At 45.6% G+C, this 115,343-nt stretch carries 97 protein-coding genes, 2 pseudogenes and 1 riboswitch (1 of these 100 running past the window's edge); of the genes and pseudogenes, 50 read left to right on the top strand and 49 right to left on the bottom strand.

The annotated features are described in order from the left end of the window. Positions 1-3, top strand: partial view of a YnjH family protein gene (locus L4C42_RS10985; RefSeq protein WP_112462483.1) — the final stretch only. It extends 294 nt beyond the left edge of the window; only the last 3 of its 297 coding nucleotides appear in the window; the start codon falls outside the window, past its left edge; it ends in the stop codon at positions 1-3. 50 nt (positions 4-53) lie between these two features. On the opposite strand, the gene L4C42_RS10980 is transcribed toward L4C42_RS10985, so the two are convergent. Then, positions 54-353, bottom strand: coding sequence for a YfcZ/YiiS family protein (locus tag L4C42_RS10980; RefSeq protein WP_353499548.1), 300 nt, complete (start codon positions 351-353; stop codon positions 54-56). Between the two features lie 501 nt (positions 354-854). Between L4C42_RS10980 and L4C42_RS10975 the strand changes: the two genes are divergently transcribed. Beyond that, on the top strand, positions 855-1,316 hold the full coding sequence (locus tag L4C42_RS10975; protein ID WP_353499547.1) for a TetR/AcrR family transcriptional regulator: 462 nt from the start codon (positions 855-857) through the stop codon (positions 1,314-1,316). Between the two features lie 95 nt (positions 1,317-1,411). Here the strand turns inward: L4C42_RS10975 and L4C42_RS10970 are convergent, their stop codons facing one another. From L4C42_RS10970 to L4C42_RS10960, 3 genes are all read right to left on the bottom strand, one after another. Beyond that, positions 1,412-2,269 (bottom strand): heme ABC transporter ATP-binding protein, encoded by an 858-nt coding sequence (locus tag L4C42_RS10970; protein WP_429760489.1) that lies wholly within the window; start codon positions 2,267-2,269, stop codon positions 1,412-1,414. Further along, positions 2,266-3,300: a FecCD family ABC transporter permease gene (locus tag L4C42_RS10965; protein WP_353499545.1), complete on the bottom strand. Its 1,035-nt coding sequence runs from the start codon at positions 3,298-3,300 to the stop codon at positions 2,266-2,268. The genes L4C42_RS10970 and L4C42_RS10965 overlap by 4 nt, the downstream gene beginning before the upstream one ends. 87 nt (positions 3,301-3,387) lie before the next feature. Further along, entirely contained in the window at positions 3,388-4,242 is an 855-nt protein-coding gene (locus tag L4C42_RS10960; RefSeq protein ID WP_418642883.1) for a heme/hemin ABC transporter substrate-binding protein, read from the bottom strand. A gap of 207 nt (positions 4,243-4,449) precedes the next feature. Between L4C42_RS10960 and hutW the strand changes: the two genes are divergently transcribed. From hutW to hutZ, 3 genes are all read left to right on the top strand, one after another. Next, a complete protein-coding gene (gene hutW, locus L4C42_RS10955; protein WP_418642884.1) occupies positions 4,450-5,877 on the top strand; it encodes a heme anaerobic degradation radical SAM methyltransferase ChuW/HutW in 1,428 nt (475 codons plus the stop codon). Positions 5,878-5,885: 8 nt separating this feature from the next. Continuing rightward, positions 5,886-6,392 (top strand): heme utilization cystosolic carrier protein HutX, encoded by a 507-nt coding sequence (gene hutX, locus L4C42_RS10950; protein WP_353499543.1) that lies wholly within the window; start codon positions 5,886-5,888, stop codon positions 6,390-6,392. A 64-nt stretch (positions 6,393-6,456) separates the two neighbouring features. Then, a complete protein-coding gene (gene hutZ, locus L4C42_RS10945) occupies positions 6,457-6,993 on the top strand; it encodes a heme utilization protein HutZ (protein ID WP_042495440.1) in 537 nt (178 codons plus the stop codon). Between the two features lie 156 nt (positions 6,994-7,149). Here the strand turns inward: hutZ and L4C42_RS10940 are convergent, their stop codons facing one another. Beyond that, entirely contained in the window at positions 7,150-8,514 is a 1,365-nt protein-coding gene (locus L4C42_RS10940) for an MATE family efflux transporter (RefSeq protein WP_418642885.1), read from the bottom strand. A 101-nt stretch (positions 8,515-8,615) separates the two neighbouring features. On the opposite strand from L4C42_RS10940, the gene L4C42_RS10935 reads away from it, so the two are divergent. Next, positions 8,616-9,563: a LysR family transcriptional regulator gene (locus L4C42_RS10935; RefSeq protein WP_353499542.1), complete on the top strand. Its 948-nt coding sequence runs from the start codon at positions 8,616-8,618 to the stop codon at positions 9,561-9,563. 3 nt (positions 9,564-9,566) lie between these two features. Here L4C42_RS10935 and L4C42_RS10930 read toward each other — a convergent pair whose 3' ends face one another. The 7 genes from L4C42_RS10930 to L4C42_RS10900 all read right to left on the bottom strand — a co-directional run bounded on the left by L4C42_RS10930 (position 9,567) and on the right by L4C42_RS10900 (position 18,931). Beyond that, the gene (locus L4C42_RS10930) at positions 9,567-10,085 is read right to left on the bottom strand and encodes a protein disulfide oxidoreductase (protein WP_429760485.1); all 519 of its coding nucleotides are present in this window, start codon (positions 10,083-10,085) and stop codon (positions 9,567-9,569) included. Then, entirely contained in the window at positions 10,078-12,138 is a 2,061-nt protein-coding gene (locus L4C42_RS10925; protein WP_429760483.1) for a protein-disulfide reductase DsbD family protein, read from the bottom strand. Before L4C42_RS10925 ends, L4C42_RS10930 begins: the two co-directional genes overlap by 8 nt. Before the next feature lie 134 nt (positions 12,139-12,272). Next, positions 12,273-12,674 (bottom strand): hypothetical protein, encoded by a 402-nt coding sequence (locus L4C42_RS10920; protein WP_429760481.1) that lies wholly within the window; start codon positions 12,672-12,674, stop codon positions 12,273-12,275. Between the two features lie 203 nt (positions 12,675-12,877). Next, complete coding sequence (locus L4C42_RS10915) at positions 12,878-13,060, bottom strand: hypothetical protein (RefSeq protein WP_112462494.1); 183 nt, start codon at positions 13,058-13,060, stop codon at positions 12,878-12,880. Positions 13,061-13,467: 407 nt separating this feature from the next. Then, complete coding sequence (locus L4C42_RS10910) at positions 13,468-15,180, bottom strand: ArnT family glycosyltransferase (RefSeq protein WP_429760479.1); 1,713 nt, start codon at positions 15,178-15,180, stop codon at positions 13,468-13,470. A 315-nt stretch (positions 15,181-15,495) separates the two neighbouring features. After that, positions 15,496-15,560, top strand: a riboswitch (Fluoride riboswitch). 165 nt (positions 15,561-15,725) lie between these two features. Continuing rightward, complete coding sequence (locus L4C42_RS10905; protein ID WP_429760477.1) at positions 15,726-17,888, bottom strand: putative bifunctional diguanylate cyclase/phosphodiesterase; 2,163 nt, start codon at positions 17,886-17,888, stop codon at positions 15,726-15,728. A gap of 11 nt (positions 17,889-17,899) precedes the next feature. Further along, positions 17,900-18,931, bottom strand: a complete 1,032-nt coding sequence (locus L4C42_RS10900; protein WP_429760475.1) for a phosphate/phosphite/phosphonate ABC transporter substrate-binding protein — start codon at positions 18,929-18,931, stop codon at positions 17,900-17,902. 340 nt (positions 18,932-19,271) lie between these two features. Between L4C42_RS10900 and L4C42_RS10895 the strand changes: the two genes are divergently transcribed. Continuing rightward, positions 19,272-19,940 carry a hypothetical protein gene (locus L4C42_RS10895; RefSeq protein ID WP_429760473.1) on the top strand — a complete coding sequence of 223 codons (669 nt, stop codon included), beginning with the start codon at positions 19,272-19,274 and terminating at the stop codon, positions 19,938-19,940. Positions 19,941-19,954: 14 nt separating this feature from the next. On the opposite strand, the gene L4C42_RS10890 is transcribed toward L4C42_RS10895, so the two are convergent. After that, complete coding sequence (locus tag L4C42_RS10890; RefSeq protein ID WP_353499535.1) at positions 19,955-20,356, bottom strand: hypothetical protein; 402 nt, start codon at positions 20,354-20,356, stop codon at positions 19,955-19,957. A 174-nt stretch (positions 20,357-20,530) separates the two neighbouring features. Here L4C42_RS10890 and L4C42_RS10885 point away from each other — a divergent pair, with 174 nt between their 5' ends. The 3 genes from L4C42_RS10885 (at position 20,531) to secF (ending at position 23,883) form a co-directional block, all read left to right on the top strand. Next, positions 20,531-21,049, top strand: a complete 519-nt coding sequence (locus L4C42_RS10885; protein WP_353499534.1) for a hypothetical protein — start codon at positions 20,531-20,533, stop codon at positions 21,047-21,049. A 105-nt stretch (positions 21,050-21,154) separates the two neighbouring features. Beyond that, entirely contained in the window at positions 21,155-22,978 is a 1,824-nt protein-coding gene (gene secD, locus L4C42_RS10880; RefSeq protein WP_429760471.1) for a protein translocase subunit SecD, read from the top strand. A gap of 2 nt (positions 22,979-22,980) precedes the next feature. Beyond that, entirely contained in the window at positions 22,981-23,883 is a 903-nt protein-coding gene (gene secF, locus L4C42_RS10875; RefSeq protein WP_353499532.1) for a protein translocase subunit SecF, read from the top strand. 58 nt (positions 23,884-23,941) lie between these two features. Here secF and L4C42_RS10870 read toward each other — a convergent pair whose 3' ends face one another. The 7 genes from L4C42_RS10870 to napF form a co-directional block, all read right to left on the bottom strand. Beyond that, positions 23,942-27,091: an HD domain-containing phosphohydrolase gene (locus tag L4C42_RS10870; protein WP_353499531.1), complete on the bottom strand. Its 3,150-nt coding sequence runs from the start codon at positions 27,089-27,091 to the stop codon at positions 23,942-23,944. Positions 27,092-27,256: 165 nt separating this feature from the next. Further along, positions 27,257-27,391 (bottom strand): TIGR02808 family protein, encoded by a 135-nt coding sequence (locus L4C42_RS10865; RefSeq protein ID WP_353499530.1) that lies wholly within the window; start codon positions 27,389-27,391, stop codon positions 27,257-27,259. A gap of 11 nt (positions 27,392-27,402) precedes the next feature. Beyond that, a complete protein-coding gene (locus tag L4C42_RS10860) occupies positions 27,403-27,981 on the bottom strand; it encodes a NapC/NirT family cytochrome c (protein WP_353499529.1) in 579 nt (192 codons plus the stop codon). Positions 27,982-28,007: 26 nt separating this feature from the next. Then, positions 28,008-28,469 (bottom strand): nitrate reductase cytochrome c-type subunit, encoded by a 462-nt coding sequence (locus L4C42_RS10855; RefSeq protein WP_042495465.1) that lies wholly within the window; start codon positions 28,467-28,469, stop codon positions 28,008-28,010. A 77-nt stretch (positions 28,470-28,546) separates the two neighbouring features. After that, positions 28,547-31,036: a periplasmic nitrate reductase subunit alpha gene (gene napA / locus L4C42_RS10850; protein WP_353499528.1), complete on the bottom strand. Its 2,490-nt coding sequence runs from the start codon at positions 31,034-31,036 to the stop codon at positions 28,547-28,549. Then, on the bottom strand, positions 31,033-31,338 hold the full coding sequence (locus L4C42_RS10845; protein WP_042471229.1) for a chaperone NapD: 306 nt from the start codon (positions 31,336-31,338) through the stop codon (positions 31,033-31,035). The genes napA and L4C42_RS10845 overlap by 4 nt, the downstream gene beginning before the upstream one ends. A 36-nt stretch (positions 31,339-31,374) precedes the next feature. Then, the gene (gene napF / locus L4C42_RS10840) at positions 31,375-31,854 is read right to left on the bottom strand and encodes a ferredoxin-type protein NapF (protein ID WP_353499527.1); all 480 of its coding nucleotides are present in this window, start codon (positions 31,852-31,854) and stop codon (positions 31,375-31,377) included. 248 nt (positions 31,855-32,102) lie between these two features. Here napF and narQ point away from each other — a divergent pair, with 248 nt between their 5' ends. Together narQ and L4C42_RS10830 are read left to right on the top strand one after the other, a co-directional pair. Next, positions 32,103-33,815 carry a nitrate/nitrite two-component system sensor histidine kinase NarQ gene (gene narQ / locus L4C42_RS10835; protein ID WP_429760573.1) on the top strand — a complete coding sequence of 571 codons (1,713 nt, stop codon included), beginning with the start codon at positions 32,103-32,105 and terminating at the stop codon, positions 33,813-33,815. Between the two features lie 47 nt (positions 33,816-33,862). After that, positions 33,863-34,495, top strand: coding sequence for a response regulator (locus tag L4C42_RS10830; RefSeq protein ID WP_353499525.1), 633 nt, complete (start codon positions 33,863-33,865; stop codon positions 34,493-34,495). Between the two features lie 172 nt (positions 34,496-34,667). On the opposite strand, the gene L4C42_RS10825 is transcribed toward L4C42_RS10830, so the two are convergent. Continuing rightward, on the bottom strand, positions 34,668-36,098 hold the full coding sequence (locus L4C42_RS10825; RefSeq protein WP_353499524.1) for a sodium-dependent transporter: 1,431 nt from the start codon (positions 36,096-36,098) through the stop codon (positions 34,668-34,670). A gap of 709 nt (positions 36,099-36,807) precedes the next feature. Next, complete coding sequence (locus L4C42_RS10820) at positions 36,808-38,679, bottom strand: methyl-accepting chemotaxis protein (RefSeq protein WP_353499523.1); 1,872 nt, start codon at positions 38,677-38,679, stop codon at positions 36,808-36,810. A gap of 318 nt (positions 38,680-38,997) precedes the next feature. On the opposite strand from L4C42_RS10820, the gene L4C42_RS10815 reads away from it, so the two are divergent. From L4C42_RS10815 to L4C42_RS10785, 7 genes are all read left to right on the top strand, one after another. Then, a complete protein-coding gene (locus L4C42_RS10815; protein ID WP_353499522.1) occupies positions 38,998-39,699 on the top strand; it encodes an aspartate/glutamate racemase family protein in 702 nt (233 codons plus the stop codon). Between the two features lie 157 nt (positions 39,700-39,856). Next, positions 39,857-41,326 carry a transporter substrate-binding domain-containing diguanylate cyclase gene (locus tag L4C42_RS10810; protein WP_429760466.1) on the top strand — a complete coding sequence of 490 codons (1,470 nt, stop codon included), beginning with the start codon at positions 39,857-39,859 and terminating at the stop codon, positions 41,324-41,326. Positions 41,327-41,401: 75 nt separating this feature from the next. After that, on the top strand, positions 41,402-42,319 hold the full coding sequence (locus L4C42_RS10805) for a LysR family transcriptional regulator (RefSeq protein WP_429760464.1): 918 nt from the start codon (positions 41,402-41,404) through the stop codon (positions 42,317-42,319). Positions 42,320-42,414: 95 nt separating this feature from the next. Further along, positions 42,415-43,029, top strand: a complete 615-nt coding sequence (locus tag L4C42_RS10800; RefSeq protein ID WP_353499519.1) for a LysE family translocator — start codon at positions 42,415-42,417, stop codon at positions 43,027-43,029. A 74-nt stretch (positions 43,030-43,103) separates the two neighbouring features. Then, positions 43,104-43,790: a hypothetical protein gene (locus tag L4C42_RS10795; RefSeq protein ID WP_353499518.1), complete on the top strand. Its 687-nt coding sequence runs from the start codon at positions 43,104-43,106 to the stop codon at positions 43,788-43,790. Between the two features lie 232 nt (positions 43,791-44,022). Beyond that, a complete protein-coding gene (locus L4C42_RS10790) occupies positions 44,023-44,961 on the top strand; it encodes an ABC transporter substrate-binding protein (protein ID WP_429760462.1) in 939 nt (312 codons plus the stop codon). A 2-nt stretch (positions 44,962-44,963) separates the two neighbouring features. Beyond that, on the top strand, positions 44,964-47,360 hold the full coding sequence (locus L4C42_RS10785; protein WP_353499516.1) for an EAL domain-containing protein: 2,397 nt from the start codon (positions 44,964-44,966) through the stop codon (positions 47,358-47,360). 76 nt (positions 47,361-47,436) lie between these two features. Here L4C42_RS10785 and L4C42_RS10780 read toward each other — a convergent pair whose 3' ends face one another. From L4C42_RS10780 to tal, 4 genes are all read right to left on the bottom strand, one after another. Further along, entirely contained in the window at positions 47,437-48,501 is a 1,065-nt protein-coding gene (locus tag L4C42_RS10780) for a diguanylate cyclase domain-containing protein (RefSeq protein WP_353499515.1), read from the bottom strand. 19 nt (positions 48,502-48,520) lie between these two features. Then, a complete protein-coding gene (locus tag L4C42_RS10775) occupies positions 48,521-48,973 on the bottom strand; it encodes a putative pterin-binding protein (protein ID WP_429760459.1) in 453 nt (150 codons plus the stop codon). A 154-nt stretch (positions 48,974-49,127) separates the two neighbouring features. Next, positions 49,128-51,119, bottom strand: a complete 1,992-nt coding sequence (tkt, locus tag L4C42_RS10770; RefSeq protein ID WP_429760457.1) for a transketolase — start codon at positions 51,117-51,119, stop codon at positions 49,128-49,130. Between the two features lie 83 nt (positions 51,120-51,202). Next, a complete protein-coding gene (gene tal, locus L4C42_RS10765) occupies positions 51,203-52,153 on the bottom strand; it encodes a transaldolase (RefSeq protein ID WP_353499512.1) in 951 nt (316 codons plus the stop codon). A 439-nt stretch (positions 52,154-52,592) separates the two neighbouring features. Here tal and L4C42_RS10760 point away from each other — a divergent pair, with 439 nt between their 5' ends. Beyond that, positions 52,593-53,591, top strand: coding sequence for a sugar-binding transcriptional regulator (locus L4C42_RS10760; protein WP_353499511.1), 999 nt, complete (start codon positions 52,593-52,595; stop codon positions 53,589-53,591). Here L4C42_RS10760 and L4C42_RS10755 read toward each other — a convergent pair. Further along, complete coding sequence (locus tag L4C42_RS10755) at positions 53,588-54,478, bottom strand: LysR family transcriptional regulator (protein ID WP_353499510.1); 891 nt, start codon at positions 54,476-54,478, stop codon at positions 53,588-53,590. The two genes, L4C42_RS10760 and L4C42_RS10755, sit on opposite strands and share 4 nt — an antisense overlap. 105 nt (positions 54,479-54,583) lie before the next feature. On the opposite strand from L4C42_RS10755, the gene L4C42_RS10750 reads away from it, so the two are divergent. Continuing rightward, a complete protein-coding gene (locus tag L4C42_RS10750; protein WP_353499509.1) occupies positions 54,584-55,105 on the top strand; it encodes a lactoylglutathione lyase family protein in 522 nt (173 codons plus the stop codon). A gap of 89 nt (positions 55,106-55,194) precedes the next feature. Here the strand turns inward: L4C42_RS10750 and L4C42_RS10745 are convergent, their stop codons facing one another. From L4C42_RS10745 to moeA, 4 genes are all read right to left on the bottom strand, one after another. After that, the gene (locus L4C42_RS10745) at positions 55,195-56,028 is read right to left on the bottom strand and encodes a sulfurtransferase (protein ID WP_418642893.1); all 834 of its coding nucleotides are present in this window, start codon (positions 56,026-56,028) and stop codon (positions 55,195-55,197) included. Between the two features lie 104 nt (positions 56,029-56,132). Continuing rightward, the gene (locus L4C42_RS10740; RefSeq protein ID WP_418642894.1) at positions 56,133-56,441 is read right to left on the bottom strand and encodes a hypothetical protein; all 309 of its coding nucleotides are present in this window, start codon (positions 56,439-56,441) and stop codon (positions 56,133-56,135) included. Between the two features lie 32 nt (positions 56,442-56,473). Then, entirely contained in the window at positions 56,474-57,223 is a 750-nt protein-coding gene (gene moeB / locus L4C42_RS10735) for a molybdopterin-synthase adenylyltransferase MoeB (RefSeq protein ID WP_418642895.1), read from the bottom strand. A 9-nt stretch (positions 57,224-57,232) separates the two neighbouring features. Then, positions 57,233-58,468, bottom strand: a complete 1,236-nt coding sequence (gene moeA, locus L4C42_RS10730) for a molybdopterin molybdotransferase MoeA (RefSeq protein WP_429760571.1) — start codon at positions 58,466-58,468, stop codon at positions 57,233-57,235. Positions 58,469-58,672: 204 nt separating this feature from the next. Here moeA and folE point away from each other — a divergent pair, with 204 nt between their 5' ends. Together folE and L4C42_RS10720 are read left to right on the top strand one after the other, a co-directional pair. Next, positions 58,673-59,326, top strand: coding sequence for a GTP cyclohydrolase I FolE (gene folE, locus L4C42_RS10725; protein WP_353499505.1), 654 nt, complete (start codon positions 58,673-58,675; stop codon positions 59,324-59,326). Positions 59,327-59,522: 196 nt separating this feature from the next. After that, positions 59,523-61,571 (top strand): ATP-binding response regulator, encoded by a 2,049-nt coding sequence (locus tag L4C42_RS10720; protein WP_353499504.1) that lies wholly within the window; start codon positions 59,523-59,525, stop codon positions 61,569-61,571. A gap of 66 nt (positions 61,572-61,637) precedes the next feature. On the opposite strand, the gene cqsA is transcribed toward L4C42_RS10720, so the two are convergent. The 3 genes from cqsA to clcA all read right to left on the bottom strand — a co-directional run bounded on the left by cqsA (position 61,638) and on the right by clcA (position 65,524). Continuing rightward, positions 61,638-62,819, bottom strand: a complete 1,182-nt coding sequence (cqsA, locus tag L4C42_RS10715; RefSeq protein ID WP_418642897.1) for an alpha-hydroxyketone-type quorum-sensing autoinducer synthase — start codon at positions 62,817-62,819, stop codon at positions 61,638-61,640. Positions 62,820-63,042: 223 nt separating this feature from the next. After that, entirely contained in the window at positions 63,043-64,005 is a 963-nt protein-coding gene (locus L4C42_RS10710) for a TDT family transporter (RefSeq protein WP_446647175.1), read from the bottom strand. 115 nt (positions 64,006-64,120) lie between these two features. Next, positions 64,121-65,524, bottom strand: a complete 1,404-nt coding sequence (gene clcA, locus L4C42_RS10705) for a H(+)/Cl(-) exchange transporter ClcA (RefSeq protein ID WP_429760451.1) — start codon at positions 65,522-65,524, stop codon at positions 64,121-64,123. 541 nt (positions 65,525-66,065) lie between these two features. On the opposite strand from clcA, the gene L4C42_RS10700 reads away from it, so the two are divergent. From L4C42_RS10700 to L4C42_RS10650, 11 genes and pseudogenes are all read left to right on the top strand, one after another. Further along, complete coding sequence (locus L4C42_RS10700; protein WP_429760449.1) at positions 66,066-67,061, top strand: CobW family GTP-binding protein; 996 nt, start codon at positions 66,066-66,068, stop codon at positions 67,059-67,061. Between the two features lie 170 nt (positions 67,062-67,231). Continuing rightward, a complete protein-coding gene (locus L4C42_RS10695) occupies positions 67,232-69,508 on the top strand; it encodes a multiheme c-type cytochrome (RefSeq protein WP_429760447.1) in 2,277 nt (758 codons plus the stop codon). Positions 69,509-69,623: 115 nt separating this feature from the next. After that, a pseudogene (locus tag L4C42_RS10690) lies at positions 69,624-70,209 on the top strand (AAA family ATPase); the annotation flags it as partial. Between the two features lie 65 nt (positions 70,210-70,274). Then, positions 70,275-70,622 (top strand): annotated as a pseudogene (locus tag L4C42_RS10685) (AAA family ATPase); the annotation flags it as partial. A gap of 18 nt (positions 70,623-70,640) precedes the next feature. Then, the gene (locus L4C42_RS10680) at positions 70,641-71,600 is read left to right on the top strand and encodes a DUF58 domain-containing protein (protein WP_353499497.1); all 960 of its coding nucleotides are present in this window, start codon (positions 70,641-70,643) and stop codon (positions 71,598-71,600) included. After that, positions 71,597-72,175, top strand: a complete 579-nt coding sequence (locus L4C42_RS10675; protein WP_429760445.1) for a DUF4381 domain-containing protein — start codon at positions 71,597-71,599, stop codon at positions 72,173-72,175. The genes L4C42_RS10680 and L4C42_RS10675 overlap by 4 nt, the downstream gene beginning before the upstream one ends. Then, positions 72,172-73,212 carry a VWA domain-containing protein gene (locus L4C42_RS10670; RefSeq protein ID WP_429760443.1) on the top strand — a complete coding sequence of 347 codons (1,041 nt, stop codon included), beginning with the start codon at positions 72,172-72,174 and terminating at the stop codon, positions 73,210-73,212. Before L4C42_RS10675 ends, L4C42_RS10670 begins: the two co-directional genes overlap by 4 nt. Then, entirely contained in the window at positions 73,209-74,891 is a 1,683-nt protein-coding gene (locus L4C42_RS10665; RefSeq protein ID WP_429760441.1) for a vWA domain-containing protein, read from the top strand. Before L4C42_RS10670 ends, L4C42_RS10665 begins: the two co-directional genes overlap by 4 nt. Further along, positions 74,888-76,237 carry a hypothetical protein gene (locus L4C42_RS10660; protein ID WP_418642901.1) on the top strand — a complete coding sequence of 450 codons (1,350 nt, stop codon included), beginning with the start codon at positions 74,888-74,890 and terminating at the stop codon, positions 76,235-76,237. The genes L4C42_RS10665 and L4C42_RS10660 overlap by 4 nt, the downstream gene beginning before the upstream one ends. Positions 76,238-76,264: 27 nt before the next feature. Further along, a complete protein-coding gene (locus L4C42_RS10655) occupies positions 76,265-77,173 on the top strand; it encodes a LysR family transcriptional regulator (RefSeq protein ID WP_353499492.1) in 909 nt (302 codons plus the stop codon). Positions 77,174-77,200: 27 nt separating this feature from the next. Beyond that, a complete protein-coding gene (locus L4C42_RS10650) occupies positions 77,201-78,163 on the top strand; it encodes a Gfo/Idh/MocA family protein (RefSeq protein WP_418642902.1) in 963 nt (320 codons plus the stop codon). Positions 78,164-78,822: 659 nt separating this feature from the next. Here L4C42_RS10650 and choV read toward each other — a convergent pair. From choV to L4C42_RS10610, 8 genes are all read right to left on the bottom strand, one after another. Next, positions 78,823-80,010, bottom strand: coding sequence for a choline ABC transporter ATP-binding protein (choV, locus tag L4C42_RS10645; RefSeq protein WP_353499481.1), 1,188 nt, complete (start codon positions 80,008-80,010; stop codon positions 78,823-78,825). A gap of 2 nt (positions 80,011-80,012) precedes the next feature. Next, positions 80,013-80,855 carry a choline ABC transporter permease subunit gene (gene choW / locus L4C42_RS10640; RefSeq protein ID WP_112462552.1) on the bottom strand — a complete coding sequence of 281 codons (843 nt, stop codon included), beginning with the start codon at positions 80,853-80,855 and terminating at the stop codon, positions 80,013-80,015. A gap of 76 nt (positions 80,856-80,931) precedes the next feature. Then, positions 80,932-81,870: a choline ABC transporter substrate-binding protein gene (locus L4C42_RS10635; RefSeq protein WP_353499480.1), complete on the bottom strand. Its 939-nt coding sequence runs from the start codon at positions 81,868-81,870 to the stop codon at positions 80,932-80,934. Positions 81,871-81,905: 35 nt separating this feature from the next. Further along, the gene (betA, locus tag L4C42_RS10630) at positions 81,906-83,597 is read right to left on the bottom strand and encodes a choline dehydrogenase (protein WP_353499479.1); all 1,692 of its coding nucleotides are present in this window, start codon (positions 83,595-83,597) and stop codon (positions 81,906-81,908) included. A gap of 21 nt (positions 83,598-83,618) precedes the next feature. Continuing rightward, entirely contained in the window at positions 83,619-85,079 is a 1,461-nt protein-coding gene (betB, locus tag L4C42_RS10625) for a betaine-aldehyde dehydrogenase (protein ID WP_353499478.1), read from the bottom strand. 20 nt (positions 85,080-85,099) lie between these two features. Continuing rightward, a complete protein-coding gene (gene betI / locus L4C42_RS10620) occupies positions 85,100-85,696 on the bottom strand; it encodes a transcriptional regulator BetI (RefSeq protein WP_353499477.1) in 597 nt (198 codons plus the stop codon). A 979-nt stretch (positions 85,697-86,675) separates the two neighbouring features. Further along, positions 86,676-87,953 carry an NAD(P)/FAD-dependent oxidoreductase gene (locus tag L4C42_RS10615; RefSeq protein ID WP_353499476.1) on the bottom strand — a complete coding sequence of 426 codons (1,278 nt, stop codon included), beginning with the start codon at positions 87,951-87,953 and terminating at the stop codon, positions 86,676-86,678. Between the two features lie 14 nt (positions 87,954-87,967). Further along, a complete protein-coding gene (locus tag L4C42_RS10610) occupies positions 87,968-89,326 on the bottom strand; it encodes a glutamine synthetase family protein (protein WP_418643005.1) in 1,359 nt (452 codons plus the stop codon). 288 nt (positions 89,327-89,614) lie between these two features. On the opposite strand from L4C42_RS10610, the gene L4C42_RS10605 reads away from it, so the two are divergent. From L4C42_RS10605 to L4C42_RS10560, 10 genes are all read left to right on the top strand, one after another. Then, complete coding sequence (locus L4C42_RS10605; RefSeq protein ID WP_353499474.1) at positions 89,615-90,946, top strand: glutamine synthetase family protein; 1,332 nt, start codon at positions 89,615-89,617, stop codon at positions 90,944-90,946. A 58-nt stretch (positions 90,947-91,004) separates the two neighbouring features. Continuing rightward, positions 91,005-92,369 (top strand): aspartate aminotransferase family protein, encoded by a 1,365-nt coding sequence (locus tag L4C42_RS10600; protein WP_353499473.1) that lies wholly within the window; start codon positions 91,005-91,007, stop codon positions 92,367-92,369. Positions 92,370-92,445: 76 nt separating this feature from the next. Continuing rightward, complete coding sequence (locus L4C42_RS10595; RefSeq protein ID WP_353499472.1) at positions 92,446-93,555, top strand: extracellular solute-binding protein; 1,110 nt, start codon at positions 92,446-92,448, stop codon at positions 93,553-93,555. 53 nt (positions 93,556-93,608) lie between these two features. Beyond that, the gene (potG, locus tag L4C42_RS10590) at positions 93,609-94,751 is read left to right on the top strand and encodes a putrescine ABC transporter ATP-binding subunit PotG (RefSeq protein ID WP_353499471.1); all 1,143 of its coding nucleotides are present in this window, start codon (positions 93,609-93,611) and stop codon (positions 94,749-94,751) included. Then, positions 94,748-95,665: a putrescine ABC transporter permease PotH gene (gene potH, locus L4C42_RS10585; RefSeq protein ID WP_418642911.1), complete on the top strand. Its 918-nt coding sequence runs from the start codon at positions 94,748-94,750 to the stop codon at positions 95,663-95,665. The genes potG and potH overlap by 4 nt, the downstream gene beginning before the upstream one ends. Next, entirely contained in the window at positions 95,662-96,504 is an 843-nt protein-coding gene (locus L4C42_RS10580) for an ABC transporter permease subunit (RefSeq protein WP_353499469.1), read from the top strand. The genes potH and L4C42_RS10580 overlap by 4 nt, the downstream gene beginning before the upstream one ends. A gap of 45 nt (positions 96,505-96,549) precedes the next feature. Beyond that, complete coding sequence (locus L4C42_RS10575) at positions 96,550-97,092, top strand: cupin domain-containing protein (protein WP_353499468.1); 543 nt, start codon at positions 96,550-96,552, stop codon at positions 97,090-97,092. Between the two features lie 56 nt (positions 97,093-97,148). Next, on the top strand, positions 97,149-97,532 hold the full coding sequence (locus L4C42_RS10570; RefSeq protein ID WP_353499467.1) for an MAPEG family protein: 384 nt from the start codon (positions 97,149-97,151) through the stop codon (positions 97,530-97,532). 206 nt (positions 97,533-97,738) lie between these two features. Further along, positions 97,739-98,851, top strand: a complete 1,113-nt coding sequence (locus L4C42_RS10565; protein ID WP_353499466.1) for an NADH:flavin oxidoreductase — start codon at positions 97,739-97,741, stop codon at positions 98,849-98,851. A gap of 41 nt (positions 98,852-98,892) precedes the next feature. After that, a complete protein-coding gene (locus tag L4C42_RS10560; protein WP_353499465.1) occupies positions 98,893-99,120 on the top strand; it encodes a hypothetical protein in 228 nt (75 codons plus the stop codon). A gap of 67 nt (positions 99,121-99,187) precedes the next feature. Here L4C42_RS10560 and L4C42_RS10555 read toward each other — a convergent pair whose 3' ends face one another. Continuing rightward, a complete protein-coding gene (locus tag L4C42_RS10555; RefSeq protein ID WP_429760433.1) occupies positions 99,188-100,675 on the bottom strand; it encodes an aldehyde dehydrogenase in 1,488 nt (495 codons plus the stop codon). A gap of 25 nt (positions 100,676-100,700) precedes the next feature. Further along, positions 100,701-101,249, bottom strand: coding sequence for a cupin domain-containing protein (locus L4C42_RS10550; RefSeq protein WP_429760431.1), 549 nt, complete (start codon positions 101,247-101,249; stop codon positions 100,701-100,703). 294 nt (positions 101,250-101,543) lie between these two features. Between L4C42_RS10550 and aptA the strand changes: the two genes are divergently transcribed. From aptA to L4C42_RS10535, 3 genes are read left to right on the top strand one after another with little or no spacing between them, the layout of a single operon-like run. Continuing rightward, entirely contained in the window at positions 101,544-102,881 is a 1,338-nt protein-coding gene (gene aptA / locus L4C42_RS10545; protein WP_353499463.1) for an omega-aminotransferase AptA, read from the top strand. 5 nt (positions 102,882-102,886) lie between these two features. Beyond that, positions 102,887-104,383: a CoA-acylating methylmalonate-semialdehyde dehydrogenase gene (locus L4C42_RS10540; RefSeq protein ID WP_353499462.1), complete on the top strand. Its 1,497-nt coding sequence runs from the start codon at positions 102,887-102,889 to the stop codon at positions 104,381-104,383. 7 nt (positions 104,384-104,390) lie between these two features. After that, positions 104,391-105,128 (top strand): glutamine amidotransferase-related protein, encoded by a 738-nt coding sequence (locus tag L4C42_RS10535; RefSeq protein WP_353499461.1) that lies wholly within the window; start codon positions 104,391-104,393, stop codon positions 105,126-105,128. Between the two features lie 71 nt (positions 105,129-105,199). Here the strand turns inward: L4C42_RS10535 and L4C42_RS10530 are convergent, their stop codons facing one another. The 3 genes from L4C42_RS10530 to L4C42_RS10520 all read right to left on the bottom strand — a co-directional run bounded on the left by L4C42_RS10530 (position 105,200) and on the right by L4C42_RS10520 (position 108,808). Beyond that, positions 105,200-106,147 carry a LysR family transcriptional regulator gene (locus tag L4C42_RS10530; protein WP_353499460.1) on the bottom strand — a complete coding sequence of 316 codons (948 nt, stop codon included), beginning with the start codon at positions 106,145-106,147 and terminating at the stop codon, positions 105,200-105,202. A 106-nt stretch (positions 106,148-106,253) separates the two neighbouring features. Further along, positions 106,254-107,978, bottom strand: a complete 1,725-nt coding sequence (locus L4C42_RS10525; protein ID WP_353499459.1) for an alkaline phosphatase family protein — start codon at positions 107,976-107,978, stop codon at positions 106,254-106,256. 20 nt (positions 107,979-107,998) lie between these two features. Then, positions 107,999-108,808 (bottom strand): formylglycine-generating enzyme family protein, encoded by an 810-nt coding sequence (locus tag L4C42_RS10520; RefSeq protein WP_353499458.1) that lies wholly within the window; start codon positions 108,806-108,808, stop codon positions 107,999-108,001. A gap of 202 nt (positions 108,809-109,010) precedes the next feature. On the opposite strand from L4C42_RS10520, the gene L4C42_RS10515 reads away from it, so the two are divergent. The 3 genes from L4C42_RS10515 (at position 109,011) to gltS (ending at position 112,769) form a co-directional block, all read left to right on the top strand. Beyond that, entirely contained in the window at positions 109,011-110,372 is a 1,362-nt protein-coding gene (locus tag L4C42_RS10515) for an anaerobic sulfatase maturase (protein ID WP_353500210.1), read from the top strand. Positions 110,373-110,405: 33 nt separating this feature from the next. After that, entirely contained in the window at positions 110,406-111,431 is a 1,026-nt protein-coding gene (locus L4C42_RS10510) for a tetratricopeptide repeat protein (RefSeq protein WP_429760428.1), read from the top strand. A 111-nt stretch (positions 111,432-111,542) separates the two neighbouring features. Beyond that, positions 111,543-112,769 carry a sodium/glutamate symporter gene (gene gltS, locus L4C42_RS10505; RefSeq protein ID WP_353499456.1) on the top strand — a complete coding sequence of 409 codons (1,227 nt, stop codon included), beginning with the start codon at positions 111,543-111,545 and terminating at the stop codon, positions 112,767-112,769. Between the two features lie 347 nt (positions 112,770-113,116). Here gltS and L4C42_RS10500 read toward each other — a convergent pair whose 3' ends face one another. Together L4C42_RS10500 and L4C42_RS10495 are read right to left on the bottom strand one after the other, a co-directional pair. Then, positions 113,117-114,187: an MBL fold metallo-hydrolase gene (locus L4C42_RS10500; RefSeq protein WP_418641594.1), complete on the bottom strand. Its 1,071-nt coding sequence runs from the start codon at positions 114,185-114,187 to the stop codon at positions 113,117-113,119. Positions 114,188-114,248: 61 nt separating this feature from the next. Beyond that, complete coding sequence (locus tag L4C42_RS10495) at positions 114,249-115,211, bottom strand: alpha/beta fold hydrolase (protein WP_353498310.1); 963 nt, start codon at positions 115,209-115,211, stop codon at positions 114,249-114,251. Positions 115,212-115,343: the final 132 nt, after the last annotated feature.

The following is a 115,343-nucleotide window of genomic DNA, read 5'->3' as shown; positions in this document are numbered from 1 at the left end:
TAATGCTCGCTTTAGTAAACTTGTGCTTTTTTGGGCACCAGCTAATTGCGGTATTAGCGCGCTAGAGAGCGCGTTTTTAGTTCAAAAATCAGCTTCTCTGCACTCACTTCAAACTTGAAACGAGCTGTAAGCTCTTTGCTCTCTTCACCAAGCTCAGAAATTTCAAATTCAACGTTCTCTGACACAGTCTTTGCCAAATCGATGTATTTTTGAATTTCTGCTTGTAGCTGAACTTGCGATTCGCCGAATAATTGTACTTCTGCGACGTCATCGCCTTCCTTGATGATGAATCCCATTTCTCCAGCAACGCCACAAGCGTCACATACGGTTGGTTCTTCATAGGTGTTTGACATAACGATACCTCTCATAAAATCTGTGGTTATTCTATAACTGTAGAAATTAGGTATCCAGCAATAAATTCACTGCTTCTAGGCTAAGTGTTAGTAAATGATGCACGAGCTTAAGCATCATTTTTTGAATATTAGGCTTTGGTATAATATAAATTGTAAATATCTATTTGTTTATCAATAGCTTTTGGGTATGCAAGTGGTGTTGTTTGTTTGTGATTAAGTTCTCAAAAATGAGACTCTTGTACTAATGATATAGTACAGATTAGTACAAGCCTTAGTGCGAAATGGTAGACTTTATAAGTTACTAATCAATAACTTGATTTTTATATTATTTTAAATGGTATCTGTACCAACTATGTGTCTCGTGTATGGTTTGCTTTCAGGTTGCCGTAATCTGTGTTTGAGCAAATTGATACATAAATGGATAGAAAATTACAGCGAGCACTGCTTTAATTATGGTATAGCATACAGCGTACGCAGATAACGATTAGAGAAGCTTAAGAAATGCCAAAGCGTAGTAAAGAAGATACTGAGATTACGATCCAGAAAATCATGGAAGCGGTCGTTGATCAGATCATTCGTCTTGGTTATGACAAAATGTCGTATACCACATTAAGCCAGCAGACAGGTATATCAAGAACCGGAATTAGTCACCATTTTCCAAAGAAGACGGATTTTACCGCCGCACTAGATGGACGTATCTTCAAAATGTTCGTTGAACATCTGGAGTTTGAAAAAGGCATTGATGGATTCACAGTAAGTTGGATTAATTCTCTTAAGAATCATGAGTTTTTAGCTATTCTTAAACTTCTGTTCCACCACATTGTCACTTCAGAAAACTCACACGAGTTTGCCTCTAAGGGGATTGACCGCCTTTATAAGCTGGTTGAGACGCAGTACGGTGAAGGTAGTGACAAGGAACTAGAATGGCTTATCGGCCGTTCATTGATCCAATTGACTAAGTAGTCATCGACTCCTAGCCATAGCTGGCAAAACAGTAAGATGAAAACCGCTCAAGATAGAGCGGTTTTTTTGTATCTGAAGCTTATTGAGTTAGAGGCCTATTGAGGTAAGACTAGCGGAAAGTTATGTTTCGGATGTTTGGTCACCATAGAGTGGTAGCCATATACCTCTTCAATCAAGTCACTGGTGAGCGCTTGCCAAGGGGCATCATCCACGACGATCTTTCCATTATCTAGGACGATCAATCTATCTGAATATTGAGACGCGAGGTTAAGATCATGAAGTACAACCACTAGAGCTGCATTTTGCGTATCGGCTAGCTCTCTGGCGATTGCCAAGGTGTTGTGTTGATGAGCGAGATCTAATGCTGAAGTAGGCTCGTCTAACATAAGTATCTTTTGATCACCTGATTGATGTAACTGTGTCAATACTCTAGCGAGGTGCACACGTTGCTTTTCTCCTCCAGAGAGCGAAGGGTAAAGGCGCTTTGCTAAATGCTCTACGTCTGCTGTACCCATATAGCGCTTAGCGAGTGATTGTGTTGCGTGGTTGCAGATCTCCAATGGAATAGCGCCAAGCTCAACAACTTCAGATGCCAGAAATGGGAACGACAAAGTACTGTGTTGCGGCAATAGTGCCAGGTGCTTTGAGAGCCGCTGTGCTGGCCATTGGGTTCTTGGTTTACCGAAGTAGCGAATGTCAAAACTTGAAGGTGTTTCTCCACATAGAAGTTTAAGTAGGGTGCTTTTACCTGCTCCATTAGGGCCAAGCAATGTGGTGACTTGCCCAGAGTAAAGGTCAATATCGACATCATCCAATATCACTCTATTCCCAAATCGCATCTTAAGACCACGCGCTGAGATAGCGATGTCATTGAGACGGTTTTTAACGGGATTTTTTCCAGGGTGACTGCTTTCAAGGAGACTGTCTTCAACAAGATGGCTTTCAAGACTCATACAAATTTCCCTTTTTGCTGAAATAGCAGGTATAAGAAGAATGGTGCACCGACAATTGCCGTAACGATGCCTACAGGCAGCTCTGCGGGCGCAACTGCGACACGAGCGACCATATCTGCTGCGGTCATGAGCAGAGCGCCAAGTAGCGCGGACAAAGGTAGCAAGGTACGGTGGTCTGGACCTGCTAGCATGCGGCCTAAGTGGGGGATAACCAAACCAATGAAGCCGATCAATCCTGACACGCTGACCGTAACACCCACACCAACGGCGGTGAGTAAAATTAACTGTCTTTTTAGGCGTTGAACCGGAATACCGAGGTGCTTCGCTTCAGACTCACCAAGTAATAAGGCGTTTAGTGCCATCGCTTTTTTGTAAAAGAACCAAAATAGAATGAGTAATGTTATGGCTGATAAGGAAATTTTGCCCCAACTGGCTCCTGCTAATGAACCCATAGACCAAAGTGACAGATCGCGAAGCATTTGATCGTCAGCAATGAAATTTAGATAGCCAATAGCCGCGCCCGACAAAGCACTTATCGCGACACCAGCTAGCAGCATTATGGTGACAGACGTGCCAAATTTACTTGTGCCTAATCGATACACCAAAATCGTGGTCAGTGCTCCACCAAAAAAGGCGAATACAGGCACAACCATTAGCGCCATAAACTCAGGGAATTCGATACCTAACGCAGCAAAACCAACAATCGCCAATGCACCACCAAGTGAGGCACCCGCGGACACGCCAATGATGCCTGGTTCGGCCAATGGATTACGAAATAGCCCCTGCATGACAGCGCCGCAAACCGCGAGAATGGCACCGACCAACATGCAAAGTAGTGTTCGAGGAAGACGAATATCGTGGATGACTAAGTTGATATGCGGCGCCAAATCATTAGTCGCCATCGTCAGCGATTGAATACTCTGCCAGAAAGAGATGTTCATGGGGCCGACGGTAATGGAATACACGGAAGACAGCACCAGCAATATCGCAAAGGCTGAAAATACGAGAGTGTTAGAGAAGTTTCTTAGCATAAAAATCTTAAAGAAAGCAGGGTGTTAAGATGCAATAAGTTGGAGGAGGTATAAGCGTACTTTGCACTATTACCCCCAACAAGCTAACTATGGGTAAAGGAGCGCGTTAATGCGTTTTGCCTCTTCTAGGCTCTTTAGACCAAGACCACCTACCAAAGCATGGCCGTCAATGGTTAAAATGGCATTATTTTGCCCAGCAGGCGTTGCTGACAACATTGGTAAGGCATCAATAATCGCAGCACTACCGCCGAGCTTCGCGTAACTGCGTCCGCTCACAAGCACCACATCTGGCTGCATCTCAATAATGGCTTCATTTGAGATTGGTTTGTATGACGTTAGCGATGCGGCGGCTGGGTTTTTACCCCCTGCCAGAGTAATGATGGCATCTGGCGTCGTGTCACTACCAGCAACGTTTGCTGGACGGCCTTCATGTATTAGCAAGAATAAGACTTTCTTTGTTTTATGCTCTACGTTCTGATTCGTCTCTAAATCCTTAACTATTGTGGCAACTTGTGATTTTAGGGCGGGTGCTCTGTTTTTTGTGTGGGTTAGCGCGGCGATTTGGTCAATGCGTTTGTTTAGACCAATGATTGTAGGATCGTTATTCACCACCTTGATATCGACACCAATCCGCTGCAACTGATCTAATGTTGTCTTTGGCCCCATTTCATCTGACCCAATAATCATAGTCGGCTGCAGTGCTAAAAGGCCTTCTGATGATAACGCTCTGTGGTAACCAACTTTAGGGAGTGAAGAGTCTTTAGGAGTAATACTAGTGACATCGACGCCTACGAGTTGACTCTCTGCATCAAGTGCATAGATAAGTTCGGTGACTGAAGCGCCAGCGCTGACGATTTTTTCATTACTGGCGGCAAAAGCTTGACCACAAGCTAAAGAAAAAGCGGTGCCAGCTAAAAGTACGTTTTTAAGAGCGTGTTTCATTGTCGGGATCCTAAGCAAACCAGTGCTTTCCATAAATGGGTTTTCTGGGCGTACAAGTATGTTGTTGCCCTGAGTTTTATTGGATTATGCATGTTAGTGAAAATAATATCAATTATCATTTGCATAATCATTATGGGGCTATTATGATCTTTCTCGTTTTAGATTAAGCCTTATACAACAGGGCGTTGATAGTTATCGTGAGCAGTTATGAAAATTGATTTAAGTCAACTCGATGAGTCACATTTAGGGGTAAATACCCCAGATCCATTGCGATTTGCATTCGGAAAGAAGACCTCACCCCATGCGGGTGGTATGGCCGTACCAATCCAATCGGAACGATACGAAGGCTTGTTTAAAGACTTAACCGCTCAGACAACCTCTCGCAGTAAAAAACGTTGCTTGTACATTCATATTCCATTTTGTCGTGTTCGTTGCACTTTTTGTAACTTTTTCCAGAATGCTTCAAGTCGTCGATTGGTCGATGACTATTTCGAAGCTCTTATGAAAGAGATTGAAATCAAATCAAAGCTGGAGTGGACCCAAAGTGGATTATTTCATGCTGTCTATATTGGCGGGGGTACGCCAACAGACTTATCTCCCGAGCAGGTGCGTAAGCTAGGGAAAGCTATTCATGCCTCTTTCCCTCTAGCGACTGACTGCGAAATTACCCTTGAAGGGCGCACCAACCGTTTCAGTGAAGAGATGTTTGATAACGCACTTGAAGGTGGCTTCAATCGCTTTTCGTTTGGTGTTCAGAGCTTTGATACTAAAGTGAGAAGAAGTGCTAAACGTCTTGATGATCGAGAAGTCGTTATGGAGCGACTCTCTCAACTAGCGGTACGCGATGAGGCGCCAATCGTTATAGATCTGCTCTATGGACTTCCTTATCAAACACTTGAAGTATTTAAACAAGATCTCAAGGATTACATGGAAACAGGCGCTCACGGTGTCGACTTATACCAATTGGTGGTGGGTGGATCGGCGCCAATGATTGGATTAGTTGAAAAAGGGCGCTCTGAAGCACCAGCAACATCCGCTGAAAAGGCCGCTATGTACAACCTTGGCGTCGACTTCATGAATAAGCATTTCGTGAAGCAGTTAAGCGTGAATCACTGGGCAAGAGATAATCGAGAGCGCAGTCAATATAACAGCGTTGCAAAAACATTTGCCGAAGTATTGCCTTTAGGGGCAGGAGCAGGTGGCAACATAGGCGGCTATGGAATGATGCACCATCGAACGCTAGAAGCTTATATGGACGCGATGCGTTCAGGTAAAACAACCTTAGCAATGATGAGCAAGCAAAGTCGCTATGAGCCAGTGTTGGCAAGCCTTAAAGCCGGTTTCGATAGCGGCGTTGTGCGCAGAAGCATGTTGGTGAACTTTGAAGGTGAGAATATCTTTGATCTACTCACGCCTCTGTTTGAAATTTGGGAACAAAATGGGCTCGTTGAATTGCATGAGGACTACCTTGTTCTTACCGTTGCTGGCTCTTTTTGGTCTGTAACCTTGGCACAAGGTGCTATCGCTGCAATCAACACAATGATTAAAGATAAACCACAGATGCCAAAAGGTATGGGTCGTCCACATGCCATGCAGGCTCAAAAACATCACAAAGCAAAAACAAACGCTGCATAGGAAATACAATGACAACTGAATTGAAGCAAAATGTTGCAAATATCTTGGAAACTGAACCATCACTATTGCCAGCTGCTATCGCAGAACAACTGGGAGTGAGTGAGCGTGATGTAGTTTGTGCAATGCCTGAAGAAATGGTGGCATTCGAAAACGGGAATGTTGCACAAGACATTCTAGAATCAATTACTACGTGGGGACCAGTGACTACGATTGTGCATTCGTTTGGCTCTATCTTTGAAGTTAAAGCTCCATTCCCGAAGGGCAAAGTAGCGCGTGGCTACTACAACCTGATGGGTAAAGAGGGCGAGCTACATGGCCACTTGAAGCTAGATCTGATTAAAACAGTAGCTTTGGTTAGTAAACCTTTCATGGGTAATGAGAGCTACTATTTTGGTTTCTTTGATGAAGCAGGAAACAACGTATTCAAGATTTACCTAGGTAGAGATAAAAAGCGCGTACTATTACCAGAACAGGTAGACAACTTTAAGGCACTGCAACAAAAATTGCGTGGCTAGTGAGTGGCCAGGTTAAGCAATCGATTTAAAACATAATAATTATTAGAGAAAGTGAGGTTTCAACATGGATCAACAAGTTAAGCAAGAGCGCCTACAAGGACGTCTAGGCCCGGAAATTAAAGAATTTCGTCAAGAGCGTAAAACCATACAACTAGCCACGGTTGACCAAGAAGGTCGCCCAAATGTCAGCTACGCACCGTTTGTACAAAATCAAGATGGCTATTTTGTTTTGATTTCTCAAATCGCACGTCATGCGCGTAACTTAGAGCAAAACCCGAATGTATCTTTAATGATGATTGAAGATGAAACGGAGAGTAAGCAGCTGTTTGCAAGAAAGCGTCTGACCTTTGATGCCGTTGCCTCAGTTGTGGCGCGTGATACAGAACAATGGAAGTTAGTTGTTAGCCAAATGAAAGAACGCTTTGGCGAAATCATTGATGGATTAAGTCAGCTCGAAGACTTCGTTTTATTCAATTTGAAAGCGGAGCATGGTCTGTTTGTTAAAGGCTTTGGCCAAGCTTATCAAGTGTCTGGCGATGATCTTGTCGACTTTGTTCACCTTCAAGAAGGTCACCGCAAAGTAGCAGATTCTGAAGCTTAAACAGATTAGTGAGTTAAGAACGTTTACATAATAAACGTGTTGTCATCTAACATATCGTCATCCCCTTGAAAAAGGGGATCTTTCACGGCGAGTGACTCGCATAAATTGGGTGCAATACTCGCTGACAAAGATCCTCACGTGCGGGAGGATGACGGTTTAATGTGTATTACTATATACACTATTGTGAACTAGGTTTGGTCGAGAAGCCGCCTTGAGCTCATAAACCAATTGAGCGAGCAAAAGCACTCCAGTCGCAGCAAGGCCGACCAGTATACCACCCCAGATCCCAGCAAGCTCATAGTGAGACATCAATAACCAAGCCGCGGGAAGGCCAAATATCCAATAACCGATGGCGGTCATGATGGTCGGTAAAACCACAATTTTCATTCCACGTAGAAGGTTAATTGCCAGTAGTTGCCAAGCATCGACAACAAAACAAAGTGCCACGACCCATATCAACGAAGAAAGCATATCCGTGAGCGTGTGTTCGCCTTCTCCATCAAGCTGGAAAAGGTTCGCTATGGCTTCTGGCCATACAATAAAAACAACCGCCAGCACTGCGCTTAAAATAGTAACGAGGGCAAAACTGCGCTTTGAGACCGCTTTAACGCCATCTAGATTGTCATTACCGAATTCTTTACCCACTAAAATAGCGGCAGCTTGCGAGAAGCCGAAGTTGATGTTCCACGTAAAGCTTAAACATTGCAGTAAGATCTGATGTAGCGCGAGTGCGGTTACACCAATAAAACCGGCCATAAGGGTTCCGCCGTAAATCAACCCCATTTCGAGCGCAGCGGCAATGGCAATTGGAATACCCATCGACAGCAGTGGCAACATGAGTCGCCATTCGTATTCTTCTAAGTGAAGCCAAGGAGCAAATCGGTAATATGTAGGGCGCTTGAATACCCAGTAACCATAGCCAATCAATACCAATGTGGCGGCTAGTGCTGTGCCAAGCCCTAGTCCGGCAATACCCCAACCTAAATTGAATGCAAGGAAGTAACTAAACGGTACGTTCAAGGAGACGGTTGCAAGTGACATGATCATCACGGATTTAGCGTCGCCGTAATTGCTGGTCAAGCCCCGTAGAATAAGGAGCAGCAAAGTAGGTAACATGGCCCACTTGAGCGTGTCGAGGTAGGTCATTGCCACGACAATCACTTCTTCAGACTGCTTGGCCATTCGTAGGAAATCTGGGGCAAAAACAAACGCTGAAGTCAGAACAATGGTTAGAAGTAGCGACAGCATCACGGCGCCTTTAACCGCGAGTCGCACTTGTTTTTTACCATGTTCAGGTCTTGCAACACTTTGGCCGTAAGCAATAGCAATTAAGTTGGCGACACAACCAACGGTGCTGCCTGCAACAAGGAAAACAAAGGTATAGACAGATGCGCCAAGACCACCGCCAGCAAGGTCACTGACGCTCAGTTGTGCCATCATCCAGACGTCAGTAAGTACCAGCGCCATAGCAATGAGCTGTGAAATGATAAGTGGTGTTGCGAGTGACAGAATGCGCTTCATGAATAATTCCCGGTGATGACATGCATATTTTAGATGCATACTTATGGCGTTCAATTAACATTTATGTCACGCTGGCATTCCTGCAGATCATGTGATTAATTATGAACCCATATTCGAATATTCCTTACTCACATAATGCTCTAAAAGTGTTTGAAGCTGTTGCGAGGCTTATGAGCTTTACGATGGCGGCGAAAGAACTGCACGTCACGCAGAGCGCTGTGAGCCGGCAAGTTAAGCAGCTTGAGGATGAGCTCAATGCATCTTTGGTTATTCGTGGTCACCGTTCAATACAACTCACGTTAAAAGGGCAGGCGTTGTATGAAGTGCTGGGCAGAAACTATGCGGCATTGCAGTCATTGCTAGACTCTTGGAAGGAACCGGACGCTAGTAAAATCGTTATACGAGCCGCACTGAGTTTCGCAACACGTGCTTTGCTACCAAAAATACAGCAGTTGAATGAACGTTTTCCCAGCTATGAAATCGCCGTCATTCCGGTGATTGATGAGGAGGAGAGCTTAGGGAAAGGGGACTATGATCTGTTTGTATTCACTACGCGCAACAGTGCAAACTACGAGAATGACCCTGAGATATTCTTCATGCGCGAGGAATACATGGCGCCAGTGTGCACCCAGCAGTTGATAGGGGATAGACGTGATATTGCGCATCTGCTAACGCTACCAAGGCTGCATCCAACCCTGGATCATCTTGATTGGCGATCTTGGCTTAATAAGATCCATCACACAGACAGAAGCGTGCCCCGAAACTCCACCTTTTTCACGCTTGATCTTACACTTAGTGCTTGTCTATCGGGCCATGGTGTCGCAGTTACCGATCTTCTGCTCGCATTGCCTGAACTTGAGCGAGAGTACTTAGTCTGTCCTGAGAACGCTCGAATACATTCAAGCGGTTGGCGATACTTTTGCCATCAACGTACCCAGTCCCCCATCGTAGAAGAGCTGGTGGATTGGCTGAAACAGGAAACAGTCGAAGAGCTCAGAAAGCTTCAGCAGCTTTCTGAGCGACATGGTTGGGGACCGATTAGAGGTTAAGATTTACTGAGCAGAGAAAATTCTTAGCCACAATCCCATTGGCGTTGTCACGCCTGTCGAGATGTTTTCAATTTTGCCTTTGTAGATGACAGCAATAGTTGGTGTGACGCTGATATTCCACTGGCGACTTATTAAGCCATTTGAATCGTTGATGACAGGAAACTCATAGTCCTTCGCCTGCATATATCGATGGACACGCTCATCGGATCCTGAAGACAGTGCTACGGATACCACTTGATAGTGGTTGGAAAACCAATCCACTGTAGGGCTTACTAGTTTGCATGCCCCGCACCAAGTTGCCCAAAAATAGAGTACGACAGGCTCTTCGTGACTTTGGGTGATAATGTCGACCGTTACGCTATCCAAAGTCATTGCGTGGATAGCAGGAGCATCTCCTTGCGGCATGTTCAGGCTTCGATACCAATCGATGGCTAGTGACACAAGCGTTATCAGGATGAAGATACTGACAAGCTCTTTACTCCACTTTATGAGTGTGTGTTTCCATCCAGTAGGTTTAGTCATTGGGTGTTCCATTCGCAGCATTCAGCGCTTGTGTGACGCTTTCTGATGTCAATATGACAGGTAGTGCTATTCCCTCTGGGTGTTTAGGACCATAGACAATATTGAACGGTACCCCAAATCGGCCATAGCGTTGTAGGTAATCTGTGACGCTGTCACTTGGCGTGGTCCAGTCACCTCGCATAGTGACTACGTTCGCTTGTTGCAGGTGACTGTATACTGGGTCTTGAAGAACGACACCAATTTTGTTGGCTTTACAGGTAATACACCAGTCTGCGGTGACATCGACGAATACCGTTTTACCTTCTGCTACGAGCGAAGGAATAGATTGGGCATCCAGTCGTTGCCAGTTGAGATCATCGACAATTGGAGTTGACCAACTATCTGCAGTGACGCTGCCAACGATCAAACTGCCGCCCAATGCCAATACCGAGAGCCCGGACATCAAGATGAATGCTTTTCGGCCATAGACTTTTCCGACTAGGATGAACGAGGCTATTACAATAACGCCGATAATCACCGCGGTTGCGGCTGTACCAAAAAATGCAGAAAGTAATGAGGTCAACCAGAGGCTAGTCAGTAGCATCATTGATCCAAACACCAGCTTAAGCTTATTCATCCAAGCCCCTGGCTTAGGGAACGCCTTTACTAGTCCAGGAAAAGCGGTAAACAGTAGCCAAGGAATGCTCATACCAATGCCTAAAAAGGCGAAAATTAACCACAGTTCACCGTAGCTCGCGCCCAGAGCGTAAGCGACGGCCGTTCCAAGAAATGGTGCGCTGCAGGGCGTTGCTAACAAGGTCGCAAACATGCCTTGTATGAAATGCCCGCTGTAGCTATGGTCACCTTTTGTGGCGAGCCAAGTACTCATCGAACTTGGCAGTTGAATATTTAACAATCCAAGTAGATTGGCGGAAAACAGCAAGGTAACAACGGCCATAATAATAATGAATCCGCTGCTTTGGAACTGAATCCCCCAGCCAATCATGTGGCCAGCCATCTTTAATGCACTAAGAGTGCCTGCCAACAGAATAAATGAGGTGATGATACCGGCTGAAGATGCTAAAAATGACAAGCGAACCTGACTTCTCGATTGGCTGGCCCCGGAGATAATTGAATTGAGCTTCATCCCTAGTACCGGAAGTACACATGGCATGATGTTTAGAATAAGGCCACCCAATAGAGCAAAGCCAAGCATCCACAACAATCCACCTTGGTTGGGTACTGCCATCAGGCTTGTGGTCACGATGGTCGACGTTTCGGCCAGAATCAGTTCATCTGACACGGTAACCTGAATGCGTTTATCGGCAATATTGGCTTCGCCTAGCCAGTTGCTAACGTCGAATTTGGCGTAGAGTGATTGTCCATCGCTAGTCAGCTTAGGTTGAGAGAAGAACTCATCTGCCACATCTTTCCCATCAACAAGAACGAACGGTTTTGACCAAGCAGTCTTGGAATCAAGCTTAAGCGTTAAAGTTTGTGCTTCTTGATCCCAGTAGTTATCAGTAACTTCAACCTGCTCGCTGGTTTTAGGCGTAAGGCTCATTCCTTGCCCAAACAAATAGGCTGCGTCGGAGTCTAGTTTTAGTGAGTCTGGGTCTATGGTGAGTTCGATCGGATAGTCAGTAATCACACAGATATTGGTGCAACTTGGCAAACGCAGGTTTGCTTTGAGCTCAATCGGTTTTGTCGGGTCACTAACCGTTACGATAAGCGGAAAACTCACTTCGTGTTTATAGCCTAAAGTGAGCACACCCAACTGCTCATAGTACGCGGGTACTGGCCAGTGCCAATCGACTTGCTCGATGTTGGTTGAATCGCTCCAGTCAAACTCGGGCGCAACACCCCCTTCACCGGGGCTGCGCCAATAGGTTTTCCAATCACCTTCGAGCTCGACATCCATTACCATCTCCATTTGACGGGTGGTAGGGTCGATATGCCCGGTGGATAGTGCTCTCACTTTAACAGGCGGGTGCATAGGATCAGTTATCCAACCTGTGGATTGAGTAAAAGCGTTCACGCTGTAGAGCGCGGCGACATTCGTTATTACAAGCATCAAAGCAATGCTTAGTAGCCGACTCATTGACGGCAAAATAGTAGGTGCCTTAACAGGGGCACATTTAGTTTCAGTGTATGTATTCGACACAGTATTCTCCAAAAAGTAATTAATAGACCTTGGTGAATACTTTTTTATTCCCTAAATGTGCAGAGCGTCAGATGAAGCCGGTACTTTGTTGGCGTCTCATCCGAGCGTTTGAAGTGCTTATGCTGCGAAAGGCGAGTAGAAGCTATCGCAATGAGCGCAATAAGAAACAGAAAAGGTGCTAGGTTTTCGATGCTAGGAAGAGATTGAGTAAGCAGCTTCTTAGTAACAAAGCACGGTTCTGTCCCTGACGCCGAGTCGTGAACGATTTTGTCTAGAGACTCACTATCAAGTAACTCTGCTAAGTTCAACGTGCTTGTTGATGCGACTGGAGCAGTTTGTAACTTGCTGTGATAGGCGACATTAGTTTTCAGTGCGCACAGAGCCACTACCAGAAGGGCAGTAAGCAATAGCAAAACGCGAAAAATGGTGTGCCTGAAGGTTTGCAAAAAATCTTTCTCTATTTGTGAGAGTAGGGCAGAAACCCAAAGTTAAGAGCGACTACGTTAACGTTTTATTGAGAAAGATCAAGTGGAAATGATTCTCAAAACCACTGAATTTGGCTTGGTAGATTGATCGGGGGGAATGGGAGCTTGCTAATGGAATGACAAAGAAGAGCAACGCGATGGTTGCTCTTCTTGGGCTGCTTTGTCTAGGCGGCTTTGCTAACTAATCGCAAAATCGCTTTATTAATGCCAATAAGATCGTTGACGGACGTAGCGCCTTTAATCGCATCTAGCAGTGATTCCTTGCTACAGCTTGGGATAACATCAATGTTTTTTACTTTTCCCTGAAGTGTGTTTTTCATCAATTCAAATTGTTTTTGTTCGAACATGATATTGAGCCTGTGACGTTGTTTATTATTTGTATTGCACCGCTATCTTACCCTCTTATTGTGACAATTGTTTGGTTTTTATTGCAACAGGTTGTGGTTTGAGCGGCATAGTCTCTCGACCGGGCGCATATGATAGGGGTTTATGCTAACTGATTCTAATGCGAACTGGCAATGAAACGACGGATCTTATAGGTGGTGCATATCCGAATTGAGACTCACCTCATTAACTGTTTGATACTCAACTAGTATTAGTAAAAAATTTTGTAACCTGTTGTTAACGGTGTGTGTGCTGTTGCAAGGTGTGCACGTATTTGTGTGATCTTACTCGAAATAATACTTGCAAGGTCGCGCTGACGAGAGATGAAAAAGCCCCTTAACATAAGGGGCTTGGTAGGAGAATTTAGCTTTTACTTACCAGCGAGCCAGAAGACGGCATCATTCACCTTATCACTTCGCGGCGTACCCTTAGCGAGAATTTCATACTCAGTACCCGCTCTGAGGCCCATAAACGAAATGATTTCCTGCGTTGAATTACTTCTATCTAAAAGTAGGTAGTCGTACTCTGGATCGACGCCATCAAGGATCGCTTGCGCACGTTCTTTATCGACTCGTGGTACAGACCAATCGTGATACAGGAAGAAAATCGACGTCATTGTTTCTGAGAAACGAATGCTAGCTATACGATCGCGCTTTTCTTCTGGCACCTGTTCAACAAACGTAGCCAGATCTGGCTTCATATCCTTGGCAATGTCTATAGCAGGGAACAAATACGTGAATGCACTTGAGAAAAACAGTGCCGTCATAATTGCCATCTTACTCCACTGTGGCCAACCTTTGCGCTCAACAACGACCATCAGAGCGATAGCGGCCAGTGGGATCAAAGCGACTAAGTGCCACGTGCTTAACCATTCCATTAGTGCTGGTGGAATTTTGTGCTCAGGAAGTAAGCCAGACCATAGAGGAACTACGGCAAAGGCGATCAGCAAAAATGACATCAGAGCTAGCCATGCGCGGCGATACCAGTCAAACCATTTGCCTGCCAATGTCATGGCGGCATCGGCAATAATTAATGCAAATAGTGGCATTAACGGTGCCAGATACATTGAGCGCTTTGTTACCGAATAAGACAAAACGAAAATCGCCAAAGCAAACCAGAAAGCAAGGAAACCATCAATCCAAGAAAGTTGTTTTGGTTGACGCAACTTGTAAATAAAGTGACCGAGCCAAAGTACCAGTAGTGGCGTCCAAGGAGCACTGTATTCAAGTATACCTTTTACGTAGTAGAAAGGTTTGCCAGCGTGGTTGTGACCCAATGTATTCGTTGCCGAACCGGTCAGGCGGCCAACTTGGTTGTCCCAGAACCACGCTTTCCAAAGTTCTGGAGAGGCGTTTTTGTAGAATGGGTATATCCAACTCGCCGCAACCAAACACATGGTTGCAATACCAATAAGGTGCATAGCGATGAATTGACCCATTGGTGCGGCTTGTTCCGGAAATTGCTTACGCAAATGCAGTGCGCGAAGTACTAGTGGCACCCAAGCTAATCCGATACATAGCACGATAGCAACCGGGCCTTTGCTTAAGAATGCAAGGCCAGTAAAAGCACCGGCAACCACTAAATAGCCGAGCTTTTGGCGCAAGTACGCTTCACTGAAAGCCCATGTTGCAGCAATAGTGGTAAACATCAGCGCAGCATCAACACGAAGCCAATGGAAGTTAAGCACAAAGCCTTCTAAGGTGCCCAGAACAGCGAGTGCCATCCACGCATAGTTCTCACCTTTGAATAGGTAAGCGATGCGATAGGTCGCGGCCAACGAGCCAAGGCAAAGTAGGGAAAGCGCTAGACGACCTGCCATGATGGCGTCGAGACCCGTGGCATGCATCAAAAGCGTCGATATGACGAAGAAAACAGGGGGCTTTTCAACGAATGATATGCCAGCAAATTGAGGAATGATAAAGTCCCCAGTTAGGTACATGCTATGAATAATCGCAGCTACGCGAGGTTCGTCTGGTGTCCAGACATCGTGATCGAAAAGACCACTAAACACCACCGCGAGAATGGCGAGGACCAGAATAAACTTCCAGCTCTGGGTTTGATCACCGGTTTGCGTTGTTGACACTTTTTTTCTCCACTGTTGCTGCAAGTAAAATAGCTTGCGAGCGCCATGTTAAAACATTCATTAAGATAAAAGGGGTAAATTCTAGTTAGCTAGTATTGATGCATCAATAGTTTGTCCCTGAAATACAAGTGTATTTCCACAAGAATTGACGTCGTGCTGACAGGAGGATACCTTCCTATAAGTTAGCTTTATATGTTGTTTTTGTAACGATTGATAATTCTATACTTACAACTAGATGGGTATAAAGCGATAAATCGTTATGATAAATGGTTCTAGTGTTACCTATTGCTAGAAATTGTGATTTGGATCGACTATTGTCCCCAAGGTGATGGGGTTCCACCTACCTTAACCGCCAACTGGCTGATGACTCCTACAGTTTCTGAAAACAGGTGTAACTTGTTCGTGGGACATTTTGTCACGCGGTAACTGTAGATTTAAGCCGATTCCTACACCTGTTTTCCTGTTAGCGGAAAACACCTGCAATATTCCCTTGCCCACGACTTTTGCTCCCGATGTTGTAAAGTACTTGGCTCGGTCTTATCACTTTACAGTTTGAACTCGATGATGTTGGACTCGCTTTCATTAATTAGCTTCTTAACAAAGTCATCAACCGGCATCGGTTTGTCAAAGTAATAACCCTGGCCGATTTCACAGCCAATTCTAGACAGTGTATTGGCTTGCTCTTTGGTTTCGATGCCTTCAGCAACCACCAATAAATCGAGGTTATTGGCCATAGCGACCATAGCCTGAACGAGCTGCTGATCTTTGGAGTCGGTAATGATGTCACGGACGAACGACTGGTCGATTTTTATACCATCCACCGTGAATCGGCGAAGGTAACTCAGTGACGAATAGCCGGTACCAAAATCATCTAGCCAAACTTCAATGCCACTTGCGCGGATTTCTTTCAGCGTACGTTCCGCCTCATCTTCATCTTGCAGTAGCAAGCTTTCTGTAATTTCCATGCGGATAGTGCGTGCGGGAACATGGTATTTCTCCATGTAGAACGCGAACATTTCCACTAGGTTTTGTCGATAAAGTTGTTTGGACGAAATGTTAATCGAAACATGAAAGTCGTGCGCAAAGTAAGGCATCCACTGCTGAATCTGGAAGCATAAACGCTCTATGAGCCACTGACCAAGCGGCAGAATCATCGCCGTTTCTTCGGCGATTGGGATAAAGTCGGCAGGCGAAATTATGCCCAAGACGGGGTGGCGCCAGCGAACCAATGATTCCGCGCCCATAATCCGGCCAGTCTTTAGGCAAACCAAAGGCTGGAACCATAGCTCAAACTGTTGCAAATCAGCGAGTGAACGTCGAAGTTCGCGCTCGATATTCGCTCGGTGCGTGACCGACTTGAGCATTGTTGGCGTAAACACTTTGTGTGTGTTTTTACCATCAGCCTTTGCTCGATACATTGCAATATCGGCGTTCTTGATCAGATCTTCAGCCGTTTTACCATTTTGTGGATAACGAGCGATACCTATACTTCCTCCCACCACGAGTTCTTCATTTTCCATCAGAATAGGAGAGCGAACTGCTAGGAAGATCTTTTTCAGTAAGCCATCTACATCTTCCGTCGTTTTAAGATGTGGGATCAACATTAAAAACTCGTCGCCGCCGATCCTAGAAATCATAGTCAGTGGATGATCGTTGGTGATTTCGCGTGCACATGTGGAGAGTTTTTCCGCTAGTCGCATTAGCAAAAAGTCGCCACTATCATGACCATAGTTGTCATTAATAACCTTAAACTCGTCAAGGTCAATAAATAACACGCTAAACGATGTTGCAGGGTAGGATTTTATAGTACCTTGTAAGTGTTGAATGAAGCGGGTTCGATTCGGGAGGTCGGTTAACGCATCGTGATAAGCTAGGTGCGAGATTTTTTGAGTGCGCTGTTCAAGCTTTGACGCCATAGACTGAACAGCGATGGTCAAATGACCGATTTCATCTTGCCTTTTCATCGTACTCATCGCTTGCGCAAGTTTGAAATCACCGCGTCCAATGGACTCTGCCTGCTCAGTGAGTTTAACCAACGGTCGGCTCCAGTGGCGAGAAATGATGGCAGCCATTATTGCTGAACAGGACAGCAATAGTACTGCGGCGCCTAAGACACCTAGATATAAGGCTTTTTGAGAACGATCATTGGTCGATTCAATGAGTGTCGCCATGTTTGCGATATCGCGATCGACTTTATCTAATGAAAATTCAATAAAAATCCCACCAATGATTTCGTCTGCCACTTGAATTGGACGAATGATGACTAAACGCTCATCAGAAAACTCATGAATTCGTTGACCTTGGCTTAAGACTGCGCTGACATCATAGGGAAATGGCAGATTTCTTCCAAGCATCTCAAGTGAGGGGTCGCCGTCATGAAAAACATGTCCCTTGCTATCAAATACGACGAGACTTTTAAGTTCATCCATTTGTAGCAGTGGTTCGAGCAAATACCCCGCTTCCTCTAAGTTGTACATATAGAGTGGATCGAACATTGACTTTGACAGATAACTAGACATTTGCTCTGCGCGTTTACTGAGCTCGGTTCGAAAGGTTTTACTATTTTGTACAGTGAGTTCGTGAAGGAGCCGCTGTGAGTGATTGGATGCCAACCACAAGTGCACCGCGGCGCTAGTTACCGTCATCACTACTGCTAGTGCGAATGTCACCAGCATGTACTGCCCTTGTAGTCGTAATTTCAGTTTCATTATCCGTCTACCTACTGAAACCACATGCTTTCGATTTGCATGCGATATTGATTGTAATCGGCGAAAGATTGCAATCGTTCGGGGGAGAATGACTCAAACTTTGTGGTTTTCTGAAACTTATACAGTGCGGCTTTTCCTTCTGTTGATTGATGGGCATTGACCAGACTTGTCTCGATAGCCTGTTTTACTTTAAAAGGTAGATCTCTACGCAGCAAAACGACACTGCGTGGGATGAACTTAGTGCGATAGATGATTTCCATTTCCGGTTTTATGTGCGGAGGCATATCACCAGAATCCTCCCAATTGGTATTGGCAAACGCCCCGACATCTGCTTGACCATGTGCAACCCAAGTAGATAGCGAAATTTCATCAGCTCTGTGAAGGATGTCGTCAGCAACGACGATGTTAATGTTGTCTGGATTTGTGATTCGACTCGAACTAGGCTGAGAAGCCATCGCTAATTGTTGGCTTATTAATGCTTGTATAGGCATATAAAAGCCTGAGGTGGAGCTTCTGTCTTCAAGAACAAGCGTTTTACCGACGAGATCGTTAAGGGTATGAATACCGCTATCCTTTCGGGCAAAGAACACGGTTTGGTAGTCCGCTTGACCTTTTTTCCAGCGGTGCAAACGAATATCAGCTTTGTGTTCTTCCTGCAGTTTTAAGGCCGCAAACAAAGTTTCAGACACCATGTCGATCTCACCTCTATCGAGCCATTGGCCTAATTCGATGATGGAATTGGTGACTTTTACACGCCCCTCTGTATAGCCATAGGGAGCCAGTTGATGTCCGAGGTATTTGGCTATAGGTGAGGTAAACCCAATGTGCTTTCGAGCTTTGTTGCTCAAAACGCCAATGGTAAAAGTCTTATTTTGTTCGACTGGTACTGGTGATACTTCGATTGCTGTATCTGACGCAAAACTTGTCACACTATAGCTTGTTGTACAAAGCCCTAAAGCAATAAGCCCTAGTCCTCTTAACACGACGCTCTTTAGACGCAGTGTACGGGCTAACATGGGGCTAGAGAAAGAACTTACACGCATTACAACAAGCCTTATAAATAACGATACAGATATACTAGGTGATAGCTCTCGACATTCGAACAAAATAGGCTGACCAGCAACATTAGTGGCATCACTTATGGAATGATGCTCACGATTTTTTAGTCAGCGTCTATCAAGTGAATGAATTTTGGTAACGGAACTATCTGTTATGAATCGGAATGTTAACATAATCATTTGTTCTGTGAATGCTTGTGTTGCTAAAAATAATTGGCTGATTTAGCTCAGGATTTGATACTCAGCCCAATTATTAATTAAACTTGATTTCGTATGTGCCGATACAGTGTGTATCAATATATGTGGAAGGCAGGGTAAGAGAGTAGTGAAAAAAATTTTATTGAGCCTTGGCATAGGTGCCGTGCTTTTGGGCGCTGGTGGCGGGGTGGCTTATTATCTTGGCTATTTCGATGAGTCCGAACCACCTCAAACCAGCGCAGATCGCAAAGCTCAGGTTCCTCAAGCCCTCGTCGAGCCTTCAAAAATCGAGGAGCCGACTCCGGAACCAAAACCACTTCCTAATCAATATTACGTTTCTCGAGCCGCAGAGACCGTGTACTTGCAACCAGAAACCACCTCGATACCGGACGGTATAGCTTACTATGGCGAGCAGCTAAATGTGATGGAGAGGCGTGGTGATTGGATTCGAATTGCGCCAATTTATCAGCTGGAAGAGGGTGCTGATGAAGTGTCGCAGTGGGTCGATAGTGCTCACTTGTCTGTAGAGCCGGTAAAATTATCGGGGAGCGATTGGTTTGATGTACTACAAGAGTACATCGAGAACAGCGATCATTATATGAGCTTTCAAGAAGCCTTTCTCGACGCCAGTACTCAGCTTATCAAAGGCAAACAATGTCGCCTTGCTGACTTTGAAGAAGTCGGCGGTTGGATTAAATCAATTAATCACAAAGATAGCGTCTACTTTACCTACTGTGGTGGTATTGAAGCCGAACATAAAATTTACTTGAATGTTGCCAGCGGAAAGATATTTTAACGTCTGCAAAGCGATTACCAAGGAGATTTGTCTCGTTCTTTGTCTGCAGTACGCGCCATTTCTTGTACGCATTGTTTGAGTCGTTTTATTGACGTGAGGTCACCGTGCTCAATATGTTCGATGGGGGCGTAGCCATTGAATGCTTTGGAGTTATTGCGCACGTTGATGAAGTTGTTAATAAAATGAGAGCTTTCAAAGGCGGTGCGGAGCAAGCCATCTATTTCGACAATAAGATGCACTCGTTCAAAGGTCGATGGACCTACCGGTACGGTCGCTGGAGTCACTTTAAGGCGAGCGTGCTGTTCTTGTGAAAGTTCAAGAATGGCCTCGGTTTGATGATTGGATGCACCCCAACCATCGAGCACACCTAGCGCGTATTTGACGAGTGTAAGTCTTTCATTCTGTGACAGTTCCATTGTCTTATCCTTTTCACCACTACCATTTTGAATATAGTTGCTGAGCTGTATTACCTCAAGATGACGGACATTAAAGGGCTTCAAACTCTTTGTCTTAATGGTTTAGCTTTTTTTATTTGTCTTCTAACTAGGTTAGGCACATAATGCGAGCCTATTAGTATAGAGGTTATGTCTTTGAGTCGGTTCAGTGTGTCATTTTTGCTTGCTTTTGTTGTCGCGTTTTTCGCGCCAATGGGGTTTGCTGCATCTGATACTTTTGAAGGTGACCGAGTTGATAATACAAGCATCGCTGTATGGACGCACTCCCAAAGCTCCTATGACGCTTCCCATAAGTCGGTAGGCACACCGCGTGAGTTATCGAACAGACTTTCTTCAAAACTAAATCAGCGCCCAACCCATCCACGCAAACCTAATCGACCAACGTCTAATTCATTTGGTGAGCATGACGCGCAAGGCATTTTGTCTTCGTTGCGATGGTTCAACAGCGGTCAAGAATCACGTGAACAAGAAGCGCCAGATTACACTCAAATCGCTGATTTAGGTGCTTCTTGCTACTTTGAACAGTTTGTTTGCTCAGCAGATTCAAGACTGCTCACTCCTTTCTATTTTCGTCATGCTGCTTCTGAGCACCGTTTGAGTGGTTGGAAAGATGGCAACACCTTATACGTCTATTTGAGCTCGCTCTACGCTTAGTTCCCCTTTGCTATTTCTTAATTACTAGACTTGTGCTCAATTTCGCACAGGCGATCTAGTGCATTTCATTTTTTATATATTCAGCCTTTTGGCTGAGGGAAAACTATGCGTACAAAAAAACAACCCAGAGCAGTGTTGAATCATTATTCCACTTGGAAATACCTTGTCTTGGTCGTCACTTGCGTCATTTTAGCTCTTAGCGCGATGCCCTCATGGTTTGGCGAGAAACCCGCGATTGAGATTAAGTTACGCCAGCAGAACACGCATTTAGATACGCCGTTTAAAATCAATTCATTGTTGACAGGGCAAGGCGTTGAAACGACGTCGATCACCGTTGAGAATCATGTTGCTCAGCTGGTATTTGATAACGAAGCCGAGCAAACGGATGCTCGCAATGTGCTGGGGAAATGGGTCGGTAAAGAAGACACCATGTCTTACTCTTACACATCAGTTGCTCCGCAATGGCTTCAAACTATGGGTTTTACGCCGATTAAATTAGGTCTTGATTTGCGTGGTGGTGTTCAGTTCTTACTCAATGTTGACGTTGACCAAGCCGTCTCAGAGCAGCGAGATGCCGTGATTGATGAAATCAAACAGCAACTTCGAGATGAACGTGTATTTGGTGTGTCAGTAAGACCAGAGTCACACACGGCAATTATCGTTACTGCCAAAGACAAGCAAGGGGAAATCGCGGTTCGTAAGTTTGTTAATGCGACTTACCCTGAGTGGCAAGCGAAAGGGGAAGGGAATGCGTTGTTGATTGCGATGAAAGCGCAGCCTTACACTGAGTTTGAAACGCTCACAATGCAGCAAAACCTTAAGATCATGCGTCAGCGTATTGAAGAGTTGGGTATCACAGAAGCCATGGTTCAGCGCCAGGGCAGCACAGGTATCCGAATCGAGCTCCCGGGTGTCCAAGACCCTTCATTAGCAAAGAGAGTGATTGGTGCAACCGCTAGCCTCGCATTTCATGAAGTCAGTACGTCATCGAATCCAATATCGACTTTACGTATTAAAGATGAGCAAGGTCAGTTTGTTACGCTGGTGAAAAAGCCAGTGTTGACGGGTGAGCACATCGTGAATGCGCGAGTGGGCTTCGATCAGATGAAGCGTCCGGAAGTTGATATCTCCCTTGATCACGCTGGTGGCAAGAAGATGAGCGACTTCTCGTCTACACATATTGGCAAACCAATGGCAACTGTGTATCGCGAGTATGGTGTGAATGCCCGTGGTGAGACGGAGCGCAGTGAGAAAGTAATCAGTGTGGCAACGATTCAATCTCAGCTTGGCAGTCAATTCCGTATTACCGGTTCGGGTAACCTAGAGGAAGCTCAGCAGCTTGCACTTCTGCTGCGAGCGGGTTCGCTTACAGCACCGGTCACCATTGTAGAAGAACGTACTATTGGTGCATCACTAGGTGCAGAGAATATTCAGAATGGATTTGCGGCGTTGGCATTGGGTATGGGACTGACCTTGACCTTTATGGCGCTCTGGTATCGTCGTTTGGGTTGGGTTGCGAATGTGGCACTGATTCTGAACATGTCTTGTTTGCTTGGTTTGATTGCCTTAGTTCCAGGGGCAGTGCTAACACTTCCGGGTATTGCTGGCCTAGTGCTTACAGTAGGTATGGCGGTGGATACCAACGTACTTATCTTTGAACGTATTCGAGACAAACTGGCAGAAGGGCGCAGTTTTGCTCAAGCGATTGATCAGGGCTTTAACTCTGCTGTGGCGACTATTTTGGATGCCAACATCACGACCATGATTACTGCTGTGATCTTATACGCTATTGGTAACGGTCCTATCCAAGGGTTTGCTTTAACGCTTGGGTTAGGTCTACTCACTAGTATGTTTACGGGAATTTTTGCCTCCCGCGCTATCATCAATCTTGTTTGGGGTCGCGACACTCGTCGTGAGGTAAGGGTTTAAGCATGAAACAGTTCTTTAAATCGCACATTCGTAATGTTCGTTATTTCACCAATATATTGTCGATTGGTTTAGTGGTGTTGTCTGTCGCTGCGGTGGGTATCCGTGGATTGAATCTTGGTCTAGATTTCACTGGAGGCGTGGTATCGGAAGTTCAACTGGGCAGTGCTACGACTCAAAGTGAGCTGCGAGACACCTTGACGCCACTATTGGGCGAGGGGATTTCTGTCACCAAATCGGGCGAAGAAGGCCGTTGGACAATTCGTTACGCTGCAGACCAAGATGCAGCAAAACATCAAGCGTTCAAAGAAGTGCTAGCGAATGCGTATCCGCACTCGAAAGTGGTGAGTGACAGCATAGTCGGTGCTCAGGTTGGTCAAGAGCTATACGACCAAGGTGGCCTAGCTCTGTTGGTTTGTTTGCTGTGTATCCTTGGATATTTGAGCTTCCGATTTGAGTGGCGTTTAGCAAGTGGTGCATTAGCTGCGCTGTTGCACGATGTGATCTTAGTTTTGGGTTTCTTCGCATTAACCCAAATGGAGTTTAACCTAACGGTATTTGCCGCGGTTCTAGCCGTGTTGGGCTATTCGTTGAACGACTCTATTATCATCGCCGACCGAATTCGTGAAATCCTGAAACTGAAGCCGAATGAGCAAACGGCGGACGTGAGTGACCAAGCCGTCATTGCCACATTTGCTCGAACCATGGTGACTTCTGGTACGACGCTAATTACCGTAGGAGCGCTATGGCTGCTGGGTGGTGACGCGCTGCAAGGATTTGCTACGGCGATGTTTATCGGTATTTTTTCTGGTACATGGTCGTCGATTTCGATGGGCACTGTTATCCCAGAATGGCTGCACCTTGAAGCGAAACACTATCAACCGGTTGAAATTGACACTGCACCTTAACCGGTGGCTGATTTAAAGTTAGGGCACCTCGTGGTGCCCTTTTTTGATTTAGCCTGCTCTAACTGTCTGAGAGGTACTTACTCTCATCTACCGCATCAATTTGGCTTTGCTCTAAGAACTGATTGGCGTAATCCATATACACTTTGCTGCGAACAAACAAACGAAAGACTTCGATATCCACATGATTATCTAGCGCCATATTGTGCAGAATATCGAGTGATTGACTGATGGTTTTCGCTTTTTTGTACGGTCTATCTGAGGCTGTGAGTGCTTCAAAAATATCGGAAACCGCCAGAATTCGCTCGGGTATAGATAACTCGTCTCCAGTTAACCGCCTTGGATATCCTGTCCCTTTCATTGTTTCGTGGTGAGTGGTGGCGATGCGCTCAACGTTCTGCAGATCTTCGGGAAATGGAATGCTACTCAGCATTTGGATGCCAGTGATCATATGTTCGTTGATTTTAAAGCGCTCTTCGGCCGTTAGTGTGCCTCGTGATATGGTGAGGTTGTGCAGTTCCCCTAGGTTATAGAGATGCTCAGGGACATCCACTTTTATGCCAAGCTCCGGTGGGTAAGTAATCTCGCTGTGATGATGGATAACGTGCTCGATTTTATCGCTGAGGAGCGATTCACTGACAGGGAGTGAGTTACTTTGTTTGGACATGCGTTTCTCTTCCGCCGGTGATAAGCCTAATTGATTATCGAAATAGCGCTGCCACGGCTGTTTAGCTATCTCGATGAGTCGCTCTTTGTCTTGGTCATTTAAAAACTCGCCACCGATATTGACGTTAGCAACAAAGGCAAATTGTTCGCGAAGCGTTTGTTGGCGAGCTTGGAGCGCTTCGATGATTTGCTGTTTATTCTCTGGCCCGTCAATTTCAGATTTCAGCGCCTCAATCTCTGCATCACGCCATAACACTTCAAAGCGAGTTCTGACTTCATTGATGCGATTGTAATTGGTTTCAAGCTTTGTACCTTTATCTACGACGTATTCTGGTGTGGTTATTTTGCCGCAATCATGCAGCCAAGCGGCTATCCTAAACTCACGGCGCTCCGCGTCATTTTTAAAATGGAAATTCTCAAACGTGTTATCTTTTTCCTGTTCAGCTGCGTCAACCAACATGAGCGCAAGCTCTGGTACGCGCAGGCAGTGCCCTCCTGTGTATGGGGATTTGCTATCAATGGTTTTCGCAATTAGTTGGATTATCGATTCTATGAACTCCTCCTGAGATTGCTGATATTGGTTTAGGGATTGAGACATTTCAAAGATGGCAGTAGAAAGCTCATCGACTTCACGAATTGAACTGCTGTGCTTTTCGACTTGGTCATATTGACGACGTTTAACTTTGTCTGTTTCTTTAACGAGTCGATAGATAGGGTTAGAAAGCGGGGTACTGAAATACCAAACAATGGGGACCATGATTACCAGTGCTGCTAGTGTCCACAGTACGTTGTAGATTACGTAGTTATAGACATGGCTCAGCACTTTTTCTTCTGGTAACGATATGATTAGATACTCCGCAGGTACGTTGTTTACTTTATCGACGAATACGTAACTTGGTTTATTGTCGATATCAATTGCGGTGATATCACCAAAACTTGCAGGGTCGGCGAGACGTGATAACAACGTCTCATTGTTAATGTGCCCTAAGGTTTGTTTCGGGGAAGCCAGCCAGCGAGTTTTTATTTGTTCTAGTACACCAATTTCTTTTAAATATTGAAGAGACTGGTTGACAAGGGTGACATACGGCTGAAGTTCTTCCCTTGCGACGAAGGTAAAGCCTTTCGGTAAAATACTGTCATCGGCAATAGTTCGAAGGGTTAGCTCTCCATCATCATGCCGCGCTAGTTTGTTGACGAGAATCGCTCGATTGTCCAGTACCGCACTTATTCTTTGATCCTTTGCATCTTTTATCGCGTCGCTGTACGTATCGTATCGATAGACGGTTATGTCAGGGTATGTATCGATAAGCCTTTGCGTCACTGACCAGCCATCAATCATGCCGATGGTTTTGCCGGACAGATCTGATAGTGAGTTTATCGCGGAGACGTTTTGGTGCGAGAGCACTGCATAGTCGAGTTCGTAGAGTATATCGCCTTCGAGGTGTGATTCGGTAATGGTGTTAGTCGTGGCGATAGACTGAAGAATATCAATATTTTGCTTTTGGAAACCTTCAACGAGTTCGCTCCAATGCAAACCATTGACATATTGGAACTGTAAACCCGTAGCATCGGAAATCAGTCTAAATAGATCGGGTGCCAATCCGTAAGGCTCACCACTCACAGCAAAATCGATAGGTTCCCAATTGAGTTGGTTAGAGACGGTGAGTACAGGGGCGTTTATCACGGTAGTGATTTGATCATCGCTTAGGGGCATGGTACTGACATAAGGGAGATCAATACTTTTTGAATCAAAATGATTACCTCCGATTATTCGACCATCGAAACTGCTCACATAAACTTCTGCTCCTTTAAGAAGCTCGACACCTTCTAGGGATTGCTCAAAGTGACCATCAAGTCCCGCTAGAGAGATATCGACTCCAACGACAGCATTACGATCTGGTAGGCGTTTGGAGAAGGTCTGCCCAGTGATTCTGATGTTGTGAAATAAATACGGCTGAGATTTGCTTACTGAACCGGGTTTTGCGCGCGTATACCAGACACGTTCTGTTGGGTAGTAATTGCTAAGATTGGTAACCTCTCTGCTAGGTTCCAAATTGTCGAAGAAGTAGCGAGTGGTTTTAATTCGGCTATTGCTATTAGTTTGGTGTTCAACCACCATCCACGTTTCGCCTTCCATTAGGTCAAGCTGCCTGCGGATATATTCAGGTTCAACATTAAACAATTGAACAAAGTGGTCATCATCAAAACCGATATAAATACTGTGCAAAAAGTTATTGCCTACGAAAGCGGCGCCAAACAGTTCGATAAGCTCTGCTGTGGTTTTTTTTCCGGGTGTTGTATTTAGTAAGTAGGTCAACTGGTTTGTGGTTTGTTCTCCTACTTTATCGAACTGCTCTAGTCGATCAGATACGATGGAGGAGACAAGTTCGAGCGTGCCTAGCGCGGTATCAACTTCTCGTTGTTTGGTTAGCGAATAAATTACGGATGCAGACAATATCGCTGTGGCGGAGATCGCGACGATAAAGAGCAGCGCTACTGCGCGGCGAATGGAGAATTTTTTTAACCCACTGGACTTTTTGGACATGGACAAGCGAAACCTAATTAAGGTCGAGGTTATTCCTGCATTGTTAGAAGGGAACCTGACTCTATTTATCTAATTTTATTGACTTATTTAAATATAGTAGACATTTTGGTTTGCGAATAAAAAAAAGCCTCGCGAATGCGAGGCTTAGTGATTGATTAGACGTGTTTATATCTCTTTGTCTTTACCAAGAGATAGCAACCAAAGTGATACGGCTGCAACCCCAACAAATCCAGACAAGATGATGACCGGCATTGCGGCGTAGCCAAGCACGTGCCAAATAACCGATTCAAATGTGCTCATTCAGTGCTCCTTTATTGCCAGCCTTCAACGCCTTCCATGTCAGGTAGACGGTGTGCGATACCTTTGTGGCAATCTACACAAGTCTTTTCACCTGACGCAAGCGCTGTCGAGTGTTGTTGAACGCTTCGTGGACCCTGTTCAGAAAAGTCCATAAAATCGAACTCATGACAGTTTCGACATTCCAGTGAGTCGTTACCTTTTAGTCGTGCCCATTCGCGCTCTGCTAGGTGTCCACGACGAGCTTGGAATTTCTCTTCTGTACCGATAGTGTCGAGTACATAGTGAGCGAATAGTTCTTTCGATGCTTGAACCTTACGAATGATTTTATCTGTCCAGTTATGTGGAACGTGACAGTCAGAACAGATAGCACGAACACCCGAACGGTTTGACCAGTGAATGGTTTCCTGGATTTCCGCTACGATAGGAGCATGACAGCCCGAGCAAAATTCCTCGGTGTTGGTCATTTCCATACCCGTGTTAAAGGCACCCCAAAACAAAAGCCCACCAGAGAAGCCTAGGAACAGGACAACACCCGCCGCGACTTTACTTGGTGACTTAAGACGTTTCCAAAACGCTTTTAAAAATTTCATATATAGCCTCTCTCTACTTCAATTGGCTATTCAGTACGCAATGAATCAACGCGCTCGAAGTCGTTGCCAACCAATGGTTGAGCGTCAACTTGAGGTACGTGGCACTGAAGACAGAAGTAGCGACGAGGAGACATATCAGCCAACACAGCATCTTCACGGTTCATGTAGTGAGTCACACTGATTTTGGTTGCACCTGCTTCTTTCGCATTTTTCCAGCTATGGCATGCCAAGCACTTGTTCGCGTTAAGCGATACTTCATAGTTACGAATCTGGTGAGGGATCAGTGGAGGCTGATACACATATGAACTCTCTACCAGTTGGTCTTTAGGTGTGTGCTTGAAGTCATCCGCAGGACGAGTGTCTTCAAGGTTAGTACTACCACGAAGTGAATCTAGACCACCAGTTCCACCCGGGTTATTCAATTCTGCTTGTGCTACGCCGGCGATAAGTGCACCAACAGAGAGAATAGCAACAATCAATTTTTTCATTTTTGTTTCTCCGCCTTTAGGCTAATTCTTCGATGGCTACTCCTACTGGAGCAGCCGTTTCGCTCATTCGTTCTCTGTTAAGCCAATTTGGTGATCTTAACAGGGCACTTCTTGAAGTCTGTCTGTTTGGACAGAGGATCAGTCGCATCGAGAATCAACTTGTTGATTAGGATACGAGCATCGAAGAATGGTACGAATACCAAACCTTTAGGTGGACGGTTACGACCACGTGTTTCAACACGGACACGTACTTCACCGCGTTTGTTTGCCATGAGAATTTCTTCACCGCGACGTACACCGCGAGCCTTGGCATCTTCTGGGTGCATGTAACACACAGCATCAGGGACTGCTTTATACAGCTCAGGAACACGACGAGTCATAGTACCTGTGTGCCAGTGCTCTAGAACACGGCCGGTACATAGCCACAAGTCAAATTCTTCGTCTGGCACTTCTGGTGGCGCTTCGTACGGTGCTGAAATAATCCAAGCTTTGCCGTCTGGCTTGCCGTAGAAGTCCCAGCCAGAACCGGCTTTCGCGTAAGGATCCGAACCTTCTTTGTAGCGCCAAAGTGTTTCTTTACCATCAACAACCGGCCAACGTAAACCACGTACTTGATGGTAAACATCGTATGGTGCTAAGTCGTGACCATGGCCGCGACCAAATGCTGCGTACTCTTCGAACAGACCTTTTTGAACGTAGTAACCGAAGTGGTGCGCATCGTCGTTTAGCTCACGAGCTTCTTCAATAGGGTACTTATCGACTTGACCGTTTTTGAACAGCATGTCGTACATTGTCTTACCACGGTACTCTGGAGATTTAGCTAGAAGCTCTTCTGGCCAAACGTCTTCCATCTTGAAGCGCTTAGAGAATTCCATAACTTGCCACAAGTCAGATTTTGCTTCGCCTACAGTTTCTACTTGTTGGTACCAAGCTTGAGTACGACGTTCTGCGTTACCGTAAGCCCCTTCTTTTTCAATCCACATAGCGGTTGGAAGAACAAGGTCAGCAGCTTGCGCTGTCGCTGTAGGGTATGGGTCAGAAACAACAATGAAGTTTTCCGGGTTGCGGTAGCCGGGCAGACGCTCTTCGTTAATGTTAGGACCGGCTTGCATGTTGTTATTACATTGAACCCAGTAGCAGTTTAGAACGCCGTCTTTCAACATACGGTCTTGCAGTACAGCGTGGAAACCAGGTTTTGGTGGGATCGTGCCTTCTGGCAGTTTCCATTCTTTCTCAGCAATCGCACGGTGTTTAGGGTTTGCAACTACCATATCAGCCGGTAGACGGTGAGCAAAAGTACCAACTTCACGAGCAGTACCACATGCTGATGGCTGGCCAGTCAGTGAGAATGGGCTGTTACCCGGAGTAGCGATCTTACCTGTTAGTAGGTGGATGTTATAAACCAAACCGTTCATCCATACACCACGAGTATGTTGGTTCATACCCATAGTCCAAAGTGACATCACTTTAGTGTTTGGATCGGCGTATTGTTTCGCAAGCTCAATCAATTTCTCTGGCTCAACACCTGAGATCTCTGATGCTTTTTCTACTGTGTATGGAGCAACAGATTTTTTGTACTCTTCGAATGAGATATCACTCATGTTGCCAGAGTTAGGGTTTGCTGCTGCTTTTTGCAGTGGATCGTCATCGCGTAGACCGTAACCGATATCGGTATCAGCTTGTTTGAAGTTCGTGTGTTTGTTTACGAAGTCCCAGTTAACCGCATCGTTTTGAATGATGTAGTTAGCGATGAAGTTTGCGATCGCAAGGTCAGACTGTGGATTAAAGATGTAACCGTGATCTGCAAGCTCGAATGAACGGTGGTAGTACGTAGACAGTACGTTAACGCGAACATGAGGGTGACTTAGGCGACGGTCAGTAATACGCGTCCAAAGTACCGGGTGCATCTCTGCCATGTTTGAACCCCAAAGCACGAATGCATCAGCGTTCTCGAAATCATCGTAACAACCCATAGGCTCATCAATACCAAAGGCACGCATGAAACCCACTACCGCAGATGCCATACAGTGACGAGCGTTCGGGTCGATGTTGTTTGAACGGAAACCTGCTTTCATCATTTTAGCTGCAGCGTAACCTTCCATCACGGTCCACTGACCAGAACCAAACATACCGATGCTTGTTGGGCCTTTGGCTTTGAGAGACGCTTTCCATTTCTCAGCCATGATGTCGAACGCTTCGTCCCAAGAGATAGGTGCAAACTCACCGTCTTTGTCGAACTTGCCATCTTTCATACGAAGTAGAGGTTGTGTTAGACGATCATTACCGTACATCACTTTAGACAGGAAGTAACCTTTGATACAGTTCAAACCCTTGTTAACTGGCGCTTCAGGGTCACCTTGGGTCGCAACAACTTTACCGTTTTGCGTCCCTACTAGTACAGAACAGCCTGTACCACAGAAACGACAAGGTGCTTTATCCCAGGTAATTTTTGTTTGGTCGGAGCTAGCAATTAGGTTGGTTGCTGATGCAGGAAGGGTAATACCCGCTACAGCCGCCGCTGATGCCGCTGCGTTCGCTTTCACGAACGCACGTCTTGTCATTTTCATACTTCACCCTCTAATTGGGAATGGTTACTTCCAGTGTTATTTTCATCGTCGTCTAGCCCGGACTCAATTTGGTGAAACACCAAGGCGCAGGTTAGGACGTTAGGTAAGTTGTTGATAGCGTCAATAGTGTCAGTGACGAAACCTTGGTTTTCGGTCTCTAGGACGACAACGATCTTGCCTTCCTCACTGTCTCCATAGATCTCTGCGTTATCGAATTTCTCGATTTCGCTCTTAACTTCTGCGAGGTGTTCTGCCTTGCAGTTAACTACCAAACTTGAGATATGTACTTCGTTTAGTGACATTAAATGGTGTTCTCTTTGTTATTTTTAATTCTGTTTCTAGACATTGCTCACTGAGATAGAAGAAGTAGGGCACGGAGACACACAGGCTCCACATCCATTACAATCTGCTAACTCCAATTGAGGTAACGCGACGCCACCTGCACGTAACTTAAACGTAATCGCCATTGTTTCGCAGCTATCACCACAGCTTCTGCACTCAACATTATTATGCGCTAAGCAAGTGTCATTAATGACGGCTTTGGCGTTCCATGGTTGTGTCTTGATACCATTAAATATAGGCTCTGGGCAGATTTCTGCACACTTGTAGCAAAAGGTACATTCATCAACTGCGAAGTCGATAGCAGGGTAGCCGCCGTCGCCTTTATGGATAATTTCTGTTTCACAAACTTCTTCGCATTTTCCACAGCGGGTACATAAGTCTGTAAACTGTTCAAGATTGTTGACCCAAGGGAGTCTGATTTGAGTAGGATCGATGGCTTTGCGTCTAAACAAACGTCGTTTTGCAATATCTACCATTCATGGCACCAATGAAACGTGTAATAACAAAAGTGTAGCCCACTTTGCCTGTTAACAATCTTTAATTAATAGTCATATGAATTGTAGTTTTCGACACATTTGTATAAATACCTCCTAGGAGGTAATTGAGTGCTAAGCTTGTTTTGGATCAATAAATTACTGACAATAGATGGATAGTGTTGGCTCTAGTTTTAGCACGTTCGAGATGATGGCTTTGCGGGCATTCGATAGTTTGATGAGATGAATGGATTATGAAAAAACCGACAAAATCCGTCACAGGAACCATAGCGAAGGCGATGATTTTGATTTTATTGCTCTCGTTAATCACAACCAATTTCGCGATTTTGACCTTGGCGTCGAGCTTGAATGATGCTGAAGCGGTCAATGTGTCGGGGTCTATGCGAATGCAAAGCTATAGATTGGCGAACGATATTCAAATGGACTCACCTGAGTATCATACCCATGTTGAGCAGTTTGAGGGCTCCCTCTACTCACCCTCTATGAAAGCGCTGCAATCTTGGGATGTACCAGAAGCAATCACTCAAGACTACTATCAAGTCATCATACGTTGGCATGAACTCAAGAAGATATTGGTGAGCGAAGACCGCCAGCAGTATTTGCACCTCGTCGCAGACTTTGTGGATGGCATTGATCACTTTGTGTTACAGCTTCAAGAGCACTCTGAAAACAAGCTGATTCGTTTAGCGTGGGCGGGTGGTATAGGTTTAGGCGGAATCCTTATCGTTGCTATCTATGTGGTCTTGTTCGTGCGCAAGCAGATTGTAAGGCCGTTAGGTCAGTTAATTTCAGCCAGTGAGCAGATTCAAAATCGCTACTTTGATGTTAAGGTCGATCTGCGTTCTGATAATGAGCTTGGCATTTTAGGCCGCGCTTTCAAAAACATGGCCGATGACCTGGGGAAACTTTACCGGGGGCTAGAGGATGCCGTGAATGAGAAAACACATAAGTTGCAGCATGCTCATCAGTCATTGGAAGTGCTTTATCAATCGTCGCAGGAACTAACGGCCACGCGTATATCTCATGAAAACTTCAGAGCCATCCTTAGTTACATCTACAGTATTGAAGGTATTACGGCGGTTGAGCTTCAAGTTTCTGAAGTAGAGGGCACACCATGGGTAGTAAGTGAAGGTCAATTCAATGGTAATTCTGAACGAATTAAAGCACTGAAACTCGATGGTGAAACCTTAGGGCAACTACGATATCAAATCGGCTTGCCGTGTCCTGATGAACAGCTGGTGGACAACTTTGCGCAAATTTTAGCGCGTGCGGTTTACTATAATAAATCACAGCGACAGACCGAACAGCTTATATTGATGGAAGAACGAGCTACAATAGCGCGTGAGCTTCACGATTCTTTGGCTCAGTCGCTGTCTTACCTAAAGATACAGGTTACACTGCTCAATCGCTCTATTAGCAAGGAGTTTGGCAGTCTTGAGGGCAGCCGATCTGCTGTCGTGCTTAATGATATACGAGAAGGGCTGGATAATGCTTATATTCAGCTTAGAGAGCTACTTACCACGTTTAGATTGTCGATTAAAGAAGGCACATTTGGTGAAGCGTTAACTGAGATGCTGAATCAACTAGATAGCCAAACCCCCGCCGATATAGCGTTAGACAATCAAATGTCATCTTTGGAGCTAGGTGCCAATGAGCAAGTGCACATACTGCAGTTGATTCGAGAAGCTGTGCTTAACGCGATTAAACATGCAAAAGCTTCAAAAATTCAGGTCTCTTGCCAAGAAGAAGAAAATGCAGTGGTCACGGTTAAGATAGCCGATGACGGCGTAGGATTCGATCAAGCGATGGAGAAGTTGGATCACTACGGGATGAGTATCATGCAAGAGCGTGCGGCGCGCTTAAACGCAGATTTTTCGATACATTCTGCGAAAGAGCAGGGGTGTGAAGTGCGATTTACGTTTCAACGAACAGATGCAGCATAGAATGATTTCTGTATTGCAAAAACATAACAAAGCGAAGGAGCCACTCAGTGAGCGAATGTAAAGTCATGTTAGTCGATGACCATCCATTAATGAGGCGCGGCATTGGTCAGTTGCTCAGCTTTGAGGATGACTTTGAAGTCGTCGCAGAAGCTAGCAATGGCTCAGATGCTGTAGCCTTGGCTAAAGAGATAGAACCGGATTTGGTGCTTCTCGACCTCAATATGAAAGGCATGTCGGGATTAGATACGCTAAAAGCGCTTCGTGAAGATGATTTCCAGGGCTTTATTGTCATCCTGACGGTCTCTGACATTCCTGCCGATATCGATTCGTTGGTGAAAGCCGGTGCCGACGGGTACTTGCTAAAAGATACTGAGCCAGATGAAATAGTCGAACTCCTTCGCGGTTTAAGTGATGGCAGCAAAGCGTTTAGCGGTGCGATCAAAACGTATTTGAGTGAGCGCGCGAATATCAGTGATGTGTTTACCACACTAACAGAAAGAGAGATGCAAATTCTTAAAGAGGTAGCGAAAGGGTTTAGGAATAAACAAATCGCTGACCGCTTGTTCATCTCTGAATCGACAGTCAAAGTGCACATGAAAAGCCTGTTGAGAAAGCTGCAAGTGCCATCAAGAACGGCTGCGACGATTTTATATTTAGAACGTTATGGTGAAGCTAAATAGCGCTGATTGAACTGCTGCGTTCAAATAAGTAATAAACCAAAATCCCGACCTAGAGTCGGGATTTTTTGTACGTATCGATATCTATCTTGCTATAACGTTACCCATCACTGGGAGTAACAGATAAAAAAAGCCCCCACCATTAGGTGAGGGCTTGATAGATTTTAGAGTTTGGTTACAGCTTCTTAGAAAGCACACCAGTCAATGCGATGATACCAAGACCAATCAGCATGATAGGACCCTTACCGCTGTCGAAGCCGCTAGAGATACCAGCGAATGCTACGATAGCTACTGCTACAGGGATAACAAATTTAACTAGGTTGTACCACAGACCGAATAGTGGGAATTTAACCTCACCATCGTTAGTGATTTCTTTCTCTAGCTCTTCGCGGCTTAGTCTCCAACCAGCGAAGATACATACCAACATACCGCCAACTGCTAGGAAGATCTTATCAGTCATTAGGTCGAAGATATCGAATGCACCTGTATCAAACAGAGTAGGACCTACACCGCCTAGCGATAGAGAAGCGAAGATACATAGCACTGCCATTACTGCTGCTGCAGAAAGCACGGCTGTAGAACGTTTCAGGCCTTTCTCGTCGATTAGGTAAGACACAACAACCTCTAGTAGAGATACTGAAGATGTCAGTGCTGCAACCGTTAGACCAACGAAGAACAGTAGTGCGAAGATAAGACCAACGCCGCCCATTTCAGCAAATAGCTGAGGAACAACGACGAATACTAGACCAGGACCTGCTGCTGGCTCCATACCCAGAGCAAACATTGCCGGGAACATTGCGATACCCGCTAGGATAGCAACACCCGTGTCCATTGCCGTAACCATACCTGTCGTTTGAACTAGGTTCTCTTTCTTCTTCAGGTAGCTACCGTATGTGATCATACAACCCATACCTAGGCTTAGAGAGAAGAATGCTTGACCAAGTGCTGCAAGCACAACGCCGCTATCTACTTTCGAGAAGTCTGGGCTGAATAGGAACTCAACACCTGCCATCGCGCCAGGTAGTGAAAGACCTTTCACCGATACGATGATTAGGATAAGGAATAGGATCGGCATCAGGATCTTACCTGCTTTTTCGATACCACCTGAAATACCACGGCTAACGATGATGATGTTCATTAGCAAGTAGACACCCATCCAAAGAAGAGGCTGTACAGGGTCTGTGATGAAACCACCAAAGCTATCACCGATGGCTTCAGGTGTGCTCAACAGGCCTGTTGCGACTTTCTGAACATAAGCCAGCGCCCAGCCACCTACTACCGGGTAGAAACCCATGATAAGTAGACCACTTAGTACGCCTATTACCCCAACAAATGTCCAGCGACCGTCTGTCGATTTAAAAGCACCAACTGCACTGCGACCAGTCTTACGACCAACAGCAAATTCAGTCAGCATTACGCTAAAACCAATGAAAATAACAAATGCAAGATAGATAACGATGAATGCACCACCGCCATTTTCGCCTGCTGTGTATGGGAATTTCCAAATATTACCAAGACCTACAGCAGAACCTGCTGCGGCCATTACGAAGCCAAGCTTCGAACCCCAATTGTCGCGGGGTGCTGCGTTTGTGTTGCTCGTTGCCACGATAACTCCAATTAATCTGTTGTGTTTGTCCGTAACTTTGGCGCCGAAACGTTGTGTGTATTTTTTTATATACACCTTCTAAAAGTTGTAGAGGCGCGCTAACAGTGACAAGTAAACCAGTTTATGGTTGCAGTTGGAACCCTTAAAAGTGTTTTTTTCTGACTTTTGTAGGAAAAATGTTGTCAACTGCTGATTATTTAAACGTTGGTTGTATGTTTTTCTATAAAATCCTAGACAAGCAGTGCCAATTCCTGATTTTTGCTAGTCACTTCATTGCATATTATAGGCAAAGATTCTGGAGATATTTGGATTTTTAGCATGACTACATTCGAAGCCATAGAGTTGCGAGGTGAATATAATTTGCCAGTGTTTGACTAACATTTCATCGATTACACGCAAAAATGTATGTTTACTCGTGGGTTTTGAGAAGAATTGGTAGGTAATTTGTATGTTTTTGAAAGTCAATTTTAATGGTGAATTTAATTGTTATTTAAATTGTAAATTATTCATTCCATGGAATTGATGCAAAGTTTCAATTTATAGTAACAAGGTAGTTAATAATTCTGGTTATTTCCAGGAAATGCCGATAATTAATCTATTGGATGAAATGGAGAAGATGAAAAGGAAGTCGTTTAAATGCAAGTAGGGTGATGGAGCGGAGAAAAGGGAACGCCTCTATTCAGATGCCTAAATAGAGGCGCCCCATCGATTAAACTTTAAAGCGGCTTAGAATAGCTTCTTGCTGGTGGACATTCTCAAATTGATCTGTCATCGCAGTATTCGCGCCATCAGCGGCTTCGGAAACCTGTTCGCTAAGGTCTTTAATCTTAACTGTATTAGCGTTGATCTCTTCCGCTACTAGGCTTTGCTCTTCAGCAGCCGCAGCAATCTGCATGTTCATGTCAGAGATTTGCGCAATAGATTGGCGGATACGTTCTAACGCATCGTTTGCTGACTGCGCACGATCTACAGCGAGCGTTGCACTGTCTTTACTTTGTGCCATTGCTGCCGATACCGAATGTGCACCAGATTGAAGTTGCTCGATCATGTTGCGAATCTCTGTCGTCGACTCTTGCGTGCGCTGTGCTAGCGTTCTAACTTCATCCGCTACCACGGCAAAACCGCGTCCAGATTCGCCAGCACGTGCTGCCTCAATCGCAGCGTTTAGCGCTAGCAGGTTAGTTTGATCGGCAATGTCGTTGATGACCTTAAGAATCGTTTCAATGTTGTCAGTGGCTGTTTCTAAGCCCTGAACTTCAATGACTGCTTCATCAATACTAATTGATAGGTTAGTAATGGCGCTTGTGGTATCCAGCACGACTTCTGAGCCTTCTTGAGTTGCATTGTCCGCTGCTTGCGCTGCGCTTGCTGCACCTTGTGCGTTATTAGCTACCTCTGATGATGTACTTGCCATCTCGTTCATTGCGGTAGCGAGTTGCTCTAACTCTTGAAGCTGAGTATTCATCGCTATTGCCGAGTGCTTCGCACCTTCAGTAGTTTGCTGTGTCAACGCCAAAATCTTAGTAGAGATTTGCTTCGATTGAATAATCTGTTGCTGTAGATTCCCAGTAAAGGTATTAAAGCCTTTAGCCAACTCAGCAAACTCTTCATCGGTATTGATATCAAGACGATGAGTCAGGTCACCATTACCATTGGCCACATCTTGAATGGCCGTATTAAGGTCATTGAGTGGACGCATTAGGAAGCGAATCAGTACGGTTAGCGCGATAACACTGACGATCAGACCAATGACCGTAAATAGAATGGATTGATTACGCATGCTACTGATTGCTGAAAACGCAATGCTTTTATCAATGATTGCGCCTACGTACCAGTTCTCTTCAGGTACTTGCACTAGATTGACTTGGTAGTCTTGGCCTTTGATAGAAAGCTGCTGAGCGCCAGATTTTAGCTGAATACCTGGAACAAACTTAGTCACCGGTTGACCGTTGAAGCTGCTATCAGGGTGAGCAATGGTCATACCTTTGTCAGTTACAACAAACAAATACCCTGCACCAAATAAATCGGTTTGATTCACGAGATCAGCCAAGGTTGTTAAAGTCACATCAAAGACAACGCTACCAATAAAGCGACCGGAGTCGTCGTTAAGTGCAGAACCGAGTGAAATGATCACGTTTTTCGTTGATGAATCAACATAGGGGTCAGTAATAATTGTGCCGTTGGTTTGTTTTGCTTCTTGATACCAAGGGCGTGTACGCGAGTCATAGCTGCTATCTGGTACCCATCCGTCGTTGCTGATTAGCGAACCATCAGCTTGATAACCGACACCAACGGCTTGAAAACTACTTTTCAGTGTTGGAGTGGCGATGACGCTGGTGATGAATTCGCGATTTTCAGGATTGATTTCTAGAGATTCAGTCACAGAACTGGCGATATCACGCTTGGCGTTTAAGTCATAGGTGATGGTGTTTTTAATGCCCGTAGTCAGCTCATGGATGCTGCTATCAATGTGATCTTGAAGCTCGCTGCGTACAGTAATCAACTGAGTGATACCCAAGGTTGAGACGGTAACGAGCAGTAATGCCGCTGAAGCGGATACGATTTTGTGGCTAAATTTCATACTACGTCCTAGATTCGCTAAAACTATTGATCTATTGGTTGGCTGACATTGAATGTATACAAGGTGCTATGAAATGGATTTATTATTAAGAACACTGTTTTGTATAACTAGGTATTGTATCGGTATCAGAGAGGGATTCTTTAGCATTTTGAGTAGCTAATTTTACTGGTCAGATAACTCTTGAAGCATTGCTCAATAAGGGCTGCGCTTATTCGATGTAGCTTAACGATAAATGTAGGAAATCCCTCACTAATTTCATTGCCTCTGACTGATTTCGTTGGTTATAGTCAGACGTTAGGAAGACGACAAGGAATTAAAATGAAGACTATTGGCCTGCTTGGCGGAATGAGCTGGGAATCGACAGCAAACTACTACAAAGCAATCAATGAAGGCGTAAAGGCTGCGAAAGGCGGGTTCCACTCCGCAAAGATTGCGCTTTTCAGTGTTGATTTTGCAGAGATAGAAACTATGCAGCGAAATGGCGATTGGCACGCTGCGACGGAGCATTTGAGTCAGGCTGCCCTTTCTGTTCAGGCGGCAGGTGCTGATGCACTGCTTATTTGTACCAATACGATGCACAAAGTGGCGCCAGAAATAGAGCAGAGATTGTCAATTCCGATTATTCATATTGCCGACGCTACTGCAAAAAAACTAGTCAAAGATGGCGTAACCAAAGTCGGCTTACTTGGCACCGCCTTCACCATGGAACAGGACTTTTATAAAGGTCGTTTAGAGCAGCAATTTGGTATTGATGTCTTGGTTCCAAATAATGAGCAACGTAAGTGTGTCCACGATGTGATTTATCAAGAGCTCGTCAAAGGGGAGGTGCGTGAAGCCTCCAAGCAAGAGTATCTACAAATTGTTGGCGATCTGGCGGCGAACGGTGCCCAAGCGATTATTCTTGGCTGCACGGAAATTGCTATGTTAATTCAGCAGACGGATACTGTTGTCCCTCTGTACGACACAACTCAAATTCATAGCGATGCTGCTGTTAGCTTTGCTATTGATGATGAGCAATAATTTATAAAATCCATTCATCTCTCACTCTTTATATAAGTGACGCCTTAGTGATCGACCATAGTGCGATCTAAGTCGAGAAACTCAAAAATACGGAAGGCGTGTCACAAAATAAGCGGCTATAAATAAGACTCTTATTAAGTAGTTGCGAGTATGTGACATGTTTATTATGTCCCGGTTTAAGGTAGTTTGGCCATTAGCCTTTATACTGGTACTGATCTGTCATGCTTCTTTTGCTTTTGATAATGAGCCTCCCCAAAGTCTTAACGTCTATGATGTCGCTTCTAAGGTGAGTGAGCCGTTCTCATCCAATCGTTTAATTGTCACCAACTCCAAAGCATGGAAACCATACTCATTTATTGATGAATCGGGAAAACCTGCCGGCATTTTGGTTGATTTTTGGGAAGCTTATGGCGAAGCCAATGGCGTTGAAATCGAGTTTCAATTAGTGGATTGGCAAGAATCTCTTGAGCGGGTAAAACACAACCAAGCGGACATTCATGCAGGGCTGCTTTGGTCTGAGTCGAGAGCGAAGTATCTGGCGTATGGACGAACTTTGTTTGCGATAGACACTCAACTTTACTTCCACCAATCCTTGCAAACATTTGATGCGAATGCGTTTTTGCAAGGTAACCATAGACACAGTGTTGGAGTGGTTTCTGGTGGCTATGAAGCCGACTATATACAAACTCACTTCCCAAAGGTTTCGCTGACGTTTTTTGCTAATAATGCACTCATGATTGAAGCTGCACTTGGTAATAGAATCCGAGCATTCGTCGCTGATCAGCAAGTCGCCAATTATTATCTTACCACCTCCCGTGCTAGTGGGCAGTTTATAGGCGTTAAACACCTCTATTCAGGAGAGCTTTATTACGCTACGTCAATTTCGCGTGCTCAAGCTCTGGGTAGTGTGATTGCCGATTTCAACAATGTTACCGCACAGGAACGCAACCAAATATTAAGTCGTTGGATGCACATTACGACGGTCTATCCTGACTATTTACCTAAGTTGGTTATCGGTGTTGTTGGTGCGTTAGTCATCCTCTACTTAGTCGTATTCAACCTCGCAGTAAAGCGGCGCACAGCTGAACTGGCTAGAACCAATCAAAAGCTTAAACACCTATCAGAAACAGATGCGCTAACTGGACTCTGGAATCGCCGGTACTTCCTAGAGAAGCTCAAGCTCTACGGACAGGCAAACTGGAATTTGACCGTCATGATTGTCGATATCGACAACTTCAAGTCCATCAATGATACCTACGGGCACATCAAGGGGGATCTGGTGATTAAAAGTGTGGCGGAAAAACTCAATGGCTTGACGACCTCAACTCAAACCGTAGCCAGAATTGGTGGGGAGGAGTTTGCAGTTGCTTTTGTTAAAATGGCGAAAGGTGCTTCCGAGCAGCTTGCAGAAAACATTTGCCGCGCGGCGAGGGAGGTCGCTCTTGAGGAAATTGATTATCACATGGTGACGGTAAGTGTGGGTTGTGTCATCTATCAAAATGCGAGTGACTTTGAGACTCTGTATGAAGCCGATAAACTCATGTATGCTGCTAAAAAACAAGGCAAGAACCAAGCCGTAATCGAATATCTGCCTTCAAGTATTCAGATCATCCAGTCGGCGAAATAATCACTTTAGGCCACCCTAGAGAGAGACCGTAGCTCACTATGTTGGGGGAGGGTGTACAACACAGCATGCAGGCCGATGAACAATAAAACCAATCTCAATCTTCTCTACACATTGCAAGTACTGCTCTCAGAGCGTCATGTCAGCCGAGCTGCATTACGATTGAACCTAACACAGTCGGCAGTTAGCCGTCAGTTGAGCCAACTTCGTGAGATCTACCAAGATCCACTACTTGTGCGTGATGGTAACCACTACGTTCTCACTCCACGCGCCATAAAGCTCAGCAATGAGGTTGAACCTCTTCTCGACAATATTCAGCGGGTGCTCGGAAATGACGAGTTTGATCCCAAGCGCTACCAACAAACACTGACGTTTTCATCCTCCGATTATGTAGCTCAGTACATCTTCCCAGAATTGGTTGGGCGCATTGGAAAAAGCGCGCCATTAATGGACTTTTCTTATCGTCTTTGGGAGCCTAATTTACTGCAACGTCTCGGAGATACAGACGTTCAGCTAGCTTCAACTATGCTGCCGGAAGCGCCAAGCGGTTTGAGCTCCCGAAAAATTGGTGAAGACATACCTGTGATTGTGACTCGCCAGCATCATCCACTGACAAGTCGTAAGGCACTGAGCTTTTCCGATTTGGAAGCCTATCCTCACATTCGTATTTCAGCGGGGGGTGATAAAGACAGCTTTCTTGATTCAGCGATGAAAGAGAAAAGCCTGGAACGGAGAATTTTAGTATCGACTCCATTTTTTAGTTCAGCTTTTGCGATGCTTTCACAAAGTGATGGACTGCTTACGTTGCCAGAGCATATTGCTGTAAACCTCGCTAAGCAACTTGGGCTACGCATCTTTGAACTGCCATTCACTCCGCTTAAACACCTCTACTGGCTAATTTGGCACCCAAAGTATGACCAAGATCCGGCGCACACTTGGCTACGTGAACAAGTGCTAGCGCATATGCGTACCTCAATGTATTCGGTTCGAGAGTGAGGGTTATGATCTTAAATCATGATGATAATGATAAATCGTGATTTCAAATCATTAACGGTGAGTGGTAGATTGATGCTCAACGGAGGATACAATCTATGAGCTTCACTATTTGGTTATCACTTTTTGCTATTTGTCTGTTAGGAGCCATGTCACCAGGCCCGAGCTTGGCTATTGTCGCTAAACACAGCCTGGCCGGAGGCAGACAACATGGTCTTGCCACTGCATGGGCACATGCGTTTGGAATTGGCGTTTACGCGCTCGTTACCGTTCTTGGTCTCTCAGTATTATTGCATCAGTTCCCTTTGGTATTTAAAGGGATTTCTCTATTAGGTGCATTGTATCTCGCATGGTTAGGCTATAACGCACTGCGCTCAAAAGGAGGCATTGTTGAGCGTTTAGAATCGGGTAAGCAAGTATCGGTAATGACAGCTGCAAAAGAAGGGCTGTTTATATCTTTATTGAGTCCTAAAATAGCCTTGTTCTTTACTGCACTGTTCAGCCAATTTGTTGCCATAGGTAGTGAGTTATCTGACAAAGCGATCATCGTTTTCACCCCTTTGGTCGTTGATGGTTTGTGGTACACCCTGATCACTTTCATGCTGTCATCACCTCGTTTACTGAACAAGCTGAAATCTAAGGCGAAGCTGATTGACCAGTTATCAGGATTAGTGCTTATTCTATTGGCAGTTCGCGTTGTGACGACCTTGTAATTGCTCAATTAAACTTGTGAATCACCGTTTACCTTCATAGACTTAGATTGCCTTACTACTCTTTGGAGAACGATGTGAAACAAGTCATTGTCCTTTTTTCAATTGCAGCTTTATTGCAAGGCTGCAATGAATACACCAGCGAACCACGCCCACAGGTCTTTACGCTCGACAATATCGATAGACTGGTAGTAGAAGATATTCTGATCCCAGAAAAGCTGGATCCAAGAGACAAAGAGTATCGATATAAGTCTGGCTCGGCAGATTTGAACAATGATGGCCGTGATGAGCTATTGGTTCTGATGCAAGATCCCTATTTTTGTGGCTCTGGAGGATGCACAGCTTACTTGTTTGATGATAGTGGAGCGATCCTTCATCGTTTAACAGTAACTGCGGTGCCCATACTGCTCTCCAATCGCGTCAACGAAGGTTGGAAGGACTTTTACGTATGGAGTAATGGTGCATTGAGAGCACTAATTCACGATGGCAACAGCTATCCCACTAACCCCTCTGTGGCACCTGTTTATGATCGTCAACTTGAGTTGAGTGCTGCCAAGCAGCGTGTTGAAGTTCAACAGGTCTTCGTGCAAGATGGCTACGATCTCAAACAGGTTGTCGACGTGCCGATTTTTTTTCCTGCTCACAGTTATCATTTTACTTTCAAACATCATGGTGATACCGCCCATTTGTATCACGCTAACGTCGATATGGTGACAGGGGAGATGCATATTGAGGCCAAACCCTCTTCTCAAGTTATTGAGTGAGTTTTCAAACTGATATTTCTCAATTATGAGAAGCACATTCTAATGAATTCCTATATTAGCTGTCCTAGTCTGTAAGAAATAACATCGCTAAAGGACTAGCTTAATGATTCTTTCCACTCTCCATCGTCATTTTTTTACACTCGGAATTGGGTTGTTAATATTGGTCAACGGGTCTGTGGCGTCCGCATCGGACAAAGCAAGAACAGTACACCTATATAATTGGGAAGCGTTTTTGTCTGAAGAAGTGATTCAGAATATAGAAACCGAACATCATTTACATATTGAGGAAACCTATTTCTCCGATGAGTCGGTGCGTGATGAGCTGCTGCTGAGTAAGCGCCGTAACTCTATTGATCTTGTTGTCATCGAAAGTGTTCGCCTAAATATGTTAGCTGACCAAGGCGCGATGCAACCGCTCACGGAGATAAGAACACAGCTGAAGCCGCGTTTTGACAATCGCTGGTTTGAGCAGTGTGGCGATTACGGTATTCCTTATGCTTGGGGAACCAGTGGGTTACTGTATCGCAAGTCAGCTTTCGAAAAACCTATAGATTCATGGCAACAGCTGATTGAGCCTCAAGAACAGCTGCGTGGACGTGTGTCCATGTATTATCACCCCGTCGATCTAATTGGCGCAGCATTGCTCGCTGTTAATAAAGATCCGTTTACCGATGATATCGATGACTTAAAGCTTGCCTATCAAGCACTAAAGAAACAGCGAGCTTATTTGAACTCGACCGAATATGTGTTAGATGCGATTGATGATCCCAGTTTACTCGACAAAACAGATTTGGCATTTGGTTTTTCCGGTGATGACTATGTTTTAAATGAGTTCAATACTGATCCAGATGGAGAATGGCAATATGTTGTGCCCAAAGAAGGCACGTTTGTTTGGGTGGAATGTTTGGCTGCACCGTCAGGCATTATCACTAAACCACAAACCAAGCAGGCAATAGACTATTTAACTAGGCCAGATGTCGCGGCGAAAAACGCGCAAGATTCTTGGTTTTCTACACCGAACTCGAACGTCAAACGTTATCTTGATCAGGATTACTTAAGTGACCCTGTGATCAATCCATCTCCTGAGCTTATTGAGAAAAGCTACACCCACAGAGAGATTAGTGACCATGCCTTATCCGTCAGACAACGAATTGTGAAGGAACTTAAGTAACGATGAAGTTAGTTCAACGCTTACATTTTGCTTTGACTCCAGTGGTCGGTGCGTTGGTTATATCGGCAGGGATCATTGTTTACCTTTGGCAAGTGAATGAACATCGGGCACTCGAGCGCGACCTTTGGCTAAATCGCCTATCCAGTGCTTTGATTGCGGCTGAGTATGAAAGCCGTGCGATCGGATTTCTCAGTGGTGAGCTTGCTGCATCAGAACAATTTGTTCGACATCTACAAGATACGGGTGATTACAGTGTAAGAAATTTTTTGGATGCGCATATTGCTTATCTAATGTCTGAGAAACGCACTGAGCAGATGGGCACCGTGCATCTATTTGTTATCGATGACCTGTTTACGATTACTGCTGCGAGTAGCGCGAGCGATCCTTTCTCAGCTCGTGAGTTACCGAGTGACATTTATCAAGTGGTGTTTGATACCCATGTATTAGTGACGCTTGGAGAGCCATTTACTCGAAAGAGAGAAGTGTATATTGCTGCTAATGGTGAGTTGAGGGCAACGGTCATCAGCGCGCATGATCCCGTTCACGCTCCGGGTGATAAACGTTCCCTAACACGAAAGAATCGGAGCTTGTTGGTGATTGATGCGCCAATGCTTCAAATCAACAAATTGATTGAGACTGCGAGCCATCTTCCTGATGTGTCGTTGTCGTTTGGTTCGATCAAGGATTATGAGTCAGAGGTTTCTCACACTCATATTGAAAACGCGTTTATTGATGGCGAGGTATGTCAAGTCAGTGCTTTTGGCATCTCACTGGAACTGACTATTCTAGATAGCTATTACAGTCCATTTAAGCGTGAGCTATTGGCTCAGGCGCTAGGCTACGTTGCGGTGATTATAGTGACTTTGCTGTCGATTGTGCATATTGTGGTAAGGCTGAACGTTACTGGTCCAATACAAAGCTTGCTTGCAGACATTCAACGTGGAGGTCTAGAGCTTAGGTATTTTAAACGCTCCAAAGAGAACAGTGAGGTTGCGGTGTTGCGTAACGCCTACATTGATAGCTTGACCAAAGTAAAGTTCGAAGCTGAGTTTGATAATCTTACTAAGCTTGCCAATCGTAAATCCTTTATTGAATATGTTGATCAACGCGTGGCGAGCTACGCCAACGACAGCAGTTATTTAGTTGCTTGGGACATTGTTAATTTTAGACGCATCAATGACATCCATGGCCAAGACTACGCTGATCAGCTTTTGGTTCGTCTTAGCGAACAACTGCTCTTACTGACCAATCACAATCAGAACAAGCTGGGGGTAGGCTGCAGTGATTATTCAATGAGTCGCTATGGGTCAAACACTTTCTGTGCGGTATTAACATCCTCCAATTTAGACAATACTAAAGCGCTGGCTACTTTATTCAGAGCACGCTTTTTCCAAGCCTTTCAGTCTTCAGGCTTTGCCTCTCACATTGAAGTTGCAATGGCGTTGATTCCGCTAACCAACAATCAGCATGTGCAGATGTGGCAAAAAGGCGTAGAAGAGGCGCTGAGCAAAGCAAAACAGATCACTAACGGTTTACCCATCAGTGTGTTTGACGATGATCTACTTAGTGAGTTGAGCAGAAAAGCAGACATTGAGAAACAACTACTCAGTTGCATTAAAGATGGTGCATTTGAGCTTAATTATATGCCCTTAGTTGACTCGAACACCCTAGAAGTTGAGAGTATTGAATGCTTAATTCGCTGTCCTGTTTTGCGAGACAAAGGGGTTGGTCCCGATGAGTTTATTCCTATCGCAGAACAAGCAAATGTAATCATTGAGATAGATAAATGGGTATTAGACAATGCTCTGTTTGAATTAGTTAAAATGACCAAAGAGTGCGGCTACACTGGTTGTATATCGATTAATGTGTCCGCTTTAGAGTTATATAACGACAGTTTTATTGAACACTTGTGCAGCGTTTGCAGCAGCCATGGTGTCGAATACCACAGAGTTATATTAGAGATCACCGAGACCAGCTATGTGAAGAGTACACAGGAGACGATTACAATGATCCGCTCGCTACGTGATTTAGGCTTTAGGATCTCTGTTGATGATTTTGGCACAGGTTTTACTTCCATCAATCAACTGCTTCACTATCCAGTGGATGAACTCAAAATTGATAAGACTTTTGTCGACCTAATTCTTTTGCAAAGCGATGAAAAGAAAATGCTCAAGTCTATTATTGCGTTAGGGCACAGCTGTGGTGCCAAAGTGGTGGGAGAAGGGGTGGAGACCCAACTGCAGAAAGAGTATCTGAACTCATTAGGGTGTGACTACTTACAAGGTTTTTATATAAGCAAGCCATTGACATACACAGGCTTTTGTAACTTCTATAACAGGCTAAGCTCCAACTCAAGGAGTGAAAATGTAACTGAGTTAACCGTTCGTAGTGATGGTTGATCAAGCAGTCCAGATGACGACTAAAAGCGGTCTGCCTGCTCCGCATCATAGCGGTGAGGCAAAGGTATTCACAGCGTCAGATCAAGTCTGTTTCTAACGGTCTTCTTGATAGCTGTGTTAAACGTTCTAATAGGTGGTCATTTTCCAAATCGGGGTCATAGATCACACTGACATCCAATACTAATGTCATATCAGACAAATCAACGGGTTGAGAGAGCGCATTCTTTAATTCTCTAAGGTGGTTATTACCGCTAGATTTATTACTTTTTCTGTGCAGAATAATAAATTGGGCGCCACTATAGCGGTAAACACGGTAGTCTGAATCAAAGATAGACATGATTCGTCTGGCGGTCGCTTTAATGATGATGTCGCCGTAATCAATACCATAGCGCTGATTGACCTCAAGTACATTATGCACACGGATTGACAGCAATTCGTAGCTTTTCCACGAAGAGTGGTGTTTAATGTCTTCGTTTAGCGACGCTCTATTGAGCGTGCCTGTTAGCGCATCGTTACGCTGAATTTTCTTCCGTAGGCTTGCATCAAGCCAAAACACGTATGAAATAAACGTCACCAGCACTACGAGTGTGATAGAGCTCGTTTTTTGCAATGTCAGTAATTTGTCTAATTCGCTGCGATACTGCTCGGCAATCGGGTTTTCTATTCGAAACTTATCATTGATAAAACGGATGATTTGGTCGAAATTTAATTGAATCCTTTTTAGTAAAGGTAGCCTCAAGTCTGGTAGTTTTGCGGTAAGTTGAAGCGATTTTTCTAAATTTTTGAACTTATTAAAATGCTGTTCAAAAAAAGACCGATAGTTGGCTTGAGCAATAAATCGGGAGGATTCTTTGCTATTCAAAATAATATCAAACCGGCTCCACGTTAGATCGTACGCCAGGTTTACCTTAGCGTTGTCATAGGGAGTGATGCTGACTTGAGTAATGAGATTCGAATACTCTTTTACCAATTGTAGAACAAACCAGGTTGCTTCATTTTTGCGATCCGATAGATCAGCATTAATGCTGTTAATGCGGTCGATAGTGAATAGGTTGACCATGAGTACCAGCGACGTAAGTAAGACAAGAGTAAGCTTGGCAACATTTATGGGTATTTTGTTAATGATTGACTTGAGCATCATGATGAATCTCCGAAACGCATTAGTATCTTACTTCTTTAAGTTGCCAAATCATCTTTGCGTGGTAATCGGTATTGTTAATCTCTGGGTAGTCGGTTAAAGGGAAGATAAGCCAGAATGGTCCTTTATCTCGTACGGGCATTATTTGGCCATTCTTTCTGTTGGCGATAATAGGTTGGTAGTTTTTGATATCCTCAATCGCAACTTCAATTTGGTAATCATTTAAAGCTACCAAGGTAATCGATTCAGGTATTGGAGTCTTCATGTGATTGAAAATATCTGCCACTTGAACACCAGAAAATGTCGTCACTCCTTCTATCCATGGTAACTCCGTGGCGATCTCTGTTTGTGGGAGCTCTGAAAAGTCTTGGTTCGACAGTGTTTTAATAGTGATACCATTGCTGACAAAGCTAAGTTGAGCAGCATTAACTGTGAATATGAATGAAGCCAGAAGAAGTGTGATCCATCGAGTCATGAGTATATTTCCCCTTGTAATTGACTATAAGAAAAGTCTAGGATCGCGTTTTGTCGCGTCAAGGGAAAACGCGTCGAAAATTAGCAATGAAAAAGCCGAGTCCCATGGGGACTCGGCTAAACTTATGTTTAACGGTTGACGCTAAAACGACTATTTATTTGAGAACTGTTTTCGCAGTGCTCACGACATTTTCGGTAGTGAAGCCAAACATCTTAAATAGTTCACCTGCAGGAGCAGACTCACCAAAGGTAGTCATACCAACGATCTTCCCACCAAAGCCAACGTACTTGTACCAGAAATCGGCAATACCCGCTTCAACTGCAACACGTGCAGTCACGCTCGAAGGCAGTACAGACTCACGGTATGCTTCGTCTTGCTTGTCGAACACATCGGTTGCTGGCATAGAGACCACACGTACTTTCTTGCCTTCTGCAGAAAGCTCAGCTGCCGCGTTAACCGCTAGCTCAACTTCAGAACCTGTTGCGATAAGAATTAGCTCTGGCGTCCCTTCGCAGTCTTTCAGTACGTACGCACCTTTTGCGATGTCAGCCACTTGCTGCGGGTCACGTTCTTGCTGCGCAAGGTTTTGGCGAGAGAAGATAAGCGACGTAGGACCGTCTTTGCGCTCAATTGCAAATTTCCAAGCTACAGCTGACTCAACTTGGTCACATGGACGCCATGTACTCATGTTTGGTGTTAGGCGAAGTGATGCCATTTGCTCAACGGGTTGGTGTGTTGGACCATCTTCACCCAGACCGATAGAGTCGTGAGTGTAAACTTGGATGTTTTGCACTTTCATTAATGCAGCCATACGCATAGCATTACGCGCATATTCCATGAACATTAGGAAGGTTGCACCGTAAGGTACGAAACCACCGTGAAGCGCAATACCGTTCATGATGGCCGTCATACCGAACTCACGCACACCGTAGTGAATGTAGTTACCAGATGCGTCTTCAGCAGTGAGAGACTTAGAGCCAGACCACATGGTTAGGTTAGACGGAGCTAGGTCTGCAGAACCACCAAGGAACTCTGGCAGCATTGCGCCAAATGCTTCTAGTGCGTTTTGAGACGCTTTACGAGATGCAATGTTCGCAGGGTTTGCTTGAAGGTCAGCAATGATTTGTGTTGCTTTTTCGTCCCACTCAGCGGGTAGTTCGCCATTTACACGGCGTTTGAATTCAGATGCCAACTCTGGGTAGGCTGCTTCATACGCTGCAAATTTCTCGTTCCACGCAGCTTCTTTAGTTGCGCCCGCTTCTTTCGCATCCCACTGCGCATAGATGTCCGTTGGAATTTCAAAAGGACCGTACTCCCAGCCAAGCTCTTTACGTGTTGCTGCAATTTCGTCAGCGCCTAGCGGTGCACCGTGACAGTCGTGTGAACCTGATTTGTTTGGTGAACCAAAACCGATGATGGTTTTTGTACAGATAAGAGTGGGGCGTGGATCTGCTTTAGCAGCTTCAATCGCTGCATTGATAGCATCAGAATCGTGACCATCTACTGCTGGAATAACATGCCAGCCGTATGCTTCAAAACGTTTAGGTGTATCGTCTGAGAACCAACCTTCCACTTCACCATCGATAGAGATGCCGTTGTCATCCCAGAACGCGATGAGCTTGCCAAGGCCTAGTGTACCGGCAAGAGAACATGCTTCGTGAGAGATCCCTTCCATCAAACAGCCATCACCCATGAATGCATAGGTATAGTGGTCGACGATGTCGTGGCCGTCTTTGTTGAACTGAGCCGCTAGTGTTTTCTCAGCCAGCGCCATACCTACAGCGTTTGTGATGCCTTGACCAAGAGGGCCGGTCGTTGTTTCGATACCAGGTGCGTAACCGTATTCTGGGTGACCCGGTGTTTTCGAGTGCAGCTGACGGAAGTTCTTTAGCTCTTCGATCGGTAGTGCATAGCCTGTCAGATGAAGCAACGAGTAGATCAGCATAGAACCATGGCCGTTTGAAAGCACGAAACGGTCGCGGTCAGCCCACTCTGGGTTTGATGGGTTATGGTTTAGGTGTGAACGCCAAAGTACTTCAGCGATGTCAGCCATGCCCATAGGCGCGCCAGGGTGACCAGAGTTAGCTTGTTGAACGCCGTCCATGCTTAGAGCACGGATAGCATTAGCGAGATGTTTACGATCCATAATACATTCCGAAAAAAATTGATTATAAAGAGAGAAAATTGAAGAGGGGAACGCAAACGTTCCCCTCTAGAAAATGATGTGGATTAAAGCTTAGCTTCAATCATCGCCTCAAGTTTACCTTGGTCGATAGCGAAGTTACGGATGCCTTCTGCTAGCTTCTCTACCGCCATTGGGTCTTGGTTGTGCTCCCATAGGAACTCAGCGTGAGTCATTGCAGCAGGACGCTCTTTTGAGCCTTTAGAGTCGACAAGCTTCTCTACTACTTCGCCTTGTGCTTCTTCTAGCTCAGCAAGCAGTTGTGGGCTGATAGTTAGACGGTCACAACCAGCAAGCTCTAGGATTTCACCTGTGTTACGGAAGCTCGCACCCATTACTACAGTGTTGTAGCCATGGTCTTTGTAGTAGTTGTAGATACCCGCTACAGAGATCACGCCTGGATCTTCTGATGCTTCGAAGTCACGACCTTCTTTCGCTTTATACCAGTCCATGATGCGGCCAACGAAAGGAGAGATAAGGAAAACGCCAGCTTCAGCACATGCACGAGCTTGAGCAAATGAGAATAGAAGCGTTAGGTTACAGTTGATGCCTTCTTTTTCCAAGATCTCTGCAGCGCGGATGCCTTCCCAAGTAGAAGCCAGCTTGATAAGGATGCGGTCGTTTGCGATACCTGCATCGTTGTACATTTTCATTAGCTGACGTGCTTTCGCTACGCTGCCTTCCATATCGTAAGAAAGACGAGCATCAACTTCCGTTGAGATACGACCTGGGATAGTTTTAAGAATTTCTTTACCGATGTTAACCGCTAGCATGTCGCAAGTGTCTTGTACTTGCTGTGCTTTGTTGTCGCTTTGAGATTTCGCGTACTCGATAGCTTGGTCGATAAGAGGTGCGTATTCTTCAATCTGCGCCGCTTTTAAAATCAGAGAAGGGTTTGTCGTTGCGTCTTGTGGTTGGTACTTGCGAATCGCTTCGATATCGCCAGTGTCTGCAACAACAGTAGTTAGTTTGCGAAGTTGCTCTAATTTATTGCTCATCGGTTCGTTCCTATTCTAGAGGGCAGAGAATTTGAGACTTAGCCTCGAAATACAAATGTTAAACAGCGGTTCAAAGATTCACTTAATCCCCAACACCGCTAAAAGACTGCTTGGTCACGAGGGTCTACAATTGCCTGAACATTTGCATCACTCGTGAGTAAATGTTGAAGTCATATTTACCCTATGCACGATTAAAGTCAACCAAATACTAGTACAAAATTTGTTATTACTAGGGTTATTTTCGGTTTTTGCAGGTTCGCACAAATTTGTGGAGCAAAGATAATAAACGTAAGGGCTCTGGCTTAGTGTGAGTGGCGAAAAAATCCGCTGAGAAATTGTAATGAAGGTGAGCGAATGATATGGTGTCAATATGTCTGAGCATATGATTGAGCCATGAGCCAATGCTCATTTTTATAAAATCCTTGTGGTGTATGCATCGATGAAGAATGACAACAACGAAACCAGCAATGACTTACTGACCGAAATTGCGGTGGCCTACTATCAAGACGGGGCGACACAAGAGGAGATATCGAAGAAGTTTGGTGTTTCTCGTGCAAAGATTGGCCGTTTACTTAAACAGGCTAGGGATGAAGGTATCGTTGAAATCACGGTTAAGTATCACCCGGTCTACAGTGCCAAGATTGAACAGCGACTCATTGAACGTTTTGGTGTTAAACGCGCACTGATTGCACTAGACCAACCGGATGAAGAGTCACAGCGCATGCAGGTGGGTGGCTTGGTATCTAACTATTTGGCTCAAACTCTTCGAGGTGGCACGGTTGTCACGGTAGGGCAAGGCCGAAATGTGTCGGCAGTTGCTCATCATATGGGGGTTATCGCGCCTCGTGATTGCAAATTTGTTTGTGGTATCGGTGGTATCCACCCGAGAGGAGGACGCTTCAACGCAGACCATATCTGTCGTCAATTAGCAAAAAAGTATGGCGGTAGTTCCGAGACGCTTTATGCGCCCGCTTATGCCGAAAACCGCGATCAGAAAATGGCCTTCATGCAGAACGCTACCGTCAAGCAGACACTGGACTTAGCGCGCAAAGCGGATGTCGCTGTGGTCGGTGTCGGTGACATGAGCGAAAATAGTTACATGGTGGATTTGGGCTGGTTTACGACGGACGAAGTGGTTCAGTCTCGTTTGAATCAGGGCGTTGTTGGTGATTTCGCTGGCTATGATTTTTTCGATATTCAAGGAAGAGCGGCCAACACTGTAATGAGTGACCGCGTAATCGGATTGGGGCTTGAAGAGTTTCGCCGGATTTCAGAAGTGATCGCGATTGCGTCTGAAAACAGTAAGCCAATGGCACTGCTTGGTGCGTTACGCACAGGTGTCGTCGATGTTGTTGCAACAAGCGTAAGCAACGCACTGACAGTGCTTAACCTTGACGAACAGATGCTAAGTCTGCCAGACAGCCCTCAACAGGATTAGGAAAACTCCGTCTCTTTAATGACATCAAGCAGAAATGAATATCGCGCGGCTAGCCGTTTACGTTTCTTCTGCACAAAGTATAGGGGCTCACTCACGAGCTCCGCTGTCTGCCAGACATCCACCTTATCTTTATACTCTGAATATTCGATAGCGACCTTGGGCAATACGGTGACGCCAATTCCCATTGCGACAGGTTGCAAGATCTGACTGTGCTGATTGATATAGCTAACTTTTCGAAAGTCTTGCCATTCGGCACCTTCTAATTCTGCAAGTCCACTTTGATCAATTAACTTTTGCAAATAGTACTGAGCATCAGGGTGGTCGATAACACCTAACTGCTCTAATGCCTCTCGTGGGCTGAATTTCGAGACTGAAGACTTTGAACCAATCAGACACAATTCCAGTTCTCCTAAGTGCTCTGCGGAGAGATCAGGGTGCTGTGGTACGGCAGTAACAATGCCAGAGTCTATGCTGCCGTTGGCGACACTTTCTATGACGCGTCGATTAGGAGCGGCTTCGATGTTCACTCTCAAGCTTGGGTATTGAGTCTGAAGATGAAGAAGTTTTGGATAAAGCGCCGTGCTTATCGCACCAGAAGCTGAAAAGCTGAGACTCCCTGATTCAGGATCATCGTATTTGAGCTTTTCAAATAGTGAAACCTCTCGCTTAGCTAAATCACACGCATAGTCGTACACCAGCCGGCCTTGCTCGGTTAGCTCAAAGGTTTTCCCTTCCCGAGTGATTAACTCGGCTTTGAGACTAGTTTCAAGCTTTTTGATGTGCTGGCTAACACCTGGTTGAGTCATAAATAGCTTTTCGGCCGTTTGGGTAAAGTGACCAATCTCTACTAGAGTTTTAAACGTGTTAAGCCAAGTTGTGTTAATCATACACTCTACATTTGATAACAAATCCTTATTGCTTGAAGAGTATATGATAAATAACGATGAATCCATCAGAAGTATCTTATTCTCAGCGAGAGAGGGACACCACTCATGACGTCACCCAATACCAACCACACTTATCCACGTACTTTTAGTCACATTGGAATATCGGTTCCCGATTTGGAAGCTGCCGTGAAGTTTTATACCGAGGTTTTGGGCTGGTACTTAATTATGCCCCCAACCGATGTCAACGAAGACGACTCTGCCATAGGCGTCATGTGTACCGATGTATTTGGCGAAGGGTGGAACCATTTTCGCATTGCACATATGTCGACGGGCGATCGCATAGGCGTCGAACTGTTTCAATTTGATAACCAGGAAAACCCTGAAGATAACTTTGAGTACTGGAAAACGGGTATTTTCCACTTCTGTGTACAAGACCCGGATGTGGAAGGGCTCGCTGAGAAAATTGTCGCTGCAGGTGGCAAGCGCCGCATGAAGGAGCCGCGCTATTACTATCCGGGGGAAAAACCGTATCGCATGATCTATATGGAAGACCCGTTTGGTAATATCCTTGAAATCTATTCGCACAGTTACGAGCTGCACTATTCGAGTGGTGCTTACACGGGCTGATTGAGCATCAACATTTGGTGTGTTTAGTGAACAAAAGCGCCGCCCTTGATGGGCGGCGCTACAATGATCATTGCTCCCAAGAACGGTAATTACACCTCTAACGGTAAGTCGGTTCTTTGTCCCCATTCCGTCCACGAGCCATCATAGACTGACAAGTTGGTGTACCCACAAATATAAGCACCAAGAGCTAGAATGCATGCCGTTACACCTGAGCCACAACTGAACACTAAATGCTCGCGTTTACTGCCACTGATGGATGCAAACAGAGGTGCTAACTCTTCCTGAGGCTTTAATGTACCGCCTTCCATAAGTTCGGCAAATGGCAAACAGACTGCGCTAGGAATGTGGCCGCTGCGTACGCCTTCTCTAGGCTCTGGAGTTTCTCCCTTAAAACGAGCCAAAGAGCGAGCATCGACGATGCGAGCATTGCGCTTTTGCGCGTGATCTAATACTTGCTCTGCCGATAAAAAATAGTGGCTGTCGAGTGATTGAGACAGCTCGGCAGGCTGTGGTGTTGAATAGTCACTATCTACTTCGTACCCAGACTCTTTCCATGCCGGAAGGCCGCCAGAAAGAACGTACACCTTCTCAATACCTAATGACTTTAACATCCACCAAGCACGTGGTGATGCAAACGTCCCGGAGTTGTCATACACGACGATGGTGCTAGAGGACTGTATTCCTAGATCAGACGCAAGAGCATTAAAACGCTCAGCCGTTGGCATCATGTGTGGGAGCGTGGCGTCTGGGTCGCAAAATACCGTATCATAGTCAAAGCGCTGTGCCCCTGGTATCACGCCGCTTTTGTCCTTTTGCGGCTCTAGAGGAATTTGAAATTCAATACTAGCATCAAGAATGATGGTGTTAGGGTTGGCGGCAAGTTGTGAGTGAAGCCATCGGGGAGAGACGAGAGTGTTGGTCATAAGCCACTTCCTTATTATTGTTCTAATCCTTGTTTTTAGGATGCAGGCTAATCGCGGCGATGTCTATACCCGCTTTCTTGGTACAAACTGAAGTGTGAACATGGTCAGCGTGGCAAGCACTGCCCAAGTTGGTAGGTGTTGGTCTTACCCAAAGAAGAAGAGGTAACGTTGAGCTCGACTTGTGAGCCGATAGGGCATAAGGAGTTTTGATTGGTAACCAATCTTGTTGTTGAGCCATCGGCAAGCTTCACCACCATATAGTGACGATTGCCATCAAGAGATTGAGTAAGAACATGGTTTTGTACAGTTGCAGTGACTGTGCCGTCGATATCAGGGCTGGTTACCTTAAGTAACACCAACAAGAGGCTAACGCCAGCAAGAAGAAGGATAAACGCGATGGCGAATGGTTTCATGCGACGTACTCCTTTGTTGGTGTCGAATAGAATCAGCTACAAACAGGGCATTGTTTAGATTTAGGCAGTCCCATCTCGCGCCAGCTTAATGTGAGTCCATCAAATAGCATCAACTTAGCGACTTTCGGTGTCCCATAGTTGGCAATGACCTTGATGGCTTCCAGTGCTTGGGTTGCTCCAATGATCCCGACAATAGGCGACATCACACCTGCTTCAACACAGCTTAGGCTGGTTTCTCCAAACAACGCGCTCAAACAGCAATAGCACGGTTGAGTGCTGTCTTGATAGGTAAAGACAGAAATTTGTCCTTCCATACGAATTGCCGCGCCGCACACCAAAGGGATTTTATGTCGATAACACAGACGATTAAGTTGGTTGCGTGTTTCCACGTTGTCCGTCGCGTCTAGCACAAGCGTATGTTTGATGATTTGCGCTTCAAGCTCGTCATCGCTCAAACGCTTATCAAAGGTGTGAACGACGAGATGAGGGTTGAGCTTCAACAACGCTTGCCTTGCTGAGTCCACTTTCTTCAGTCCGATGCTAGCGTCATGATGCAGTACTTGGCGCTGCAAGTTCGATAGCTCGACCACATCATCATCTACCAAGGTCAAAGCGCCAACGCCCGCTGCTGCAAGATATTGGCTGGCAGCACAGCCGAGGCCGCCAGCACCGATGATAAGGATAGAAGATTGCTTGAGCGCTTCTTGGCCGTCAAAATCAAAGTTTTTTAGAATAATTTGACGGTTGTAGCGAAGCATCTCTTCATCAGAAAGAATATCCAAAATCACCTCTTAGAACAGTGTTGGATTGAATAATTGGATTTGTACAGTCTCACCAACTTCTACTGAGCCGCGCTCGCGCTCTAACACGACAAAGCAATTGGCTAGACTCATTGATCGGAATGCACCAGAGCTTTGGTTGCCGGTCGTTTCCACAACAAACTGACCATTTTCAATACGATAGATACCACGCTGATAATCGGTGCGTCCAGGCGCTTTCTTGAATGCGCTACGAGTGATAGCTGGGATAGATTCCGGCGCTTTCCATTCGCTGTTACCACCCAACTTAGCCAGCAGAGGCTGAACCAAAACATACATGGTAAGTACAGCTGATACAGGATTACCAGGAAGGCCACAGAACCATGCAGTATCAAGTTCGCCAAACGCAAAAGGTTTGCCTGGCTTTATCGCAAGCTTCCAAAAACCTATTTGTCCGAGCTCTTCGAGAATATCTTTGGTGTAGTCTGCTTCACCAACGCTTACGCCCCCTGAAGTGATCACCACATCGGCCATTTGTTGTGCGTTCTCAAAGGTTGTTTTTAATGTCTCTTGGCAATCAGGGATAATGCCTAGATCAATGGCTTCGCAGCCAAAGTTTTCAATCAGTGGTTTAATGCCGTAGCGGTTGCTGTCATAGATTTGACCAGGCTCTAACTCGCTACCGAGTGGTTTGAGTTCATCACCCGTGGAGAAAAATGCTACCTTCGGTTTACGATAAACGCTGATGTGACTGATGCCAAGTGTCGCAATCATTGGGATATCACGCGCAGTTAGGCGAGCACCTTTGTTCAAAACCACATCATTAGCATGAATATCATCACCAGTAGGGCGGATGTTCATGTTGGTTTTGATGTTTGGCTGATCAAAGGTGATGAGGTCACCGTCAGTGGTGGTATTTTCTTGCATAATCACCGCGTCACAGCCTGATGGGATCTGAGCGCCAGTCATAATACGAATGGTGGTTTGTGCTGGCCATTCGCCTTCAAAAGGCGCGCCAGCAAATGATTTTCCTACCATTTTCATGGTGGTCGATTGCTCGAAATCACTAAGGCGAATGGCATAACCATCCATCGCTGAGTTATTAAATGGTGGAACATTAATTGGAGAGCGAATGTCTTTTGCCAATACGTACCCTAGCGCTTCAGCGAGTGGCAATGTAATGGTATCGATAATTGGCGTGATTGGTGTGAGCATTTTATTCAATGCTTCTTCTATAGGCATCAAGCCCGGTGCGTCGCAGCAACCCATAAGATAAGTCATCCTAATTGAATCTTTAAAACCTATCGACTGTAACACATTTTTGCCGACGAATGGCTTATCCCTTTGGATAAAAGCGACTATTTGAACCACAAATCATTGCAGTTACAAAGCAATACGGAATTTGTGGGTGTAATTAATATTAAATCCGAGTATCCTTGTCTGCCCTTACGGGAGTTAGTGCGAGGATGTAAGATGTCAGGTTTAAGTGAATCAGCAAAATTGGTGAAAGCAGCGTTATCAGAGCGCGGTTTGGAAACACCAATGTTGCCAAATGAAGTGTCGAGAGAAGAAAAGAAAGAACGTATTGAACACCATATGCGTGAGATCTTAACTCTCCTTCAGTTGGATCTCGCCGATGACAGCTTGATGGAAACGCCGCACCGCATCGCAAAGATGTATGTGGACGAAATCTTCTCTGGCCTTGATTACCAGAACTTCCCAAAAATCACCGTCATCGAAAACAAAATGGATGTCAGTGAAATGGTGCGTGTTAAAGACATCACGGTGACCAGCACTTGTGAACATCACTTAGTGACCATCGATGGTAAAGCAGCAGTGGCGTATATTCCACGTGGTAAAATCATCGGCCTATCGAAGATCAACCGCATTGTCAGATTTTTCGCTCAGCGCCCACAAGTGCAAGAGCGCATGACACAACAAATTTTAGTTGCTCTGCAGACACTGCTCGAAACAGACGATGTCGCAGTGACTATGGACGCCGTTCACTACTGCGTGAAGTCACGCGGTGTGATGGATGCGACCAGTGAAACAACAACAACCGCTTTGGGTGGAATTTTCAAGTCTAACCCTGCAACGCGCCATGAATTTTTGCATGGTTTGCGCTAAATCTCTCGAATGTAAATAAAATGCTAATAACGCCCTCTAAATTAAGAGGGCGTTATTGTATTTGTCACTGCTTTTCGTTCATACTATTGATTATCTAAAGGATTTGCTAATAAATTAGCTAGTTAGGCCTCAGGCGCACCACAAAGCTAGAATAAAACGTCGTGGCAAACTGTTCTTATAGTTGGGCTAGGTTAAAATGAACAGAATTCAAAAAATCTATAGTTATGCTGAGCCGAATACGACTTTGGTAGTTGTTATGGGTGGGCTTGGTTACCCCTTTTACTTCTGGGTATGGGATACGCTATACCCGCAGCCGTATGAAAACTTGTGGTTGAGGTTAGTTTGCTCACTGTTGGTCTTCGTGTTGGCTTTCCGTGGTGTGATGAGCAGTCGGCTTAAAAAGTTGGTTCCTTATTACTATCTAATATCAATCGGTTTTTGCTTGCCGTTTTTCTTTTCTTACATGATGTTTATGAACGGATGGAATGATGTCTGGGTATTATCCTTTATGTCATCTATTTTCCTTCATATTCTTTTGGTGTATGACACTCGTGTTATGATGTTGCAAGCGCTTTTATGTGTACTTTTTGCAGCTCTTCTAGCACATTTTAACTTACCAAACGGGATCGAAGTTTTTGAGCATTTAGTCTATTTTCCGATTTTTGGCTTTACTTATTTGTTTGGCAATTTGTTCTATTTTAGAAACCAGACTGAACATGAAGCCAAGTTTACCGTCGCAAGGTCTTTTGGTGCTGGCATTGCGCATGAAATGAGAAACCCATTAAGTGCATTGTTATCATCTTTTGAGGTTATTAAGAGTATCATACCAAGCGGAAATTCTTCTTATAGAAATACATTTCAATTGAACGCCCAAGAAATTCAAATACTCAACGATATTATTGATGACTCGATGAAAGCAATCTGGACGGGCAACGAGACCATCGACTTGTTGTTGACTTCAATAGACCAGAACAGAGTGTCGACCTCTACATTTTGTAAGCTAAATGCGAAGACAATTGTCGAGAATGCGGTAGATAGCTTTAGTTACAAAAATGCGGCGGATAAAAGGTTGGTTTTCTTTGATATTAGAGAGGACTTTAATTATTTTGGAAGTGATACACTTTTAAAGTATGTGGTTTACAACCTGCTAAAAAACTCGTTTAGACATAGAGGTGTAGGTAAGTTCAATATAGTGATCAGTTCAAAAGTCATAGATGATGGACACAGTGTTTTGTTTAGAGATACTGGTGTTGGGATCGAACCTGAACTTATAAAGAACATTTTTGACGACTTTTACACTACAGGTAAAAATGGCACGTTCGGTTTAGGGTTATCGTTTTGTAAAAAAGTGATGCGCTCGTTTGGTGGGTCTATTGTATGTCGCTCTAAAGTAGGTGAATGGACTGAATTTGAACTGTTTTTCCCAAATTATTCGTCACCTGCTGTGAGCAGCATTAAAACAGAGCTTATTAAAGCTAAAACGGTACTGTTTATCGGTGAAGAGACATCTGATGTCGCCATTGAGTTGGAACGATTGAAGTATACGAATGAAATGGATGTTGAAGTTGTCAGTCTACAAGATGCATGTAATCGAGATGAGCATCACTTTGAGTACAGTTTGATCCTAATCGACGGTGAGTTCAGTCGCAGCGGTTGGTCATTAATGTCTAGGCTAGAGGGTAAGTTGGGGTTCACAGAGGCTAGAATTGTATTTCTCAACGAAGAGGGGAATACGAGAAACCTTTACTTTCAGAGGTATGTAAATATTGTACTTAAGGCTCGAGAAGACTTTATTCGAAGACCTATAGAGACATTGGATTTTTTACTATTTGACTCATTGGAAACTGAAGAATCTAAGCCAGCATATAATGAAATATCCACTAAAAAAACCGTAATGATAGTCGATGATAATCACTCATTGCGTTCGATTACGAGTATTGTGCTGGAGAAGCAAGGCTTGCACGTCATCCAAGCAGAAAATGGCCAGGTTGCCCTTCAAGTGTTGGATCAAGAGGATGTGCATTTAATACTGATGGATGTAGAAATGCCAGTCTTGGATGGTTTGTCTGCGACTAGGAAAATTAGAGAATCCAACATGCCATATTCGTCGATACCTATTGTAGGCTACACAGGTGATAAAAGTGATGAAACTGTGGTACAGATAAACCAAAGTGGTATGAACGATTATATCGTCAAACCTACACCGAAGGATGAGTTAATCGATAAAGTTGCAACTTGGTTATAATCGAACTCTGTCAACTATTTCCTCAAAGTTAAAGGTGCGCCTACAAACCTGTAGGCGCATTCTATATTAATCGAAGTTCAAATCATCATTGTTCCAAGCTAATCGGCATACCTCGATCACTCTATCGAGATCCTGCTTGGTATGCTTAGCATTTATTGAAAGACGAAGTATATGTTTATTATTAGGTGTGGCTGGTGGTGCAAAGACTGAACCAAACACTCCGTTCTCTTCGAAGAAGTTTCTCACTTTGATTGTATTCTCAACCTCTCCAGTTTCTAGGCCTATAATTTGAGAGTTACTTTGAATATCAAATCCAATTGTACGCAATTGCTTATTTAGATACTCAGCGTTCTCCGTGAGTGACATTCTCCTTTTTTCAGAGCTGACAATCACATCATGCGTCTTGCTGAGTCGTGCTAGCTCGTACGGTAGCATGGTAGAGCTAAAGATGGCAGGGAAGGCAACCATTGGGACGCAGTAGTTTGTTTTTTCATTTGCCAAGATCACCCCTGCGCGATAAGCATATGTTTTTGCAAGACTAGCTGTAATGTAGTCGACATGTTCTGTAAGCCCTAGCTCTGCTACAAGTCCGGCTCCTCTTGGCCCATGAGTACCAAGTGAGTGAGACTCATCAACGACCAAAGCACAGTCGTATTCGTAAGCGAGCGATACTAAGTCAACGAGTGGTGCAACAGTACCCACAGTGCTGTATATCGAGTCGACAAGAATGATGCCGCTGCCATTTCTAGATATCTGACGTTTAAGGTGCTTGATGTTGTTGTGCATAAACATGTGCACGTTTGCGCCTGCAATACGGGCGCCCTCCCACAAAGAAGCGTGAGCAAAAAAGTCGACGTAAACATTAGTGTCTTTTTGACAAATCGCTTGCAGCAAATTCACGTTTGCCGTCCAGCCGGACTGAGTCACTAAACAGCTTTCGAAGCCAACATGGCGAGCGAGCTTCGATTCAAAGTCGCTTTCTTTTTCTGCACCAAGTAGGTAAACACCAGACATCAGGAGGCTTTCGTTCGTTTCGCGGATCCCTTGAATATGAGCTTGTTGAATTTCAGAGTGATCGTGCAGGCAAAGGTAGTCGTTAGTTTGCATCACAACATCGGTCGCAGAAGGGCGACCACCACAAACAACAGGATGGTTTTCAGAATTTGAACTTATCCTATCTGCAATAAAGTGCTCATGCTTTTGTGTAATAAAACTTGGGAGAGTCTTTTTGATCTTTGTTAAGTGCATAGCAATTATTCTCTATGTAAATGGAATCATATGTCGGCCGATGCATTTATTTATTGCCGACTAGAGAATAACTGTCACTATTGAATATTTTATTATTTGTTGCTGGTTGCAAAATGAACTATATTGGGTGGGAATAGTTTTATTCTGATTATACTTGTTGGGAGTCTAACTGATTGATAACTGTGTCAATATTTATAAATTCTGACATTTGTATCAAATAAAATCAATGCTTACTTACTAGCTCCGGCCAATACATTTTTACAAACCCCACCGTTACCCAAGCAACCGCCAAAGACGCAACTGACAGCTCCAAAAAGCCGAAATTATGCAGCCAATGCCAGTGAGGATGCTCAGCTTCAAAGAAAGTCGTTAAGCGATGCATGGCGATAGAGCTGATCACAGACGGAAACGTGATAGCGGCAATAGATGGCTGAAACTTCAGACGTAATAATCGAATGTAGCAAAGATAGATGAGTAGCGTCATGGTTATTGCTATCCCTGCAAGCGCACCTGTGAGTATAGGATCGGGCTCGGAAAAGTTAACCAAGTATGCAGATAATGTGAGGTTGATCGGCGCTGCCATGATCGCCAGTGTAGGCCTCGCACGTTTGGGTAGCATACCCTCAAATACCAATCGATAAAGCACCAGTGGCAGCATAAAAAAGTAAATAGTGATACAAACAGACGCGATGGTTTCTGAGTAAACCGTATGGCCAAATTGGGTCCCAGCGAGTGAACTGCTAATTAGCCCCACTGGATATAGAAACCAGCTTGGTACTATATTCGACATGCGAAAGTTTTTTAACTGGTAATAGAAAAACAGCACGGCCATACAAACATGCAAGGTTAATGCGGCAAACCAAAGTGGATAAGCTATTAAGGGAAGAATAACGGCCAAATAGTCACATAAAATGAGCAGAGCCATGCTCATTGGCGCCATTAAGCTGCCTGTTAGGGGGTGTTTAATATCTGCAGAAAAGGTATGTCTATTGAGTAGGTATTTAATAAGTACCGGCAGAAGTAATAGCGCACCAATGGAGGCTAAAATTGGCTGCACCTTTTTCCCAAACTCCGGAACATACAATGCCCAAGCATGACCAAGACCAATCATACCAAGCGCTAGGGACGCTTGCGAGGTCGGTACGTTGTGAAACTGTGTAAGGCGCTTTAATGAAGCAAGGCTGATGGTCACTACGGGCTCTCTTGAAAATCCATATCAATCGACAGCTAGAAATAGCAGTCTAGCCGTCTAATTATACATGCTTTTTGAAGAGACGAAACCATCACCATAGTTTGTGAGGTTAGTTTGTTTCTTTTCTCGGCAAATCTTCCTGACGCAGTTTCTCATTTTTTAGTGTTCTGTGTAGCAACTGGCTGTAGATTGGTTGGCCTCCAAGCATCTGGGCGACAATCGTTGCACCAAGGCCGGTAATGATGAGAGGCAGAATAAGATGGTAATTGTTGGTCATTTCAATCACCAACAAAATGCCGGTTATAGGGGCACGTACCGTAGCGGCAAATAATGCTCCCATTCCTGCAATAGCAAATACACCAGGTTCGATAGGCAACTCAGGAAATAGCGAATGTGCGACTAAACCAAACGCATAACCAAAAGAGGTACCTAGGGTTAACATAGGTGCGAATATTCCCCCAGGAGCCCCAGAACCAAAGCATATGAGCGTGGTAAGGACTCGTCCAATAAACAGAAGAATAAGGATGCCCGCACTAAAGCTGCCGTTGGTAATTTCCGGGATTAGGCCAATGCCACCGCCTGTGAGTTCAGGTACGTATAAAAGTAGTAAACCAAAACTGCCACCGATCATAGAACCAGTAAACAGAAACCTTTTGAGATCGTTTTTGTGGATACGTACAAACATATCCTGAAACAGTGTAACTAGCCGATTGAACACGACCCCAAAGCCACCAAATAATGTACCGAGCAATAGGAATAACCATAAGACAGTGAGGTCAGGCGAGTCATATTGCGGCATTGTAATAACCGCATGTTGGCCATTGATGGAGCGGAATACAATGGTAGCGGTTACCGCAGAAATGAGTACCGCTTTGATTGATATAAGCGAGTAACGAAAGTGAGGACGCATTTCTTCCACAACAAACATAATGCCAGCGAGAGGCGCGTTGAAAGCGGCTGCAAGACCACCGGCTGCGCCAGAGGCGAGAAGGGTATGTCGACTATCGTCGTTTTTAACTCGGAAAAGGTCAGTTACCATACGACCAATGTTACCGCCCATTTGAACCGTTGGGCCTTCACGTCCTAACACCATTCCGGAACCCAGGGCACCTAAGCCGCCGAAGAATTTTACCGGGAGCACACGCCACCAACGAACAGGGCGCATGTTGTCCATTGCCCCCTCAATTTCGGGAATACCGGATCCGGCAGCTTCGGGCGCAAACTTGTGCACCAAAAAATAGCCGATGAACGCCAAGAATGCGCTAATGACAAAAGCGAGCAGCCATAGAGGCAGTACAGAACCGATTTCATCTTTTAGCCAGTCAGTGCGAGTTTCAGTGACAAAGTGCACACCAATCTCAAACAAGGTACCGACGAGCCCGGCCAAGATACCAACTACGCAGGAAAGCAGTAATACCGAGATAGGCGTTTTATCGCTAGAGAGAAACTGATTAATCGTTCCTTTTGGTACGCGGGCGAGCAACGATTGTTTTATTTTCTCTCTTTTGGTCATAGGGATGAGTGCCTGTATGGAGGATTGAATCTTCAAGGTTAAAATTATACGACTTAGCAAAATTGGCAATAGTGGCAAGAATGAAAAGTAGTATTCCACTTATCACTACTTCTTATGCTTTGGTGGAAAGTTTCACCAATGCTCGACCATTTTGACGTAGGTTCAAAAGCACCACTTATTTTTAGTCTTCAGCTTGAAAAAAGTCATTTTTGTACCATAGTTAAATCGTAGGGTTCATATTCGACAAACATGGAGGATCTCATTCCCTACCTACAATTTGGATGTGCAACTTAAGAAACACATACTACTGCCTCGTTTTTATATCTCAGCCGATAGACTTGGTTCAGAGATTCGCAAACTCACGATTGAGTAACGAGGGATCAAGGCGCGCGCAAAGTGCGCCTTTTGTCGTCTATAGAAATCCGAAAATTCCCCCAACTGTTTCTGCCCCTACTATAGTTATGGCGATCCAATACCGCGGCTAGAATAGTTCAGTGCGTTAGGTATATACTTTGGTCATTGACAGACATCGAGTAAGACAATGAAAAATCAAGTACCTACTAACATCATCACTGGGTTTCTTGGCGTAGGTAAAACCACGGCCATTCTCAATTTATTAAAAGAAAAACCGCAACATGAGAATTGGGCTGTATTGGTCAATGAATTTGGTGAAGTCGGCATCGACGGCGCCATGATGGCAGAAGGCGGAGCCATGATTAAAGAGGTACCGGGCGGTTGTATGTGTTGTACAGCGGGAGTACCCATGTCGGTGGGTATCAATGCGCTGCTCAGACAAAAGCCTGATCGCCTGATTATCGAGCCAACTGGCCTTGGTCATCCTAAGCAAGTGATTAAAACACTAACCTCAGAACAATACCAAAATTACATTGATTTGAGAGCGACCATTGCGCTGGTAGATCCACGTAATTTGTCTGATGAGCGCCATCTTGAAAACAATAATTTTAACGACCAGTTAGCATCGGCAGAAGTCATCATTGGTAATAAGGTTGATGAGTGCAGTGCACAAGATATCGACGTATTCAATGACTGGGTGACAGATCAGCAACCCGCTAAGATATTTCATAAACTGGTGAAAAACGGCCAACTTCCTCTTGAACTGCTAGATCTCGAAAGGCGAGAGGCTTCGGTAGAGGGAAATGGTCATGCTCATCATCACGACCACGACCATAGTGATTTAGAGCCAGTATTTGAACTGCCGCCAGAGAAGCCATTTATCCGCCGTGAAAACCAAGGCCAAGGTTATTTTAGTTGTGGCTGGATTGTTGGTGAGGAGCACAAGTTCAATTTCGACGAGCTGTTTTCACTGTTCAGTGACCTTAACGCGGAGCGTGTCAAAGCAGTCGTCAATACCGATAAAGGCTGCTTTGCATTCAACGTCGCGAAACGAGTCGTATCTGTTAATCAGATGTCACTTGAGGGCTATGAATCGCGCATTGAAGTTATTGATTCGCAATTGATGCCATGGGAAGACTTGGAAGGCATCCTGTTGAGGCTTTGCGGTTTGAACGACGCATAATATCGTAATGAAACACTGAGCATTACAGATTAATTAACGAGAGAGGCGAAATGCCTCTCTTTTTTTGTGGAAAGTGAGTAAATCCGCTGGTGAAGCTTGCCGGATGTCCATTCTAGACTATTGTTATTATTGAAATAACAATAACTTGCAAACAAGCAAAGGAATGTCGGATGGGCGTAGTGGTTCGGGTGGTTAGCGCTGTGATCATACTGCTGGCAAGCGTGAGTTCATATGGAAATGAAACCAAGTCGTCGATGGCGAGCGGTGGGCAAGCGAGTTACGTCGGAAGTGACGCTTGCATTGAGTGTCACCAGAAAGAAGTAGAGCAATGGAAAGGCTCTGATCATGAGCGAGCAATGGATCACGCTACTTCACAAAGCGTGTTAGGAGACTTCGACAACGCCACGTTTGAGTTTAAAGGCGAGGAGAATCGGTTTTTTAGAAAAGGTGAGCAGTTCTGGGTCAATATCCAAGGTCCAGATGGTCAGTTTTATGACTACCAAATTGCCTACACATTTGGCCATTATCCGCTTCAACAATACATGGTTGAATTTGAGGATGGCCGCGTTCAATTGATCCCGTTTACCTGGGACTCTAGAAATAAGGAGCAAGGTGGTCAACGTTGGTATCACCTTTATCCCGATACAACGAGCAGCGATGAGTTCTATTGGACAAATACAGGGCAAAACTGGAACTTTATGTGTGCCGATTGCCACTCAACGAACCTCGAAAAGAACTACGACAAAGAATCCAATACCTACGCGTCAAGCTGGTCTGAAATCACGGTGGGGTGTGAGGCCTGCCATGGTCCAGCAAGTGTGCATGTCACCTTGTCTAAGCAAAAGAACCCTAAACAATTTACTATAGATAATCACTATGGGTTTGACCGTGATCTCTCCAAAGCGGTATCTGAGTGGGTTTACCAAGAGGGAAATTCGACCCTTCAACCTAAGTCAATCCAAGAGACCCAACAAGTCAAAGTGTGCGCTCAATGCCACAGTCGCCGAGTGCAACTGTCTGAGCAATACGATCACGTTCAAGGGGATTTATTTGATAGATACCTAGTCTCGAATCTAACGCCTGAGCTATATCATTCTGATGGTCAGATTTATGATGAAGTTTATGTTTTCGGTTCGTTTGAACAATCAAAAATGGCGCAAAAAGGTGTGACGTGTGCTAACTGTCACGATCCACACACGGCCGAACTCAAAATTCCAGAACAAGCGGTCTGTGCTCAGTGCCATGTTGCATCGGAATACACTCCAGAAAAACACACCTTTCATGAGGCTGGTAGCGAAGCGAGTCAATGCACGACTTGCCATATGCCCGAGACGACTTACATGGGAGTAGATCCAAGACGCGATCATAGCTGGCATGTACCCAGACCAGGCATGAGCAAGCACATCGGCACTCCAAATGTCTGTGCTTCTTGCCATGAGGACAAGGAGGATGATTGGGCAGTTCAAACCTTAGCTAAGTGGTTCCCCGAGTCGAGCTATCAGAACAGCCAGCATTATGGCATTGCATTTTATGCGGCAGACATCGGTCACCCATCGGCAGCTGATGCGCTTTCCTATATAGCGCAAGACATTAACCAAGCGTCGATTGTAAGAGCATCTGCATTACAAAGAATGGCGAACTACCAAGGGCAAAATAGCTTAATCGCGCTGGGTAGAGCCGTTAAAAATAGTGAGGCCATGATTCGAATAGGGGCGATTCAGGGTAGCGCTCCTTATCCCGCTCACCAGCGCTGGCAGATCATTTCACCGTTACTTGATGACGATGTTCTCGCTGTTCGAGCAGAAGCGGCCGGCGCGTTGGCGCAATATTGGCGCGAGCTAAATCCACTTCAAAAAGATCAGTTGAAACAACCGCTAAAAGAATACATTGGTATTCAGCAGTACAACGCAGACCGAGGCTTTGGCCGCACAAACCTTGGCAATGTGTATGCCGCCCAAGGCAAGACGGAGCTTGCTATTAATGAATACCAAGGGGCGATTAGCATTGAACCCTATTTTGAAAACAGTTACATCAATCTTGCCGATCTGTATCGAGGGCAGGGGGACGAAGCGTCGGCGGATAAAACACTCGCGCTTGGTATCAAAAATCAACCAAAATCGGCAGCTATTCATTACAGCGCAGCGTTGTCAAAGCTTCGTCAAGGCGACAAAGCCACGGCTAGCCAACTGCTTAATAAGGCGACACAGCTAGAAGCAAATAATCCCCAGTATTGGTTTGTGTTTGGGTTAGCAATGGAAACGGCTGACGTTAACGTCTCACTCAAAGCGGTTGATAAGGCCTATCAGTTGAGTAGAAATCCAGAGCACCTGTTTTCTAAGTGCGACTTAATGCTTAAGCATAAGCACCAAGGTGCCGCACAGTGTCTCAACCAGTTATCGAAGTTGGCACCACCAGAAGTTATACAGCAGCTAAAATCACGTTATTAACAATGAAAAAGCATTACCTCTATAACCAAAAGTTATAGAGTGACTAAGTAGTATTAAGTCAATTATCGAGGTCTATTCATTTAAACAAAGACGAGCAAGCAAAAGGTGTGAACCCATGAATCAAGCGCAAACAGAACTTAACCGCCTAGTGACAGAAGTGGGAAAATCAGTGATTGGCCAACAACACGTGGTAACAGCGCTGGTGGTCGGCTTGATTACCAACGGCCACATCTTGCTTGAAGGCTTGCCCGGTACCGCAAAGACTCGCTCAATTAAGTCGCTGGCCGAGCGGTTAAATACCAGTTTTGGACGTATTCAGTTCACCCCAGACCTACTCCCTTCCGACGTTACAGGTACTGAGATATACCAAGACGTAGATGGCAAACCTCAGCTTCATTTTCAAGCTGGTCCGATTTTCAATAGCATCGTTTTAGCCGATGAAATCAACCGTGCCCCTGCAAAAGTACAAGCCGCGCTCCTTGAGGCTATGGCGGAAGGTACAGTCACCGTGGGTGGTGATAGCCATAAATTGCCAGAACTGTTTATGGTGTTGGCAACGCAAAACCCGATTGAGCAAGAAGGTACCTACCCACTGCCAGAAGCGCAGATGGATCGCTTCATCATGAAAGTGACGGTGGATTACCCAGAAGATGAAGCTGAGCGCGACATCATTCGGTTGGTACGAAATGAGGAGCGCGCAGTAGGTGGCGTTAACAGCTCGAAGCCAGCGGATGAATCGGAGTCAGTGACAATCTCAACCGATTCCGTGTTTGCTGCAAGGCGTGAAATGCCAGAGATTGAAGTTTCAGAACTGGTTGAAAACTACATTGTTAACCTTGTTATGGCGACAAGACAGCCCGAGCGCTACCCAGAATCGTCACTCGCAGATTGGATTCTTGTTGGCTCATCGCCGCGCGCTTCTATTGCTCTAGATAAGTGCAGCCGAGCTTATGCTTGGTTACAGGGTCGCAATTATGTCGAACCTGATGATGTAAGAGCGGTTGCCAATATGGTACTTGGCCATAGAATTGCATTGTCCTATAACGCACTGGCTGAACAAGTGACGCAGCAAGATGTTGTTAGTCACTTGCTTGATGTTGTGGCTATTGGCTAAGTCATTCGAGGTACTTCTATGGCTTCTAAACACGCTAATAATCACGATCATCGAATCCACACCTCGTATGAGCGCTTGGTTAATCTGCAATCACAGGTTCAGTCGTTTTCGTTGTTGCCACATTTAGTTGCTCAATCGCGAATGTCAGGACGACATGGTTCGCCTTTTCGTGGGCGTGGTCTTAATTTTGAGGAGCTTCGCCACTATCAAATGGGCGATGATATTCGCAACCTCGATTGGAAAGTCACCATGCGCACAGGCAAGCCCCATGTTCGCACTTACACAGAGGAAAAAGACCGCAACTTTATTCTCTGTGTTGACCAGCGCAGTGGGATGTATTTTTCCTCCGTCGATACCATGAAATCTGTGGTTGCTACCGAGATAGCAGCACTGTCCGCGTGGCGCATTTTAAAAGATAACGATCGGGTCGGTTTTATTATTAGCCGATCGAATCAGATTGAATATCTAAAACCGCAACGCTCTCAAAATCATTTGTTACACGCTCTAAAACGATTGAATGACGCGAACCATACGTTGGATATCGCCAGCGAGGATAGTGAGCGTGCGAACTTTTCTTCAACCATTCGAATGCTAGGAAACCTAGCGCTCAAGAATGCCACCATTTTGTTTATCAGTGACTGGTCAGGCGCGACTGAGTTTGATTTGGATAGGCTCAAGTACCTTCAGCAGCACAATGATATTTTGAGTGTGGTGATTTCCGACCCATTGGAAGCTGCTTTACCAGCCGATATTTTAGATTCTGCTTCGTTGGTGTTTGGAGATGGAAAATATCAGCTGAGTGTGACGGAAAAAACCAAATTGAACAAAGCGAACCAAGGTTTAAAAGCACACGCTCATCATCGCCTGGAAAAGCTTGAGCAATTGATGGCTATGAAGCGATTGCCCGTTATAGAACTATCAACAGATGGCCAGCATATTGATGCCTTCAAACGAGCTGTCGGAGGCTTTACATCATGACCCAAGTTGCCCCGAGTTCCTATATTCTTCGCAATATGTCAGAAGTCCCAAATCCTGATGCCATCTCTTGGTTTCCTCAAACCTTGGGTTGGCAGGTTTTGGCCTTGTTGATTGTTGCCTTCATCATTTACAAATTCGCGCTCGCATATTGTAACAAGCAGATGCAGCGTTATCGAAAAGAAGCAAAGCAGGTATTGGAAATGCATCGCCACACCGATGAAATGCCACTGGTTTGCTACGACGTGCTAAAAAGCACGTTTCACTATTTGTATCCAAACCAGCCACAGCAATTTAACCGAGCTTGGCTATCGACCTTGGGTCAAACATCAGGCGAAAATCTATCGAGCGAACTGGATCTAGATTTAGGCGCAAAGTGGCTGAAAACGCTGGTCACTCGATCCGTAGTATTAACTGACCAAGAAGCTAAGCAGGTTTACAACATGGTTTGTCTTTGGGTTGATAAACATACGACACCAACATGGCTTAAGCAACATTGGTCATTGAGTGCCACGATTTCGCGAGCCTTGAACAAAACCAAGCGTCTTATTTCTAGCGCAATGGGAGAGACGTCATGAGTTGGGACAGTCTTTCTTTAACTCATCCTTTATGGCTACTGCTGCTACCACTGCCGATCTTAGTTTATCGATTAGTGCCTGCGTACAAAACGAAGCAGAGCGCCATTAAGGTACCGTTTTTCCAAAGCCTATTAGACATTCTTGGGGAAGAGCCTGAGCAGGGCGCAAGCCAGCTAAACCCGTCGTGGTGGCAACGGGCTATTTTGGTTATATCGTGGATATTATTAGTTTTCGCAATGACCAAACCGACCGTGTTAGGTGAGCCTCAAACCCGTGAGAAGCTCGGTCGTGATGTTATGGTTGCCGTCGATCTCTCCGGGTCGATGTCTGAAATGGACTTTCTATCACCGGATGGACAAGCTATTTCCAGACTTGACGCAGTAAAAGGTGTACTAACGGATTTTGTCGCAACGCGTGATGGAGACCGTCTTGGTCTGATTCTTTTTGGTGATGCCGCCTATTTGCAAACCCCATTTACTGCAGACCACGATGTTTGGCTTGCACTATTGAACCAAACCGAAGTGGCGATGGCAGGGCAAAGTACTCACCTAGGGGATGCGATTGGCCTTGCGATTAAGGTGTTCGAGCAATCACAGGGGGAAGCTGAACGCGAAAAAGTGGTGATCGTGTTAACCGATGGCAATGACACAGGAAGCTTTGTTGAGCCCAAAGATGCCGCAACGGTAGCGGCAGCGAAACAGGTACGGATTCATGTTATTGCGATGGGTGATCCAGAAACCGTTGGTGAACAGGCACTTGACATGCAAACCATAGAAAACATTGCTAATTCATCAGGTGGTCAAGCATTTCAGGCGATGGATCAAGAGGCCTTGCAACAAGCCTATCAAGCCATAGGAGAGCTGGAGCCGAAATTGTACGAAAGCACACAGTATCGACCGAAACAAACCGTTCACCAATACCTAATTATGATCGTCGTTGTACTGTATTTAATCGCATTTTCGGCGGCAACGATACGTCGTTCCTTGTTCACAGCGAATCAAAATGCAGAAACTAAACAGCAGGAGAGCGAGTCATGAGCAGTTTGGCTATTGAGCAGTTCTTCTCTCAGTTTCATTTTATGCGCCCGATCTGGCTATTAGCGTTTGTTCCGCTGGGATTATTGCTGCTACTTCGCTGGCGCCGAGAAACAACCGCTGCTTGGAAAACGATTATCCCCGAGCATTTGCAAAAGGCACTCATCATAGGAGAGCAGGGCTGGAAGAGTCAGCTACCACTCAAGTTGCTTAGTGCTATTTTAAGCATTGCTATTGTTATTTGCGCAGGGCCCACATGGGAGCGTGAAGCTTCTCCATTTGGCGAGGACCAAGGGGCGCTTGCCATTGTGCTTGATGTCAGCACATCTATGGATCAAACAGACCTACCGCCGTCACGTTTAGAGCGAGCAAAATACAAGATTCGAGATCTATTGGAAGCGAGAAAAGGGGGCAAAACGTCGCTCATTGTTTTCGGTGGCAGTGCTCATACTGCGACGCCGATGACACAAGACAATCAAGTCTTCTTGCCATTCCTCAATGCGATCACACCTGAAGTGATTCCAGTGCAGGGAAAGAGTGTCCAATCGGCAATACCTGAGCTTCAATCACAGTTAAAAAACTATCCTTCGGCTTCGATTTTGATTGTTTCTGATGGTGTCTCTCAAGAAGGGATCAAACGCTATCAAGATGCTTTTCAAGACACGAATCAATTGGTGATGGTATTGGCTGTGGGTAACGATGCTATTCATAGTAGCTCGGCGACCGACTGGGACAGTTTGAAGCAACTGGCCAGTGCAACCGATGGTCGTTACTACGCATTGACTACGGACGATAGCGATATCAACAGTATTGCGTCCGATGTTGAGCGTCATATGCAGATCTCGGGAGAGTCGGCGATGCCGTGGCGGGACATGGGATACTACCTAGTGTTTCCAGTGATGCTGTTGGCGTTGCTGTGGTTTAGAAAAGGTTGGTTGGTTCAATGGGCGATTCTTGCCACGTTAATCAGCCCCAATATTTTCCTAAATCAAGCCCATGCAGAGACAGTTTCCGCTGTTGCAAGCAGCGAACAGATCACAGAGCCGAAATCGGCCGTCGAAGAACTTTGGGACAGTGCGACACAAACTTGGATGGATTTATGGCTGACACCAGAGCAGCAAGGCCAGTGGTACTTTAACCGAGGGGAATTCATCAAAGCGGCAAATCATTTTCAGGAGCCAATGAATAAGGGCATCGCTTTTTACTATGGACGCGATTTTGCCTCGGCGCAGTCCCAATTTATACAAGTACAGGGCGATGAACGAGCGGTTCTTTATCTAGGAAACACCTTAGCAAGACAACGAGAATATCTTGCAGCACGAAATCTCTATAAAGATCTTATCGAGAAAACCAAAGATGAGAGTATCGCTGCGGTGGCAAAACAAAACTATCAAGCCATGAGTGAACTGGTGGATGAGATTAATCGTGTCAGTGAGAGCCAGTCCGGCACCACAGATGGTCCAGAAGAGTCTATGGAGCTTGGAGACAACCCAAGAACGGCTGACGGAGCTGAAGAAAATACCGCCTCAGAGCTGATGTTAAAAGAAACCTTGAACGCGAACGAGATATTGGGAAGTGAGGAACTTGCAGATAAATGGCTGCGTAAAGTTGAAGCAGACCCGAAAAACTTTTTGCGAAACAAATTCCAAATCCAACTTCGTGAGCATGGGAGCCAGCAATGAACATCGTTAAGTTAGCGAAACTCTTTACTCAAGCGGGTTCACTGTTATTTCTGGCCTTGATGATCTTGCTAGTCCCGATTTCGGCGCAGGCGAGTATGACTATCAATCAGTTGCAAAGAGAAGGTGGCGTAGAGATAACCTCTTGGCTTAGCAAAGGTGACAACGCATCCGAGCCGGCCGCGATACGCGAACAAGTTATTCTTTATATCGAGGTTGCCACACCGAGGTGGTTTACTGGCGGTACGCGTATCTCTGGCTTTGGTATGCCGGATTTGATTGTGAAGCAGCGCAATCAACTTGCAACTAACTACACGGAACGTAAAGACGGTCAGACATGGTCGCGCCAACGCTGGGAAATAACCTTATATCCTCAGCAAAGTGGAGAATATCGATTACCCAAAGTGCCCGTTAGAGTTCAAGTATCGGCTCCGGATGGTTCAAATGTCTCTGGGACACTGTATACCGAACCGATGTCACTGTTTACTTATCTTCCGGATGCGTCGTTTACTCAAGACGAAGCTTGGTTCTCTGCCAATCATGTCAAAGTGCAGGAATCCTGGAGTGCGTCGTCCGAAGATCTGCATGCAGGAGACAGTATCGTAAGGACTCTCGAAGTTGAAGCTGACGACACACTCTCTATTATGTTGCCGCCACTGAGTGATGACAGCATTGCTGGCGTGAAAGCGTATCCGAAACCCAGTGTCTTATCAGACAGCCAAACGCGCGGCGTATACAAATCAAAACGAGTCGATGAGGTCACTTACATTGTTACCACAGGCGGCGAGGTGGTTTTTCCAGAGCAAGTCGTTCGCTGGTGGGATGTCGAAACGCAATCTGTACAGACTGTGACTTTGGAAGCTAAAAAAGTGCGGGTTGCTCACACTTGGCGTTCACTTTTCAATACGTATAAAACTGAATTCGTTATACTTTCGATTATCGCCTTAGCGCTGTTACTGGTTTTGAGATTGACTTATCGATTCTTTAAAACTCACCCGACCCCACCTTGGTGGGAGTTGGCTCAAGCGATTCGTCATCGTGATTGGCCGAGTGTTAGGCGTTTGATTTACAGAAAAGGCCGCCAAGTGAGCGGTGAAGTCGAACTCAAAAAAATGCGCAGCGATGCTTCTTGGCAACAAGCCAGTCAAGGGGTGCAAGATGATAGGTTAGATGCCTCGCAAAGTCGTTGGATGTGGCGTCAACTAAAGGACCCGAAGCCGAGTTACTTAAAGCACGCCTCACCAAAGGCTGGTTCACCAAAGTCTAGTTTTCTAGAACATAGCGCTTCGAGAAAAAGCGAGAGTCAATTCGTACTAAAAGGTTTAGATAGGTGGCGAAAACCGAGCTAAGCCTTTGCAGGTGATAAAAAGGTAATAATGAAAAACACCGAGCTCAACCTTATCCCAGTCTTTGTAGCCATCTATGAAGAGCAGAGTCTATCCAGTGCCGCGACACGTTTAGGTATTAGTCAGCCTGCGGTAAGTAAGGCACTCAAGCGATTACGAGAGATATATGAAGACTCCTTGTTTCATCGCAATGCCAGTGGCGTAGAGCCGACGACGTTTGCCAATGACATCTATCCAGCATTGGCAACGTCGCTTAAAAACTTCAATTCAACCCTAGAGGCTTCCCGAGACTTTAATCCCAAAACGTCAACCAAGACGTTTTCTATTGCTTCTGTTTCTGCCGCGAACTATGCCGTGTTGCCTGAACTGTTAGTAAGATTTGCCAAAATTGCACCCAAGGTGTCGCTGGAAGTTCACCCGCTATTTACCGAAGATCATGAGTCCGATCTGCGATTGCAACGTTATGATTTAGTCATTGATAGAACGCGTTCTGATGTGACTACACTAAAAACCAAAGAGATCTTCAAAGAGAAGCTCTATGTGGTTGCTGCCAATGATCATCCCAGACTAACTGGCGAGACAATAACAACGGACGAATATTTGGCCGAGCAACACGTCGTTATGTCTCGTTGGCAGACTCGTCAAAGTTTCTTTAGTGAAAAAGACTTTCCAGAGTTTGGTAAACGAAAAATAGTGTATCGTGCGCCCGGTGAAGTGGACATGCTCCCCGTGATCAGTCGAACGGAAGCCATTGGCCTTGTCACCCATTCGACGTTTACTAAGTTCTCACAAGGTTTGAACGTCAAAGCGTTACCAATGCCATTTGGCGCCTCTGAACATGGGCTAAGTATGGTGTGGCACCCAAGCCGAAATTCTGATTCCGCACATCAATGGCTGCGAAATCAAATTGCTAAAGTGGCCAACACCGTTAGTCAATAATTTATCTAGGAAGTAAGGAACGCATTTGTGATCAAGTGGGGTGTGATGGGACCAGGAAGGATTGCCCATAACTTTGCCAAAGGCATCGCTGTGACTGATGGTGCTGTCATTCAAGCGGTCGCGAGTAGAAACGAGAAGCGCGCTACGCAGTTTGCCGGTCAATATCAGATTGAAACCATCTATTCAGACTATCAAGCACTAACACAAGACCCAGAAGTCGACATCATCTACATTGCAACACCTCACGCCTTTCACTATGAGCAAGCCTTAATGTGCTTGAATGCTGGAAAGGCTGTAATGTGCGAAAAAGCGCTGACGATGACCGCCGAGCAATCTCGCTATTTGCATCAAGTGTCGAAAGAGCAGGGCGTGTTTATTATGGAAGCGTTTTGGTCTAAGTTTTTGCCTGCCTGGGAGCAAATACAGCACTGGAAACTAAAGATTGGCGATATCAAACTAGTTCAATCCAATTTCTGCTTTAAAGCGGAACGCAACTACAGCGATCGTTTGTTCGATCCCATTCAGGGTGGGGGAGCACTGCATGATATTGGTATTTACAATATCGCATTGTCGAATTATGTTTTTGACCAGTTGCCAATACAGTGGCAGGTTTTAGGAACTGTGGGTGAGACAGGTGTTGAAGAGAGTGTTTCCGCAGTGTTGGAATATGAAGGCGATAGCCGCGCCACATTCACCTGCAGCTTTAACGTGACTACCCCAAACACCATGACGATCTTTGGTGAACATGGTCGAATTGAAATAGCGGAGCCATTCTTTGGTGCTGAGAAAGCTACTCTTGTAACCGATAGCGCCAACGAAGTGTTTGAAATACCTCATGCAGGCGCAGGATTTGAATACCAAATTGCTGAAGCGAATGCATGTTTGCAACTTGGCAAAATTGAGAGTGGTAAGCATCCGATGCAAGCGACGATAGATACGCTAGAAATTATTGGCGAGATGCGAAGATCGTTGGGTATCGGAAGACAATAAAGTTTGATCGATTCCAATACAGATTGTCACTTTTACTCTGTCAGTTCACTTAGCAGAGATTTATGTGAACCAGCTATAGTAAACACGCCTTTGCCCCGTTTTGTGCTTCAAGCCATCTTCAAAATTGCCGTCATTCCCTTGAAAAAGGGAATCTCATTCAGCGCGTCGAAAAGCTAAATTACGTGACTTAGTCGAATGTTTTTAATTGGTTACACGTGGTTGGAGATCCTCACTTTCGTGAGGACGACGGCTATATGAGGTACGTTAGAAGCAAAACAAACTAGATTGTTTATGTCCAAATATGAGTTACACCTGTTAGGGAATAAAAATCACCGATAACCAATTTTTAACTCTAGGTGTGCGCGTTCAGTAGGTTCCGCATCGAGTGCGGAATGACGACAAATTCGGCAAATGTGCTACTAATGTCCAAAAACGTTTCAGAAAGTGATCAAACTTTAGCTTTTTATAGCCCAATGATTTCTTGAAAAGGTGCGTTTCCGATCAAAGTCTATTGTCCTCCGACATTGGGTGTGGAATAGATAATTGACCAGTGTCGTATAACTCATTGAGTAGGACACACTATTGAACAAAGAAACGCCCAAAGCTATTAGCTTTGGGCGTTTCTTTGTTCAAATACCACGATGCGCAATTTAGCGGCATTATGCGGCTTTTGTGCTTTTATAGTTGCCTAATAGAGCACGATAGAGCTCGTTATCATTGAGTACACCTAACAGCTTACCCTGTTCAGAGAGCAAAATTGGCTGCCCGCTACGGTGTTTGAGTTCAATAGCATCTCGCATGGCTATATCAGGGCTTACAACAACGACTGTAGAAGGGGAAACGTCTTCCAGCTTGTGCTGCTCGCTATCCCATTCCAACAAACTCAGGCCGGGCTGTTGAACCAATGAAAGTGAGTCTGAAGATTGTTCTACCCACACCTGCTGGCTGCAACAAACTTGTAAGCGTGAGTCTTCGCGTTTTAGCTCGCTGGTGGGTTGCATCAACGAGCGCCCCTTCAGCACGTTCAAAGGGTTGGTATGCGCGACAAAATCACGCACATAATCGTTTTCAGGATTAAGAATAATCTCTTCTGGCTTTCCATGTTGAATCAAACGACCAGATTCCATGATTGCAATGTTGTTGCCAATTTTCAGCGCTTCATCGAGGTCATGGCTGACGAACAAAATGGTTTTGTTGAGTTTTTCTTGCAGCAGGATGAGCTCGTCTTGAAGCTGGGCGCGTATCAAGGGATCAAGTGCTGAGAATGGCTCGTCCATCAATAAGATATCGGTATCCATCGCAAATGCTCTTGCGAGACCAACACGCTGCTGCATTCCGCCAGACAGTTCGTGAGGATACTTATCTTCCCATTCTGACAGACCAACCATTTCAAGTTGTTCGCGCGCTCTCATGCGGCGTTCTGATTTGCCTACACCTTGCAACTCTAAACCAAATGCCACGTTATCAAGGACAGTTAGCCAAGGCATTAAAGCAAACTTTTGAAATACCATAGATATCCGGTGAGTCCGTAAATGGCGTAAGGTGTCTTCATCACAACTAGCGAGGTCGACTTGAGCCTCGCCATTTTTGACTTCAAGGTTGCCACGAGAAATTTCGTTTAATCCATTCACAGCACGAAGCAAGCTGGATTTCCCCGAGCCTGAGAGTCCCATGAGAACGCAAATTTCCCCTTCTTTGACTGACATAGAGACATTATCAACACCGACAACTTGACCAGTTTCATCGATAATTTCTTGGCGAGACTTGCCGCTATCTAATTGATCTAGTGCCAATTGTGGTTTGTCACCAAACACGACATCGAGGTTTCGAATAGTAATCGCATCCATGATTAAGCTTCCTTTTGGTTTGGTGATTTACACAGACGATCGAGGATGATTGCCACAAGAACAATAGCCAGTCCTGCCTCAAAGCCTTGGGAGATGTTCACTGTATTCAACGCTCGAACCACAGGCTTTCCTAGGCCATCAGCACCAACAAGGGCAGCAATCACTACCATAGAAAGCGACAACATAATGCACTGAGTGACACCAGCCATTATGCTTGGCATTGCTGCGGGTAGTTCGACTTTGAATAGTAGCTTCATGCGAGTTGCACCAAACGCTTTGCCCGCTTCAACGAGTTCTTCTGGCACTTTTGTGATGCCGAGATACGTCAATCGAATTGGCGCCGCGATGGCAAAAATAATGGTAGAGATCAGCCCCGGTACGATACCAAGCCCAAATAAAACCAAGGTTGGGATCAGGTAAACGAAAGTCGGGACTGTCTGCATTAAATCGAGGATCGGTCTCAAAATGGTATACAACCAAGGACGGTGTGCGGCCATGATCCCTACAGGGACGCCAATTAATACAGAAATCGTTGTCGCGGCAAAAACCAAAACAAAGGTTTCTAGCATTTCTTGCCAGTAGCCAAGATTAAGAATGGTGAGCAGAGCACCAATAACAAATAAAACGAGTGGAATACTACGGTGCAAGTACCAAGCAAGTGCTGCGGTAATCGCAATGGGCATTGCTGGAGGCATCCACTTAAAAATATCGACAGCAAAAAGAATGATGGTCTCGAGGAAAATAGCAATCGCATCAAATAGACCCGCCGCATTAAAGGTTAACCAATCAACCCCTGCTTCCATCCATCGACCCAGTGGGATTTTGTTGTCTGTAATAAAATTCACAATACAGCCTTTGTGGTAATGATTATTCTAGCGTGTGACAAGAGGTGGGCGAGGTGCCCACCAAGCACATCATTCGTTAAGCTTTTGAGTTGATGTAGCTGTTTATTGCGCCTTGAGCGTCTTCACCAGCTAGCGTTTTCACACCTTCTAACCAGGCTTCAACTTGTTGTGGATTCGCTTTCAACCACTGCTGAGCTGCTTTCGCAGGTTTCACATTTTGGTTCAAGATCGCTTCCATCAACTCGTTTTCCATTTCTAAGCTGAATTCCAGGTTTTTTAGCAAGTTACCGACGTTTTGGCACTCATTTAGGTAGTCTTTTCGGACGTTGGTGTAAACATTGGCTCCGCCATAGTTTGGACCAAAGAAGTCATCGCCGCCGTCTAGGTAAGCCATCTCGATATTGCTGTTCATTGGGTGTGGAGCCCAGCCAAGATAGACGATCCATTGGTTGCGGCGCACAGCACGCGTGACTTGAGACACCATGCCTGCTTCACTTGATTCAACTAGGCTGAATTCCTTCAGACCAAATGCGTCACTATCGATCATTGATTGAATGAGGCGGTTGCCGTCATTGCCTGGCTCAATACCGTAGATGCGGTCTTTGAATTTGTCAGCATGCTTTGCAAGATCCGCAAAGCTTTTTACTCCAGCGTCATAAACGTATTTAGGGACCGCTAGGGTGTACTTTGCCCCTTCTAGGTTGGCACGAACGGTCTCTACTGTGCCAGCTTCACGGTATTTAGCGATATCTCCCTCCATTGTTGGCATCCAGTTGCCAAGGAAGATATCGATATCACCGTTCGCCATTGAAGAGTAGGTAACAGGGACAGACAGTAAATCCGTTTTGGTTTGGTAGCCTAAGCCTTTGAGTAGTTCAGACGTAACCGCTGTGGTGGCGGTGATATCTGTCCAACCTACGTCAGCAAAACGTACCGTTTCACATTGATTGGCATAAGCGTTCATCGCGAGGCTACTTAAAGCGAGGGTTGACAGTGTTTTTGTCATCATAGACATGGTGTTTTCCTTGTAATGGTTACTGACTTTTGAGGTTAATTTAGCTCTCTACTTGGAGCGTTAATTCTTTGTTTTTGTTGCCAATCTGGTGCGATCCAAACCAGTTGATTGGTCGATTTAAGCATTGGTTGACCCAGAATCATGTCGGCGGCACGTTCAGCCACCATGATGGTGGGCGCATTGAGGTTGCCGTTTGGAATCGTTGGGAAGATGGATGAATCAACAACACGTAAACCTTGAATTCCTCTTACGCGGCAGTATTCATCCAATACCGCCATTGGGTCATCATCGGCGCCTATTTTGCAGCTGCACGAAGGGTGATAAGCGCTTTCGACATTCTCCTTCACCCACTGGTCGATAGCGGCATCACTTGCAACCTTGCTACCTGGTTGAATCTCTTCACCACGATAATCGTCCATTGCTGGCTGCATTAAGATTTCACGAGTGAGGCGAATACAGTCTCGCCAGTCTTGCTTATCTTGTTCTGTAGAGATGTAGTTAAATTCGATCTTCGGCTTGTCTTTAGGGTCGGCGGAGGTAATGGCAATGGATCCGCGACTTTGCGGTTTATTTGGGCCAACATGAACTTGGAAGCCGTGACCATCAAAGGCAGCTTGGCCGTCATAACGCATAGCAGCAGGTAAGAAGTGATACTGGATATTCGGCCATTTCAACCCTTCGCGCGAGCGGATAAACGCACATGATTCAAAGTGATTGGTTGCCCCCAAGCCCTTGCGCGTTAAAACCCATTCAGTGCCGATGAGGCCTTTGCTAATAAGCCCAAGCTTGCTGTTAAGCGTGATAGGCTGAGAGCAATGATATTGGAAGTAGACTTCAAGGTGATCTTGCAAGTTTTCACCCACACCTGGCAGTTCGTGGGTAAGCTCAACCCCCGCTTGTTCCAATACAGCTTTCGGGCCTATGCCCGAGAGTTGCAATAGCTGGACTGAACCCACTGAGCCGGCACTTGAAATGACTTCTTGATCGGCGAACGCTTGTTTAACAGCGCCTGATTTTTCAAATTCAACGCCTATCGCTTGCTTGTTTTCAAGGAGGACTTTGTGTGCGACGACCCCCTTGATTAGCGTCAGATTAGGGCGTTTTAGTGCACGCTTTAAGTAAGCGTTGGAGGTTGAAGCTCGCACACCGCCATCAACTGTCATGTGCATTGGGCCAAAGCCCTCTTGCTGATAACCGTTGTAGTCTTGAGTTTCTGGATAGCCCGCTTCTTTACCTGCATCTATGAAGGCTTGATAAAGTGGGTTACGTTTCATGTCATTGCCATTGCACGTACCAACAGGACCACTACCACCACGGTAATTATCTTCGCCGCCAATCCAGCTTTCCGCTTTACGAAAATAGGGTAGGCAGGTTTGGTAGTTCCAGTTTTTTGCGCCGTGCTCTTCCCATTCATCAAAGTCACAAGCATGACCGCGCACATATACCATACCGTTGATGGATGAACTGCCGCCAAGTACTTTACCGCGTGGACAATGAAGCTGACGGCCATCGAGGCCTTTCTCCTGAACAGTCTCAAACTGCCAAGCATATTTCTCGGTATTCATTGGGTAAGAAAGGGCAGTGGGCATCTGGATGAAAATACTCTGATCGGAGCCACCCGCTTCAAGCAGTAGAACCTGATGTTGACCACTTTCACTTAGCCGATCCGCCAACACACAGCCGGCCGAACCCGCGCCGACGATAATATAATCGTAGCGTTGCATCATTTAATCTCTCCGTGATTTGAGTTAGGCGTAAGGGCTGGCGTAATCGCCAAGCTCTATTAAAACACTCTTGGTTTGGGTGTAGTGCTTAAGAGTTTCTGGACCATTTTCTCGGCCAATGCCTGAATGCTTGTATCCACCAACTGGCATTTCAGCAGGCGAATCTCCCCAGGTGTTGACCCAGCAAATACCCGCTTGCATCTGATGAATAACGCGGTGAGCACGAGATAGGTTTTGGGTAAACACTCCGGCTGCTAGGCCGTAGTCGGTTTTGTTCGCTCGCTCAATGACTTCTTGCTCGTCTTTGAACTTAAGTACCGACATGACAGGGCCAAAGATTTCTTGCTGGACGTGCGGCATGCTGTCATCACAGTCAACAAACACGGTTGGTGCAACAAAGTTACCGCGCTCTAGGCCATTGTTAGTCACTTGATAGCCACCCGTTAGCAGTGTTGCACCACTCTCTTTTGCACTTTCAATGGCTTGTAGAACTTTGCTCAAATGGTCTTTGGAAATGAGTGCGCCAATTTGAGTGTCCATATCCATTGGGTTACCGACAACGAGCTTTTCTGTACGAACTTTTAGCTGTTCAATAAATTGCGGACAGATCGACTCATGGACAAATACACGAGTGCCATTAGTGCATACTTCGCCTTGCGTGTAGAAGTTAGCGACCATCGCAGCAGAAACCGCATTATCGAGCTTGGCGTCGTCAAATACGATCATTGGTGACTTGCCACCCAGTTCCATCGTAACTTGTTTTAGTGTCTTCGCACTGTCAGCCATCACTTGCTTGCCTGTGCCTGATTCACCAGTGAATGACACTTTGGCGATATCTGGATGAGCCGTTAGCATTTGACCAACACGGTGATCACCTTGGACAACGTTGAACACGCCATCAGGCAATCCCGCTTCAGTGAAGATTTCTGCCAATTTGAGTGCAGTAAGGGGGGTTTCTTCAGAAGGCTTGAAGATCATAGCGTTGCCTGCAGCTAGAGCCGGCGCAGACTTCCACATCGCAATTTGAATCGGGTAATTCCACGCGCCAATGCCAGCACAAATGCCTAGTGGCTCGCGGCGAGTGTAGAAAAACTGGCTTTCACTCAATGGCTGCTGTTCACCTTGCATAGCAGGCACAAGACCCGCAAAGTATTCAATAACATCCGCTCCGGTTGCAATATCAACTTCAATCGCTTCTTGAATAGGTTTGCCTGTGTCTGCCACTTCAAGTGCAGCCAGTTCGTCGTTACGTTCGCGCAGAATTGATACAGCTTTAAGCAAAATTCGGCTGCGCTCGACAGGGCTCATCGCTGACCATACGGCAAAGCCTCGCTTAGCAGACTCGACCGACTGATCAAGGTCTTGTTGGCTTGCAAGGCCGATGGTCGCTAGCGGCTCGCCATTGGCGGGGTTATAAGTAACAAAGCTTTCGCCAGACGTTGCTGACTGCGCTTTTCCATCGATAAATAGTGTTTTCATATCCATTTGAAGATCTGACTTTAGAGTTATTTTTGGGAATAGAAAGTGAGTTGTTTGTCGAGATAATCGTTGATGATCACTCGTGCTTTGTCGGCATCTATGCCTTGCGGGTTGAGCGTGCCACGAAGCCAAATACCGTCAATCAAAGCAGCGATACCATGAGCAACAATGTCTGCTTGCGGAGCATCTAAAAGTCCCTTGAGTTCAATTTTAAGGTGGGAGAGCAAGCGCTTTTCATTCACGTGCTGGAGGCGTTTTAACTTGTCGTCGTGCATTGAGTATGACCAAAACGCTAGCCAAGTTTTAGCAACTTGGTTTTCTGCCTGAAAGCCAACAAAGTTTCCATCAACAATCGCAATGATTCTCTGCTGGTGAGCCGAGCTAGATAACTGGGCAAGTTTTGATGTAATGGTCGTTGAGTGCTGACGCAGGATTTCTCGCATCGTTTCCTCAAGCAGCCCATGCTTACCACCAAAGTAATGATTGATTATTCCAGTAGAAACGCCTGCTTCTTTGCTGATTAACGCAATACTTGCCGCATGCAACCCGACGCGATCGATAACCGCCATCGTTGCTTTGACAAGTTGAGGCTTCCTGATTTCGGGCATGCCAACTTTCGGCATTTTGTATCCTTTTTATTTTTAATTGAACGGTTAGTTAAATATAGCGTAACGAAAATTTAGTTAGACCTCAAATTATTTGTGTGAAACTCATGTGAAAAACAAACCAATAGTTAACATTGATGCTACTTTTGTTGGCTTGGTAGATAGACGAATGAAATTGCAAAGACTTGATGTTTTGTTTCGTTAAAACAGAAGTTTGAGTGGTTTTGTTACTGGTTGGTGACGTCATGACAACTAGCTCTGGACGCATGCTATTCATTAATGTCACTTGATAGTGATTGAAGGCTGGTTTAGATGCCAAATTTACTGATATAAAATGTTTTGAGGTCTTATTAATTTGTGGGAGCTGGCGAGCGCAATCTGGATTTCCAAACGGGATACTGTCATACATAAAAAAAGACCCTCGCACCACCTGTAATAGTGCGAGGGCTAAACGACATTAGGAGATCCAAAGTCAAAGCACGTGACGCTCACTTTAACTAAGGGTGTAAGTGAACATTGCTCGATAGGCAATGCTCTTATTCTTATCAAGTAGGTTTGGTTTACCTCTATCGCTTGGGGTCGAACGAGATAATGAGGGCATTCAGTCGCATTTGCGACTCAGCCGATTCTAGAAGCACGGTGTGTTCTAGAATGTCATTAATATTAATGTATTACAAATGTAATTAATGAGATGTAGATCTAGTTTTGGGGATGTCACATTATTCAATTGATCAGTTGTAGGTAACTCGTATTGATAACAGAGCAGTTGCCAAAGATGGGATAGCGTTAGGTGCAAAAAGCAGTTAGTCGATCGTTACCCCTTCTAGCTCCCTCTATGTTGAGTTTCGCAGCTAACGCGGTTGTGAATAGTGTTCTAGGGGAAGAACTTTCTTTCTCGTGGTGCGTGATTGGCGTGGATTATGTGAGCAGAGAGTGGTGTGGTTTTTAGGAGATCGAAGGAGCCAGTGATATTGATGCTGGCTCCAGTTTAAATGTTCTAAAGAATGTCTCTTACTCTATAGTAGGACATCGCTAGCACCAATGCCGGTGTCTTAAACAGCCTCCCGCCTGGGAATGGCATATGCGGGATCTTATCAAAAATCGCGAAGCGTTCTGCGGTGGTTGCTACGCACTCAGCCATGAGTGTGCCTGCCATCCCCGTCGCTGCGATGCCGTGACCGGAAAAGCCTTGGGCAAAATAGACATTAGGTTTTAGGCGGCCAAAGTGTGGCGCGCGGTTCATGGTGATGGCGACATTACCACCCCATGCATAATCGATCTTTGCGTCGGATAGCTGAGGGAATATGTCGACCATTCGTCCGCGCATGGCTTTTTCTAGGTTGAAAGGTGCCATGCCTGAGTAGCTGACTCGTCCGCCAAATAGCATCCTGTGATCGCCAGAGCAGCGGAAATAATCTAATACGAAGTTTATGTCACAAGCAGCGATGTGATCTTTCATAAGCGCCCCGGTGACCTCTTCACCTAAAGGCTCAGTGGCACAGATATAAGTACCTACAGGCATGACTTTGTTTTCTAACTTAGTCTCCAAACCATCCATATAGGCGTTACAAGCGAGGATGACGTGATTGGCTTTTACGGTGCCGTTTTTTGTGAATAGGGTAGCAGGATCACCGTGTTCGATTTTGGTCACGGCGCTATCTTCATAAAACTCTGCGCCCGCTTGTTTGGCTGCATTAACCAATCCAAGGGTGTAATTAAGTGGATGCAGGTGACCACTGTTGCTATCGAACATTCCAGAGGTGTATTTGTCGCTCGCTATGCGGTGGCGGGTCTCTTCTTGATCCCACATTTCTAGGGATTCATATCCGTAGTTTTCAGTGAGGTCGTCATACCAAGCTTTGAGCTCTTTATCATGGCGACGTTTGACGCCCACATGCACCATGCCATCACGCCAATCACAATCAATATTGTACTTGTTGATGTTAGACTTGGTCAGCGTTAACGCTTCAACTGAAATGTCCCATAGCTTTCGTGCATCGGATTTGCCGACCATCTTTTCTAAGGTGTCTTGTTCGGATGCCCAGCCAAAGATAGCTTGACCACCGCTTCGACCAGAAGCGCCCCAGCCAACACGATTGGCTTCTAGGACAATAACTTTAAAGCCTTTGTTAGCAAGTTCTAGTGCGGCGGTGGCTCCGGTGATTCCGGAGCCAATAACACAGACGTCGGCAACATGATCTCCCATCAGTTTAGGAAAATCGAATTGCTGATTTCGCGATGCCGCGTAATAGGAGTCTGTGTGCTTCACTTTCATTTTGTATCCTTACTTTACTTGTACCACTGATATTCTAATGGTGAGACTTGCGCCGAGAAGCGAGCTTGCTCATGTTTTTTGTTTGCTAAGTAAACCTTGCAGAATTCTTCACCAAAGCTGCGCTTCATAAACTGGCTGTTAGCGAACTCATGCAGTGACATATCCCAAGAGATAGGCAGCATTGGAAGTTCTAGCAAAGAAGCGTCACCTTCTATTGGCTGTGGTGGAGTGAGTTTGTTTTCGATGCCGTCGAGAATAGACGCGAGCAACACCGCGACGGTGAGGTAGGGGTTAACATCGGCGCCAGAGAGTCGATGTTCGATACGCTTGTCTGATTGACCACTTGCGGGTACTCGTACTGCAACGGTTCGGTTATCCCAGCCCCAAGTTGCGTGCAGCGGAACAAACATATTAGGCTGAAGTCGGCGATAAGAGTTAGCGTTAGGCGCGAAGATGGCCATGCTATCTTCAAGGTGTGCCAATACGCCAGCAATGGCGTTCAGAAGAATGCTTTCATCTTCACCAAAAACATTGGCACCGGTTTCATCTCGCAGGCTGATATGCACGTGACAGCCGTTGCCCGCATACTCTGTATAAGGCTTCGCCATAAAGTTGGCATAGAAGCCATGCTTTTTCGCTACTGCTCGAACCACGCGCTTTAACAGCATGGCATGGTCGCAGGCTAACAGAACATCGTCCGTATGCTTAAGGTTGACCTCGAATTGCCCAGGTGCGTACTCGGCAGTAATGTTTTCTGCCGGGATATTTTGTTCTTCACATGTACTGATGATCTCATCCAGGAAAGCTTTGAACTCATCCAGCTCTTCTAGAGAATACACCTGTGTTTGTGTCATACGCTCGCCGCTGATTGGCATGAGTGGTGGTTGTGGGCTGCCCGCTTCGTCTGTTTCGAGATCTTGAAGATAGAACTCAAGCTCAACTGCGATACAAGGCTTGAGTCCTTTGCTAGTAAATTTCTCTAGTTGAACTTCCAGTACATGTCTTGGGTCGGCGAAGAAAGGTTGATTTGAAGTTGGCTCAAACATAGTTACGATGGCTTGGGCGCTGTTCTCTTGCCACGGCGTGGTCGTGAGTGAACTTGTTACCATTCGACAGATCCTATCACCGTCGCCTTTTTCAAAACCAAGCCCGGTTTCTTCAACTGTCTCACCACAAATATCCAGTGCGAAAACCGATGCGGGCAGACAAATACCTTGTTCTAAAACTTTGCTGAGTTGGGTGATGGGGACACGCTTGCCACGAACGACTCCATTCATATCGAACAGGATCAAATCCAAACTGGTGACATCTGGGTGCTGTTCAATAAATCGTTCAATTGTAAGCTTTTCGTGACCAAGTTGAATTGGTTCGATGTTGTCTGCGCTACTCGCAAGTTGACTCGTTCCCACTGTGGCTCCTCCACTTTTCCCAACGATTCCTTATATATCAAGCCCTAAGTTGGGCTTGACCGTGTTGGTTGCTTTTTAACCATAGACACAATGTTCAGTAAAACACAACACTAATGTATCTAAAATGTTAATCGCCATCTCAAAAGTTGCAAAATAATTAACATCATTGTTTGACATTTATACAGGTCGGTGCCAATGCTAAATGGGAGCTTATTGATAAATTCGTTGAGCGAGTAACGAAAAGAAGGATTTATGGAAACGATTAGGAAATGGATAGAAGAGAACCGTATTACTGAAGTTGAGTGTTTGATCCCGGATATCACGGGTAACGCTCGAGGCAAAATCATGCCAGCGAAAAAATTCCTTCGAGAAGGGGGCATGCGTCTTCCCGAAGTGGTTTTTTTCCAGACCGTAACCGGCGATTGGCCAGACGATGAAAGTATGATCGACCTGACCGAGAAGGACATGACACTGGAGCCCGACCAAAACACGATTCGATTTGTGCCTTGGACTAAAGAGCCTACGGCACAGGTGATTCATGACTGCTACACCGTAGAAGGAAACCCAGTCGATATCTCTCCGCGAGCGGTATTGCGTCGTGTGTTAAGTCTTTACGAGAAAGAAGGCTGGCACCCAGTTGTCGCGCCAGAGCTGGAGTTTTTCTTAGTTCAGAAAAACCTTGATTGGGATTACCCACTTGAGCCGCCAATTGGTCGCAATGGTCGCCCGGAAACAGCGAGGCAGTCATTCAGTATCGATGCGGTTAACGAGTTCGACCCTATTTTCGAAGACATGTACGACTACTGCGAAGCGCAGGGTTTGGATGTAGATACTTTAGTTCATGAGTCTGGCGCAGCGCAGATGGAGCTTAACTTTGACCACGGCGAGCCACTAGACAGAGCGGATCAAGTTTTCCTATTTAAACGTACAGTGCGTGAAGCGGCATTAAGACACGATGTTTACGCGACCTTTATGGCAAAACCAATGGAAGACGAACCGGGTAGTGCAATGCACATCCATCAAAGCTTGGTTGATGGTAAAGGCAAAAACCTATTCGCAAACGAAGATGGTTCAAACAGCGAACTGTTTTTGAATTACATCGGCGGCATGCAGAAATATACGCCAGCGGCGATTGCGTTCTTTGCTCCAAACGTGAACTCCTACCGCCGTTTGGTATTCGGTGATTCAGCACCAACCAATGTGGCTTGGGGTGAAGACAACCGTACCGTTGGCCTTCGTGTACCAGTGTCTGATCGTGATTCAAGGCGTTTAGAAAACCGCTACGCGGGCGCAGATGCTAACCCATATCTAGCAATGGCTCTGACCTTAGCGTGTGGTTACCTTGGTATGAAAGAAAAACTCACACCAACGGAAAAGAGTACAGGCGATATGACAACCGAACCATACTCGCTTCCTCACAATCTAGAAGATGCGCTTGTTCTGCTTGAGAACAGTGATGAACTACGAGAAATCTTAGGCGATCGATTTGTATCGGCTTATGTGGCAATCAAACGCAAGGAGTACAAGACCTTCTTCCAAGTCATCAGTTCTTGGGAGCGAGAATTCTTACTTTTAAACGTGTAACTAAGGCAAAGCTATCGAAAAGAGCATTAATTAAACAGCAGGAAATGGAAATTAATTTATGTCAGTACAAAACGGATCAAAATGGACAGAGCAAGACAGCGCACACTGCTTGCATCCATTTACTAACTTCAAAGCACTAAATGACAAAGGGTCACGAGTCATTACTCGTGCAGAAGGCATCTACATCTATGATGAACACGACAACAAAATCTTAGATGGAATGGCGGGGCTTTGGTGCGTGAATATGGGCTACAACTGTGAGCCTCTTATTGAAGCGGCGACGAATCAGTTAAAAGAGTTGCCTTACTACAATCTGTTTTTCCAGACTACTCATCCACCTGCTGTTGAGCTTTCGACGCTGCTTGCTGAAGTAGCACCAGAAGGGATGAATCATGTGTTCTTTACCGGGTCAGGCTCTGAGTGTAACGACACCGTTGTTCGCATGGTTCGCCACTATTGGACAAGCTTAGGTAAGCTAAACAAACAAACCATCATTAGCCGTAAGAATGCCTACCACGGCAGTACGATGGCGGGCGCAAGCCTGGGTGGTATGGCGTTTATGCATGCGCAAGGTGGTTTGCCATTGCCAAATATTACCCATATTGATCAGCCGTATCACTTCGGTGAAGGTCAAGGGATGGATGCTGACGAGTTTGGCTTGGAGCGAGCACGTCAGCTTGAAGCGAAGATCCTTGAACTTGGCGAAGAGAATGTCGCTGCATTTATCGCTGAGCCTATCCAAGGTGCTGGTGGCGTGATTATCCCACCAGACAGCTACTGGCCAGAAATTCAACGTATCTGTGATAAGTATGAAATTCTTCTGATTGCTGATGAAGTGATCTGTGGTTTCGGACGAACAGGTGAGTGGTTTGCAAGCCAAACTTACAACATCAAACCAGACCTCATGTGTATGGCAAAAGGTATTACTTCGGGCTATCTGCCACTTGGTGGTGTGATGGTGCGAGACCACGTTGCAAAGGTGTTGACGGATGCAGACACTGAGTTTGCCCACGGGTTTACCTACTCAGGTCACCCAGCTGCCTGTGCGGTTGCCATTGCCAATATCAAGGAGATGCAGAACCGCAATATCATCAACCAACTTCGCGAAGATACCGCGCCTTACTTTGCGTCTCGTTGGAGTGAGCTTTTAGAGCATCCAATGGTCGGTGAAGCAAGAACCAAAGGTCTGGTTGGTGCGATTGAGCTGGTCAAAGATAAACAAACCAATGAGCGATATCACAAAGACCTCGATGTAGGGACGCGCTGTCGTGAGAACTGTTTTAACTCAGGTGTCGTTCTTCGAGCGGTAGGGGACACCATGATTTGTTCGCCACCGTTAATTATTACCCGAGACGAGATCGATGAATTCATCGAAAAAGCAAAACTCGCACTCGACAAAACACTCGCCGACGTTTCGCAGTAGCCGACGAGACTACCCAATACCTAGAAAAGCACAATAAAGGTATTAACCAAAGAGCAAACAGGAAACGGAGATCCAAATGGAGAAAGCAAAAGCATACTTTGGTGTGGCGTTAGGGATGACAATGGGGCTTACCTCAATGACATCTTTTGCTGCTGAGGAAAAAGTCCTCAACATTTACAATTGGTCAGATTACATTGCAGAAGACACCATAGCGAAGTTTGAAGCGGAAACCGGCATCAAAGTTGTGTATGACGTATTCGATTCAAACGAAGTGTTAGAAGCGAAGATCTTGTCGGGCAATACAGGTTTTGACCTTGTTGTACCGAGTAACGACTTCTTAGGTCGTCAGGCGAAAGCGGGGGCTTTCCAAAAACTCGATAAGTCTAAGCTGACCAACTATCAGAACCTTGATCCTAAACTGATGGGTATTCTTGCGGACACCGTTGATCCAGGTAACGACTATTCAGTCCCTTACCTATGGGGTACGACGGGCATCGGTTACAACGTTGAGAAAGTGAAAGCAGTACTTGGCGAAGATGCGCCTGTCGACAGCTGGGATCTCGTGTTCAAGCCAGAGAACATGGAAAAGCTCAGTAAATGTGGTGTTGGCTTCTTGAATGCGCCAACCGAAATCATGGCGGCTGCGCTGAATTATATCGGCAAGGATCCAAACAGTGCCGATCCAAATGACTACAAGAAAGACGCATTGGCGTTGCTTAAAGAAGTTCGTCCATACGTGACGTACTTCCATTCATCGCAATACATCAATGACCTAGCAAACGGTGATATCTGTGTAGCGATCGGTTGGTCTGGTGACGTTCTTCAAGCGGCTGATCGCGCTGCTGAGGCGGACAATGGTGTAGAAGTCGCGTACTCGATTCCTAAAGAGGGCGCTTTGGCTTGGTTCGACCTAATGGCGATTCCAAAGGAGGCGAAGCACCCAGAGAATGCTCACTTGTTTATCAACTATCTACTTCGTCCAGAAGTGATTGCTGAGATCAGTAACTATGTTTGGTATGCGAACCCGAACCCACCATCGCGTGAGTTTATTGACGCAGAAATTCTAGACGATCCAGGAATTTACCCAACAGAAGAAGCGCAAGCGAAGCTATATAGCTCGAAGATGTTGCCACACAAAACATCTCGTGCCATGACTCGCGCTTGGACCGACTTCCTTAAAAACTGATAAGTCAATTTTGGCGACCCAACTTGGGTCGCCCCGTTTGCTTGGAGACTACCATGACAGTGATGTCACTCGACACAGAGCTTAACCATCAACACGTTGCCCCAGTGCCACCAAAACCACTATTGGAAATTCGAGGTCTGACCAAGGATTTCGACGGTCACGTTGTCGTGGACAACATCGATCTCACCATCAATCAAGGTGAGCTATTCGCGCTATTGGGTGCTTCTGGTTGCGGTAAATCGACGCTATTGCGTGTGTTGGCAGGGTTTGAACAGCCGAGCGCCGGCCAAATTATCCTAGATGGTGAAGATCTGGCAGACATTCCGCCTTACAAACGACCAGTGAACATGATGTTCCAATCGTACGCGCTATTCCCACACATGACGGTGGAGAAGAACATCGCCTTTGGTCTGAAGCAAGACGGCATGCCAAGCAAAGAGATCGACGCGACAGTGAAGCACATGCTCGAGTTGGTACGAATGACGGATTTTGCCAAGCGTAAGCCGCATCAACTATCAGGTGGACAAAGACAACGTGTCGCGTTGGCAAGAAGTCTAGCCAAAAAACCAAAACTATTGCTACTCGATGAGCCAATGGGTGCACTGGATAAAAACCTTAGAGAAAAGATGCAGCTTGAGGTGGTCGATATCCTAGAAAGTGTCGGCGTAACCTGTGTAATGGTAACCCACGACCAAGAAGAAGCCATGACTATGGCAACCCGCATCGCCATTATGAACAAAGGGCAGTTCGTACAGATTGGTTCGCCAGAGTCGATTTACGAGCACCCGAACTCCAAATTTGCCGCGAAATTTATTGGTTCGGTCAACATCTTTGAAGGCGTGCTTGAAACCAATGAAGCCGACCATTCAACCGTTCGCACTCCCGATATGGGCAACCCTATCTCCATCAGTCACGGTATCTCTGGTGCGCCAGGTATTTCAGTGTCGATTGCTGTTAGGCCTGAGAAAATCACACTGTGCGACCCTATGAATCCGTCGCCAAATCATTGCAGTGGCATTGTTGAAGATATTGCTTACATGGGCAACCAGTCGATTTATCACGTCAGACTCGACTCCGGTAAACTGGTGACCGCAACATTGCAAAATACCAGTCGCGTTAGGAAAGGAATGCCTACATGGGAGCAAAGAGTCAATCTTTGCTGGGACAAGGAAAGTTGTGTGGTACTCAAGATATGAAGAAACCAGCCAAACTTAATATTTGGAGCATTGTACCGACACCTAAGTGTCTACTACTCGCCGTACCATACGGTTGGCTCCTACTGTTCTTTCTGCTGCCGTTTCTTATCGTATTTAAGATCAGTTTTGCAGAAGCACAGATCGCCATCCCGCCTTATTCAGAGCTACTGAGTTATGCTGAGCAACAGCTGCAATTACTGCTCAATATAGGGAACTACCAGTACCTGATTGAAGATGATCTCTATGCGTCTTCTTATATTCAGTCGATTCGTATCGCCTTTGTCTCGACGTCGTTGTGTCTTATCATTGGTTTTCCGATTGCGTGGGCAATTGTTCACTCTACGCCAAGTACTCGTAATGTGCTTTTGATGCTCATTATCCTACCTTCGTGGACGAGCTTCCTGATCCGAGTCTACGCATGGATAGGTATCCTAAAAAATAACGGACTGCTTAATAATGTCTTGCTGATGTCTGGCGTTATTGACGAGCCATTGCAAATCCTTCACACAGATACGGCTGTTTATATTGGCATTATCTACACCTACTTGCCGTTTATGGTGTTGCCGCTGTACACAGCGCTAATGCGAGTCGATTATTCGCTACTTGAAGCCGCGAGCGACTTGGGCGCTAAACCAATGACAACGCTGTTTACCGTGCTGGTTCCACTGACACGAGCGGGCATCATCGCAGGCTCTATGCTGGTGTTTATTCCAGCCGTAGGTGAATTTGTTATCCCAGAGTTGCTCGGTGGGCCCGATACCGTTCTAATCGGTAAGGTCTTGTGGCAAGAGTTCTTCAACAACCGAGACTGGCCTGTGGCATCCGCCGTCGCCATAGTGATGCTGCTTATTCTGATGCTGCCAATTCTATGGTTCCACCGCTATCAAAAACGTGAATTGGAGGCTCAAGGATGAACGACATCCCAGTTTACAACAGCAAACTTAAATGGGTGATATTGGGCGTGGGCTTTGCGTTCCTTTATCTACCAATTCTGATTCTGATCATCTACTCGTTTAACGAGAACCGCTTGGTAACGGTTTGGTCTGGATTTTCATTCAAATGGTATTTTGAGCTGCTTGAAGATGACTTATTAATGGGTGGTGTGAAGCTCAGTCTGATTATTGGGTTCCTATCGGCAAGTGCTGCTGTGGTTCTAGGCATCATTGCCGCCTTTGTCCTTAACCGGTTTGGAAAGTTCAAAGGAGAGACGGGCTTTGCGTTTATGATTACCGCGCCTTTGGTGATGCCAGAAGTGATTACTGGTTTGTCATTGTTGCTTTTGTTTATTGCAATGGGGCAGGTGTTCGATATCTTCAGCCAACGCGGCATGATGACCATCTGGATAGCCCATGTGACGTTTTGCACTGCTTATGTCACGGTAGTTGTTAGCTCACGGCTTCAAGAAGTCGACCGCTCAATTGAAGAGGCCGCGATGGACTTAGGTGCACCGCCTTGGAAGGTGTTCTTTCAAATTACGCTACCTTCTATTGCACCGGCAATTTTGGCGGGTTGGTTGCTGGCGTTTACCTTGTCTTTAGACGATCTCGTGATTGCGAGTTTTGTGTCAGGGCCAAGTGCAACGACTTTACCTATGGTGGTGTTCTCCAGCGTCAGACTTGGGGTGAGCCCTAAGATCAATGCACTGGCGACGCTCACGATACTAGCGGTTTCATGTGCCACATTTATCGCGTGGTGGTTGATGGCAAAGGCAGAAAAGCGTAGGCTGCTAGAAATGAAGATGAGTCAGCAGTAAACGGAATTAACTAGCTGATAATTAAATCAATTTGGAGAGAGATTCATGGATGTAGGGAAACAGCTAAAAACCATTCGTACAATGCGCGGCCTATCGCAGCGAGAGCTAGCAAAGCGAAGCGGTGTTACCAACTCCATGATCTCTCAAATTGAGCAAAATTTGGTGAACCCTTCAGTGGGTTCACTCAAAAAGATTCTCGACGCTATTCCAATCTCTATGGGTGAGTTCTTCACTCTAGACGTGGAACCCAAAGATGAGATCTTCTTCAATGCCGATCAAATGGCAGACTTAGGCGACGGCACCATCAAAATGCTGCTTGTCGGTGCCAAACGAGAAGGAAGAGAACTTGCTATCCTCCGCGAAATCTACCCACCCGGTTCCGACACCGGTACCGACTTCATGCAGCATGAAGGAGAGGAAGGCGGCGTTGTCATCCGTGGTGAAATCGAAATTACCGTTGGCAGTCAAACCCGTGTCCTCAAAGCTGGCGATTCTTACTACTTCGAAACTCGAAAGCCGCACCGTTTTCGTAATAGGGGTAAAGTTGAGTGTGAATTGATAAGTGCAGCGACTCCCCCGACGTTCTAATCGCGAATAATGGCGTTAAGTAGTTCAGCCTAATACCCACGAATAAGGACATTCACGTGACGGTACTCATTCTTTGTTTAATTTTTGCCTCATTTCTTCCCTACCTAGTCAAAATCCCATTGGCGATCGCGATGGCAAAAGAGGGTGGATACGACAATAACCACCCCAGAGAACAGCAATCTCGTTTAGAAGGCTTTGGTGCGCGAGCACTAGCATCACATCAGAATGCTTTTGAATCTCTATTGGTATTTGGGATAGCTATCTTACTAGCGGTAGCCACCGACACTGTGACTGAGAGCGTGCAAACACTCGCAATAGTGCATATTGTGTTTCGCGTGATTTATCACGTCCTTTATTTAATTGATAAGAGCACACTGCGTTCGATCTCATGGTTTATCGCGATAGCATGTTCGTTTGCCATTATGGGACAGTGTTTGTGAAACTACTATTTAGTACGTATAGTAATCGATGGTTTCTCCGTGCCGTGTAGCAGTGAACACTTCGTAAGGACGTTCATCTACAATTAACCATTCAGTGCGTCAATTCCTTAATCTAGATTAATATTTCCCGCCCACATTCCCTGTACTATCCCGCCTCGCTGCATTATTCCAGCAATAAGCTTAACGATACTTTGAGGGGATAGGACTTGAGCCACTTGTTCACAGAAAGCCGTATTGGCAAATTGACACTTAAGAATCGCTTTATGAGAAGCGCGACTTGGGAAAACATGGCTACGGAAGATGGTCACATGACGGATAAGTTGTATTCCATTTATAAAGAATTAGCCCAAGGTGAGGTCGGCCTGATCGTCACTGGTTATGCCAATATTGTTGAAGAAGAAAAACCGAACGCCGGTATGATGGGGATGTACAACGATTCGTTTATCCCAGAATACCAAAAGCTGACAAGTTTGGTTCACGACAACGACTCAAAAATCGTTATGCAGTTAGCGTATGGCGGAACCAAGACGACCTATAATGTCGGCGAGCGCGTTATCTTTGCACCGAGTGATGTACCTGAGATGGGGACTCAAACCCAAGGTACAGCGATGACCAAATCAGATATTGATTACATCGTTGCTGCGTTTGCGAAAGCGACATTAAGAGCCAAACAGTCGGGCTTTGATGGTGTGGAAATTCACGCAGCGCACACGTACCTTATTAACCAGTTCTTAAGCCCGTATTACAATCGTCGGGATGATGAATATGGTGGTAGTTTAGAAAACCGCATGCGTTTCTTGCTTGAGATATATCGTGAATGCCGGAATCTGGTGGGTAGTGATTTTCCGATTTTGGTTAAGCTGACTGCCACTGAGTTTTTTGACGGGGGCCTCACGTTTGAAGAGACCCGCAAAGTGTGCAAGAAGCTCGACGAAGTCGGTGTCGATGCCATTGTGATCTCTGGCAATATCCACGGAAAAGCCAATACGATGATAGGTGAAGAACATGATGGCTTTACTATTCAAGAAGAGGGCTACTTCCACGAGTATGGGCATATCGTAAGTCAGGATGTGTCGATTCCCGTTATAACGGTTGGTGGTTTAACCGACATTGGTGCCATCGAAGTACTCGCCAATACGACAGACATTCAATACTTCGCACTATCACGTCCATTACTTTCTGAACCGAAACTCATTAAGAGGTGGAAAGAGGGAGACCGAGCGCCTGTTGAGTGCGAGCGCTGCTCTAAGTGCCGTACCAAGCGTGGTAACTTCTGCGTGGTAAACAAAGATAGAAAAGCGCAACTGGCTAGGCTGTAAGCCTATCAAATAGTCAGCTACCACTTGCCCTAAATGTGTTAATGCTATTGCTTGTCGGTTTTTGTTTCGCACAACTGCTTGAGCTGTTCCCTAGTCTGCACTTTATTATTAAGTGTGTCGGTGTTTGGCTGCTATTTGGCTCTTTGTTAAAGCGCGTACTTAATTCGGCCGAAGGTATGGCTATCTTTAACTACTTTATGGCGGGGTTATTGGTGTTTTCAGTGATCCCTGCTGTAGGCGAAATCATGTCTCAACTTCAACAGATGTAACCTTGTAAACCAAAAGGTGCTCAAAGAGTTGAGCACCTAGATGATTCATGCGAAACAATGTGACGATCTAATCCAACTCAATCCATGTCGACTTCATTTCGGTGTACTTGTGCAGTGCGTGAAGAGATTTATCACGGCCATTGCCACTTTGTTTATAACCACCGAATGGCATGGTCATATCGCCACCATCCCAGTTATTGACGAACACGGTACCCGCACGGAGAGCTCGAGAGCAGCGAACCGCTGTAGAAATATCTGAAGTCCAGATTCCTGCCGCTAAGCCGTAGTCACTGTCATTGGCGAGGGTGATCGCTTCTTCGATCGAGTCGAAGGTGGTAACACAAAGAACAGGACCAAAAATTTCTTCTTGGAAGATCCTCATATCCGATGTGACGTCGGTAAACACAGCTGGCTGAATAAAGTAGCCATCTGTTTGTGTCATAGTGGGTTGACCACCAAATGCTAGCGTCGCACCTTCATTTTTACCAATGTCAATGTAGCTAAGCACGCGCTCGTACTGAGCGGCATCAACAATTGCTCCAACGCGGGTATTTTCTAGAAGCGGGTCATTAGGCTGCCAGTTCTCCATGTATTTCAATAGTAGTGCGACAAACTCGTCTTTAATCGAAGAGTGAACGAGCAAACGAGAGCCTGCAGTACACACCTCACCTTGGTTATAGCAAATAGCGGACGCAGCGGTAGCAGCTGCTTTTTCTATGTCTTTGACATCGTAATGCACAATATGGGGACTTTTACCGCCACATTCCATAAAGGCGCGTTTGAGATTTGATTCTCCGGCAAAGGAGAGTAGTTTTTTTCCGACAGCGGTGGAGCCAGTAAAGGTGATACAATCAACATCGTTATGAAGGGCTAACGCTTGTCCCGCCTCGTGCCCAAATCCTGGGAGTACTTGGAATACGCCTGCTGGGATCCCGGCCTGTTTGGCAAGATCGGCCAAAAGGATAGCAGTCAACGGAGACTTCTCAGACGGCTTCACGATAACCGAGTTACCAGTGGCTAGTGCTGGACCAATTTTCCATGCTGCCATGACAGTTGGGAAGTTCCACGGCACTATCGCAGCCACTACACCTAGTGCTTCTCTGGTGACTAGAGCTAGTGCATCTTCAGTAACAGGAGCAACTTCATCGTACACCTTATCTATGGCTTCCGCGTTCCATTGAATGCAGCGCGCGGTTGCTGGAGCGTCATAGCCCATTGCATCCGATATTGGTTTGCCCATGTCCAGCGACTCGAGTAGCGCGAAGTCTTCTTTATGCTCATCGATCAGCTTGGCATAGTTGAGCAAAATCGCTTTTCTTTCACTAGGTGCTAAACCACTCCACACGCGACTTTCAAATGCCGCACGCGCTGCTTCAACTGCGCTATTAACATCTTGCTCACTGCAGCGAGCTACGTGGGCAAGTAAATGCCCAGTTGCTGGGTTAATAATTTCAAACGTATCGCCGGAAGCCGAATTGACAAATTCACCATTGATGAATGCCTGAGTTCGAAAACTCAATGCCTCTGCCTTGTCATGCCATGTCATGTTGTCCATAAATATCCTTCCTTAATTCCTTTGGTTAGAAGCTTGCCGGTGAGTTTGCACTGATAATGACGCAATCCACATCAGTGGTGTTTCTAAATCGGTGAGGGCGCTCACTATCAAAATAGTAGCTGTCGCCTTCGACTAAACGGGTGACTTGTTCTTCAACGGTGAGCTCAAGCTCGCCTCGCACGATAACACCACACTCTTGTCCTTCGTGACTGAGCATCTCTTGACCAGTATCGGCACCGGGAGAGAGCGTTTCTCTTAGCATGCCGATGTGGCGATCTTCGTGATAATGGCCAATTTGGCGATAGCTGATTTTACCGCGACCAATTTCTGGCTGGTCTGCACGTCGGGTGAAGAACTGCTCTGGTTGTGGCTCATCGACGGCAAAAAACTCCGCCATAGAAGAGGGGATCTTGCTGAGCAATTTACTCAGTGAAGCGACAGACGGGCTAACTGCGTTACTTTCTATTTGTGAAATAAACCCGTTGGTGACGCCTGCACGTTTTGCGAGCTCTCTTTGTGAGAGTCCCGCACGTTCTCGTAGCGCTTTGAATCTTGGTCCAATCTCCATTTCCATGAAATGAATGCTCCCTAGATGACTCGTGGTGGTTAGTAAACTAAACACAATCCTAGCGCACTAAACGCAAAAAACCAGAAAATGTTTATAATTTTATCATTGCACCGCTCAAAAGAACGTTCTATAGTCAATTTTGTTTAATATTTAATAACATTGCATTTACATTAAGCGGTATGGGTGTTTAGCGGTGTTTAGTAAAAGAAACAATTATTCATTCAACTATAAACAGTTCAACTAAGATCAGTTCAACTATGACCGTTGGGGTGCACTATGCATGGGACGAACAATAAGAGCATGGATTCGCTAGTAAGCGAACAATCAACCAATAAAGACGCTTTTTGGATGCCTTTTACGGCAAACTCGCAGTTCAAAGCGTCACCGCGAATGTTGGTATCCGCTGAGGGGATGTATTACACCTCAGAAGATAAAAGAAAGATCCTTGATGGTACTGCTGGACTTTGGTGTTGTAACGCAGGGCATGGCCGACATGAGATCAGTGAAGCTGTGGCAAGCCAAATTCATAATTTGGACTTTGCACCTACGTTTCAAATGGGGCACCCGCTGCCGTTTCAATTTGCAGAACAACTGGCAGAGATTGCCCCGTCGGGCTTGAATCGAGTGTTTTTCACAAACTCGGGTTCAGAGTCTGTTGATACAGCTTTAAAAATTGCGCTAGCTTATCAGCGCGCGATTGGGCAAGGCACTAGAACTCGCTTAATTGGCCGAGAGCGTGGCTACCACGGAGTAGGATTTGGTGGCATCTCCGTTGGGGGCATTGTTAACAATCGCAAAGCGTTCGGCAGTTTGCTTACTGGCGTTGACCACTTACCACATACATTAAGTATCGAGAACAGCGCCTTCAGTCACGGTTTGCCCGATTACGATCCGGGCTGGGCGGAGAGTCTCAATAACATCGTTACCTTGCATGATGCGAGCAATATTGCCGCTGTCATCGTAGAGCCGATTGCTGGATCCACAGGAGTGATTCTACCGCCGAAAGGCTATTTAAAACGACTACGCGAGATCTGTACCCAACATGGTATTTTGCTCATTTTTGATGAAGTGATCACTGGCTTTGGCCGTATCGGTAGCCCATTCGCTGCTCAAGAGTTTGATGTTAAGCCAGACATTATTACCACGGCTAAAGGGCTGACTAACGGCGCTATCCCTATGGGAGCGGTGTTCGTTAGCGATGAAATTTATCAAGCAATGGTTGCTCCTGACAGCCAAGCTATAGAACTGTTCCATGGTTACACCTATTCAGGTCACCCAGTCGCGGCGGCGGCGGGTCTTGCAACCTTGGATATCTATCGTAATGAAAATCTCTATACCCGAGCGGCGGATCTTGCTGACTACTGGCAGCAAGCGGTACATAGCCTGAAGGGCTTACCTCATGTGAAAGATCTACGTAATTACGGATTAATCGCGGGCATTGAGCTCGAAGGTATTGCAGGTAAACCCGGTTCTCGAGCTTACCAGGTGTTTACTAAGTGTTTCGAGAAAGGCGCACTGATTCGGGTGACGGGCGACATCATTGCACTGTCACCTCCCTTGATTATTGAAAAACAGCATATTGATGATCTGTTTACGCTTATTGCCGATGTTCTACAAAATATTGAATACAAGGAATAAAACTTATGTCAGTTTTGGTATCAAACTTTATTAATGGCGAGATTGTTGAAAGTAGTAGCCAGCGAAATGCCGATTTGTTCAACCCTGCTAATGGCGAGCTAAGAGGGCAAGTTCAGCTTTCTAGTGCAGAAGAAGCCTTGGCGGCCGTCGAGGTTGCGAAAAAAGCGCAAGTTGATTGGCAAGCTACTCCGCCACTGCAGCGTGCTCGTGTCATGTTTCGCTTTAAAGCCCTATTGGAAGACAATGCCGATGAGCTGGCAACATTGATTTCGACCGAGCACGGCAAGGTTCATAGCGATGCATTGGGGGAGCTCACTCGCGGTTTGGAAGTAGTCGAGTTTGCTTGTGGTATTCCACACCTACTTAAAGGCGAGCACTCGCTAAATGTTGGACGTGAAATTGATAGCTATTCCATGATGCAGCCTGTGGGTGTTTGTGTTGGGATAACGCCGTTTAATTTCCCGGTGATGGTACCGCTGTGGATGATCCCTGTCTCTCTTGCTTGCGGTAATAGCTTTATTCTTAAGCCTTCGGAAAAAGATCCAAGTGCTTCGCTAATGCTTGCAAAATTGCTAAAAGAAGCTGGTTTGCCAGATGGCGTATTCAATGTTGTCCAAGGTGATAAAGAGGTTGTTGATGCGCTACTGGAAGCGCCTGACGTTGCAGCTGTAAGCTTCGTAGGCTCGACACCAATAGCGGAAGCGATTTACTCAAAAGGCAGTGCTAATGGTAAGCGCGTTCAGGCACTTGGCGGTGCGAAAAATCATCTAGTTGTTATGCCGGATGCCGATCTTGAGGGTGCAACGAACGCGATTATGGGCGCAGCCTATGGCGCGGCGGGTGAGCGCTGTATGGCAATTTCGGTAGCGGTTGCAGTGGGCGATGAAGCGGCGGATAAGTTGGTTGCAGCTCTTAAAGAAAAGGTCCAAGCACTGCGAGTCGGTCCTGGGCTTGGCGTTTCTCCAGAGAACGAAATGGGGCCTTTAGTCAGTGAGCCACACATGAATAAGGTACGTGAGTACATTCAAACGGGTGTTGATCAAGGCGCGACTCTGGTTGTCGATGGAAGAGATATCGATACGGGTGCTCCCGGTTATTTCGTAGGCGGTACACTATTTGATAACGTTACCGCAGATATGACCATCTACAACGAAGAAATCTTTGGTCCAGTACTCTCTGTGGTGCGAGCGAAGGATTATCAACACGCTCTAGAGCTTATTAATGAGCATGAGTTTGGTAATGGCACCGCGATCTTTACCCGTGATGGTGATACAGCTCGTGATTTTGCAGAAAAAGTTGAGATCGGAATGGTGGGTGTAAATGTGCCTATTCCAGTCCCAATGGCATTCCACAGCTTTGGTGGCTGGAAACGTTCTATTTTTGGTCCACTGAATGTGCATGGCAATGATGGTGTTCGCTTCTATACTCGTATGAAGACAGTGACAGCACGATGGCCAAAAGGGCAACGTGAAAGTGAATTTGTAATGCCAACAATGAAGTAGGTGATGAATGAAGATAGGGATTATTACTTGTGGTCATGTAGATCCACCGTTATCCGATTATGGTCAATACGCTGACATGATTGAGGGCTCGTTGGTCGAGATCAATCGTGACTTTACGTTTCAAGACTACGATGCCACCAAAGGTGTGTTACCAGCGCTGGATGAATGTCACGGCTTTATCATTACTGGCAGTGTGCATAACGCGTATGATAATCACCCGTGGATACTTATGCTGGTGGATTGGGTGGTACGTTGTGAAGCGCAGCGCAAGGCATTGGTGGGTATATGCTTTGGTCATCAACTGATCGCGAGAGCACTAGGCGGTAAGGTGCAAAAGTCCGATAAAGGTTGGGGACTAGGAAGCTATGAAGTGCAGATGCAGGCGCAAAAGAAGTGGATGAGTCTGTCGGTAGACAGTGCAAGACTTCTCGTCAGCCATCAAGATCAAGTAACGATTGTTCCTAAAGCGCTTACGGTGATTGCAGGTAATGAGTTTTGTCCTAACTTCATGTTGGTAAAAGATAATCATATCTTCACGGTTCAAGGGCACCCGGAGTTTAGTGTGTCCTTTACTCAGAAGCTGGTGGAAAAGCGTCAGCATCTCATCACGCCAGAACACTATCAGCAAGCGTATGTTGACCTAGAACAGCCACAAGACTCAGCGCTTATTTTGCACTGGATCGACAACTTCTTTGTTATGGCACAACAAGGGAAAAGCGCAGAGCGAATGCAACAAGCGGTCTGATAATTGTTCTGGGTATAACCGTCTCCAATAGGCCTGATGTTTTTCTTCTTTCTAATGAAGAAACATCAGGCCTATTTGTACATCAAGTGATAGTCAGGAATATAACTTTCCCAGATAGCCGGCTCACCAATCGCCAGTTTTAGCTCGTTGATAAACTCCGAGACCAGAAGAGTTTGCTTTCTATGTGGATAGAGGGCGTAGATACCTTTATCAAGAGTCGACAGAGTATGGTCAGTCAGCAGAGGAACTAACCCCAGTTCATCAATGGGCTTCTCCAGGTTGAACAGATCAATCACTGCGTAACCCAAACCATCGCGCACAGCCGCAATTAGGGTGCGTACGTCACTGACTTTGTAGTTGCCTTGCATTTTAAACGAACGAAGTTCACCGCCATTAGGTTCTGTACTCATCTTAAAGGTATCCAGACAAACTGTGCCGTTGTTGTAAATGATGGCGGGCAAGTTAATCAGTGCTTCTGGTGTTGTGGGTTTGCCGTGAGAATCAATAAACGAGTTCGATGCTATTACAGCAAAGTTAGAATTAGCAATTTTTCGGGCAATGAGGTTGGAGTCATCAAGTTTGCCCATCCGAATCGCCACATCATAGTGATCGGCAATGATGTCGGTACGACGGTCGTCTAAATGCAGTACAACTTGAACATTGGGATATTTACGCATAAATCGCGTTACGACAGGTTGGATGTATTGCTGGCCGAGGAACATGGCAGAGACGATACGAATGACGCCTTTCGGCTCAGATTGGTAGGAGTCCGCGATGTTCTTAATGTTATCGAGCGTATCAATGAGTTGATAGGCTTCTGCCAAAATATCCTCTCCAGCAGAGGTCAGGGAAAACGAACGTGTTGAGCGATTAAGTAATTGAACACCTAGGTGTTGTTCGAGCTTCTTGATCTGTTTGGATAGTGAGGAGTTGTCCATATTGTTTAACGATGCGGCTTTGGCAAATGAGCCTTGTTGGACGACATCGACAAACAGTTTAAGTTGCTGAGTAATGGACATGGATTTGCTGCCTTAACTAAATGATTCGTAGACATAATAGTTAAGGGGTATAAAGAATGAAAGGGGCGTTTGATTTATCTAAATCAAACGCCCCTTTAAATGAACGCTAGTTATCGACAACCTCTTCGAGGATATTTCCGGTTGCACCGCTTGGCGCACTGATGTTTAAGTAGCCAGAAAGCGTAGGCGCGATATCATAAGGCGTAACCGGGCGGCTTATGGTTTCAGCTTCCAGTTTGTTACCCGCAAAGATAACCGGCACATGAGTATCATATCGCCAAGGTGAGCCATGCGTTGACGCAATGGTGAGTCCGTCCATATCGTTAATGTACGTACGTGAGCCAAACACCATGTACACATCGCCTGAGCGCAGTGGGTGATAGTTATTGCGAATCAATTGATTCACACGAGAATCCGCTACGCGATTGTTCGCGATGTCTTCACTGGTCACCGCTGCGGCAACACCTTTCACTTTCATCACTTCTTCTGCGATGAGCTTCTGAACGTCACTCAGTGATAGGTTTTTCTTGGCAATTAAGTCGTGATCTAGGTAGATGTATGGCTGTGCGTAAAGCTTAATGACCTCTTCACCCAATCCAAACTCGCTCTTTAACTTGCTCATCAACTCTTTGGTGAGTAGGGCATCTTTATTGAAGTAGAACGGCTGTTTAAAGCCTAATGTATTTAGCGTTGGTGCAGCTTCTGGTACGCCATGATCAGCAGAAAGTACGATTAGCGTATTGTCTAGACCTACGGAATTGTCGATATGGCTGAACAGATCCGCTAAGGTTTTATCGAGCCTAATTAAATTATCTTCAGTCTCTAAACTTGAGGCACCATACAAATGCACCACGTAGTCGTTAGAAGAGAAGCTGATGGCTAAAAAGTCGGTTGCGGAGCCAGTTCCCAGTTTCTCTTGTGCCATTAGCGTTTTAGCAAATTCTGCCGTGATCTCATCACCCGCAGGGCTAACCGTTAGCATGGTCGAGTAGTACTTGTATGACGCAGGTCCGTATGGGTGCGGGAAGGTTCGTGCAAAGCCACCAAGGTCGACTTTGTGGTCTTTAGCTCGTTCTTGTAAAGAGTAGCTTTCTTTAGGCAGAGAGAGCTCCCACCGTTGACCTGAATAACGGTTAGGAATCGCTTTTTCATTCCAACGATTTAGCCATTGTGGATTGCTGTCGTAGTAGTAATTACTGGTGACGAACTCTGACTGTGCTTTTGAGAACCAAAAAGCTTTGCCACTGTGGCCTGCTAAAGATATCGCCCCGCGATCTTTGATTGATACCGAGAAAACACGAGATTGACCATTGTTGGAGATAGTCAGCTCATCACTAAAGGTGGTAGACAAAATAGGGTCTGGAGAGCGTCCATCACCGGCGGCGGCTTTTTGAGTGGGGTCGATTTCCGTTGCTTTATCGACACCGGCCCCTGTGGCTAGCATCGTATAGTTAGGGTCCTCGACATTATATACCAGACGGTCAAGCGTTCGATCGAACCAAACGTTGCCCACCATGCCATGCACAGCAGGCGGCGCGCCCGTTGCTAGGGAGACATGGCCTACGATGGTTTCGGTATTGGCGTGTTCATAGTTGGCGTTTTTGTAGTAGATCCCTTCGTCCATTAGATAGCGAAAACCACCTTGGCCAAAGTTATGTTTGTATCGCTCAATGAGATCGCCACGCAGGCCATCAACGGTAATTTGAACCACTAGCTTGGGCTGGGTAGCCTCTGCGTGGGCGATTGTGGGTAGCAAAAGCCCACCTGAAAGTGACGCCGTCACTAAGAGTGCGCGTGTCACATGGGAAGTTATATTGAGGGTATGTTTCATACAGGTTCCTTGCCAAGACGTTAGTGATCTTTTGCCAGACGTAATCCCATGTCCGACATAATTATAGATTGGCTTGCGAAGTCACGACGGAAATTTTCTGATTCATCAGCGTCATAGGAGAAGCTTCCACCTCTAACGGATTTATGTGACAAGCCAGAATCTGAGTGTTTGGCATTGTTGGGATTATCGACAGGAGAAAAACGGTAAAAGCCGTCATCAAAGGCATCTTGAACGAATTCGCCGACGTTACCTGTCATGTCATAGAGGCCAAGTTCGTTTGGTTGTTTAAGTCCTACAGGATGAGCGCGATTGTTTGCGTTTCCGACATACCATGCGACGTCGTCAATGTTGTTAGAACCCGCATAGGTGTAGCCCTTAGACTCGTTTCCGCCTTTTGCAGCAAATTCCCACTCTGCTTCTGTAGGTAGGCGATAGTTTTCACCTGTCAGTTCGTTTAAACGCTCGACAAAGTAATTGGCCTGTTGCCAGCTTAGGTTATTTACAGGCACGTTAGGGTCGGCAAAAAAGCTCATCGATGAACCCATAACGTATTCAAATAGCTCTTGAGTGACTTCAAATTTGGAAAGGTAGAAACTGTTCACTTTTACAGTGTGAGCTGGGCGCTCTGACTTAGCGGCATCTGGAGCATCGGATCCCATCACATACTCACCACCCTCAACTAGCACCATGTCTTGGTTGATTTTGAGGGCGATAGGGTGATCTGGCTTAGTTGCGCAGCCAGAGAGTAGGATAGGTAGCGCGATGATAGCGAAGACTACGAATAGTTTGGTCGCATTCCATGCCTGTTTTTCCTCTGTGTGATGGTTCATGTGCGTTGCTCTTGTCAGTCAAAAGTATCCTCTAAATATTAACTTCAGCGCACTTTCCTTTTGGTTATATGCACTATAACAATCACCTCTCTGCACTTGGGATACACTAAGCTCGTTATCCGATATAAGGTTTATTTCTATGGTTTTTAGCGCTAACTCGACCACATCTCCAATGGCATCTTCTTCAAACGCCGAGTCACCGATGCAGCTAACTCAAGGACCACAATTTCAAGGAAGACCCTCTAAGCGAATGCACGTGATGGCGAAGCCAATTGGTGCTGTGTGTAATATCGACTGTAACTACTGCTACTATCTGAGCAAACAAGATTTGCTTGAATATAAGAAAGGCTGTTCACCAGAGATGGATGAAGCCATGCTTGAGCAGTACATCAAAAACTACATTCAAGGTCAGAACACCCCGGAGATCATTTTCACTTGGCAGGGTGGTGAACCGACCATGCTTGGTCTGAGCTACTTCAAAAAAATCGTCGAACTACAGGCGAAGTACCAGCCACCAGGTGTGAAGATTTCCAACGACTTGCAAACCAACGGCACCTTGTTAGATGACAAGTGGTGTGAGTTTTTAGCTAAGTACAACTTCCTCGTCGGCTTAAGCATTGATGGACCACAAATGCTGCACGATGCTTATCGCACCAATCGTGCCGGTCGTGGTACTCACAAACAAGTCATGCAGGCAGTCGAGTTATTACATAAATACAAAGTGAGCTTTGCCACGTTAACGTGTGTGAACAATCTAACCAGCAAAAATCCTCTAGAGGTTTACCGCTTTTTGCGCGATGAAGTTCGTTCGCCACAAATGCAGTTCATTCCTATTGTTGAACAGAAGACGTTTCGTACCGATGCGCCTCAGGCAGGGCAATCGAGTGAGCAGTTAACACAAGGCGATAAACGCCTTATACCGGGTAATGCAAACTCTATTATGGAGCCTTGGTGTGTGTCGGATGAGGCTTGGGGTAATTTTCTTATCGCAGTTTTCGACGAATGGGTTCAGAAAGACATTGGTAAGGTGTTTGTTCAGTACTTTGAAGCCAGTGTAGAGACGTGGATGGGGCGCAAAAATCCACTGTGCACTTTAGGGTCACTGTGTGGAAAAGGGTTGGCAATGGAGCCAAATGGAGACGTGTTTAGCTGTGACCACTATGTCTACCCAGAATACAAGATTGGCAATATTAATACCGATAGCCTAGAAAATATGGCTTACAGCAAAGGCCAGCAAGAGTTTGGTTTTGCAAAATCTCGGACATTGACGAGCCAATGTCAGCAATGTGACTACCAGTTCGCTTGTTACGGAGAGTGTCCAAAAAATCGCTTCATCAAAACTCGAAATGGAGAGCCTGGTTTGAACTATCTGTGTGCGGGATGGAAAAAGTTTTTCTCTCATGCAGACAAAGCGTTAGCGTACATACTGCGAGCAACGGGAAATCCAGTAGCCCATGGCAAATTTAGTGATCGAGCGGTCGCTGAGCAAAGAAAGATGGCCATGCAAAGTGTTGTGCACAGCGCCAATACGACCAATGCAACCGGCTTTAATTCAAAGTTCTAACAAGCCACTCAGTATCCATTTTAGGAGCGAATCATGAATATCAAACCTTTGGCGCTGGCAGGCCTGTTACTGGCATCATTCAGCCATTACGCAATTGCAAATAATACCGCTATCGGAGAATCCAACGCACAGGCGGTGTCTTCTGCGCAAGAATCTACCGAACAGCGCATTCAACGTTTGTCTTATGTTGCACAAAACCAAGCAGAAAGCGCAGAAGCGCGTGTCGATGCACTGCATGAACTCAGCCAATACCCCAATCAGAATGCGTTGGTGGCGGTTACGCGTGCTTTGAAAGACAGTAATCCTGATGTGAGGGAAGCAGCAATAGTTGGTGCAAAACCTTATCAATTTGAGTATCGATGGAAGCTAGTATCCCCTTTACTATCTGATGGTGAAGAGTCGGTGCAAATAGCGGCGGTAATTAACTTATTGCCAGATTACTCGACCATGGCTAACGAACAGCAACAGGCGATTGATAAGATTTATCCTACAGTGACCGCATACCTTGAAAGACAATCAGGCAAGCGCAGTCAATTACTATTGGGTGACGTTTATCGTTGGCAATTGCAGTGGGAGAAGGCAGAGCAGCAGTATCTTGCACTCATAGATGATCCGGAGCTGACGACACAAGCATCACTTAGCTTATCTGATAACTATCGCGCCCAATCTAACGATAAACAGGCACTAAATGTACTGAACCAAGCAATCGAACGTGACGATGCTTCAGCACAGCTTCAATATGCGAAAGCGCTGACTTTGGTTCGTATGGAGAATAAATCAGAAGCTGCGAGCGCTATAGAGAAGGCGACAGATCTTGCTCCGGACAACAGTTACTACTGGTATTTAAATGGGGTGTTGCAAGAGCCGTTTGACGCAGCAAAAGCAACTCAGTCGTTCGAAAAAGCCTATTTGATCTCGGGTGCACCAGAGCAGCTTTATGCGGTGTGCGATATGTACGTTCGTCATAACAACGCGAAAACAGAGGCGTGTTTAGGTGAACTAGGTAAGGTGGCTCCCCCGTACGTGATTGAGCAATTGAAAGCGAAGCAAAATCTTTGAGCAATTTCTCAACTATATGTAACAAAATAAAAAATTCACCACAAAAGAGTTGGATAGCATACTGAATACAGGCATCCTGTAGTTATTATTTTGTTACAGGATGTAGGTACTATGATAATTGAAGACGGTGTGATTCATATCGATTCTTTTTTAGCGGTAACCATGGGCATTATTGTTTTGTTTGTGGGGCGCAGGCTTAACCAGGTTGTGGGGTTTCTAAAGGAGTTTAGTATCCCTGAGCCTGTGTCGGGTGGTATTGTTTTCTCAGTTTTGTTCGCACTCTTCCACATGGCAACGTCGCTTGAAGTCTCTTTTGATTTGATGGCTCGCGACGTGCTCTTGGTTTACTTTTTCACCACCATTGGTATTAACGCCAGCCTAGGTGATCTGATGAAAGGCGGTAAGCCGCTCATTATTTTGCTTGCTATCACCGTCGGTTACATGTTGCTCCAAAACGTCACGGGTATAACCGTTGCAACGGCCTTTGGCTTAGAGCCAGTGGCGGGTCTTCTCAGTGGTACGGTATCTTTGATCGGCGGCCACGGTACTGCTATTGCTTGGGCACCAAAAATTCAAGAGCAGTTTGGCCTCAATACAGCGATGGAAATTGGTATTGCGAGTGCGACCTTTGGTTTGATTCTGGCCAGTATCATGGGTGGTCCAATCGCTAAGTTCCTTATTAAACGCTATGACCTTAAGCCTGCTGAAGAACAACACTTAGATGTGGGTGTTGCTGACAACAAACCAGAGCCAAAAATCACCTCTTATGATTTCCTTGATGCCATGCTCGCCATTCACACCTGTATTATTGTCGGTGTGTTCCTTAATGAAGGGGTAGAGTATCTTGGGCTACAACTGCCTCTGTTCGTGACCTGTCTGTTTGCAGGTATCATCCTTTCGAACATTGTCCCGCACAACTATCCACGCATAACTGGCACAAAATGGCCTGCTAACAAACCGGCTGTGGCATTGATTGCTGACATGTCTCTGGGTGCGTTCTTAGCGATGTCACTGATGAGTATGCAGCTTTGGACACTAGTAGATTTGGCAGGACCGATATTTGCTATTCTCGGCGCACAATTTGTGGTCGCGATTTTGGTTAACCTGTTCATCATTTTCCCAGCGATGGGTAAAAACTACGATGCAGCCGTTATCTGTTCAGGCTTTGGTGGTATTTCACTAGGCTCGACACCAACAGCAATGGCTAACATGTCAGCCGTGGCACAAAAGTACGGCAACTCGCACCAAGCCTTTATTGTAGTGCCTTTGGTTTGTGCGTTCTTTATCGACTTAGCGAACGCCTTTATTATTCCTTACTTCATGGGGGCTTTGGCTTAAGCGATTTTGGAATCCAAATAAAAAGACGCCTGGGTTGTCAGGCGTTGCACCATAAAGCTAAAGATTCCGTCATTCCTGCGCAGGCAGGAATCTAATCACAGCGCGTTACCAACCTGATTTACGTAACCTAGTCGACGTTTTTCAGTCACCAACACGCGGTAGGAGATCCTCACTTTTCGTGAGGATAGCGAATGCATTGAAAGCAGAGTGTTTCGTATAACTAAGAGGCTTTTGTTCAGAACCTTGCCGATTAGGCTCTGGCGCACCTTTGCCCCTTTACGAGCTAGCAATGCTTTTGATGGTTAGTGTTGTTGTCATATAGGTCTCGTTGAAGCATTTCTTAAAGCTTACAGCGCAGATGGAGTGCCCGGCAGATACGCCTTCCACCAACGCTGTGTAAATTCATTCATCGTACTCAGTGTCATCACTTCGCCGAACATGGGAGTGACGAGCTCTACCTGATGAGACCGTGCCTCTTGTTCTATCTTCTCGAGTGGTTCAAACCACGCATGATTGCTTAAGTTAAATGTAGTGTTATGTATTGGGACTAAATAATGCCCCTGAAGATCGCGATGGGCTTGCACAGTCTGTTTCGGGAACAAGTGTACAAACTGCCATAAACTATTGTAAGCACCGTTTTCCATTAACGTCACATCAAAAGGGCCGTATTTGTCACCAATATCTTTAAAACCCGAAAAGTAGCCAGAGTCACCGCTAAAATATAAACGTAAATCGTCATGTATAATCACCCAAGACACCCACAGTGTTTCGTTTCTATCGGTGAGTGAGCGGCCAGAAAAATGTTGTGAAGGCGTAGCGACGATAAGAGTATTGTCATGTTGAGCTTCTTGCCACCAACCGAGTTCGGTTACTTTTTCCGCAGGTACGCCCCACTGAATCATTAGAGGTTTAATGCCAAGCGGCACATAGTAATGTCTTGTACGTTCAATCAAAGCCTTTATAGTCTGCTCATCTAGGTGATCAAAGTGGTTGTGTGAGATCACTATCGCATCGAGCTGTGGAAGAGCGTCTAAAGAAAGTGCTGGCGGGGTATAGCGTTTAGGCCCAGCCCAGCTCACAGGTGAAGCGCGCTCAGAAAACATTGGGTCAAACAAAATATACTTTTCATCAAGGCGAAGTAAGACGCTGGAGTGCCCCAACTTGACCATCGAAGGTTCAGTACTCGCCTCCATGTTGCTTATTAATATAGGCTTAACGGGCAGAGGCTCAGAAGGAAGAGGGTACTCACTACTATTGAAGTAGATGGAATTGATTGCGTCAAACAATCCAACCTCACTGGGTTGTTGCTCTGGGTTGTAGAACTTGCCAGACTGGTAATTTGCTTCGGAGTTATAGTTTGCCTGAGTGCTGCAAGCAATTAGGGCAAAACAGGTTAACATCAACAAGCTAAACTTCATGTTTTTCCTTATCTGAAGGATCGGCACTTATTACTCCAGAACAACAGGTTAATTGGGAAATTCAAGCAGAAACATCAATCTGTTTGTGCTCACTAACGACCCAACTATCAATCATTGAGGCGAACATTTTCGGTTGATCTGCCCATGAAAAGTGACCTGCTTCAGGAAGAATATGYAGTTTACTTTTCGGTAGTGCTGCATGGATACGTTCAGCATTACTGACATCAAATAGCACATCTAATTCCCCCCAAAATACTAATGTTGGGAGCTGAATTTCACTTAGGCGTGCCGCAATTGCTTCTGACTTTGCATGAAAATCTTTAAACCAATGTATTACTTCAGGCGCCCTACCCGCATAGGATCTCTTATAATCATCGATTTCAACGGCGTTGGCTTGATGCCGCACAGCCCCAATCTTGGCAGAATACGCAATCAGTGGACCTGCACCTAGTAGGGAGGTAGTGGCTCGCATGAAACCAAACTTGGCCAGCATATCGATCATAAAACCAAGCTCTACGGGGTTGGGATTACCTATACTGTGGCCTATCACCATACTGGTTAATCTGTGTTCGTGGTCGAGCACATAACTAAGGGCAGAGGCCATTCCTACATCAGGAGCGACAAGGTGAATGTCGTTCAGTTCAAGAGCGTCAAAGATTGCAGCGAGATGATTTCCTTGTGCGGTTGGCGTCATATCATGACGATCACCTTCAGAGCCACCAAAACCGGGTAAATCTATTGCGATTACTCTGAAATTGGCAGTGAGCGATTCCCAAGAACCGGAAAAATTGAGGATACTAGCCGGAAATGGGCTAAGTAGAACAACTGTTGGTGCGTCAACGGGACCTGCTTCTGCCAAGCGAATTTTTCGCCCAGCAATATTTCGTATTTCCAGTTGTATATTGACAACAGGGTTTTCAAACGATTGCGCTCGCTTTTGAGCTGCTTTCACTTTAGGCCATTCCGGAGAGACGAGCAGTAGTGAGGCAGCATTGAGCGTATCAAATAGATTTAGTTTCTTCATTTCTCATCCTTGAGTAACGGGTAATTTGACCTTCAACATGAATTTTGAGCGCAGTGTTAGGCGGTTTTTCTTTATTTCAGTCCATCCATTAGATACTAAAAGTCTAATTGCCGAAACTCATTTATGTCCAAA

The organism is Vibrio wakamikoensis, assembly GCF_050337275.1.
Classification (GTDB): domain Bacteria; phylum Pseudomonadota; class Gammaproteobacteria; order Enterobacterales; family Vibrionaceae; genus Vibrio; species Vibrio chaetopteri.
This window is presented reverse-complemented; position numbering and strand designations above follow the sequence as displayed.

What these genes read in the sequence shown, in the direction of transcription:
- L4C42_RS10575 (WP_353499468.1), top strand. Translation starts at nt 96,550, where the DNA reads ATGGATGTAGGGAAACAGCTAAAAACCATTCGTACAATGCGCGGCCTA.
- L4C42_RS10810 (WP_429760466.1), top strand. Translation starts at nt 39,857, where the DNA reads ATGTTTATTATGTCCCGGTTTAAGGTAGTTTGGCCATTAGCCTTTATA.
- napF (WP_353499527.1), bottom strand. Translation starts at nt 31,854, where the DNA reads ATGGTAGATATTGCAAAACGACGTTTGTTTAGACGCAAAGCCATCGAT.
- L4C42_RS10975 (WP_353499547.1), top strand. Translation starts at nt 855, where the DNA reads ATGCCAAAGCGTAGTAAAGAAGATACTGAGATTACGATCCAGAAAATC.
- choV (WP_353499481.1), bottom strand. Translation starts at nt 80,010, where the DNA reads ATGGATGCGATTACTATTCGAAACCTCGATGTCGTGTTTGGTGACAAA.
- hutX (WP_353499543.1), top strand. Translation starts at nt 5,886, where the DNA reads ATGACAACTGAATTGAAGCAAAATGTTGCAAATATCTTGGAAACTGAA.
- L4C42_RS10930 (WP_429760485.1), bottom strand. Translation starts at nt 10,085, where the DNA reads ATGACTAAACCTACTGGATGGAAACACACACTCATAAAGTGGAGTAAA.
- L4C42_RS10900 (WP_429760475.1), bottom strand. Translation starts at nt 18,931, where the DNA reads ATGCGTGTAAGTTCTTTCTCTAGCCCCATGTTAGCCCGTACACTGCGT.
- L4C42_RS10815 (WP_353499522.1), top strand. Translation starts at nt 38,998, where the DNA reads ATGAAGACTATTGGCCTGCTTGGCGGAATGAGCTGGGAATCGACAGCA.
- potG (WP_353499471.1), top strand. Translation starts at nt 93,609, where the DNA reads ATGACAGTGATGTCACTCGACACAGAGCTTAACCATCAACACGTTGCC.
- L4C42_RS10595 (WP_353499472.1), top strand. Translation starts at nt 92,446, where the DNA reads ATGGAGAAAGCAAAAGCATACTTTGGTGTGGCGTTAGGGATGACAATG.
- L4C42_RS10605 (WP_353499474.1), top strand. Translation starts at nt 89,615, where the DNA reads ATGGAAACGATTAGGAAATGGATAGAAGAGAACCGTATTACTGAAGTT.
- L4C42_RS10535 (WP_353499461.1), top strand. Translation starts at nt 104,391, where the DNA reads ATGAAGATAGGGATTATTACTTGTGGTCATGTAGATCCACCGTTATCC.
- L4C42_RS10700 (WP_429760449.1), top strand. Translation starts at nt 66,066, where the DNA reads ATGAAAAATCAAGTACCTACTAACATCATCACTGGGTTTCTTGGCGTA.
- napA (WP_353499528.1), bottom strand. Translation starts at nt 31,036, where the DNA reads ATGAAAATGACAAGACGTGCGTTCGTGAAAGCGAACGCAGCGGCATCA.
- L4C42_RS10720 (WP_353499504.1), top strand. Translation starts at nt 59,523, where the DNA reads ATGAACAGAATTCAAAAAATCTATAGTTATGCTGAGCCGAATACGACT.
- L4C42_RS10970 (WP_429760489.1), bottom strand. Translation starts at nt 2,269, where the DNA reads ATGAGTCTTGAAAGCCATCTTGTTGAAGACAGTCTCCTTGAAAGCAGT.
- potH (WP_418642911.1), top strand. Translation starts at nt 94,748, where the DNA reads ATGAAGAAACCAGCCAAACTTAATATTTGGAGCATTGTACCGACACCT.
- L4C42_RS10760 (WP_353499511.1), top strand. Translation starts at nt 52,593, where the DNA reads ATGAAGAATGACAACAACGAAACCAGCAATGACTTACTGACCGAAATT.
- L4C42_RS10740 (WP_418642894.1), bottom strand. Translation starts at nt 56,441, where the DNA reads ATGAAACCATTCGCCATCGCGTTTATCCTTCTTCTTGCTGGCGTTAGC.
- L4C42_RS10560 (WP_353499465.1), top strand. Translation starts at nt 98,893, where the DNA reads ATGCTATTGCTTGTCGGTTTTTGTTTCGCACAACTGCTTGAGCTGTTC.
- aptA (WP_353499463.1), top strand. Translation starts at nt 101,544, where the DNA reads ATGGATTCGCTAGTAAGCGAACAATCAACCAATAAAGACGCTTTTTGG.
- L4C42_RS10665 (WP_429760441.1), top strand. Translation starts at nt 73,209, where the DNA reads ATGAGCAGTTTGGCTATTGAGCAGTTCTTCTCTCAGTTTCATTTTATG.
- L4C42_RS10655 (WP_353499492.1), top strand. Translation starts at nt 76,265, where the DNA reads ATGAAAAACACCGAGCTCAACCTTATCCCAGTCTTTGTAGCCATCTAT.
- L4C42_RS10615 (WP_353499476.1), bottom strand. Translation starts at nt 87,953, where the DNA reads ATGAAAGTGAAGCACACAGACTCCTATTACGCGGCATCGCGAAATCAG.
- gltS (WP_353499456.1), top strand. Translation starts at nt 111,543, where the DNA reads ATGATAATTGAAGACGGTGTGATTCATATCGATTCTTTTTTAGCGGTA.
- L4C42_RS10580 (WP_353499469.1), top strand. Translation starts at nt 95,662, where the DNA reads ATGAACGACATCCCAGTTTACAACAGCAAACTTAAATGGGTGATATTG.
- L4C42_RS10670 (WP_429760443.1), top strand. Translation starts at nt 72,172, where the DNA reads ATGAGTTGGGACAGTCTTTCTTTAACTCATCCTTTATGGCTACTGCTG.
- hutW (WP_418642884.1), top strand. Translation starts at nt 4,450, where the DNA reads ATGAAAATTGATTTAAGTCAACTCGATGAGTCACATTTAGGGGTAAAT.
- L4C42_RS10750 (WP_353499509.1), top strand. Translation starts at nt 54,584, where the DNA reads ATGACGTCACCCAATACCAACCACACTTATCCACGTACTTTTAGTCAC.
- L4C42_RS10940 (WP_418642885.1), bottom strand. Translation starts at nt 8,514, where the DNA reads ATGAAGCGCATTCTGTCACTCGCAACACCACTTATCATTTCACAGCTC.
- betB (WP_353499478.1), bottom strand. Translation starts at nt 85,079, where the DNA reads ATGGATATGAAAACACTATTTATCGATGGAAAAGCGCAGTCAGCAACG.
- L4C42_RS10925 (WP_429760483.1), bottom strand. Translation starts at nt 12,138, where the DNA reads ATGCTTGTAATAACGAATGTCGCCGCGCTCTACAGCGTGAACGCTTTT.
- L4C42_RS10805 (WP_429760464.1), top strand. Translation starts at nt 41,402, where the DNA reads ATGAACAATAAAACCAATCTCAATCTTCTCTACACATTGCAAGTACTG.
- clcA (WP_429760451.1), bottom strand. Translation starts at nt 65,524, where the DNA reads ATGACCAAAAGAGAGAAAATAAAACAATCGTTGCTCGCCCGCGTACCA.
- L4C42_RS10860 (WP_353499529.1), bottom strand. Translation starts at nt 27,981, where the DNA reads ATGAAATTTTTAAAAGCGTTTTGGAAACGTCTTAAGTCACCAAGTAAA.
- secF (WP_353499532.1), top strand. Translation starts at nt 22,981, where the DNA reads ATGAAACAGTTCTTTAAATCGCACATTCGTAATGTTCGTTATTTCACC.
- L4C42_RS10600 (WP_353499473.1), top strand. Translation starts at nt 91,005, where the DNA reads ATGTCAGTACAAAACGGATCAAAATGGACAGAGCAAGACAGCGCACAC.
- L4C42_RS10800 (WP_353499519.1), top strand. Translation starts at nt 42,415, where the DNA reads ATGAGCTTCACTATTTGGTTATCACTTTTTGCTATTTGTCTGTTAGGA.
- L4C42_RS10845 (WP_042471229.1), bottom strand. Translation starts at nt 31,338, where the DNA reads ATGTCACTAAACGAAGTACATATCTCAAGTTTGGTAGTTAACTGCAAG.
- L4C42_RS10695 (WP_429760447.1), top strand. Translation starts at nt 67,232, where the DNA reads ATGGGCGTAGTGGTTCGGGTGGTTAGCGCTGTGATCATACTGCTGGCA.
- L4C42_RS10635 (WP_353499480.1), bottom strand. Translation starts at nt 81,870, where the DNA reads ATGTCTATGATGACAAAAACACTGTCAACCCTCGCTTTAAGTAGCCTC.
- L4C42_RS10785 (WP_353499516.1), top strand. Translation starts at nt 44,964, where the DNA reads ATGAAGTTAGTTCAACGCTTACATTTTGCTTTGACTCCAGTGGTCGGT.
- L4C42_RS10780 (WP_353499515.1), bottom strand. Translation starts at nt 48,501, where the DNA reads ATGATGCTCAAGTCAATCATTAACAAAATACCCATAAATGTTGCCAAG.
- folE (WP_353499505.1), top strand. Translation starts at nt 58,673, where the DNA reads ATGTCAGGTTTAAGTGAATCAGCAAAATTGGTGAAAGCAGCGTTATCA.
- L4C42_RS10525 (WP_353499459.1), bottom strand. Translation starts at nt 107,978, where the DNA reads ATGAAACATACCCTCAATATAACTTCCCATGTGACACGCGCACTCTTA.
- L4C42_RS10555 (WP_429760433.1), bottom strand. Translation starts at nt 100,675, where the DNA reads ATGGACAACATGACATGGCATGACAAGGCAGAGGCATTGAGTTTTCGA.
- L4C42_RS10755 (WP_353499510.1), bottom strand. Translation starts at nt 54,478, where the DNA reads ATGATTAACACAACTTGGCTTAACACGTTTAAAACTCTAGTAGAGATT.
- L4C42_RS10960 (WP_418642883.1), bottom strand. Translation starts at nt 4,242, where the DNA reads ATGAAACACGCTCTTAAAAACGTACTTTTAGCTGGCACCGCTTTTTCT.
- L4C42_RS10855 (WP_042495465.1), bottom strand. Translation starts at nt 28,469, where the DNA reads ATGAAAAAATTGATTGTTGCTATTCTCTCTGTTGGTGCACTTATCGCC.
- L4C42_RS10500 (WP_418641594.1), bottom strand. Translation starts at nt 114,187, where the DNA reads ATGAAGTTTAGCTTGTTGATGTTAACCTGTTTTGCCCTAATTGCTTGC.
- L4C42_RS10935 (WP_353499542.1), top strand. Translation starts at nt 8,616, where the DNA reads ATGAACCCATATTCGAATATTCCTTACTCACATAATGCTCTAAAAGTG.
- L4C42_RS10540 (WP_353499462.1), top strand. Translation starts at nt 102,887, where the DNA reads ATGTCAGTTTTGGTATCAAACTTTATTAATGGCGAGATTGTTGAAAGT.
- L4C42_RS10675 (WP_429760445.1), top strand. Translation starts at nt 71,597, where the DNA reads ATGACCCAAGTTGCCCCGAGTTCCTATATTCTTCGCAATATGTCAGAA.
- betI (WP_353499477.1), bottom strand. Translation starts at nt 85,696, where the DNA reads ATGCCGAAAGTTGGCATGCCCGAAATCAGGAAGCCTCAACTTGTCAAA.
- betA (WP_353499479.1), bottom strand. Translation starts at nt 83,597, where the DNA reads ATGATGCAACGCTACGATTATATTATCGTCGGCGCGGGTTCGGCCGGC.
- L4C42_RS10890 (WP_353499535.1), bottom strand. Translation starts at nt 20,356, where the DNA reads ATGGAACTGTCACAGAATGAAAGACTTACACTCGTCAAATACGCGCTA.
- L4C42_RS10820 (WP_353499523.1), bottom strand. Translation starts at nt 38,679, where the DNA reads ATGAAATTTAGCCACAAAATCGTATCCGCTTCAGCGGCATTACTGCTC.
- hutZ (WP_042495440.1), top strand. Translation starts at nt 6,457, where the DNA reads ATGGATCAACAAGTTAAGCAAGAGCGCCTACAAGGACGTCTAGGCCCG.
- moeA (WP_429760571.1), bottom strand. Translation starts at nt 58,468, where the DNA reads ATGGGTTGCTGCGACGCACCGGGCTTGATGCCTATAGAAGAAGCATTG.
- secD (WP_429760471.1), top strand. Translation starts at nt 21,155, where the DNA reads ATGCGTACAAAAAAACAACCCAGAGCAGTGTTGAATCATTATTCCACT.
- L4C42_RS10660 (WP_418642901.1), top strand. Translation starts at nt 74,888, where the DNA reads ATGAACATCGTTAAGTTAGCGAAACTCTTTACTCAAGCGGGTTCACTG.
- L4C42_RS10965 (WP_353499545.1), bottom strand. Translation starts at nt 3,300, where the DNA reads ATGCTAAGAAACTTCTCTAACACTCTCGTATTTTCAGCCTTTGCGATA.
- L4C42_RS10870 (WP_353499531.1), bottom strand. Translation starts at nt 27,091, where the DNA reads ATGTCCAAAAAGTCCAGTGGGTTAAAAAAATTCTCCATTCGCCGCGCA.
- tal (WP_353499512.1), bottom strand. Translation starts at nt 52,153, where the DNA reads ATGAGCAATAAATTAGAGCAACTTCGCAAACTAACTACTGTTGTTGCA.
- L4C42_RS10510 (WP_429760428.1), top strand. Translation starts at nt 110,406, where the DNA reads ATGAATATCAAACCTTTGGCGCTGGCAGGCCTGTTACTGGCATCATTC.
- L4C42_RS10515 (WP_353500210.1), top strand. Translation starts at nt 109,011, where the DNA reads ATGCAGCTAACTCAAGGACCACAATTTCAAGGAAGACCCTCTAAGCGA.
- L4C42_RS10980 (WP_353499548.1), bottom strand. Translation starts at nt 353, where the DNA reads ATGTCAAACACCTATGAAGAACCAACCGTATGTGACGCTTGTGGCGTT.
- cqsA (WP_418642897.1), bottom strand. Translation starts at nt 62,819, where the DNA reads ATGCACTTAACAAAGATCAAAAAGACTCTCCCAAGTTTTATTACACAA.
- L4C42_RS10745 (WP_418642893.1), bottom strand. Translation starts at nt 56,028, where the DNA reads ATGACCAACACTCTCGTCTCTCCCCGATGGCTTCACTCACAACTTGCC.
- L4C42_RS10915 (WP_112462494.1), bottom strand. Translation starts at nt 13,060, where the DNA reads ATGTTCGAACAAAAACAATTTGAATTGATGAAAAACACACTTCAGGGA.
- L4C42_RS10530 (WP_353499460.1), bottom strand. Translation starts at nt 106,147, where the DNA reads ATGTCCATTACTCAGCAACTTAAACTGTTTGTCGATGTCGTCCAACAA.
- tkt (WP_429760457.1), bottom strand. Translation starts at nt 51,119, where the DNA reads ATGGATCGTAAACATCTCGCTAATGCTATCCGTGCTCTAAGCATGGAC.
- L4C42_RS10865 (WP_353499530.1), bottom strand. Translation starts at nt 27,391, where the DNA reads ATGAGCACATTTGAATCGGTTATTTGGCACGTGCTTGGCTACGCCGCA.
- L4C42_RS10905 (WP_429760477.1), bottom strand. Translation starts at nt 17,888, where the DNA reads ATGAAACTGAAATTACGACTACAAGGGCAGTACATGCTGGTGACATTC.
- L4C42_RS10520 (WP_353499458.1), bottom strand. Translation starts at nt 108,808, where the DNA reads ATGAACCATCACACAGAGGAAAAACAGGCATGGAATGCGACCAAACTA.
- L4C42_RS10775 (WP_429760459.1), bottom strand. Translation starts at nt 48,973, where the DNA reads ATGACTCGATGGATCACACTTCTTCTGGCTTCATTCATATTCACAGTT.
- L4C42_RS10680 (WP_353499497.1), top strand. Translation starts at nt 70,641, where the DNA reads ATGGCTTCTAAACACGCTAATAATCACGATCATCGAATCCACACCTCG.
- L4C42_RS10550 (WP_429760431.1), bottom strand. Translation starts at nt 101,249, where the DNA reads ATGGAAATGGAGATTGGACCAAGATTCAAAGCGCTACGAGAACGTGCG.